Source organism: Mesorhizobium sp. M1428 (assembly GCF_040317515.1).
GTDB lineage: Bacteria > Pseudomonadota > Alphaproteobacteria > Rhizobiales > Rhizobiaceae > Mesorhizobium.
In genome coordinates this window covers 114,649-226,775 of record NZ_JAMYKT010000003.1, presented here as the reverse complement: position 1 = coordinate 226,775, position 112,127 = coordinate 114,649, and the positions used below count along the sequence as shown (strand labels likewise).

General features: G+C 62.6%; 107 protein-coding genes, 1 tRNA gene and 1 pseudogene (1 of these 109 running past the window's edge). 48 read left to right on the top strand and 61 right to left on the bottom strand.

Annotated elements, in window-relative coordinates; genetic code table 11:
* The 4 genes from NKG60_RS06250 to NKG60_RS06235 form a co-directional block, all read right to left on the bottom strand.
* On the bottom strand, nucleotides 1-679 hold the beginning of the coding sequence (locus NKG60_RS06250; protein ID WP_352974451.1) for a bifunctional [glutamine synthetase] adenylyltransferase/[glutamine synthetase]-adenylyl-L-tyrosine phosphorylase. 2,288 nt of this gene lie to the left of the window's left edge; the window shows 679 of its 2,967 coding nt (coding positions 1-679); its start codon is at nucleotides 677-679; its stop codon lies off the left edge, out of view.
* Complete coding sequence (locus NKG60_RS06245; RefSeq protein ID WP_352974450.1) at nucleotides 679-2,148, bottom strand: sensor histidine kinase; 1,470 nt, start codon at nucleotides 2,146-2,148, stop codon at nucleotides 679-681. The genes NKG60_RS06250 and NKG60_RS06245 overlap by 1 nt, the downstream gene beginning before the upstream one ends.
* A 6-nt stretch (nucleotides 2,149-2,154) precedes the next feature.
* Nucleotides 2,155-2,829, bottom strand: coding sequence for a response regulator transcription factor (locus tag NKG60_RS06240; protein ID WP_254819962.1), 675 nt, complete (start codon nucleotides 2,827-2,829; stop codon nucleotides 2,155-2,157).
* A gap of 301 nt (nucleotides 2,830-3,130) precedes the next feature.
* Nucleotides 3,131-4,687 (bottom strand): Do family serine endopeptidase, encoded by a 1,557-nt coding sequence (locus NKG60_RS06235; RefSeq protein ID WP_352974447.1) that lies wholly within the window; start codon nucleotides 4,685-4,687, stop codon nucleotides 3,131-3,133.
* Between the two features lie 205 nt (nucleotides 4,688-4,892).
* Here NKG60_RS06235 and NKG60_RS06230 point away from each other — a divergent pair, with 205 nt between their 5' ends.
* Nucleotides 4,893-5,144, top strand: coding sequence for a CopG family ribbon-helix-helix protein (locus tag NKG60_RS06230; RefSeq protein WP_502912295.1), 252 nt, complete (start codon nucleotides 4,893-4,895; stop codon nucleotides 5,142-5,144).
* Nucleotides 5,145-5,277: 133 nt separating this feature from the next.
* Here the strand turns inward: NKG60_RS06230 and NKG60_RS06225 are convergent, their stop codons facing one another.
* From NKG60_RS06225 to NKG60_RS06185, 9 genes are all read right to left on the bottom strand, one after another.
* Nucleotides 5,278-5,739, bottom strand: a complete 462-nt coding sequence (locus NKG60_RS06225) for a cytochrome c-type biogenesis protein (protein ID WP_352974443.1) — start codon at nucleotides 5,737-5,739, stop codon at nucleotides 5,278-5,280.
* Nucleotides 5,736-7,724, bottom strand: a complete 1,989-nt coding sequence (locus NKG60_RS06220) for a heme lyase CcmF/NrfE family subunit (protein WP_352974441.1) — start codon at nucleotides 7,722-7,724, stop codon at nucleotides 5,736-5,738. Before NKG60_RS06220 ends, NKG60_RS06225 begins: the two co-directional genes overlap by 4 nt.
* 71 nt (nucleotides 7,725-7,795) lie before the next feature.
* Complete coding sequence (gene ccmE / locus NKG60_RS06215; protein ID WP_352974439.1) at nucleotides 7,796-8,239, bottom strand: cytochrome c maturation protein CcmE; 444 nt, start codon at nucleotides 8,237-8,239, stop codon at nucleotides 7,796-7,798.
* A 3-nt stretch (nucleotides 8,240-8,242) separates the two neighbouring features.
* On the bottom strand, nucleotides 8,243-9,379 hold the full coding sequence (ccmI, locus tag NKG60_RS06210; protein WP_352974437.1) for a c-type cytochrome biogenesis protein CcmI: 1,137 nt from the start codon (nucleotides 9,377-9,379) through the stop codon (nucleotides 8,243-8,245).
* 141 nt (nucleotides 9,380-9,520) lie between these two features.
* A complete protein-coding gene (locus tag NKG60_RS06205; RefSeq protein WP_352974436.1) occupies nucleotides 9,521-9,955 on the bottom strand; it encodes an RT0821/Lpp0805 family surface protein in 435 nt (144 codons plus the stop codon).
* 122 nt (nucleotides 9,956-10,077) lie between these two features.
* Nucleotides 10,078-11,490 (bottom strand): ATP-binding protein, encoded by a 1,413-nt coding sequence (locus NKG60_RS06200; protein WP_352974659.1) that lies wholly within the window; start codon nucleotides 11,488-11,490, stop codon nucleotides 10,078-10,080.
* 10 nt (nucleotides 11,491-11,500) lie between these two features.
* The gene (locus NKG60_RS06195; protein ID WP_352974433.1) at nucleotides 11,501-12,166 is read right to left on the bottom strand and encodes a response regulator transcription factor; all 666 of its coding nucleotides are present in this window, start codon (nucleotides 12,164-12,166) and stop codon (nucleotides 11,501-11,503) included.
* Nucleotides 12,167-12,230: 64 nt separating this feature from the next.
* Nucleotides 12,231-12,530 carry a hypothetical protein gene (locus tag NKG60_RS06190; protein ID WP_352974432.1) on the bottom strand — a complete coding sequence of 100 codons (300 nt, stop codon included), beginning with the start codon at nucleotides 12,528-12,530 and terminating at the stop codon, nucleotides 12,231-12,233.
* A gap of 374 nt (nucleotides 12,531-12,904) precedes the next feature.
* Entirely contained in the window at nucleotides 12,905-13,315 is a 411-nt protein-coding gene (locus tag NKG60_RS06185; RefSeq protein WP_352974429.1) for a DUF3168 domain-containing protein, read from the bottom strand.
* A gap of 267 nt (nucleotides 13,316-13,582) precedes the next feature.
* Between NKG60_RS06185 and NKG60_RS06180 the strand changes: the two genes are divergently transcribed.
* Entirely contained in the window at nucleotides 13,583-13,798 is a 216-nt protein-coding gene (locus NKG60_RS06180) for a hypothetical protein (RefSeq protein ID WP_352974427.1), read from the top strand.
* A gap of 44 nt (nucleotides 13,799-13,842) precedes the next feature.
* Nucleotides 13,843-14,034: a hypothetical protein gene (locus NKG60_RS06175; protein WP_352974425.1), complete on the top strand. Its 192-nt coding sequence runs from the start codon at nucleotides 13,843-13,845 to the stop codon at nucleotides 14,032-14,034.
* Nucleotides 14,035-14,065: 31 nt separating this feature from the next.
* Here NKG60_RS06175 and NKG60_RS06170 read toward each other — a convergent pair whose 3' ends face one another.
* Nucleotides 14,066-14,332, bottom strand: coding sequence for a DUF1488 family protein (locus tag NKG60_RS06170; protein WP_352454326.1), 267 nt, complete (start codon nucleotides 14,330-14,332; stop codon nucleotides 14,066-14,068).
* The gene (locus NKG60_RS06165) at nucleotides 14,329-14,601 is read right to left on the bottom strand and encodes a hypothetical protein (protein ID WP_352974657.1); all 273 of its coding nucleotides are present in this window, start codon (nucleotides 14,599-14,601) and stop codon (nucleotides 14,329-14,331) included. The genes NKG60_RS06170 and NKG60_RS06165 overlap by 4 nt, the downstream gene beginning before the upstream one ends.
* 244 nt (nucleotides 14,602-14,845) lie before the next feature.
* Here NKG60_RS06165 and NKG60_RS06160 point away from each other — a divergent pair, with 244 nt between their 5' ends.
* The 3 genes from NKG60_RS06160 to NKG60_RS06150 all read left to right on the top strand — a co-directional run bounded on the left by NKG60_RS06160 (nucleotide 14,846) and on the right by NKG60_RS06150 (nucleotide 17,146).
* On the top strand, nucleotides 14,846-15,184 hold the full coding sequence (locus NKG60_RS06160) for a co-chaperone GroES (protein ID WP_352974423.1): 339 nt from the start codon (nucleotides 14,846-14,848) through the stop codon (nucleotides 15,182-15,184).
* Nucleotides 15,185-15,286: 102 nt separating this feature from the next.
* Nucleotides 15,287-16,906: a chaperonin GroEL gene (gene groL / locus NKG60_RS06155; protein ID WP_352974422.1), complete on the top strand. Its 1,620-nt coding sequence runs from the start codon at nucleotides 15,287-15,289 to the stop codon at nucleotides 16,904-16,906.
* A gap of 78 nt (nucleotides 16,907-16,984) precedes the next feature.
* Nucleotides 16,985-17,146, top strand: a complete 162-nt coding sequence (locus NKG60_RS06150) for a hypothetical protein (RefSeq protein WP_352525670.1) — start codon at nucleotides 16,985-16,987, stop codon at nucleotides 17,144-17,146.
* A gap of 80 nt (nucleotides 17,147-17,226) precedes the next feature.
* On the opposite strand, the gene NKG60_RS06145 is transcribed toward NKG60_RS06150, so the two are convergent.
* A complete protein-coding gene (locus tag NKG60_RS06145; RefSeq protein ID WP_352974420.1) occupies nucleotides 17,227-17,931 on the bottom strand; it encodes a TetR/AcrR family transcriptional regulator in 705 nt (234 codons plus the stop codon).
* Nucleotides 17,932-17,950: 19 nt separating this feature from the next.
* On the opposite strand from NKG60_RS06145, the gene NKG60_RS06140 reads away from it, so the two are divergent.
* A complete protein-coding gene (locus NKG60_RS06140) occupies nucleotides 17,951-18,526 on the top strand; it encodes a cupin domain-containing protein (RefSeq protein WP_352974418.1) in 576 nt (191 codons plus the stop codon).
* A gap of 123 nt (nucleotides 18,527-18,649) precedes the next feature.
* On the opposite strand, the gene NKG60_RS06135 is transcribed toward NKG60_RS06140, so the two are convergent.
* Complete coding sequence (locus NKG60_RS06135) at nucleotides 18,650-18,916, bottom strand: hypothetical protein (protein ID WP_352974415.1); 267 nt, start codon at nucleotides 18,914-18,916, stop codon at nucleotides 18,650-18,652.
* Nucleotides 18,917-18,936: 20 nt separating this feature from the next.
* On the opposite strand from NKG60_RS06135, the gene NKG60_RS06130 reads away from it, so the two are divergent.
* The 4 genes from NKG60_RS06130 (at nucleotide 18,937) to NKG60_RS06115 (ending at nucleotide 23,716) form a co-directional block, all read left to right on the top strand.
* Entirely contained in the window at nucleotides 18,937-21,096 is a 2,160-nt protein-coding gene (locus NKG60_RS06130) for a transglycosylase domain-containing protein (protein ID WP_352974414.1), read from the top strand.
* Nucleotides 21,097-21,192: 96 nt separating this feature from the next.
* A complete protein-coding gene (locus NKG60_RS06125; protein WP_352665885.1) occupies nucleotides 21,193-21,777 on the top strand; it encodes a DUF1214 domain-containing protein in 585 nt (194 codons plus the stop codon).
* The gene (locus NKG60_RS06120; RefSeq protein ID WP_352862717.1) at nucleotides 21,770-22,318 is read left to right on the top strand and encodes a DUF1254 domain-containing protein; all 549 of its coding nucleotides are present in this window, start codon (nucleotides 21,770-21,772) and stop codon (nucleotides 22,316-22,318) included. Before NKG60_RS06125 ends, NKG60_RS06120 begins: the two co-directional genes overlap by 8 nt.
* Nucleotides 22,319-22,705: 387 nt before the next feature.
* On the top strand, nucleotides 22,706-23,716 hold the full coding sequence (locus NKG60_RS06115) for a DUF2336 domain-containing protein (RefSeq protein WP_352974412.1): 1,011 nt from the start codon (nucleotides 22,706-22,708) through the stop codon (nucleotides 23,714-23,716).
* A gap of 10 nt (nucleotides 23,717-23,726) precedes the next feature.
* On the opposite strand, the gene NKG60_RS06110 is transcribed toward NKG60_RS06115, so the two are convergent.
* The 3 genes from NKG60_RS06110 to NKG60_RS06100 form a co-directional block, all read right to left on the bottom strand.
* Nucleotides 23,727-24,074, bottom strand: coding sequence for a DUF1491 family protein (locus NKG60_RS06110; RefSeq protein ID WP_352665882.1), 348 nt, complete (start codon nucleotides 24,072-24,074; stop codon nucleotides 23,727-23,729).
* Between the two features lie 95 nt (nucleotides 24,075-24,169).
* The gene (locus NKG60_RS06105; protein ID WP_352974410.1) at nucleotides 24,170-24,943 is read right to left on the bottom strand and encodes a peptidoglycan-binding domain-containing protein; all 774 of its coding nucleotides are present in this window, start codon (nucleotides 24,941-24,943) and stop codon (nucleotides 24,170-24,172) included.
* On the bottom strand, nucleotides 24,918-26,663 hold the full coding sequence (locus NKG60_RS06100) for an ATP-binding protein (RefSeq protein WP_352974656.1): 1,746 nt from the start codon (nucleotides 26,661-26,663) through the stop codon (nucleotides 24,918-24,920). Before NKG60_RS06100 ends, NKG60_RS06105 begins: the two co-directional genes overlap by 26 nt.
* A 519-nt stretch (nucleotides 26,664-27,182) precedes the next feature.
* Here NKG60_RS06100 and NKG60_RS06095 point away from each other — a divergent pair.
* Entirely contained in the window at nucleotides 27,183-27,551 is a 369-nt protein-coding gene (locus tag NKG60_RS06095; RefSeq protein ID WP_352665880.1) for a DUF5330 domain-containing protein, read from the top strand.
* Nucleotides 27,552-27,664: 113 nt separating this feature from the next.
* On the top strand, nucleotides 27,665-28,093 hold the full coding sequence (locus tag NKG60_RS06090; RefSeq protein WP_352974408.1) for a SufE family protein: 429 nt from the start codon (nucleotides 27,665-27,667) through the stop codon (nucleotides 28,091-28,093).
* 102 nt (nucleotides 28,094-28,195) lie between these two features.
* Here the strand turns inward: NKG60_RS06090 and NKG60_RS06085 are convergent, their stop codons facing one another.
* On the bottom strand, nucleotides 28,196-28,621 hold the full coding sequence (locus NKG60_RS06085) for a Ros/MucR family transcriptional regulator (RefSeq protein WP_023677844.1): 426 nt from the start codon (nucleotides 28,619-28,621) through the stop codon (nucleotides 28,196-28,198).
* 674 nt (nucleotides 28,622-29,295) lie between these two features.
* On the opposite strand from NKG60_RS06085, the gene NKG60_RS06080 reads away from it, so the two are divergent.
* From NKG60_RS06080 to NKG60_RS06070, 3 genes are all read left to right on the top strand, one after another.
* Nucleotides 29,296-31,422: a S9 family peptidase gene (locus NKG60_RS06080; RefSeq protein WP_352974405.1), complete on the top strand. Its 2,127-nt coding sequence runs from the start codon at nucleotides 29,296-29,298 to the stop codon at nucleotides 31,420-31,422.
* Between the two features lie 82 nt (nucleotides 31,423-31,504).
* The gene (locus NKG60_RS06075; protein WP_352665878.1) at nucleotides 31,505-32,131 is read left to right on the top strand and encodes a LysE family translocator; all 627 of its coding nucleotides are present in this window, start codon (nucleotides 31,505-31,507) and stop codon (nucleotides 32,129-32,131) included.
* A 145-nt stretch (nucleotides 32,132-32,276) separates the two neighbouring features.
* Nucleotides 32,277-32,660, top strand: coding sequence for an SET domain-containing protein (locus NKG60_RS06070; RefSeq protein ID WP_352665877.1), 384 nt, complete (start codon nucleotides 32,277-32,279; stop codon nucleotides 32,658-32,660).
* An 11-nt stretch (nucleotides 32,661-32,671) separates the two neighbouring features.
* On the opposite strand, the gene NKG60_RS06065 is transcribed toward NKG60_RS06070, so the two are convergent.
* From NKG60_RS06065 to NKG60_RS06050, 4 genes are all read right to left on the bottom strand, one after another.
* On the bottom strand, nucleotides 32,672-33,622 hold the full coding sequence (locus NKG60_RS06065; RefSeq protein ID WP_352974403.1) for a cytochrome c: 951 nt from the start codon (nucleotides 33,620-33,622) through the stop codon (nucleotides 32,672-32,674).
* Between the two features lie 9 nt (nucleotides 33,623-33,631).
* The gene (locus NKG60_RS06060) at nucleotides 33,632-34,075 is read right to left on the bottom strand and encodes a c-type cytochrome (RefSeq protein WP_352665875.1); all 444 of its coding nucleotides are present in this window, start codon (nucleotides 34,073-34,075) and stop codon (nucleotides 33,632-33,634) included.
* A gap of 175 nt (nucleotides 34,076-34,250) precedes the next feature.
* Nucleotides 34,251-34,847, bottom strand: a complete 597-nt coding sequence (locus tag NKG60_RS06055) for a superoxide dismutase (protein WP_023677850.1) — start codon at nucleotides 34,845-34,847, stop codon at nucleotides 34,251-34,253.
* A gap of 107 nt (nucleotides 34,848-34,954) precedes the next feature.
* Nucleotides 34,955-35,833, bottom strand: a complete 879-nt coding sequence (locus tag NKG60_RS06050) for a branched-chain amino acid aminotransferase (RefSeq protein WP_352665874.1) — start codon at nucleotides 35,831-35,833, stop codon at nucleotides 34,955-34,957.
* 152 nt (nucleotides 35,834-35,985) lie between these two features.
* On the opposite strand from NKG60_RS06050, the gene NKG60_RS06045 reads away from it, so the two are divergent.
* Together NKG60_RS06045 and NKG60_RS06040 are read left to right on the top strand one after the other, a co-directional pair.
* Entirely contained in the window at nucleotides 35,986-36,648 is a 663-nt protein-coding gene (locus NKG60_RS06045) for a haloacid dehalogenase type II (protein WP_352665873.1), read from the top strand.
* Between the two features lie 174 nt (nucleotides 36,649-36,822).
* Nucleotides 36,823-37,647 (top strand): L,D-transpeptidase, encoded by an 825-nt coding sequence (locus NKG60_RS06040; protein WP_352974398.1) that lies wholly within the window; start codon nucleotides 36,823-36,825, stop codon nucleotides 37,645-37,647.
* A 355-nt stretch (nucleotides 37,648-38,002) separates the two neighbouring features.
* Here the strand turns inward: NKG60_RS06040 and NKG60_RS06035 are convergent, their stop codons facing one another.
* Entirely contained in the window at nucleotides 38,003-39,535 is a 1,533-nt protein-coding gene (locus NKG60_RS06035; RefSeq protein ID WP_352974396.1) for a helicase HerA-like C-terminal domain-containing protein, read from the bottom strand.
* Between the two features lie 275 nt (nucleotides 39,536-39,810).
* Between NKG60_RS06035 and NKG60_RS06030 the strand changes: the two genes are divergently transcribed.
* The 4 genes from NKG60_RS06030 to NKG60_RS06015 all read left to right on the top strand — a co-directional run bounded on the left by NKG60_RS06030 (nucleotide 39,811) and on the right by NKG60_RS06015 (nucleotide 44,054).
* Nucleotides 39,811-41,253 (top strand): methylmalonyl-CoA mutase family protein, encoded by a 1,443-nt coding sequence (locus NKG60_RS06030; RefSeq protein ID WP_352974394.1) that lies wholly within the window; start codon nucleotides 39,811-39,813, stop codon nucleotides 41,251-41,253.
* Nucleotides 41,250-43,373: a methylmalonyl-CoA mutase gene (gene scpA, locus NKG60_RS06025; RefSeq protein ID WP_352974391.1), complete on the top strand. Its 2,124-nt coding sequence runs from the start codon at nucleotides 41,250-41,252 to the stop codon at nucleotides 43,371-43,373. The genes NKG60_RS06030 and scpA overlap by 4 nt, the downstream gene beginning before the upstream one ends.
* A 73-nt stretch (nucleotides 43,374-43,446) precedes the next feature.
* Nucleotides 43,447-43,668, top strand: a complete 222-nt coding sequence (locus NKG60_RS06020) for an AbrB/MazE/SpoVT family DNA-binding domain-containing protein (protein ID WP_352974388.1) — start codon at nucleotides 43,447-43,449, stop codon at nucleotides 43,666-43,668.
* Entirely contained in the window at nucleotides 43,665-44,054 is a 390-nt protein-coding gene (locus tag NKG60_RS06015) for a type II toxin-antitoxin system death-on-curing family toxin (RefSeq protein ID WP_352974387.1), read from the top strand. The genes NKG60_RS06020 and NKG60_RS06015 overlap by 4 nt, the downstream gene beginning before the upstream one ends.
* On the opposite strand, the gene NKG60_RS06010 is transcribed toward NKG60_RS06015, so the two are convergent.
* The gene (locus NKG60_RS06010) at nucleotides 44,051-44,524 is read right to left on the bottom strand and encodes a GreA/GreB family elongation factor (RefSeq protein ID WP_352665866.1); all 474 of its coding nucleotides are present in this window, start codon (nucleotides 44,522-44,524) and stop codon (nucleotides 44,051-44,053) included. The genes NKG60_RS06015 and NKG60_RS06010 overlap by 4 nt on opposite strands.
* Before the next feature lie 131 nt (nucleotides 44,525-44,655).
* Here NKG60_RS06010 and NKG60_RS06005 point away from each other — a divergent pair, with 131 nt between their 5' ends.
* A complete protein-coding gene (locus NKG60_RS06005) occupies nucleotides 44,656-46,032 on the top strand; it encodes a TIGR03808 family TAT-translocated repetitive protein (RefSeq protein WP_352974384.1) in 1,377 nt (458 codons plus the stop codon).
* Here the strand turns inward: NKG60_RS06005 and NKG60_RS06000 are convergent.
* Nucleotides 46,025-47,029 (bottom strand): asparaginase, encoded by a 1,005-nt coding sequence (locus NKG60_RS06000; RefSeq protein WP_352974382.1) that lies wholly within the window; start codon nucleotides 47,027-47,029, stop codon nucleotides 46,025-46,027. The two genes, NKG60_RS06005 and NKG60_RS06000, sit on opposite strands and share 8 nt — an antisense overlap.
* A 25-nt stretch (nucleotides 47,030-47,054) precedes the next feature.
* Nucleotides 47,055-48,221, bottom strand: a complete 1,167-nt coding sequence (locus tag NKG60_RS05995; protein WP_352974380.1) for an acetyl-CoA acetyltransferase — start codon at nucleotides 48,219-48,221, stop codon at nucleotides 47,055-47,057.
* A gap of 224 nt (nucleotides 48,222-48,445) precedes the next feature.
* Here NKG60_RS05995 and betI point away from each other — a divergent pair, with 224 nt between their 5' ends.
* Genes betI through betB form a run of 5 tightly spaced genes read left to right on the top strand, consistent with a single transcriptional unit; the run spans nucleotide 48,446 to nucleotide 54,747 of the window.
* Nucleotides 48,446-49,036 (top strand): choline-binding transcriptional repressor BetI, encoded by a 591-nt coding sequence (gene betI, locus NKG60_RS05990; RefSeq protein ID WP_352862742.1) that lies wholly within the window; start codon nucleotides 48,446-48,448, stop codon nucleotides 49,034-49,036.
* Complete coding sequence (gene betC / locus NKG60_RS05985; protein ID WP_352974377.1) at nucleotides 49,033-50,562, top strand: choline-sulfatase; 1,530 nt, start codon at nucleotides 49,033-49,035, stop codon at nucleotides 50,560-50,562. The genes betI and betC overlap by 4 nt, the downstream gene beginning before the upstream one ends.
* Nucleotides 50,562-51,569 carry a threonine/serine dehydratase family protein gene (locus NKG60_RS05980; RefSeq protein ID WP_502911826.1) on the top strand — a complete coding sequence of 336 codons (1,008 nt, stop codon included), beginning with the start codon at nucleotides 50,562-50,564 and terminating at the stop codon, nucleotides 51,567-51,569. Before betC ends, NKG60_RS05980 begins: the two co-directional genes overlap by 1 nt.
* Nucleotides 51,570-51,572: 3 nt before the next feature.
* Nucleotides 51,573-53,225 (top strand): choline dehydrogenase, encoded by a 1,653-nt coding sequence (gene betA / locus NKG60_RS05975; protein ID WP_352974374.1) that lies wholly within the window; start codon nucleotides 51,573-51,575, stop codon nucleotides 53,223-53,225.
* A 58-nt stretch (nucleotides 53,226-53,283) separates the two neighbouring features.
* Entirely contained in the window at nucleotides 53,284-54,747 is a 1,464-nt protein-coding gene (gene betB / locus NKG60_RS05970; RefSeq protein ID WP_352862746.1) for a betaine-aldehyde dehydrogenase, read from the top strand.
* Here betB and NKG60_RS05965 read toward each other — a convergent pair.
* Nucleotides 54,711-56,981, bottom strand: a complete 2,271-nt coding sequence (locus tag NKG60_RS05965; protein WP_352974372.1) for an AGE family epimerase/isomerase — start codon at nucleotides 56,979-56,981, stop codon at nucleotides 54,711-54,713. The two genes, betB and NKG60_RS05965, sit on opposite strands and share 37 nt — an antisense overlap.
* Before the next feature lie 17 nt (nucleotides 56,982-56,998).
* The gene (locus NKG60_RS05960) at nucleotides 56,999-58,513 is read right to left on the bottom strand and encodes a phosphomannomutase/phosphoglucomutase (protein ID WP_502911827.1); all 1,515 of its coding nucleotides are present in this window, start codon (nucleotides 58,511-58,513) and stop codon (nucleotides 56,999-57,001) included.
* Nucleotides 58,514-58,717: 204 nt separating this feature from the next.
* Here NKG60_RS05960 and NKG60_RS05955 point away from each other — a divergent pair.
* Nucleotides 58,718-58,794 (top strand) — tRNA-Pro (locus NKG60_RS05955).
* Between the two features lie 492 nt (nucleotides 58,795-59,286).
* Nucleotides 59,287-60,375 (top strand): site-specific integrase, encoded by a 1,089-nt coding sequence (locus NKG60_RS05950; protein ID WP_352974370.1) that lies wholly within the window; start codon nucleotides 59,287-59,289, stop codon nucleotides 60,373-60,375.
* Here NKG60_RS05950 and NKG60_RS05945 read toward each other — a convergent pair.
* The 4 genes from NKG60_RS05945 to NKG60_RS05930 all read right to left on the bottom strand — a co-directional run bounded on the left by NKG60_RS05945 (nucleotide 60,296) and on the right by NKG60_RS05930 (nucleotide 65,710).
* A complete protein-coding gene (locus tag NKG60_RS05945) occupies nucleotides 60,296-61,915 on the bottom strand; it encodes an ABC transporter ATP-binding protein (RefSeq protein ID WP_254819906.1) in 1,620 nt (539 codons plus the stop codon). The two genes, NKG60_RS05950 and NKG60_RS05945, sit on opposite strands and share 80 nt — an antisense overlap.
* Nucleotide 61,916: 1 nt before the next feature.
* A complete protein-coding gene (locus NKG60_RS05940) occupies nucleotides 61,917-63,035 on the bottom strand; it encodes an ABC transporter permease (protein ID WP_352974367.1) in 1,119 nt (372 codons plus the stop codon).
* Nucleotides 63,028-63,951, bottom strand: coding sequence for an ABC transporter permease subunit (locus tag NKG60_RS05935; protein ID WP_352490801.1), 924 nt, complete (start codon nucleotides 63,949-63,951; stop codon nucleotides 63,028-63,030). The genes NKG60_RS05940 and NKG60_RS05935 overlap by 8 nt, the downstream gene beginning before the upstream one ends.
* Before the next feature lie 166 nt (nucleotides 63,952-64,117).
* Nucleotides 64,118-65,710 (bottom strand): peptide ABC transporter substrate-binding protein, encoded by a 1,593-nt coding sequence (locus NKG60_RS05930; RefSeq protein WP_352490800.1) that lies wholly within the window; start codon nucleotides 65,708-65,710, stop codon nucleotides 64,118-64,120.
* A gap of 435 nt (nucleotides 65,711-66,145) precedes the next feature.
* Between NKG60_RS05930 and NKG60_RS05925 the strand changes: the two genes are divergently transcribed.
* Both NKG60_RS05925 and NKG60_RS05920 read left to right on the top strand, forming a co-directional pair.
* Nucleotides 66,146-66,571, top strand: coding sequence for a TadE family protein (locus tag NKG60_RS05925; protein ID WP_352974655.1), 426 nt, complete (start codon nucleotides 66,146-66,148; stop codon nucleotides 66,569-66,571).
* A 1-nt stretch (nucleotide 66,572) separates the two neighbouring features.
* Nucleotides 66,573-68,357, top strand: a complete 1,785-nt coding sequence (locus NKG60_RS05920; RefSeq protein ID WP_352974365.1) for a pilus assembly protein TadG-related protein — start codon at nucleotides 66,573-66,575, stop codon at nucleotides 68,355-68,357.
* Nucleotides 68,358-68,373: 16 nt separating this feature from the next.
* Here NKG60_RS05920 and bglA read toward each other — a convergent pair whose 3' ends face one another.
* The 10 genes from bglA to NKG60_RS05870 all read right to left on the bottom strand — a co-directional run bounded on the left by bglA (nucleotide 68,374) and on the right by NKG60_RS05870 (nucleotide 84,383).
* Nucleotides 68,374-70,002, bottom strand: a complete 1,629-nt coding sequence (bglA, locus tag NKG60_RS05915; RefSeq protein WP_352862751.1) for a beta-galactosidase BglA — start codon at nucleotides 70,000-70,002, stop codon at nucleotides 68,374-68,376.
* Complete coding sequence (gene glgX, locus NKG60_RS05910; protein WP_352974363.1) at nucleotides 69,992-72,025, bottom strand: glycogen debranching protein GlgX; 2,034 nt, start codon at nucleotides 72,023-72,025, stop codon at nucleotides 69,992-69,994. Before glgX ends, bglA begins: the two co-directional genes overlap by 11 nt.
* A complete protein-coding gene (locus tag NKG60_RS05905) occupies nucleotides 72,025-73,653 on the bottom strand; it encodes an alpha-D-glucose phosphate-specific phosphoglucomutase (protein WP_352862753.1) in 1,629 nt (542 codons plus the stop codon). The genes glgX and NKG60_RS05905 overlap by 1 nt, the downstream gene beginning before the upstream one ends.
* A gap of 3 nt (nucleotides 73,654-73,656) precedes the next feature.
* Nucleotides 73,657-75,102 carry a glycogen synthase GlgA gene (gene glgA / locus NKG60_RS05900; protein WP_352974361.1) on the bottom strand — a complete coding sequence of 482 codons (1,446 nt, stop codon included), beginning with the start codon at nucleotides 75,100-75,102 and terminating at the stop codon, nucleotides 73,657-73,659.
* A 3-nt stretch (nucleotides 75,103-75,105) separates the two neighbouring features.
* Nucleotides 75,106-76,371, bottom strand: a complete 1,266-nt coding sequence (gene glgC / locus NKG60_RS05895) for a glucose-1-phosphate adenylyltransferase (protein ID WP_352862755.1) — start codon at nucleotides 76,369-76,371, stop codon at nucleotides 75,106-75,108.
* A 35-nt stretch (nucleotides 76,372-76,406) separates the two neighbouring features.
* On the bottom strand, nucleotides 76,407-78,620 hold the full coding sequence (gene glgB / locus NKG60_RS05890) for a 1,4-alpha-glucan branching protein GlgB (protein ID WP_352862756.1): 2,214 nt from the start codon (nucleotides 78,618-78,620) through the stop codon (nucleotides 76,407-76,409).
* A 145-nt stretch (nucleotides 78,621-78,765) separates the two neighbouring features.
* Nucleotides 78,766-81,234: a glycogen/starch/alpha-glucan phosphorylase gene (locus tag NKG60_RS05885; RefSeq protein WP_352974358.1), complete on the bottom strand. Its 2,469-nt coding sequence runs from the start codon at nucleotides 81,232-81,234 to the stop codon at nucleotides 78,766-78,768.
* 175 nt (nucleotides 81,235-81,409) lie between these two features.
* Nucleotides 81,410-82,198: an ATP-binding cassette domain-containing protein gene (locus NKG60_RS05880; protein WP_352862758.1), complete on the bottom strand. Its 789-nt coding sequence runs from the start codon at nucleotides 82,196-82,198 to the stop codon at nucleotides 81,410-81,412.
* Entirely contained in the window at nucleotides 82,195-83,277 is a 1,083-nt protein-coding gene (locus NKG60_RS05875) for an ABC transporter permease (RefSeq protein ID WP_352862759.1), read from the bottom strand. Before NKG60_RS05875 ends, NKG60_RS05880 begins: the two co-directional genes overlap by 4 nt.
* A gap of 89 nt (nucleotides 83,278-83,366) precedes the next feature.
* Complete coding sequence (locus NKG60_RS05870) at nucleotides 83,367-84,383, bottom strand: sugar ABC transporter substrate-binding protein (RefSeq protein ID WP_352665933.1); 1,017 nt, start codon at nucleotides 84,381-84,383, stop codon at nucleotides 83,367-83,369.
* A 228-nt stretch (nucleotides 84,384-84,611) separates the two neighbouring features.
* Between NKG60_RS05870 and NKG60_RS05865 the strand changes: the two genes are divergently transcribed.
* From NKG60_RS05865 to NKG60_RS05840, 6 genes are all read left to right on the top strand, one after another.
* Complete coding sequence (locus NKG60_RS05865; protein ID WP_352862760.1) at nucleotides 84,612-85,841, top strand: ROK family transcriptional regulator; 1,230 nt, start codon at nucleotides 84,612-84,614, stop codon at nucleotides 85,839-85,841.
* Nucleotides 85,842-85,843: 2 nt separating this feature from the next.
* Nucleotides 85,844-86,290 carry an RbsD/FucU family protein gene (locus NKG60_RS05860; RefSeq protein ID WP_352862761.1) on the top strand — a complete coding sequence of 149 codons (447 nt, stop codon included), beginning with the start codon at nucleotides 85,844-85,846 and terminating at the stop codon, nucleotides 86,288-86,290.
* Nucleotides 86,287-87,210, top strand: a complete 924-nt coding sequence (locus tag NKG60_RS05855; RefSeq protein ID WP_352862762.1) for a carbohydrate kinase family protein — start codon at nucleotides 86,287-86,289, stop codon at nucleotides 87,208-87,210. Before NKG60_RS05860 ends, NKG60_RS05855 begins: the two co-directional genes overlap by 4 nt.
* Nucleotides 87,211-87,463: 253 nt before the next feature.
* The gene (locus NKG60_RS05850; RefSeq protein WP_352862763.1) at nucleotides 87,464-88,606 is read left to right on the top strand and encodes a DegT/DnrJ/EryC1/StrS family aminotransferase; all 1,143 of its coding nucleotides are present in this window, start codon (nucleotides 87,464-87,466) and stop codon (nucleotides 88,604-88,606) included.
* 18 nt (nucleotides 88,607-88,624) lie between these two features.
* Nucleotides 88,625-88,831, top strand: a complete 207-nt coding sequence (locus NKG60_RS05845; protein ID WP_352862764.1) for a hypothetical protein — start codon at nucleotides 88,625-88,627, stop codon at nucleotides 88,829-88,831.
* A gap of 156 nt (nucleotides 88,832-88,987) precedes the next feature.
* The gene (locus tag NKG60_RS05840) at nucleotides 88,988-90,007 is read left to right on the top strand and encodes an LLM class flavin-dependent oxidoreductase (protein ID WP_352862765.1); all 1,020 of its coding nucleotides are present in this window, start codon (nucleotides 88,988-88,990) and stop codon (nucleotides 90,005-90,007) included.
* 51 nt (nucleotides 90,008-90,058) lie between these two features.
* Here the strand turns inward: NKG60_RS05840 and NKG60_RS05835 are convergent, their stop codons facing one another.
* From NKG60_RS05835 to NKG60_RS05825, 3 genes are all read right to left on the bottom strand, one after another.
* Entirely contained in the window at nucleotides 90,059-90,541 is a 483-nt protein-coding gene (locus tag NKG60_RS05835; RefSeq protein WP_352862766.1) for an RES family NAD+ phosphorylase, read from the bottom strand.
* The gene (locus NKG60_RS05830; protein ID WP_352862891.1) at nucleotides 90,538-90,972 is read right to left on the bottom strand and encodes an antitoxin Xre-like helix-turn-helix domain-containing protein; all 435 of its coding nucleotides are present in this window, start codon (nucleotides 90,970-90,972) and stop codon (nucleotides 90,538-90,540) included. Before NKG60_RS05830 ends, NKG60_RS05835 begins: the two co-directional genes overlap by 4 nt.
* 69 nt (nucleotides 90,973-91,041) lie before the next feature.
* Nucleotides 91,042-91,668 (bottom strand): CDP-alcohol phosphatidyltransferase family protein, encoded by a 627-nt coding sequence (locus NKG60_RS05825; protein ID WP_352974352.1) that lies wholly within the window; start codon nucleotides 91,666-91,668, stop codon nucleotides 91,042-91,044.
* Nucleotides 91,669-91,941: 273 nt separating this feature from the next.
* On the opposite strand from NKG60_RS05825, the gene NKG60_RS05820 reads away from it, so the two are divergent.
* Nucleotides 91,942-92,415: a phosphatidylglycerophosphatase A family protein gene (locus NKG60_RS05820; RefSeq protein ID WP_352862768.1), complete on the top strand. Its 474-nt coding sequence runs from the start codon at nucleotides 91,942-91,944 to the stop codon at nucleotides 92,413-92,415.
* A gap of 194 nt (nucleotides 92,416-92,609) precedes the next feature.
* On the opposite strand, the gene NKG60_RS05815 is transcribed toward NKG60_RS05820, so the two are convergent.
* Nucleotides 92,610-94,211 (bottom strand): FAD-dependent monooxygenase, encoded by a 1,602-nt coding sequence (locus NKG60_RS05815; RefSeq protein WP_352862769.1) that lies wholly within the window; start codon nucleotides 94,209-94,211, stop codon nucleotides 92,610-92,612.
* Between the two features lie 98 nt (nucleotides 94,212-94,309).
* Between NKG60_RS05815 and NKG60_RS05810 the strand changes: the two genes are divergently transcribed.
* Nucleotides 94,310-94,753 (top strand): MarR family winged helix-turn-helix transcriptional regulator, encoded by a 444-nt coding sequence (locus NKG60_RS05810; protein WP_352862770.1) that lies wholly within the window; start codon nucleotides 94,310-94,312, stop codon nucleotides 94,751-94,753.
* A 76-nt stretch (nucleotides 94,754-94,829) separates the two neighbouring features.
* Here NKG60_RS05810 and NKG60_RS05805 read toward each other — a convergent pair whose 3' ends face one another.
* From NKG60_RS05805 to NKG60_RS05780, 6 genes are all read right to left on the bottom strand, one after another.
* Nucleotides 94,830-96,137 carry a type II toxin-antitoxin system HipA family toxin gene (locus NKG60_RS05805; RefSeq protein WP_352862771.1) on the bottom strand — a complete coding sequence of 436 codons (1,308 nt, stop codon included), beginning with the start codon at nucleotides 96,135-96,137 and terminating at the stop codon, nucleotides 94,830-94,832.
* Nucleotides 96,137-96,388 (bottom strand): helix-turn-helix domain-containing protein, encoded by a 252-nt coding sequence (locus tag NKG60_RS05800; protein WP_023718464.1) that lies wholly within the window; start codon nucleotides 96,386-96,388, stop codon nucleotides 96,137-96,139. The genes NKG60_RS05805 and NKG60_RS05800 overlap by 1 nt, the downstream gene beginning before the upstream one ends.
* A 269-nt stretch (nucleotides 96,389-96,657) precedes the next feature.
* A complete protein-coding gene (locus NKG60_RS05795; protein WP_352862772.1) occupies nucleotides 96,658-97,836 on the bottom strand; it encodes a hypothetical protein in 1,179 nt (392 codons plus the stop codon).
* A 55-nt stretch (nucleotides 97,837-97,891) separates the two neighbouring features.
* Nucleotides 97,892-98,902, bottom strand: a complete 1,011-nt coding sequence (locus NKG60_RS05790) for a succinylglutamate desuccinylase/aspartoacylase family protein (protein ID WP_352862773.1) — start codon at nucleotides 98,900-98,902, stop codon at nucleotides 97,892-97,894.
* A 9-nt stretch (nucleotides 98,903-98,911) separates the two neighbouring features.
* On the bottom strand, nucleotides 98,912-99,256 hold the full coding sequence (locus NKG60_RS05785) for a RidA family protein (protein ID WP_352974349.1): 345 nt from the start codon (nucleotides 99,254-99,256) through the stop codon (nucleotides 98,912-98,914).
* A 44-nt stretch (nucleotides 99,257-99,300) separates the two neighbouring features.
* Nucleotides 99,301-100,617: an alanine racemase gene (locus NKG60_RS05780; RefSeq protein ID WP_352974347.1), complete on the bottom strand. Its 1,317-nt coding sequence runs from the start codon at nucleotides 100,615-100,617 to the stop codon at nucleotides 99,301-99,303.
* A 74-nt stretch (nucleotides 100,618-100,691) separates the two neighbouring features.
* On the opposite strand from NKG60_RS05780, the gene NKG60_RS05775 reads away from it, so the two are divergent.
* On the top strand, nucleotides 100,692-101,633 hold the full coding sequence (locus tag NKG60_RS05775) for an amidohydrolase family protein (RefSeq protein ID WP_352862776.1): 942 nt from the start codon (nucleotides 100,692-100,694) through the stop codon (nucleotides 101,631-101,633).
* Here the strand turns inward: NKG60_RS05775 and NKG60_RS05770 are convergent.
* From NKG60_RS05770 to NKG60_RS05755, 4 genes are read right to left on the bottom strand one after another with little or no spacing between them, the layout of a single operon-like run.
* Entirely contained in the window at nucleotides 101,607-102,578 is a 972-nt protein-coding gene (locus NKG60_RS05770) for an ABC transporter permease (RefSeq protein ID WP_352862777.1), read from the bottom strand. The genes NKG60_RS05775 and NKG60_RS05770 overlap by 27 nt on opposite strands.
* A complete protein-coding gene (locus NKG60_RS05765) occupies nucleotides 102,575-103,540 on the bottom strand; it encodes an ABC transporter permease (RefSeq protein WP_352862778.1) in 966 nt (321 codons plus the stop codon). The genes NKG60_RS05770 and NKG60_RS05765 overlap by 4 nt, the downstream gene beginning before the upstream one ends.
* Entirely contained in the window at nucleotides 103,537-105,045 is a 1,509-nt protein-coding gene (locus tag NKG60_RS05760; protein ID WP_352974345.1) for a sugar ABC transporter ATP-binding protein, read from the bottom strand. The genes NKG60_RS05765 and NKG60_RS05760 overlap by 4 nt, the downstream gene beginning before the upstream one ends.
* Nucleotides 105,046-105,063: 18 nt before the next feature.
* The gene (locus NKG60_RS05755; protein ID WP_352862780.1) at nucleotides 105,064-106,116 is read right to left on the bottom strand and encodes an ABC transporter substrate-binding protein; all 1,053 of its coding nucleotides are present in this window, start codon (nucleotides 106,114-106,116) and stop codon (nucleotides 105,064-105,066) included.
* Between the two features lie 252 nt (nucleotides 106,117-106,368).
* Between NKG60_RS05755 and NKG60_RS05750 the strand changes: the two genes are divergently transcribed.
* From NKG60_RS05750 to NKG60_RS05740, 3 genes are all read left to right on the top strand, one after another.
* Nucleotides 106,369-107,157, top strand: coding sequence for an IclR family transcriptional regulator (locus NKG60_RS05750; protein WP_352862781.1), 789 nt, complete (start codon nucleotides 106,369-106,371; stop codon nucleotides 107,155-107,157).
* A gap of 86 nt (nucleotides 107,158-107,243) precedes the next feature.
* On the top strand, nucleotides 107,244-107,477 hold the full coding sequence (locus tag NKG60_RS05745; protein WP_352862782.1) for a hypothetical protein: 234 nt from the start codon (nucleotides 107,244-107,246) through the stop codon (nucleotides 107,475-107,477).
* Nucleotides 107,478-107,499: 22 nt separating this feature from the next.
* On the top strand, nucleotides 107,500-108,189 hold the full coding sequence (locus NKG60_RS05740) for a glutathione S-transferase family protein (RefSeq protein WP_352862783.1): 690 nt from the start codon (nucleotides 107,500-107,502) through the stop codon (nucleotides 108,187-108,189).
* Between the two features lie 181 nt (nucleotides 108,190-108,370).
* On the opposite strand, the gene NKG60_RS05735 is transcribed toward NKG60_RS05740, so the two are convergent.
* Nucleotides 108,371-109,930: a Do family serine endopeptidase gene (locus NKG60_RS05735; RefSeq protein ID WP_352974342.1), complete on the bottom strand. Its 1,560-nt coding sequence runs from the start codon at nucleotides 109,928-109,930 to the stop codon at nucleotides 108,371-108,373.
* Nucleotides 109,931-110,007: 77 nt separating this feature from the next.
* On the opposite strand from NKG60_RS05735, the gene NKG60_RS05730 reads away from it, so the two are divergent.
* Nucleotides 110,008-110,145, top strand: coding sequence for a hypothetical protein (locus NKG60_RS05730; protein WP_352974341.1), 138 nt, complete (start codon nucleotides 110,008-110,010; stop codon nucleotides 110,143-110,145).
* On the opposite strand, the gene NKG60_RS05725 is transcribed toward NKG60_RS05730, so the two are convergent.
* Nucleotides 110,142-110,384: a hypothetical protein gene (locus tag NKG60_RS05725; RefSeq protein WP_352974339.1), complete on the bottom strand. Its 243-nt coding sequence runs from the start codon at nucleotides 110,382-110,384 to the stop codon at nucleotides 110,142-110,144. The two genes, NKG60_RS05730 and NKG60_RS05725, sit on opposite strands and share 4 nt — an antisense overlap.
* Nucleotides 110,385-110,613: 229 nt before the next feature.
* Between NKG60_RS05725 and NKG60_RS05720 the strand changes: the two genes are divergently transcribed.
* The 3 genes and pseudogenes from NKG60_RS05720 to NKG60_RS05710 form a co-directional block, all read left to right on the top strand.
* Entirely contained in the window at nucleotides 110,614-111,084 is a 471-nt protein-coding gene (locus NKG60_RS05720; RefSeq protein WP_352862785.1) for an Hsp20 family protein, read from the top strand.
* A 75-nt stretch (nucleotides 111,085-111,159) separates the two neighbouring features.
* A complete protein-coding gene (locus tag NKG60_RS05715) occupies nucleotides 111,160-111,654 on the top strand; it encodes an Hsp20/alpha crystallin family protein (RefSeq protein WP_352974337.1) in 495 nt (164 codons plus the stop codon).
* Nucleotides 111,655-111,759: 105 nt separating this feature from the next.
* Nucleotides 111,760-112,035, top strand: a pseudogene (locus NKG60_RS05710) (NADH dehydrogenase ubiquinone Fe-S protein 4); the annotation flags it as partial.
* Between the last annotated feature and the right edge of the window lie 92 nt (nucleotides 112,036-112,127).

Here is a 112,127-nt window from a genome sequence, read left to right as displayed (position 1 = left end):
CATCGAGCGGATCGACGACAGCCGGCGCATCGGGGTCGAAGAAGACGACGAGGTCGATGTCGGAGGAGAAGTTCAGCTCATGCGCGCCGAGCTTGCCCATGCCGAGCAGAATCCAGCCCGAGCGTCGCGCCGGATTTTTGGGATCTGGCAATCGGAGCTTGCCCTGCTCATGCGCGTCGCGGAGCAGGAAATCGACGGCCGCACGCGTGCAGGCGTCGGCAAGCTCGCTCAGTCGCCGCACCGTCAGCGAGGTCTCGGCCTCGCCGGCGAGATCGGCCAAGGCGATCAGGAAATGCGCCTCGGCCTTGCATTGGCGCAGCTCCATCATCAGGCTGCTTTCGGAGACGGCCTCTGCGCGTGCTGCCTTGTCGACCGCGGCGCCGATCGATGACAGCCGCGCCTCAACCGTCCCGTCGAAAAGCGCATCGAGTATCCGCGGCCGGCGGCGCGCGGTATCGCGCAGGAACGGTGATAGGTCGAACACGGCGGCGAGGAAATCCTGGACGATCCCCTTGCCTGCCAACAATTTCGCCAGTCGCGGCAGTCCTTTTTGCCGTGCGGCGTCTGCGATCTCCGACAATTCCTGCCTGGCGCGGCTTGCATCCAGTGGAACGAGCTCTACCGCCGGCTTCAACAGCCAGTCCGTTTCCAGGCGTCGCACTGCCATCCTCGCCACCATCAGCGATCGTCCCGCCCGGGAAAACTCATGACAACCGACAATCCGGGATTGCCGGGCAGAAGCTCAAGCCGTCCATTGTGGAACGTCATGATCGCCTTGGCGAGGCTCAAGCCAAGGCCGGAACCCGGCTGCGAGCGGCTCTTTTCCAGCCGCACGAAACGCTCGGTCACCCTGGCGCGGTCGACATCGTCAGGAATACCCTGGCCGTTGTCGGAAACCGCGAGCCTGATCTCGCCACCGACACGCTCCAGCGTCACGCGAACCGTAGGCCTGGAGGTCGAGTCGGTCGAATATTTGATCGCGTTGTCGACGATGTTGGACAGCGCCTGGCCGATCAGCTCGCGATTGCCGTTGACCGCGAAGGCACCTTGCACCGAGGTTTCGAGGGTCACGCCCGCCTCCTCCGCCACCGGCTCGTAGAGTTCGACGACGTCGTGCACGGCAGCGGCCAGGTCGACCCTGGTGGTGCTTTCGGAGGAATAGCCGGCCTCCAGCCGCGAGATCATCAGGATGGCGTTGAAGGTCTTTATCAGCTGATCGGATTCGGCAATCGTTCCTTCCAGCGCCTGCCGGTAGTCGCTGGCGTTGTGCTTGCCGGAAAGCGTCGCCTCAGCGCGATTGCGCAGCCTGGTTAGCGGCGTTTTCAGGTCGTGGGCGATATTGTCGGAGACCTGCTTCAGGCCCTCGTTCAGAGTGGCGATCCTGGCCAGCATGGAATTGAGGTTTTCCGACAGCCGGTCGAACTCGTCGCCTGCGCCGGTGACCGGCAGCCGGCCGGAAAGATCGCCGCCCATGATGCGGCGGCTCGCCTCCGACACGCTGTCGATGCGCTTCAGCGCCGCGCGCCCGACGAAGAACCAGATCAGCAGCCCGCCGACGCCCATCATGCCGAGCGCCAGCATCAGAGCGCGGCGAATGACGGCGCGGAAGCGCTCCGGCTCACCGAGGTCGCGGCCGACCAGCATGATCATCTGGTTGGGCAGGCGCAGCACCAGGGCAATAGCGTTATGGCCCTTCTCGCCTTCGGCCTGTACTTCGCCCTGGGCGGGCTCGTTCGGGTCGGAGACCGGGTTGCGCTGCCGCTCGAGCTCGCCCTCGCCGAAGCGGCGGTAGGAGAACGGTTCGGTGGTCCAGCCCTCGGCCTCGATCACGCCCGGCTCGAGGCTCTGCACGTTGCCGGTCAGGATCTGGCCATTGGCATCGGCGATCAGATAGAGATTGGCGCCGGGCTGGCGGGAGCGCTGCTCGACGACGCGGACCAGCACCGGCAGGCCGCCGCGCTGATAGGCTCGGGCCAGGCCGAGCACCTCGTCGTTGATCGTCTCCTGCGTCTGGGCGGTCAGCATGCGCGCCGACAGCGAGGTCATGTACAACACCAGCAACACCGCACACAGCGCAAAAAGCAGCAGATAAAGCGCTGAAAGCCGCGCTGCCGTCGTCTTCATGATGGCCGGCACGGAAAGAGCCATGGGGTTCTAGCCGCTTTTCAGCATATAGCCGGCGCCGCGAACCGTGTGCAGGATCGGCTTGTCGAAGCCCTTCTCGATCTTGCCCCGCAGCCGCGAGATATGAACGTCGATGACGTTGGTCTGCGGATCGAAATGGTAGTCCCAGACATTCTCGAGCAGCATGGTGCGCGTCACCACCTGGCCGGCATGGCGCATCAGATATTCGAGCAGGCGGAACTCGCGCGGCTGCAGCGTTATCTCGCGCCCGGCGCGCCGCACCGAGTGCGACAGCCGGTCGAGTTCGAGATCGCCGACCCGGTAGACTGTTTCGGCCTCCCTGGCGCTGGCGCGGCGGTTCAGCACCTCGACGCGGGCGAGCAGTTCGGAAAAGGCGTAGGGCTTGGTCAGATAATCGTCGCCGCCGGCGCGCAGACCGGTGACCCGGTCGTCGACTTCGCCGAGCGCCGACAGGATCAGCACGGGCGTCGTATTGCCCCGGGACCTGAGCCCGGCAATGACCGACAGGCCGTCGCGGCGCGGCATCATGCGATCGACGACCATGACGTCATAGTCGCCGGAATCGGCGAGCGCGAAGCCGGTTTCGCCGTCGCCGGCGACATGGGCGGTATGGCCGGCCTCGGCGAACGCCTTCTGCAGATAGTCGGCTGCCTCGCGATCGTCTTCTATGACGAGAATCTTCATAGAACCGTTATACGCGATTTCGCTGGAAGATTGAGTGGCCGGCATATGCATCGAGGCCTTCTCCATGGCGTATCGCGAGCAAAGTGATTCAGGGATACGCGGTAAGTCTTTGTTTTAGCATGTCGTAGCTTAAAACCGCTTCACGTCTTGAGCGGCATGTTCGAGCGGCAGCGGGCGATGGGAAGCCCGCTGCCGCTGGGGCGGAACACGATGACTGACTAACGTATTCAGGCCCCGTGCTTTCCCGGGCGGCGGCTCGGGGGTGTTGAAAACCGCCGCACCGGAAAAGTCGAACCGGTCGTCAGCCCTTGGCGACAGGCAATGCAACGAAGCGGTTGCTGTCGTCGCGGGTGATCTGCATCAGCACCGCCTTGCGTCCGGACTTCACCGCGTCGGCCATCGCCTTGTCGACGTCGCCGGTGCCGTTCACTTCCGTCGAATTGACGGAGGTGATGACGTCGCCGGGCTGGATGCCGCGATCGGCGGCATCGCTGTTGGGATCGACATCGGTCACCACAAGGCCCTTGCCACTGTCGGACTTGGTGACGGTCAGGCCGAGATCGGCGAGCGTGTCCGTCTTCGGCGCTGGGGCAGGCTGCTGGTCGGCCGAGGCCTGCTTGTCGCTCGACGGCAGCTTGCCGAGATCGACCTTGACCGCCTCGCTCTTGCCGTTGCGCCACACCGTGACATCGACCGGTTTGCCGGGCGGGTATGCGCCGATCAGACGGGCGAGTTCCTTCGGCGAAGCAACGTCCTTGCCGTCCACCTGGGTGATCACGTCACCGGCGGTGATGCCGGCCTTCTTGCCGGGACCGTTGTCCTGCGCGCTGGCAACGAGCGCGCCCTTGCCGGACCCAAGGCCAAGCGACTCGGCGATTTCGGGGGTGACCGGCTGGATCTCGACACCGAGCCAGCCGCGCTGCACGGTACCGTTCTTCATCAGATCCTGCACGACCTGCTTGGCAGTCGAAGCGGGAATGTCGAAGGCAATGCCGACGCTGCCGCCCGACGGCGAGAAGATCGCGGTGTTGATGCCGACGACCTGGCCGTTGAGGTTGAAGGTCGGGCCGCCCGAATTGCCGCGGTTCACCGAGGCGTCGATCTGGATGAAGTCGTCATAGGGACCGGCGCCGATATCGCGGCCGCGGGCCGAAACGATGCCTGCGGTAACCGTGCCGCCGAGGCCGAACGGATTGCCGACAGCCACCACCCAGTCGCCGACGCGAACCTTGGAATCATCGGCGAAGTCGACATAGGTGAACTTGTTGCCGTCATCGACCTTGAGCACGGCAAGATCAGTGCGCGGATCGGTGCCGATCAGCTTGGCGTCAAGCTCCTTGCCGTCATTGGTAACCACGGTGAAGGCGGTGCCTTCCTCGACGACATGGTTGTTGGTGACGAGATAGCCATCATCGGAAATGAAGAAGCCGGACCCTTGCGCCACCGGCCGCGGCTGGTCGTTGTTGCGGTCACGATGTCCAAAACGGCGCATTCCGTTCGGACCCTGATCGCCACCCTGATCGCCAAAACCGCGGAATTCGCGGAAGAACCGGCGCAGCTGCGGGTTGTCGGGAAGATTGCCTAGACCGTCCTCGTCGTCCATCTGGCCGGAACCGTCATCGGCCGTCGACTGGATCTTGGCCTTGACACGCACGCTGACGACCGCCGGCGAAACGCGCTCGACCACATCGGCGAAGCTTGGGACCTGCGGTGCCTCGACACGCACGGCGTCGGCCAGAACCGGGGCTGTCCCGGTGGCAACAGCACCAAAACCGAGGGCGCCGGCAATGGCCAGGGATGCGGCTGCGGCCAACAGGCGTTTGCGGGTGCGAAGATATGAATTGGGGGCAACATTCATGGTTCTTGTATCCTCTTTTCAAGGGACGCCCCTTGATTGGCATCCTCGACAAAGAAAATAGAGAGCCGCACATTACGGCGCCATTTCCGGTACATGAAACTTTCGTAATGTATTCACCGACAAAGACGTACAAATCTCTTGGTCGTGCCCGTTCGATGCCCTATCAGTTCAGCACAAGGCTTTCACTGTGACAGCAAGCGCCACCATGACGATTCGGGTTTCGACCGAAACCAAGCTGAAGCTTGAGCGGATCGCCGCTGTCACTCGGCGCAGTAAATCCTTCCTCGCGGCCGAGGCGGTTTCGGCCTATGTCGATCACGAGCTTGAGATCATCGAAGGTATCAAACACGGCATAGCCGACGCTGCAGCTGGCCGTGTCGTGCCTCACGACGAAGCCATAGCGGAAATCGACGCCATGATCGAAGCGGCGGAAGCCAAGCGCGCAGACAAGGAGTGAGGCGGTTCGTCGCCTGGTCGCGAGAAGCGCTGGACGACATTAAACTGCAAGTCCCCTTCGTCGCAGGAGAGAACCCGGCCGCCGCCAGACACGTCGCGGGCCTGGCCGCCGGAGGAATGGCCGGATTAGCTGATTAGTTACCCAGCATCTTGTCCAGCGCCGCCTGTTCCTCGGCAGTCAATGCAGCGGTCGCGGTCGAGCGGCGCGAGCGGGCGGCCAGCAGGATGAATGTCCCGCCAACGAGCAGCAGAAGAACTGGCGTCCCCCAGAGCAAGACATTGCGCAGATTGAAGCGTGGCTTCAGCAGCACGAACTCGCCGTAGCGCGAAACGATATAGTCCATCACCTGCCGGTCGGTATCGCCGGCGACCAGGCGCTGGCGCACAAGGATGCGCAGGTCACGGGCAAGATCGGCATCGGACTCGTCGATCGACTGGTTCTGGCAGACCATGCAGCGCAAGCCTTCCGACAAAGCGCGCGCCCGCGCCTCGAGCGCCGGGTCGGCGAGCACCTCGTCGGGCTTGACTGCCTGCGCCGCGCCGGCGAACAACAGCGCCAGCAGCAGGACCAGCGAGGCCAGTGTGACCCTTTTCATGACGAGCTCGCCGATGGCACGGCGGCCGCAGCCTTGCGGCGCGACGGTGCGCCGACGCGCAGGCGGCGGTCGAGCAGCGACATCGCCGCCCCCGCCATCATCACCAGTCCGCCGCCCCAAATCAGCGTCACCAGCGGCTTCCACCACAGACGAACGACGACGGAGCCATCGCTGCCCTCGTCGCCAAGCGAAAGATAGAGCTGGCTGAAGCCGATCGTCCTGATGCCGGATTCGGTCGTGGTCATCTGGCGCACCGGATATGAGCGCTTGGCCGAGGTGATCTCGCCGGTGACGCTGCCGTCGGCGCCAAGCAGGGCGAAGCGGCCGCGATCCTCACTGTAGTTAGGCCCCTGGGCCGGGTAGAGCCCCTCGAAGCGCAGCTTGTGGCCGGACAGTTCGACGGTCTCGCCGGCATGCATCGCCAAGATTTTTTCGGTGCCGAAGCAAAGCGTGCCGACAATGCCGAGCGTCGTCAGGCCGAGACCGAGATGCGCAAGCGCTGTGCCGAAGACCGAGCGCGGCAGGCCGGCGAGGCGCCTGAGCATGGCGGCGGGCGCGACGGTGCCGAAGCCGGATTTGACGGCGAGATCGGTGAGCGCGCCGCAGATCAGCCAGAAGGCAAGGCCGACACCGAGTGCCGCCAACACCGATGCGCCGTCGATGAACAGGGCGGTCACCAGCACGGCCAGCAGCGCCGCCGCGAAAGCCGCCATCAGACGCTGGGCGACCGCGAAAATGTCGCCGCGCTTCCAGGCGAGCAGCGGCCCGAACGGCACGACGACCAACAGCGGCACCATCAGCGGGCCGAATGTCAGGTTGAAGAACGGCGCGCCGACCGAAATCTTGTCGGCAGAGAGGGCTTCGACGACGAGCGGGTAGAGGGTGCCGACCAGCACGGTGGCGGTGGCGGTGGTCAGGAACAGATTGTTCAGCACCAGCGCGCCTTCGCGCGAGATCGGGTGAAACAGGCCGCCGGCCGTCAGCCGGGAGGCGCGTAAGGCAAACAGCGCCAGCGAGCCGCCGATGAACAGCGTCAGGATGCAGAGGATGAACACGCCGCGCGTCGGATCGGTGGCGAAGGCGTGCACCGAGGTCAGCACGCCGGAGCGTACCAGGAAGGTGCCGAGCAGCGACAGCGAGAACGTCAGGATCGCCAGAAGCAGCGTCCAGATCTTCAGCGCCGAGCGCTTTTCCATGACGATCGCCGAATGCAGCAGCGCCGTGCCCGCCAGCCACGGCATGAAGGACGCGTTCTCGACCGGGTCCCAGAACCAGAAGCCGCCCCAGCCGAGCTCGTAATAGGCCCAGTAGGAGCCCATGGCGATGCCGCCGGTGAGGAACATCCAGGCAACCAGTGTCCACGGCCTTACCCAGCGCGCCCACGAAGCGTCGATGCGGCCCTCGATGAGGGCAGCGACCGAGAAGGAAAAGCAGATCGAGAAGCCGACATAGCCGAGATAAAGCAGCGGCGGATGGATGGCGAGGCCGAGGTCCTGCAGGATCGGGTTGAGATCGCGGCCCTCGATAGGCGCCGGATTGAGCCTGACGAACGGGTTCGACGTCGTCAGGATGAACAGGAAGAAAGTGGCGCCGATCGCTCCCTGCACGGCAAGCACATTGGCCCGAAGCGTCGCCGGAAGATTGCCGCCGAAGACGGCGACGAGCGCGCCGAAGAAGGTCAGAATCAGCACCCAGAGCAGCATCGAGCCTTCATGATTGCCCCAGGTTCCGGTGATCTTGTAGATCAGCGGCTGCAGCGAATGCGAATTCTCCCAGACGCTCTCAACCGAAAAATCAGAGCCTGCATAGGCAGTCGCCAGCGCCACGAAAGACAGCGCCGTCAAGGCAAAGCCGGTCAGCGCGGCCGGTGCGCCGACGGCCATCATCTTGTGGTTGCCGGTGCGCGCACCGAACAGCGGCACCATCGTCTGCACCAGGGCCAGCGCAAACGCCAGGACCAGGGCGAAATGTCCGGTTTCAACCATTGTCGCCGCGCTCGCTAGATCTTGCCGCAGGTTCTTGCCGCAAAACCGTGGAACACTTTTGCGGAACCTTTCTATTCACTCTTGCTCTCCTGCCATACGCCCTTGGCCTTGAGGCCGTCGGCCACTTCCTTGGGCATATAGGTCTCGTCATGCTTGGCCAGCACGCTGTCGGCGACAAAGATCCCGTCAGGGCCAAACGAGCCTTCGGTGATCACGCCCTGCCCTTCCCGGAAAAGATCGGGAAGAATGCCGGTATAGGTAACCTTGACGTCCTTCTGGTTGTCGGTCACCGAAAAGGCAACGGTGGCGCCCTGGCCGCGCTCGACGGTGCCTTTTTCGACGAGACCGCCGAGCCTGATACGCTGGCCCGGCTGAAGGCTGGCGGTGGCCAGATCGGCCGGCATGTAGAAATAGGAGGCCTTCTGGCCAAGCGCGTAGAAGGTCAGCCCGGTTGCAACACCGAGAAACGCCAGCCCCGCGGCGATCACCGACAGTCGTTTCTGCTTGCGCGTCATCGTCTACTCCGTCGCCGTCACGCCGAGCGAGGCGGCAAAGGCGGTGAATTTCCTGGCCTGGTCGCTGTCGGCGCCAAAGACGGCGATACCGCGATTGAGCGCATCACGCGCCTGATCTGTCTTGCCCAGTACGGCATAGGAACGAACGAGCTGCATCCACCCTTCCTCGTCGCGCGGATTTTGCCGAAGCCTTTCGTCGAGGCCGGCAACCATGGTGCTGATCATGGCTTGCCGGTCCTGCGGCGACATCGAGGAAGCAGCATCGATATCCTCGGCGCTCGGCCCTTTCGCAGGCGTTTCCGAAGCGACGCTGCGGGCGGCGGATTCGGCCAGCGCCTGCTCGACGGCGCCGCGCCACGGCGAGCCCTGCGGCAAGGCGGCAAGCATCTTTTGCCAGGCCGCCGTGGCTTCAGCTGTGCGGCCTTCCTGTGCCATGCCCATGGCAAGATAGAACGAGGCCTTCGGATTGGCCGGATCGAGCTTCAACGCCGCCTCGAACGCCGCCTGCGCCTCGGCCGAGACAATGCCGCCGGCCGCATTGGCGATCGCCTCGCCAAGACCAGCCTGGCGGGCGGCGCTGTCGCCGTCGAGGCGGATGGCATTGCGATAGGCGGTCACCGCATCGGCGTATCGCTGCATGCGCAGATAGACCGGCGCCAGCACGTCCCAGCCGCGGCCATCGGATGGGTTGGCCGCCAGGTGCGCCTCGGCGCGGGCTATCAGCTCGTCGACCGAGCTGTCGGCGGGGTTCTTGGCCAGGCGTTCGCTGAGTGGCTGCGACGGCAGGTCGGGTGAGCCGAGCTGGCCATAAAGGCCCCAGCTGACCAGCGGAACAACCAGAACGGCAGCCGTCGCTACCAGCCTTGCCGACCGCGACGGCTGCGTCGCCGTGTCGGCGGCCTGGCCGGCATTGCTCAGGCGAAGGATGCGGCGGGCGATTTCGGCGCGAGCCTCTTCGGCCTCCATTGGCTGGATCAGGCCACGCGCCATATCACGGTCAAGCTCGGCCAGCTGGTCGCGATAGACTTCAAGGTCGTGATCACCGGCAGCGGACGCGTTCTTCGAACCGCCGGTCAACGGCAGCAGCACCGCCAGGCTTGCGCCCAACGTCAGGATTGCGGCTATGACCCAGAACAGCATGGCTCTTCCAATAGAACGAGACCCTTGCCCTGCCAACACAAGCGTGCTGCGACGCTTTGGCGGGACCGCTCCGATCGATAATGCATGTCGCGCAAAAGTGTGCAGCGGTATTGCGATAACGACCATGCATCAAAGGACCAGCTACGTCAGCGGCGTCCAGCTGCCGTCGGCATTGCGGCAGGCGGTTCCGCGCGCGGTGGCGCCAGCGGTGCCGGTAAACACCGTATGGGTGTATTGCCGGCAGTCCTGCGATCCGACGCGATAGGGCTGGGCGGCAACCACTTCGCCGCGATGGGCCGAACTGTCGCTCTTCCAAGCCACTTTCTGGCCGCTCGCCGTGTATTCAAGCGCCTTGTATTCCGCCTCGAGCGCGCTGCGTTTCTCGGTCTCGCTCAGGCCGGCGCCGATAGAGCCGCCGACGAGGCCGCCGCCCATGGCGGAGATGATCGTCGTCGCCACCTTGGCGCCGCTGGGAGGCGTCGCGGTCGGCGTCACCGTAACGACCGAGCCCTTGCCGAGCGTCGTGCAGCCGGAGACGGCGAGCAGGGCGGAAACGAGCGCGACGCGAATCTTCATGCCAAAACCGGCTTTCTTGGGCTGGACCGCCGCGCTGTCAGCAGGCTGACGCGGCCATAATGTCGATGTTTGTCGGAAATTTGGCCGCAGCCGGCCACCCGGAAAAGCAATCTGGAAAAGCATTACTGAAGGCTCCGCAATCGAACCATCGCCTTCAATCCACCCATGACGGATCGTTCCAGCGCGAGAACGCCTCCATACTCGTTGACAAGGTCGGCGACAATGGCAAGTCCGAGCCCGCTGCCCGGTTTTGTCTCGTCGAGACGCCGGCCGCGCTGCAACACCTCGCGCGCCTTGTCGTCGGGAATGCCGGGGCCGTCATCCTCGATGCTGATCTCGAACAGGTTGGCCGCGCCTTCCTTGCCGGCAACGGGCTTGACCGAAACGGCGACCGCGCTCCTTGCCCATTTCATCGCATTGTCGAGCAGATTACCGAGCAGTTCCTCCAGGTCCTCGCGTTCGCCGGCAAAGACGATGTCGGTGGCCGGCAGTGAGAGTGACAGCGCCGTCTGCGGGTTGAGCTTCTGCAGCACCCGCACCATGCGCTGGACCAGCGGTGTCACCGGCGTCCGGTAGACGACGCTGTCGCGCTGCGCGGCGACGCGGGCACGTTGCAGATAGTGGTCCACCTGCTTCTGCATGGAAGCGGCCTGTTCGGCGATCAGCTTGCCTTTGGCGCCACCCAGCGCCCGCCCCTCGTTGAGCAGCACGGCAAGCGGCGTCTTCAGCGAGTGCGCCAGGTTGCCGACCTGGGTGCGCGACCGCTCGACGATACGCCTGTTGTTCTCGATCAGCGCATTGGTCTCGTTGGCCAGCGGCTCGATCTCGGCCGGGAAACGGCCGTCGAGGCGTTGCGCGGTTCCTTCGCGCACCATGGCAAGCGCATTCCTGACCCGGCGCAGCGGCTGCAGGCCGAGCAGGATGGCAATCGCATTGATGGCGATCATGCCGACGCCGAACAGCGACAGATAGGTCAAAAGGCGCCGCTGGAAGGTGGCGATTTCCTGCTCGAGCTCGGTCTGGTTGCCCATGACGCGGAAACGCGCGGCGCGGTTTTTCGCATCGAGGACGAACTCGCTCTCGAACACCTCCAGTTGCTCGCCTTCGATGCCGTCCGCTGAATAACTGCGCTGGAAGCTGGCATTGAAGGGCACCTCGGCAACGCTTGGCGACGGGATCGCCTTGGTCATCGACGACGAATGGAGATCGCCGTGCACGCCTTCCGAGGCGGGCTCGACCGACCAGTACCAGCCGGAATTCGGCTCCGAGAACCGCAAATCGCCAAGGTCGGGGGCGCCGGTCAACTGGCCGCTTTCAGAAACGCCGACCGAGCCGATCAGGTTGAACAGATGCGCCGAAAGCAGGCTGTCGAAACCGCGCTCGCTGGCCTGGCGATAGAGCGTGGTGATCAAGGTGAAGATGACGACCAGAGTGAGGATCGCCCAGACCGTGGAAAAGGCGATGACGCGAAACGCCACCGAACGCGGCCATGACCGCAGGGACGGCGTGTTCGAGACGGCGGGTTTTGTAGGCAGCGGTTCCGCGTTACGCCTCCGGCTTACGCATGCGGTAGCCCATGCCGCGAACAGTTTCGATCATGTCGATGCCCATCTTCTTGCGAAGCCGCCCGACAAAAACCTCGATCGTGTTGGAATCGCGGTCGAAATCCTGGTCGTAGAGATGCTCGACCAGCTCGGTCCGGGACACCACCTCGCCCATGTGATGCATCAAATAGGCAAGCAAGCGGAATTCGTGCGAGGTCAGCTTCAGCGGCACGCCGTCGACGTCGGCCTTGGAGGCCTTGGTGTCGACACGCAGCGGCCCGCAGGTCAGCTCGGACGAGGCATGCCCGGCAGCACGCCGGATCAGGGCGCGCACCCTGGCCAGGATTTCCTCGATGTGGAAGGGTTTGGTGACGTAGTCGTCGGCGCCGGCGTCGATGCCGGCAACCTTGTCGCTCCAGCGGTCGCGTGCCGTCAGGATCAGCACCGGCATCTTGCGGCCGCCGCGCCGCCAGCGCTCGACCACGCTGATGCCGTCCATCTGCGGCAGGCCGATATCGAGCACCACGGCATCGTAGGGCTCGGTGTCGCCGAGAAAGTGCCCTTCCTCGCCGTCGAAAGCGCGGTCGACGACATAGCCGGCATCGACCAGCGCGTCGCCGATCTGCCGGTTGAGATCCTTGTCATCTTCGACGACGAGTACGCGCATGCGGAAGGCCTGTTGAAGCTGTTCAGATATAGGCCGATTCCGGCAGACTGGGAAACGGCACGGTTCAGTTCAGCGGAACGACGATCTCCGAGCGACGGGGACGCTGCCCGTCCTTGCCCGGAACGAGCACGACGATGACGCAGACCGGCCGGCCGCCGCGTGTCGATTGCGAGGCCTTGGCCAGGGTGCCGCCATTCTGCTCCGCCACCTGCTGGCCGATCGCGTAGCAGTCGGACGCGGCGAGGACGACTGGCTGAGTCCACTCGGGCGCGGCAGCGGGGAGCGCCATTGCTTGCGACGCAAGCAGGCCGGCGGCCGAGAGCGCCAATGCCGCGGTCCGGAAGTGGAAGCGAAGGGTTTTCATGGCCAGCGTTCTAACGCGCCGGTGCTGAACGTGATATGAACGGTGAACGCTCGAATGCATGCCCGCCACACCCCTGAAGCGCGAGATTATCGGATTGCCATTTCGCCGCCCGGCCCCGCGAAATCACGAATGTTTAACCTAGCCCTGCAATCCTTCGCCGACAACCGGCATCATCTGGCGGGCAGGACCATTTGGGAGGACGAAGCATCCGGCCCGAGGCAAACCGATGGCAGTTCAGGCGAACCGAACCTGAAACAAAAAACCCGCCTCTGCGGCGGGTCACTGGCGCCATCAGCACCATAATTGATTTAGTAGCATAGTTGCCGGCACAAAGCAAGAACAAAATTGCCCGATTTGCGGAAAGTGCCCGGTGGTCAACCCTCGTCCTTGATCACTGCGCGGAAGCGCAGCAGCCCGTGATGGGCCGAAAGGTCCTCGTCGTAGCGGGCTTCAGCGAATTCGAGCTTGAGGTGGGCGCGGCGATGTCCGCCGAGCGAGAGTGCCGTATCGCGCAGGCGGGTGCTGACCAGGTCCATGATGTCGTTGGTTTCCTTGCTGGCCTCTGATTTCGACCAGACATGCAACGTCAGCAACTGTTCTGCGTCGTTCTCCATCCCCGTTGCCCAATCGTAGACGCTGGTGCGGCCGAAGGTCATGTGGGGGAACGCAACATTTTCCGGCGCATGGTCGAACAGTCTTGCATCGCCAAGTGCCGCCGACAGGTCGGGATCGCCGTTCACTGCCTCGAATATGGCCCTCTGCAATTCGACGGCCGGCGCGGTCATCGTCTTTCCCTTCGCCCGTCGCGTCGACCTCCCGGCTGCGTAGCTGCGTTGCATGAAGCCATCCCGGCAAAGCGCGAATCAGCGCGTCTCACGCGGATTATGAACCTTCATGACCTCGGCAATAAGCCCTGCTCCCGCAACCCGCGATGCCGCGGCCTTTCGCGTCACGGACGCCCTTGAGAGTGACGCGAATTCATTTGGCATGGAGGGAGTTCGAAGAACGGTGCTATGAAGATGTCTGGTTTCCAAACATTCGAGGTCGTTTTCGTGCGCGAGCCATCGCTGTTGCCTGTTTTCGGAAAGCTTGGGGCCAAGGCGCCGATGGTCGCGATTGCGGCGCCGACCATATCGATGACCATCAAGAATTTCGGCAACCGCACGCGGGAGGTGCTCTCCGCGCACAGTAGCCTGGCCCTGAAGCTGTCCGTCGTTTTGTGGACGGTGGTTGTCCTGGCGGCAGTATTCTTCGTCGCCCAAGCCTGACCGAGCGACACTCATCGATCGGGCGGAAACTAAAGGACGCCAAGATGGCCAACCGCTACGCGCTGCGTATGGAACGTCCTCACTGCTGGACCGTCTTCGACGTCTTCACCGGCCAGCGGGTCGAGCTCAAGCAGCAATCCATGGTCGGTTTGAACACCCACGATGTGGACGCGATGGTCGAGCGGCTGAACGGTCGCGACGTCAAGCGGCGGGCGAAGGCGGACCGGAAGCCCTGAGAAAGCGTCTTGCGGACGGATCGCGACGGATCTAGCGAAAATCGGCCGCAGTCAGCACATATATGCTCCTGCGGGTGCGGGCATAAGCATTCCTGGCAACATCGTGGATCGAGCTGGAAGCCGTGTCGAATGCTGCCAGGTAGGTAGCTTCCGAGGCCGCCGTTCCCGGCTGCATCTTGGAGATGGCATCGGTTGCGACCGAGAAGGAAATCTGGAACATGCCGTCATGGCCGACGAAGCGGATGCGTTTGCTTGCCTCGTCGTAGCTGCGGCTGGGATTGGGAAATGTCAGGCTCATGATTTGGCCTCCGTCGGTGCGGATACGGCATGCTTGACTGTCCGTGCCGCCCGCTTCTTCTTTGGGGCGACCGGATTCAGAGCTGCCGCCGCGCGATCCGCCTCTTCCTTGGCCAGTCGCAATTCCCTCAGCTTCGCCGTCTTGATCATCCTGGCCTTCGCCTCCGAGAGATATTCGGCAGTTGCTTTGTTCCGCTCCGCTGTTTTCTTTTGATTTTCCATGAAGCGAGCCTGAGCTTTTTCCATGATGTTCTGATTGCCTTCGGCCATCGGTAAAATCTCCCTTGCAGCGAAAGTCGTGAATGTGAGCTTCACCGTAAAATAGGTGTTCAAGGACAGAAATTCAATTTCATTAATATTCGGCAAGGCCCCGAACACCGGGGGATGGCCAAGCAAAATAATACATTCAATATTTGACATGGCCTATGAATATTTTTTGGCACTCCTATCAATCGAGTGCCAGAGCGCCTATAGAGAGGGGCGGCCGCCTAAGCCGGCCCCAGAAAGAGTCCCCATGAAATTCCGGCCACTCCACGATCGCGTCGTCATTCGGCGCGCCGAAAGCGACACCAAATCCAAGGGCGGCATCATCATCCCCGACAATGCCAAGGAGAAACCGCAGGAAGGCGAAGTGATCGCCGTCGGGCCGGGCGCGCGGGACGAAAGCGGCGTGCTGATGGCGCTCGACGTCAAGGCCGGCGACCTCATCCTGTTCGGCAAATGGTCCGGCACCGAGGTCAAGATAGACGGCGAGGAGCTTCTGATCATGAAGGAGGCCGACATCATGGGCATCATCGACAAGAGCGAGATGGGCATCATTGCCAAGAGCGTGGCTGCCAAGAAGGCCGCCTGATTGGAATGCCGCGCGCCCAGCCGGGCGCGCAAAGAATGCTCCAAGCTTTGATTCAGGCGCGCTGCAAGCGTCTTGCCACGACCAACCGAACTGGAAAAAATCATGTCTGCCAAGGAAATCAAATTCTCCACCGACGCGCGTGACCGCATGCTGCGCGGTGTCGAAATCCTCAACAACGCCGTCAAGGTGACGCTCGGCCCCAAAGGCCGCAACGTCATCATCGACAAGGCCTATGGCGCGCCGCGCATCACCAAGGACGGGGTGACGGTGGCCAAGGAAATCGAACTTTCCGACAAGTTCGAGAACATGGGCGCACAGATGGTGCGCGAAGTGGCCTCGAAGACCAACGACCTCGCCGGCGACGGCACCACCACCGCCACAGTGCTTGCCGCTTCCATCCTGCGCGAGGGCGCCAAATTCGTCGCCGCCGGCATGAACCCGATGGACCTCAAGCGCGGCATCGACCTTGCCGTCAGCGCCGTCGTCAAGGAAATCCAGGCCCGAGCCAAGAAGGTCAAGTCCTCAGGCGAGATCGCGCAGGTCGGCACCATTGCCGCCAATGGCGACACCAGCGTCGGTGCCATGATCGCCAAGGCGATGGACAAGGTCGGCAATGACGGCGTCATCACCGTTGAGGAAGCCAAGACCGCCGAAACCGAACTCGACGTCGTCGAAGGCATGCAGTTCGATCGCGGCTATCTCTCGCCCTATTTCGTCACCAATGCCGAAAAAATGCGCGCCGAGCTGGAAGACCCCTACGTGCTCATCCACGAAAAGAAGCTCGGCAATCTGCAGGCGCTGCTGCCCATCCTCGAAGCCGTGGTGCAAAGCGGCAGGCCGCTGTTGATCATCTCCGAGGACGTCGAGGGCGAAGCGCTGGCGACGCTGGTCGTCAACAAGCTGCGCGGCGGCCTCAAGGTCGCTGCCGTCAAGGCACCTGGCTTCGGTGACCGCCGCAAGGCGATGCTGGAAGACATCGCCGTGCTCACCGCCGGACAGATGATTTCCGAGGATCTCGGCATCAAGCTGGAGAACATCACCATAGACATGCTCGGCCGCGCCAAGCGCGTGCTGATCGAGAAGGACACCACCACGATCATCGACGGCGCCGGCGAGAAGACCACCATCCAGGCGCGCGTCCAGCAGATCAAGGGGCAAATCGAGGAAACCACTTCCGACTATGACAAGGAGAAGCTGCAGGAACGTCTCGCCAAGCTGGCGGGAGGCGTTGCCGTCATCCGCGTCGGCGGCGCCACCGAATCCGAGGTCAAGGAAAAGAAGGACCGCATCGACGATGCGCTGAACGCCACGCGCGCCGCCGTCGAAGAAGGCATCGTTCCCGGCGGCGGCGTCGCGTTGCTGCGCGCCAGGGCTGTGCTGAACGGGCTGACCGGAGCCAATGCCGATGTAACGGCGGGCATTTCGATCGTGTCGAGAGCGCTCGAAGCGCCGATCCGGCAGATCGCCGAGAATTCCGGCGTCGAAGGTTCGATCGTCGTCGGCAAGCTCGCCGACAGCAAGGACCACAACCAGGGCTTCGATGCCCAGAACGAGGCCTATGTCGACATGATCAAGGCCGGCATCGTCGACCCCGCTAAGGTGGTGCGGACGGCGCTACAGGACGCGGGCTCCATTGCGGCGCTCCTGATCACTGCTGAAGCCATGATCACCGACGTTTCGGCCAAGGAAGCCGCTGCTTCGACCGGCGGCATGGGCTATTGACCAGCTGCCGGAAACAAGCCTGAAAGACAGCCGCCGGGGTATCTTCCCCGGCGTGCCCCTCGGCAAGGAGATCGATCCATGATCGCATTCGTCCCGAAGCCAAATGCGGCGGCGAAGACCAAAGTGGCCGAGGAAAGCCGCTTCGATCGCATTCGCAGGCTTGCCGACAAGCACAGGAAAGCCGACGCGGGCACAATAGGCCGCGACCCGAAAAAGATAGCGGACAAGCGTCCCATGTGATCCGCGAGATCAGCGTCAGATCATGAGACCGGCGGCTAAAAGTCTACAAGCATCCGTTTCCAGCGCCGACGGTTGTCAAGTCAACGGCTTGTTAGCTCGGCATCCCGCAAACTCGACCTGACGCTGCGGACGAGGACGAGCATGGTTTCCACCGCCTCTTCGTCAGAGAGGCCCTGGTTCTCGACAAGCGACAGCCAGGTCGTGAAGTCCAGCGCATGTCCTATCGCGGCAACGAGCAACCTTGCAGTTCCGCCATCCGGGTCGAGGTAGCCTTGTGAAAGGATCGCGACGCCTTTTGCGAGAACCTCTCGCCGGCGGGCCAGTGCGGCAGCGACAACCGGCATTTCGGCATCGCGATACAAATTGGCTAGGAGCTGCCGCTTGCGCCTGTAATAGCCGTAGAGCTGGAAAAGCGCTGTCCGGAGCCGAGCTTCCGGTTCGACGATCGATCGCCATGCTTCAGGGTTGGGGGGCGGGTCCTGGGCGAACGAATATGCCGAGCAAGCATTGAAGACCGCTTCCTCGTCGGGAAAATGACGGTAGACGGTTAGCCGTTGCACCCCCGCTTTCTCGGCGACGGCGCTCACCGTCGTTCGCGATGGACCCACCGAACTGTGCAGATCGAATGCTGCGCGGGTGAGCGCAAGATGGGTCTCGGCCTGCTTGATCGCGCGTCGCTGCAACCGGTATGAGCGACGCTGGCCTTCTTTCAGTGAACTCATATGATCACCGATATTGACTTGGGTGTGAATGGCTCGTAGAAATGGGTGATCGGCAGCGTACACCCATTTTCAGGAGGATGATATGGAACGCGCAGTGCCTGATCCAAGCCCCCAACGTGCGACGGCTTACTCGCCTCACAGCCATTCATCGGACCCCATCACAATTCTGCCTGAAGCCGGTGACCGCTTTGACTTGGGCGGTTTCGGCATCCACTGGAAGATAGACGGATTCCACACCGGGGAGCGCTTCTCCATCGTGCACCATCCGCTCGCCCCTCGTGCGCTGGCCGCGCCCTTGCACCGGCATCACCGTGAAGACGAATATTCATATGTGCTGAGCGGCAGTTTGGGCGCGTTGCTTGGAGAGAACGTTATTACCGCCGGGCCGGGCACATGGCTGTTCAAGCCGCGAGGCGAATGGCATACGTTCTGGAACGCGGGCGACACGCAGTGCGAAATCATCGAAGTGATTTCACCCGCTGGCTTCGAGAATTATTTCCGCGAACTGGCCGTCATCTGGCCAGACAGAACAAAGTCCGGCGAGCTTTTGCGGAAGTACGAACTGGATATGGACTTCGATAGCGTTCCAGGCCTCTGCACCCGATTTGGACTGACATCCGCACGCACCGCCGCTGCAACGGCCGCACGGCAGAAATAGATACACGCCTGATCGCCTTGCGAGTGCATGCGGTTTGCGATAGCAGGCCATTGCAGGAGACCCGGAAAGGTTTGACTGATTCCGGTGAAAATCACCGGGTGTGCTGGCGGTGGCACCAGGCCCTTATCGCGTCTCGCCGCTGATCAGCGCGGCATGGTCCTTGATGATGGTAGCAACGAAGCGGATGACGGCGCGCACCGGCGCCTCTCGCGCGGGGCCGTCAGCATCTCGCTGACGCCGCACGGGGGCCGTCTTCCCCTCGACAAACCTCCCGCTTATCTTCATCGCCCTTATCTTCATCGCCCTTGTAGGCAGCGCCAAAATGGACGAATAGTCATAGCGGCGCGCCGCCCTGAATTTGCCGGCATGCGGTTTCTCAGTTGGCGGCATCGCCGCAGCCGGATCCTGGAATGGCCAGTCCTTTGGAACCACGCAAGAGAAGAGGTCCGATCGCCGCAAGGCTGCTGGCGGTGGATGCGTGGATCGATTCCTCGGTCTACGAAATCGGCTTCAGGGCGCGCCAGTTCTGGGAAGCGGCGACCATCTTCTCGCGGCGTTTCCGCGTCGGCGGCTGGCGCCGCGGCCTGATCGAACTGTTGAGTGAAGGTTTTACGCTGGGTGCCGGCGGCATCGTCGTGCTTTTGGCGCTGGCCTTGCCGGCCTTCCAGATAACCGCCGGCGACTGGCGCACGCAAGGCGACTTCGCCGTCACCTTCCTCGACCGCTACGGCAACGAGATCGGCCAGCGCGGCATTATCCAGCGCGATTCGGTGCCGGTCGACGAGATGCCCGACCATGTCATCAAGGCGGTGCTGGCCACCGAGGACCGCCGTTTCTTCGACCATTACGGTATCGATGTGCTCGGCCTGTCGCGCGCCATATTCGAGAATGTGCGGGCAAATTCCGTCGTCCAGGGTGGATCGAGCATCACCCAGCAGCTGGCCAAGAACCTGTTCCTGACCAATGAACGGACGTTCGAGCGCAAGATCAAGGAAGCCTTCCTGTCGCTGTGGCTCGAAGCCAATCTGTCGAAGAAGGAAATCCTGCAGCTTTACCTCGACCGCGCCTATATGGGCGGCGGCACATTCGGCATCGAGGCCGCAGCCGATTTCTATTTCGGCAAGAGCGTCAAGGACCTGAACCTCGCCGAGGCAGCGATGCTGGCCGGCCTGTTCAAGGCGCCGACCAAATACGCGCCGCACATAAACCTGCCCGCTGCCCGGGCGCGGGCCAACGTGGTGCTGTCCAACCTGGTCGATTCCGGCTTCATGACCGAAGGCCAGGTGCTGCAGGCAAGATTGCACCCGGCCGAAATCGTCGACCGTGGCGAGCAGAAGAGCCCCGACTATTATCTCGACTGGGCCTTCGACGAGGTCAAGAAGATCGCCGCCAAAGGCGGCCCGCACTCGCTTGTCGCCCACACCACCTTCGACGCCAACATCCAGAAGGCAGCCGAAGAATCGATGGAGTTCCACCTCCGCCAGTTCGGCAAGGAATACAACGTCACCGAGGGCGCCATCGTCGTCATCGAGACCAATGGCGCGGTTAGGGCGATCGTCGGCGGCCGCGACTACGGCGCCAGCCAGTTCAACCGCGCCACCAAGGCACTTCGCCAGACCGGCTCCTCGTTCAAGCCCTATGTCTATGCGACAGCGATGGAGCATGGCTTCACGCCGGATTCGGTGGTTTCCGGCGGACCCATCTCCTGGGGCAGCTGGTCGCCCCACAATTACAATGGCGGGTCGGCCGGCAACGTCACGCTGATCACGGCGATGGCCAAATCGATCAACACGGTGCCGGTGCGGCTGGCCAAGGATTATCTCGGCATCAAGCCGATCAAGGCGATGGCCGAGGCGATGGGCGTCGAGTCGCCGCTTGAATCGCACAAGACCATGGTGCTCGGCACGTCGGGCATGACCGTGATGGATCAGGCGACGGGCTACAGCGTGTTCGCCCAGAACGGCTTTGCCGGAACCCGGCACGGTATCAGCCAACTCTTCACTCGTACCGGCGAGGTCGTCTACGACTTCGCCAAGGATGCGCCGCCGCCGCACCGGGTGCTGTCGGAGCAGGCGCTCAAATACATGAACACTATGCTGGCTGCCGTTCCGGTGATCGGCACTGCCCGGCGCGCAGCCCTTCCAAACATCGTCGTCGCCGGCAAGACCGGTACGACCCAGTCCTACCGCGATGCCTGGTTTGTCGGCTTTACCGGCAACTACACGACCGCCGTCTGGCTCGGCAATGACGACTTCACCGCGACCAACAAGATGACCGGCGGCACGCTGCCGGCCATGGTGTGGCAGCGCCTGATGCTCTATGCGCACCAGAATATCGACCTCAGACCGATCCCCGGCCTCGATCACCCCTTCGTCGATGCCGAAATCGCCGCCAAGGCCGAGGAAGCGGAAAAGAAGAACGCCGAACAGGCAGCAGCCGATCCCGCCGCCGAGCGTCCGCCGGTGCTGTCCAGCCGGACCACCCAGACCCTGAAGGAACTGACCAAGCTGTTCCATGCGGCACCCGTGCTCGATGCGCCCGCTACGCCGGAGACCCTATCGGCGCTGTGACGACCAATTCCGCGAGGCCGCTTGCCACAAGGCCCTGCGCCGCGATATCCCCGAGCGGCGATCTTTCAGTCCCGGCCTTCGGTTCCCTGCCTCCTCATGCTCAAGAACGCCTTCCTGACACTGCTCTCGATTGCCATCGCCGTCGTCGGCGGTGGCGGCAGCGTCTGGTATGCACTGAAGCTGCAGGACGGCGTCGGCGCCATCAGGATCGGCCAATGGACCGCCTTCCCGGATATCGGCACGCCGACGGCAGATCCCTATTCGAAGGCCCGCGTGGCTCGCGAAGGCGTGCTGGCGCTCGGACAGGCGGAAGGACTGTCCTTCATAGCCGAGCGCGATTCCGGCGGCGAACAGCTCAAGCGGCAATGTGCCTACAAGATTGCGGGCGGCTTTCCCACCGCCCGGTTCTGGACGCTTTATGCCGCCGACCAGTCGCTTGGCGTGGTCGGGACCGGCAAGCCGAGGCTGGCTGCGCTGCAGTCCTATCAAGTGCTGCGCCAGGCTGACAATTCGGTGGTCATTTCCGTCGGCAGCCGCCCTGCGCCCGGCAATTGGCTGCTGACCAGCGGCGCCGGCAAGATGTACCTGGTGCTTACGTTCTACGACACGCCGATCGCCAGCAGCACCGGTCTCTCGGACGTCACGCTGCCGCAGATCCAGAAGGTCGGCTGCAATGCGTAGCCTGCTGCATGCCGTGCTGCTCGGACTGCTCGGCGCCGGCATCGTGCACATCATCGTGCTGCTGCTCGTCCCCGAGTTTTCCGAACGCGACGCCTGGTCGCGATTGGCCATGGCTTCGGATCTCTACAAGATGACCAGGCTCGACGCGGAAGCCGGCGGTGCGCCGGTGGTGAAATCGGTCGATCCGCTGTTTTATGCGGCGGCATGCCGCTTCGACCTTGCCGAAGGGATGGTGCGGGTCAAGGCGCCGGGAAAGGTGCCGTTCTGGTCGATATCGGTCTATGACCGCGGCGGCCACAACATCTACTCGTTCAACGACCACAGCGCGACCGCAGGCCTGCTCGACACCGTTGTGCTGACGCCGGCCCAGATGATCGAGGTCCGCAAGGATCTTCCCGAGGAATTGCAAGGGGCCATCTTCGTCGAGGCGCCGATAGAGGAAGGCGTCTTCGTCATCCGTTCGTTCGTGCCCGACGACAGCTGGAAGCCGATCGTCTCGCGGTTTCTCGAACAGAGTTCCTGCGAACTGCAGGATTTTTAAGCCGGTTCCGATGCTCAGTGATGAGGTACCGGCAATGTCCCCGAAGGTCCAGGCTTGTCGGAGCCGGCCGGCCGCGTTTCGCCCGTCAGCGGCCGCTGCTCGTAGCGCACCCCGGGAAAGATGATCACTGCCGCCGGCGCGGTTTGTTGTGCTCGATTGGTTGCCGCCGTTCGCGGCACGAAAGACAGTACCATGCCCATGGTTCGCGTATTCCTCTCGGTTGCCCCGGAGCACAACGCAACGCCTCCGTAGTCGATTAAGAAGGCAGTAGGTTAACGGAGCGCTAACGGATCGCCGCTAAATTGATCTTTGTTCTTGGGAAACGCGAAACCGGTACAGCCCGGCAGAGCGCTGTCCAGATCGTGTCGAGTGTCGGGCGTATCCTTCGTGTCAGCTTCGGATTTCAGGCAAATCGCAGCAGGAGCTGAATCGGGAAAGGCCGAAAGGCTGTTTCGCGCCGCCGTGTCGGCATTCTGTTCGCTCACCCGCCCTTCGCGCCGCGAGATCGCGCAGCTCGAAGATCTGACGCTGCCGCTGTTCGATAATGTCTCGGTCGAATCGCGCCGCTACGTCGCGGCAGCCCTTTCCGAATGCGAATATGCACCCGCCGCGCTGGTGCGGCGGCTTTGCCAGGAGCGGGTCGACATCGCCGCTCCGCTGCTCATCCGCTCGCGTGCCCTCAGCGACGTCGACCTCATCGCGCTGATCGGGCGTCACGGCCTGCCGCATGCCCGTGCTATTGCCCGCCGCAAGGATCTCAATCAAACGATCGCGGATCTCATCAAAGTGCTCGAAAGGCCGACGCTGGTACGGTCGCAGCAGCCCGAGGCGACTGCCAACGCTGCGTCTGAAAACGCCGAAGTGGTTGCGGCCGATGCCAACAGGCAGGAGGCTTCCGATGCCGCCGCCGAAACTGTCCGCCACAGGCTGCGATCCATGATGCGCGCCGAGAGCGGCACCGCCATCGGTTCGTTCGTCGAGCCGCAAACCTACGTCAAGCTGCGCGAAACCGCACTGACCGGCAATGCGGCGTTCTTCCAGACAGCGCTCGCCGATGCGCTCGAAGTCGATTTTTCAACGGCGCGGACGCTTACCGTGAGCCACAACTACGCGCCGCTGCTGGCCGCCCTGCGCGCGCTCGACCTCAGCGAAGACAAGGCGTTCCTGATCACGGCCGCAATCTATCCGACCGCGTTTCCGCACCCGCAAGCGATCCGCATCTTCCTCGACCGCTACCGCCTGCTGCACCGCGACGCGGCATTGGATAGGCTCCGCGGCTGGAAGGCAGACACCGTGTCGAAAATCGTTCGCAAGCCCGGGCGCGTCGCCGCAAATGCCGACCTGCGCAAGCCGAACAACGCCGATATAACCGCCGCCCCAAAGGCGCGTCGCGTCTGAAGGCTTGCCGTTACGACGCCTTGACCGAGATAAGCTCCTCGACGGGAATGGCGCCCGCCTCGATTTCGACCACCCAGATATCCGGATCGAATCTCTTCTCGCGCTCCAGCCTCGCGTCAAAGATGGCGGCATCGTCGCCTTCGCCAAGCAGGCTGAAAAAACGGTCGTCCGGCCTGGCCGAATCGTAGCTGGTCTGCGGCGCCGGCCCGAACAGCGCCATCTCCCCCAGCCGGCCCCGCGCCAGCACGAAAACCGCGCCGGCTTCCGTCGCGCCGCGCTTGACCACGGCGGCAAAGCCGCCGGAGCTGAAAACCCGGCGCAACAGCGCCGACACCCACAGATCGGTGGTTACGCGCATAAAAAATTCCTGGACATGCGGCGGTCCTTACAGCATCGGCCGGAAGACCGTAAACGGTCTTTGCCGAGCCGACCGCCAAGCGGCCGTCACGACCCTCAGTTGGTCAGGCCGATCTCGCGCATCTTGACGTAAACGATTTCGTCGGGCTCGCCGGTCTCGGGCAGGCCGAACAGCGCCTGGAATTCCTTGATCGCCGCCTTGGTGCGCGCGCCGACGACGCCATCCAATTGCATGTCGTCATTGCCGAACGCTTTCAGTCCGGCCTGAATCTTGACGATGCGCGGATCAGGCGTTTGCGCTGCCGCATTTGCCGGTGCGGACACCGGAATGGCGGCCGGAGCAGCGGCCGTTTCGACCGGCCGCGGCACGGGATGCGGAACCACGGCCGCGGTCTTTGGCGTGGCGCCCAGTTGATCCAGCAGAAAGCCGTCGATCTCGCCGGAGGCATTCAATCCGACCTTCTGCTGATAGGCTTGGATGGCCTTGCGCGTATTCGGTCCGGGAATACCGTCGACGGTGCCGGAATAGAAATCGAGATCCTTCAATATGCCCTGGACCTGTTCGACGACCGGGTCGCTCTTAATCGGCGCAGCGGCCGGACGCACGATGTTGATGGTGGTTTCGGGCTCGTCGCTGTCCGCCCGCGGAAAGCGGTCGATGCTTCTGGTGGCGAAAAACGCACCGGCATGCGGAAAGGGCTGGTACCAAAGAGCGTTCGCCGAGACGTAGAACAGTGTCACCAGGAACGCGGTGGAGCCGCCGACCACAACAGGATTGCGCGAGATCAGGCTGCCCAGGGCCATCGCTCCGTGCTCGAAGGCATTGCCGCGGCGTTTGACCGCCTTAGGCTGTTTTGCGGAGCGACCCATTGCTCTCCCCTTTGCCACCGTCCGCTCTGGCTTTGGCTGCGGACATCGGCACCACGCCAGTCTTCTCCGTCGAGCGGCCCGTCGGGCCGCTCACGGGAAGGCTGATCGTCACCGTGGTGCCCTCGCCCGGCATGCTTTCGATCGACATGGTGCCTTCGTGCAGCGCCACCAGCCCCTTCACCAGCGAAAGCCCGAGCCCGGTGCCTTCGAAACGGCGGGTATAGTCGTTCTGGATCTGCGTGAACGGCTTGCCGAGATTGGCGAAATCTTCCTCGGCGATGCCGATGCCGGTGTCCCGGACCCAGAAATGCAGCCGCGAGCCGATCCGCTTGGCGCCGATGACGACATTGCCGCCTTCGGGCGTGAATTTGATCGCGTTGGAGACGAGATTGATCAGGATCTGCTGCACGGCGCGCCGGTCGGCATTTATTTCGCCTGCGTCCGGCGCGATATGGGCCTGCAGATCGATGGTCCTTGCCTCGGCTTGCAGGCGCATCATCGACTGGCACATCTCGACCGCTTCGCGGAAGCGAAACGGTTCCGGTTCGGTCGCGTAGGCGCCCGATTCGATCCGCGATACGTCGAGTATCGAGGTGACGACGGCAAGCAGGTGCTGGCCCGAATCCCTGACCAGCCCGACATATTCCTTCTGGCGCGGATCCTTGAAGCTGCCGAACATCTCGTGCAGCAGCATGTCGGAAAAGCCGATGATCGCATTGAGCGGGGTGCGCAACTCATGGCTGACGACTGCAAGGAAACGTCCTTTTGCCACCTCGGCGGAGGCAGCCGCCTCATTGGCGGCGGCAAGCTCCTGGCGCAGGCCGGCCAGTTCATCGTTCTCGCGCAGAAGAAGCGTGAAGACAGTCGCCTGCCCCGGCGCGCGCATCATCTCGAGCGAGAACGGCCGGTAATTGTCGGCTGTCACGCCGCTGCTCTGCGGCAGCCGGACGCGAAGGTCGAGCCGGCGCGACAGGGCGCCATCGCGCATATCGGCCAGCGCACTGAGATACGGGACGCGGTCGGACAGATGAATGCGATCGAAAAGTCCGGTGCCGAAAAGCAGCTCCGGTGGCAGCCTCAGCATAGTGCGTGCCTTAGCCGAGACGTCCTGAACCTCGCCATGCGCCGCGATTCGCAGCACGACGGCGTCGATGAGGTCTTCGAGCCGATCGCTGCCGGCCGGATCGAGCTGTGCGCTGGCGGCGCCGCGAAGCGGAGCGATACGCGGAATGAGCGTGAGTGCCCAGGCCAGTGGTACCAGCCAGTGCCATGCGGCGATTTCGGTCTGGTCGAGCGGCAAGACGGAACCGGCTAAAGGCTGCAGCAAGACTGCGACAAAGGCCGATATGGCGCCCCAGATCACGGCACGGCGCGACTGGCCGATCCACCAGGCTTCAAACGGCAGCGCCACCGCGAGCAGGGCAACCGGCGATGCCACACCGCCGGCAGCAGCGATAAGGGCACCGAGCGCAACGCTGCCGACGACCAAGGCGAGTTGGCCGGCCAGGGTCATCTTGCCCGATGCAGCCACCAGCAGGGCGGCGAACCAGCAAAGGCCGAACGCCGCAAAGATCGCAGCCACAGTCACGGCCGCACCCATGCCCGACGTGACCAGCGTCACCGCTGCACCCGCGCTGAAGAAAGGGGTCGCCAGCATGACGCCAATGAACCGGCTGTGGCGGCGACGATCGCTCTGGCCGAGCACGGACGGATGAACCATCCGTTCGCAACCGGCGGCTATCGCGCCCGGCAACTCGGCGTATCTGGCCTTGATCGCACTCAACTCAACGCACCCGGTCGTGAACGGCCCTGCTTTGCAGGCGGCTTTTGTCGATCCGAAACTCGCATCCAGCGTTTAAGGAATGGATAAGGCTGGACCGATCGTCCCCCGGCAGGCTGCAAATATCGGGATACCGGCGGGGAAAAACCGGGGCAATTGCCGCCATAGTAAACGGAGCGTTATCCGGACCGCCCGCGCCTGGCGTTGCGGCCGATGGCATCAAACTGTCACCAATGCAAAAAATAACGAGGAAAAACAAGGAGTTGGATGGTTATCATTTGCTGAATAAAATCTGAGCCTTTCGAGACTAATGAACTTCAAAACGCTTCGTTTCGAATCTGCCTAAAATTTGAGGAAAACTGTTGCTTTCGGGACAAGCCGTCCTTTGCGCGTCTGTGCCAGTATCGCGGTACAAGGGTCGTGCGGTTCGGAGGCACGACCGTCATAGAGGACAGACAGATGGGCTTTCTGATAAGAGCTGCTTTCTGGTTTTCGCTGGTGCTTCTGGCGCTCCCACTGGGTGTCGGCGCCGATGATGCGGGCCGCGAAAGCGTCGGGCCGCTCCAGGCGCTGTTTGCCGCGCGCGAAGCCGTCGGCGACATCGCCGGTATCTGCGAGCGCAAGCCGGACGTGTGCGAGACCGGCAAATCGGCAATGCACACCATCACCGCCCGGGCGAAGGAGACCGCCAAGATTGCGGCCGCCATGCTGGACGACAAGGCCGCTGAACCCGATACGGTGACGACTACCGGCAGCGTGCCCGAGGAAATGGTCTTGCCGGCGAAAGTCGATTTGCCGGCGAAACTGCATTTGCCGGCGAAGAACTGAGACGGTTTTCGGCCGAATCCATCGCCAGACCGCAAGGCTACTCGCTTTCGGCACCTGCGGCGTTTCTCCTCTTTTTCCGTGACGTGGCAGCGCCGGATGACTATATCCGGGGAATGACGACGACGATCCAGACCATCCGCGAGGACTTTTCCCTGCTCGACGAGTGGGAAGACCGCTATCGCTATGTGATTGAACTGGGTGAAGGGCTGCCGCCGTTTCCCGACGAGCAACGCATACCCGCCAACAAGGTGCCCGGCTGCGTCAGCCAGGTCTGGTTGACCACCGAACAGGGCGAAGGTGCCGACCCCGTTGTCACCTTCAAGGGCGATTCAGACGCCCATATCGTGCGCGGCCTGGTCGCCATCATGCTGGCGCTGTTTTCGGGACGGCCGGCCAGCGAAATCCAGAGGACTGACGCAGAGGCAACGCTAAAGGCACTCGGACTTGACGAGCACCTGTCGCCGCAGCGCGCCAATGGTCTTCGCTCTATGGTCAAGCGCATCAAGCGTGATGCCGAAGCAGCGTTGAAGCAGACCGCCTGACCGGACGGCAGTTGCCGGCACCATGGCGGGTTCGACCTTGACCCATAATACGAAACGGCGCCCGCAGGCGCCGTTTGAGTGTCAAACCGGAAGAGCCGCTTGTCAGCGTCCCTTGCGCTTGCGGCCGAGACCCATCTTCTTGGCGAGCTGCGAACGGGCGGCCGCATAATTGGGCGCAACCATCGGATAGCTCGGGTCCAGGTTCCACTTTTCGCGATACTGGTCCGGCGTCAGATCATAGTGGGTCATCAAGTGACGCTTGAGCGACTTGAACTTCTTGCCGTCTTCAAGACAGATGATGTAGTCGTCATGCACCGAACGCTTCGGATTTACCGCCGGCTTCTGCTTGTCGGCAGGCGGCTGCTCGGCGGCCCCGCCGACGCGCCCGAGAGCGGCATGGACGTCGGCGATGAGGTTCGGCAATTCGCCGACCGGCACGGGATTGTTGCTGACATAGGCGGCCACCACGTCGGCGGTGAGTTCGATCAGCGCGTCACTGTTTCTGGAAGGTGTTTCGGTAATATCCATGGCGTTCAGGCCCCAACGAGAATTGTTTCTGTTTGCGCCCGTTTCGATAGTTGGGCATCGCGCGAACTTGTGCAGGAAAAAGCCTCCGCGATTCGCGTCGCGGCATCTTAATGGGCCGGGCCGCCAAGTAAGTCAATTCGCTTCTTTCGGTCTATTCAGCGATACAAGTCAAATCTTCCATATTCAGCTTCACTCTTTCGTGCAAAGTGTAACTTTGCCATTTTTTCTGGTCAGACCAGCATCGACTGACGCCGCGGCAAACAGCCATTACACAAACGGCAGCAGGTAAATAGAGTTCGATGCTTGACCCTGCCGGCAGCATTACAGCCTGGATGATCGGCGGATTCAGTAAAATCATAGGTTGCGAAGCGTTACTGTTGCTCGCGGCCGTCGGCCGGAGCGGTGCGCTGTGTCATTGAAATGGGGCAATGTATTTCCGTAGACCAAGCCATATCGGCCACTTGCCAAGCCGCGAAGGCAGTTGCATGAGATTGACCGGCACTGGCAGGGGTCATCGCAGCGACTGCGAGAACCGCGGCAGTCCGAGAAGAACATTCGCTATCCGCTCCTCCAGCCCGTCCTCTCGAGCCACCACGACAATAGATCATAGCTCTTGAACCCGCGCTGCTCGGCGTGTTCATTCGCCATTCAAGTAGCTTCCACAGCGAGACGCAATGACCAAAACTCCAGTGTTTCCGACCGCCACGTTTCCGACCGCCACCCCGCCGCAGCCGGAGAAGCGGCCGATCTTCGACACGCATCACGGCATGACGCGGACGGATGACTACGCCTGGCTGAGGGCCACCAATTGGCAAGAGATGTTCAGGGATCCGTCCCTGCTCGACGGCCAAATCCGCGCCCATCTCGAAGCCGAGAATGCTTACCAGGCGGCGCTGATGGCCGATACGGTCCAACTGCAGAAGCAGCTTTTCGCGGAAATGAAGGGACGCATCAAGGAAGACGATTCTTCCGTGCCGATGAAGGACGGACCTTACGCCTACGGCTCCTCCTTCAGGCTTGGCGGCCAGCAGCCGCGTTATTTCCGCACGGCGCGCGACGGCGGCGACAAGCAGATCTTGCTCGACGGCGATGCCGAGGCCGAGGGCAAGCCCTATTTCCGCCTGGGCGGCGTCGATCATTCGGACGACCACAGCAAGCTGCTCTGGGCCTTCGACGACAAGGGTTCCGAATTCTACACGCTGCGCGTCCGCGATCTGGCCGGCGGCAACGATCTGGCGGACAGGGTCCCGGACACCGGCGGCGGCGGTGTGTGGGATGCCGGCAATGACGGTTTTTTCTACACCCGCCTCGACCCCAACCACCGTCCTTCCAAAGTGCTGTTCCATGCGCTTGGCGACGGTCCTGAAAACGACCGGCTGATCTACGAGGAGACCGATCCCGGCTTCTTCATGGATGTCGGCGGCACGCGCTCCAACGAGTGGATCATGATCGGCATCAACGACCATGAGACCTCGGAATACCGCATCATGAGCGCCAACGATCCGTTCGCCGCGCCGAAGCTGGTTGCGGCGCGCCAGACCGGCCTGCAGTACGAGCTCGAGGAAGGCGGCGACATCTTCTTCATCCTCACCAATGTCGACGGAGCCAAGGACTTCAAGATCATGACGGCGCCGGCCCATGATCCGGTGCGCGCCAACTGGCAGGAACTGGTGCCGCACGAAGCGGGACGGTTGATCCTGTCGGTGATCGGCTTCAAGGACCACATGGTCCGGCTCGAGCGCAGGGAAGGCCTGCCGCGCATCGTGGTGCGCGACCGCAGGAGCGGCGAGGAGCACCTGATCTCCTTCGACGAGGAAGCCTTCTCGCTCGGCCTGGCCGGCTCCTACGAATACGACACCGAGATCATGCGCTTTTCCTATTCGTCGATGACGACCCCGGCGCAGGTCTTCGATTATAACATGCGCACCCGCGAGCGCGTGCTGCTCAAGACCCAGGAAGTGCCGTCCGGCCATGACCCGGAACACTACGTCACACGCCGGCTGATGGCACCCGCCGCCGACGGCGAACTGGTGCCGATCTCGCTCCTCCATCACCGCGACACACCGCTCGACGGGTCGGCGCCTTGCCTGCTTTACGGCTACGGCTCGTATGGCATCACCGTGCCGGCCGCGTTCAACACCAATCTGTTTTCGCTGGTCGACCGCGGCTTTGTCTACGCGATAGCCCATGTTCGCGGCGGCAAGGACAAGGGCTATGGCTGGTACGACGATGGCAAGCGAGCGAACAAGATGAACACGTTCACCGATTTCATCGCGGTCGCCCAGCACCTCGTCGCCGAGCGCTACACGGCCCATGACCGCATTGTGGCACAGGGCGGTTCAGCCGGCGGCATGCTGATGGGCGCTGTCGCCAACATGGCACCGCAATGCTTCGGCGGCATCGTGGCAGAGGTTCCCTTCGTCGACGTGCTCACCACCATGCTCGACGCCAGCCTGCCGCTGACGCCGCCGGAATGGCCGGAATGGGGCAATCCGATCGCCTCGGCGGAGGATTACCAGACCATTGCCGCCTACTCGCCCTACGACAATGTCGCCGCACTCGACTATCCGCCGATCCTGGCGCTGGCCGGCCTGACCGACCCGCGCGTCACGTATTGGGAGCCGGCCAAATGGGTGGCACGGGTGCGCGACCGCAAGACAGGTGGGAATCCGGTGCTGTTCAAGATCAACATGGATTCAGGCCATGCCGGCGCGTCCGGCCGGTTCTCCAGGCTGGAGGAAATCGCCTTCACCTACGCGTTCGCGCTCAAGGTGACAGGCAAGGCCGAGCTTGCGGCGTGAAAACCCCGGGGGTGAGCGGTTATTGCCTTCCGCCCCGAGACGTGGCTTTCATTCGCGGTCAGACTTGCGGAGACGCCCACCAATGATCGATCTCACCACATTGATTGCGTATGTCGCGGTTGTGCTTGGCTTTGTCTTCATCCCGGGTCCTGCCACCCTTTTGACCGTGGCGCGGGCTACCAGTTCCGGAACCAGGGTTGGCATCGCGACCGGCGCGGGGATCGCGGTCGGCGACGTGGTTCACACCTTCATGGCGATCGTCGGCATTTCAGCGATCATCGCCACGTCGGCGGCGCTTTTCAGCATCGTGAAGTACATCGGCGCGGCCTACCTCATTTATCTCGGCATTCGCGCGATCATCGAGAAAACGCCTGCCTATCCGGCCGCCGGTGAACTTGCGATCCCCGCTACCAAAGCATTTCGGCAGGCTGTTTTGACCGAGGTTCTCAACCCCAAGACCGCGCTTTTCTTCCTTGCATTTCTTCCGCAGTTCGTGCGGCCTGAAAACGGATCGGTGATGCTTCAACTGGCGACTTTGGGCGTGATCTTTGTTCTGTTGGGCCTCGTCAGCACGGTGGTTTTCGCCGTGGGTGCGGGCGGCCTCGGCGCTTTCCTGCGCCGAAGCCCGACGGTGCTGAGATGGCAAGGCAAGGCTGTCGGCGGCATCTATTGCGCCTTGGGCATTCGGTTGGCGCTGCAACAGCGCTAGGGTCTCGACAGGCGACGCCGTATGAAGCTTCGGAAACTGAGCAGGCACAGCTGATTTTCCGCTCGCAATTGCGAAGGTCGCGCAGTACCCAGTGCGCGGCCTTTTTCACGGTCGCCGCCAACACTCAATCACCCAGGGATCTGCCATGTTGCTCGTCGATGTCTATCTCGACAAATCGCCCATCCAAGGCATCGGCGTCTTTGCCAAGAACCACATTCCCCGCGGCACGCTGGTCTGGAAGCTCGACACCAAATACGACCGCCGCATCGAGGTGGCGACCTACGAACGGGAAACCGGGCCGGTGAAAACCTATCTCGACCGCTACGCCTATCCGGACCGGCGCGACCCGAACTACATAGTCTTCGAAGCCGATGACGCCCGCTACATGAACCATGCCGACGACCCGAATTGCGACGTCTCGCAACCGGAGGAGACCTATGCCTTGCGCGACATTGAGCCCGGCGAGGAAATGACCTGCGACTACAATCACTTTTTCGAAACCGGCTTCGACTTTCTCGGCGACCGCTGACGCAACGGCCGTCAGCTCGCCGGCTTCTTGCGCGCCGGATAGCCGTTGGGGTGCGGCGGCACGGCTTTCAGATAGGCGGCGATCGCCGTGCGGTCCTCCGGGGTCAGCACGGCCATGTTCCGTTGCACGTCGACCATGGCGCCGCCGACCGTATCGAAATCCGGCGTGAAGCCGGTTTCGAGATAGTTGGCGATGTCGGCTTCGGACCAGTCGGCGATGCCGCCCTCGCCCGACGTGATGTTGGGCACGATGCCGCTGCCTTCGGCGGCGGCCGCACCTGCCAGCCATTGGCTCTTCCTGGTGCCGCCGGTAAGGTCCCGCGGCGTGTGGCATTCGCCGCAATGGCCCGGGCCTTCGACGAGATAGCGGCCTGCCAACACCGGATCCGATGTGCCGTCGGCGAAGGAAACGACCGGCTGGTCGCTCAGATAGAGCAGCTTCCACAGACCAAGACCGCGTCGGACGTTGAACGGAAATGCCAGCGAATTGGCGGGCGCCTTGCCGGCGACCGCGGGCAACGTCTTGAGGAATGCATAGAGATCGGCAATGTCGGCCGGCTTCATGCGCGCATAGGAAGTATAGGGAAACGCCGGATAGAGATGCTCGCCCGACGGCGACACGCCCTTCAGCATGGCGTTGGCAAAGTCCTCCACCGACCAGGCGCCGATGCCGTCCCTGGTATCTTGCGAGATGTTCGGCGGCACGAAGGTGCCGAATGGCGTCTTGAGTTCAAGGCCGCCGACCAGCTGAAGGCGGGCGTCGCCTTGCGAGCCGGGCTTGGCATGACATGATGTGCAGCCGCCGGCGTAGAAGATGCGCTTGCCCCTGGCGGCGTCGCCAGGACCAAGCTCAGCCAGCGTTGCGGCATCGAGTCTGACCGGAGCCGACAGGAACCAGCCGGCAATCGCGGCCGCGCCGCCCAGAACGAGGGCGGCGCTGACAAGTTTCTTCAGCAAGCGCATTGCCCGCTATCAGCCTTTTTTCACCCTGTAGTTTTGATGACAGTTGCCGCAGCCGCCGCCGATGGTGTTGAACTGCGCCTTCAACGCGCCGGCGTCCGCAGGCGCTGCGGCGACCGCCGCCTTGACGTCGGCGAGGTACTTGCCTTCAGCAGTCTTGAAGCCGGCCATGTCCTGCCAGATTTTTGGGGACGCCGTGGTGTCGCCGGTGTCGCTGCCCGCCGGGAAAAGCGTGTCGACGCCGGCATGGAATTTCTCGGCATTGGCCTGCAGTGCCTGCAACGCCGTCAGCACCGAAGCTGCGTCGTAGGGCGTCTCGCCCTTGACCACTTTAGACAAGCCGGCGGCGATCTTGCCACGTTCCTTCATCAGGGCCTGCCGGTCGGCTACCGGGTCGGCAAATGCCGCCGGACCGGCGAAGGCGAGCATCGAGATGGCGAGGATAAGCTTTCTCATTCACTTGGCTCCATGTTGAAGGCAATTCATCAGGATGCGGTCCCACCCGGATGACAAACGGCAAGGATGGCTTAAAAATTCCGACGCTTCGCCTCACGCTTGCGTGAAATTTTTGCAGCTGTCGTTCTGATGCTGAAAAAAAAGCCCCGGTTCTGCCGGGGCTTTCTGGAACGGATCAGGCCTTTTCGTAGAGTTCGAGCACATAGTCCCAGTTGATGAGACTGTCGACGAAGGCTTCGAGATATTTCGGCCGGGCGTTGCGATAATCGATGTAGTAGGAATGTTCCCAGACATCGACGCCGAGGATCGGCGTCGCACCATGGACGAGCGGGTTCTCGCCGTTCGGCGTCTTCGAGATCGCCAGCTTGCCGTCCTTGACCGAGACCCAAGCCCAGCCCGAGCCGAACTGGGTGGTGCCGGCGGCGATGAAGTCGGCCTTGAACTTGTCGTAGCCGCCAAGATCGCTGTCGACCGCTTTTTGCAAGGCGCCCGGCAGCTTGTTGCCGCCGCCCCCCTTCTTCATCCATTTCCAGAAATGGATATGATTGTAGTGCTGGGCGGCATTGTTGAAGAGCCCCGCATTCTTGCCGAAAGACTGTTTGACGGCTTCTTCGACCGACAAATCGCCCATGCCCGCCTCGGCGGCCAACTTGTTGCCGTTGTCGACATAGGCCTTGTGGTGCTTGTCGTGGTGATATTCCAGCGTTTCCTTGGACATGTAAGGCTGCAAAGCCTCGTAATCATAGGGCAAGGCGGGCAATTCAAAAGCCATCGGTCGTACTCCCTCGTGGAAAAATCCGGTGTCGCTACCGGACTAACATAGGACTGGATTGGTCTGGAACAACTCCGGAAACGAAGCGCCGGCCGCTTTTTAGCGGGTCAGCCGGGCGAAGTCGAATGCGCCCATTCCCAATAGAGTTCGCGCGCCTTCTTGGCCACCGGTCCGGGCTGCAGATTGCGATCCTCGATACGGGTGACCGGCACGACTTTCGAGTGGTTTCCGGTCGAGAAGATTTCGTCGGCCTCGAGAAAATCGCGGATCGACAGCGTCCTTTCCGTCGTCGTGAACCCGTATTCGCCCAGCAGGGCCATGGTGCGCGCGCGGGTAATGCCGGACAGGAAGGTGCCGTTCGGCGCCGGCGTCAGGACATGGCCGTCCTTGACCAGGAAAATATTCGAGGTGCCGGTCTCGGCGACGTTGCCCAGCATGTCGAGCACGAGCGCATTGTCGAAGCCGCGCATCTTGGCTTCGAGGATGGCTCGGCCGTTGTTGGGATAAAGGCAGCCGGCCTTGGCGTTGGTCGGCATGGTTTCGATGGTCGGGCGCCGGAACGGCGACACCGTCACCGAAAACCCAGCCGGCGAGATCATCGGCGATTCGTAGAGGCAAAGGCAGAAACGAGTCGAGGCCGGGTCGGCCGGCACGCCCATATAGCCGCCATGCTCGGCCCAATACATCGGCCTGATATAGACCGCCGTCTTGCCGTCGAACTTCTTCAGCCCGTCCCAGGTCAGGCCGACGATCTTTTCGGTGCTCATCGTCGGTTTCAGGCCGAGCGCGATCGCCGAGGCGTTTACCCGCGCTGCATGGCGATCGAGATCGGGAGCGACGCCCTCGAACCAGCGGGCGCCGTCGAACACGCTGGTGCCGAGCCACATGGCGTGGCTACGCGGCCCTAGAATGGCAACGTTGCCCTCGTACCAGTCGCCGTCGACGAAGGTCCATGTCGCGGATTGCGCCGCAGTCGCCAGTGTCATTGCCAGGTTCCGTCCGATGCTCGTTGCGGCGCATTGGAAGATGCTTTGGCGGCCGCCGTCAACCGGCTTGGCTGAGATTTGTTGAGGCCAGCGGGCGGGCAGGACTGCAATCAGCGCTTGCGCCTTGCCTTGCGCGGCCTCAAAACTGTCGGATGCAGTTCGCGGCTTACGTTTTCGACGCCTATGGCACGCTGTTCGACGTGCATGCGGCCGTGCGCCGTCACGCCGACCAGATCGGGCCGGACGGCCAGTTGCTGTCCGAGATCTGGCGCGCCAAGCAGCTGGAATATTCCTGGGTCAGGACGCTGATGGGGGCCTATGCCGACTTCTGGCAGCTCACCGAGCAGGCTCTCGACTTCGCTCTGCGCAAGGTTCCATCCGCGGATGCCGGGCTGAGGGCGAAGCTGCTCGAGGCGTATTGGCGGCTGGACTGCTATCCGGAGGTACCGGCCGTGCTCAAGGCGCTCAAGGCATCGGGGGCAAGGCTGGCTATCCTGTCCAACGGTTCGCCTGAAATGCTGGAGGCGGCCGTCAAGTCCGCCGCGCTCGACCAGGTCCTGGACGACATCTTTTCCGTCGACAGCGTCAGGCGCTTCAAAACCGATCCGTCGGTCTACGACATGGTCACCACTGGCTGGCGCCTCTATCCAGGCGCTGTCTCTTTCCAGTCATCCAACCGCTGGGACGTCGCCGGCGCCACCAAATTCGGCTTCAGGACGGTGTGGATCAACCGCGCCAATCAGCCTGAGGAATACCGGGATTTTCCACCGGCCCTGATCTTGCCGTCCCTCGAAGGCCTGGTTGCCGCGGGTTGACACCGGAAATGTTGCGTCGGCGCAACAGTAACGGTCCAGTCACAGCTTTGCCTTTGTTTGTCCACCCTGCGGCCAGAATTGGAACCGCCTATCGCGCCGGGCATTGCTCGAGCACCTGCGCGCAACCGGACGCATTTATGCTTTGTTGCGATTTGAGACGTAAAAAAGGCAATCATGTTCACACCCCCATCGTCCTCTCTGCGCCTTAGCCGTCGCGGTTTCCTCAACGCGGCAGCCCTTGGCGCCGCCTCGGTCGCGGTCTCCAGTTGCACAACGCTGTCGCAACAGCCGGTCGAGCCACCGCCGCCGACCTATGTCGAGCCGGCGCTCGGCGACTATGTGACGATGTATGGGCCGATGTCGGATGGCGGCTTCGAGCTGCCGGCCATACCGGTCGACAAGATCGACCCGCAGTTCCTGCGCCAGATCGTTGACGATCCGACCGGGCAGCAGCCGGGCACCATCGTCGTCGACACCACCAACCACTTCCTCTACCTAGTGCGCCCGGGCGGCCAGGCGATCCGCTATGGTGTCGGCCTCGGCCGCGCCGGCTTCGAATGGTCGGGCGATGCCGTGGTCCAATGGAAGCAGAAATGGCCGAAATGGACGCCGCCGGACGAAATGATAGCGCGGCAGCCGGAGTTGAAGCCGTACAGCGCCGATAATGGCGGCATGCCGGGCGGGCTCAAGAACCCGCTTGGCGCACGGGCGCTTTATCTGTTCCAGGGTAACCAGGACACGCTCTACCGCCTGCACGGTTCGCCCGAATGGCGATCGATCGGCAAATCGGTGTCGTCGGGCTGTGTTCGCCTGATGAACCAGGACATTATCGATCTCTACGACCGTGTGCCGAACAAGACCCCGGTCGTGGTGACGGCCGATATCGGCCAGCCGATGATGGCGACAGCAAACCGCAAAGCCATTCCGATCGACGCCGGCGTCCCGGAAGGATCAATCCTGCTCGGCCCGATAAAATCGATCACAAACTCGATCTTCTGAGCTGGTCGAAAGCACAGGGGCGGCGGGCTTTCGCCGCTCTGGACCGCGCCCAGAAAGGTGCGTGCGCTGATCGACATCCTCATCGAGCGGTTCGGCGCCCGTTGAGCGTAATCGCTGCAATGGGTGGCGATCACGGCGGTACCGCGAGAAAGCGGATTCGACCCATGATCGATCATTCGTAAGCGCGTCTCCAAACCTGACGTTCGCGCTATGCGTGACGCCGGCCCGTTCTGGTCGTTGAGAAAATGCATGTCCGAACGCTACTTCTGGCATAACGGCCGTCGGTTGCCCTCCAAATTTTCTGCTGTGCTTGATGCCAATACAGCATTTGCCAAACTCGGTGGTCCGATGCTCCTTACCGCCCCCTTGCCAAACTGCCCAGAATACCCCGTACGATCGCCCGTCCGACCGACGAGCCGACCGAGCGCACCACCGATTTGATCGCCGCCTCCGCCACCGTCTGGCGGTTGGAGGGCCGCGGCGCGCGGCGGCCACCAGATGGCTGAGGATCGTCATTGCCGAAGCCGGGAATGGTCCAGCGCGAACGGCCGCTCTCCTGCTGCTGGGCTTGCGCCTCCTGGGCGTCCTTGGCCTTTTTCTGCAGCATCTCGAAAGCCGATTCGCGGTCGATGGTCTGGTCGTACTGTCCCGCTACCGGGCTCTCAGTGATCAGCTTGCGGCGCTCTTCGGGCGTGATCGGACCAAGGCGCGAGGACGGCGGGCGGATCAGTGTCCGCTGCACCATGGACGGCACGCCCGTGGCTTCCAGCGTCGAGACAAGCGCCTCGCCGGTGCCGAGCTGCGTGATCACGGTTGCGCAGTCGAAATCGGGATTGGGCCTGAACGTCTCGGCCGCCGTCTTGACGGCCTTCTGTTCGCGCGGCGTATAGGCACGAAGTGCGTGCTGTACGCGGTTGCCGAGCTGGGCCAGCACCGTTTCAGGGATATCCAGCGGATTTTGCGTGACGAAATAAACGCCGACGCCTTTCGACCGGATCAGTCGCACCACCTGCTCGACGCGGTCGACCAGCACTTTCGGCGCATCGTCGAACAGAAGATGGGCCTCGTCGAAGAAGAAGACCAGCTTCGGCTTGTCCGGGTCGCCGACTTCCGGCAGTTCCTCGAACAGTTCCGACATCAGCCACAGAAGGAACGTCGCATAGAGCCTGGGATTCATCATCAGCTTGTCGGCGGCGAGCACGCTGATGGCGCCGCGTCCATCGCGCGTGGTGCGCATGATGTCGGCGATCCGCAATGCCGGCTCGCCGAAGAAATTGGCCGCGCCCTGCTGCTCCAGAACCAGCAGCGTGCGCTGGATGGCGCCGACCGAAGGTTTGGTCACATTGCCGTAGCGGGCGCCGATCTCTTCGGCGCGGTCGGCGATATTGGCAAGCAGTGACTGCAGGTCCTTCAAATCGAGCAGCAGAAGGCCTTCCTCGTCGGCGATGCGGAAGGCGATGTTCATGATGCCTTCCTGCGCCTCGGAAAGGTTCATCAACCGCGACAGAAGCAGCGGCCCCATCTCCGAGATGGTGGCGCGGATAGGGTGGCCCTGCTCGCCGAACAGATCCCAGAAGATGACCGGGAATTCCTGGAATTTATAGGGATCGAGCTTGACCTGTTCGGCCCGCTTGGCCAGGAAATCCTGCGCTGTGCCCATCATGGCGATACCCGACAGGTCGCCCTTGATGTCGGCGCAGAATACCGGCACGCCGGCGTTGGAGAAACCCTCGGCCAATATCTGCAGGGTCACCGTCTTGCCGGTGCCGGTCGCGCCGGTGACCAGGCCGTGACGATTGCCATACTGCAGCAAAAGCTGTTCGGGCCGCTGATAGCTGTCGTCCGGCTTGCGGCTGGCTCCCATGAAGATACTGGTGTCGTCGGCCATGTGTCCGGTCTCCGCAAACCTATAGGGTTGAATGCCCTGATCCCTTGAAGAAAAGGGAGCCCCGCCGCAGGTATAGTGAGGCCATTGCGCAGCGACAATGGGCGTCGTCGAAAATGGCTTTTGGAGCTTGCGGAACCTGCCCATGTTTGGCAATCGGTTGATGGTCACAATCACGGAAGGCGTGTTGCACGGCATGTGTGCTGCATTGTGATATCGAGCCGGGGACCGTAGACTGACATAGTCGGCCGCTGCGGCCGCTAGAACGAGGAGAACCGATGGGCGCCGGTGCCTTGACCCAGGATGCCGACCTTCCGAACGCCGACCGGCAACGGTGGCTGGCGTTGGCAGAGAAGGCGCTGGCCGGCGGGTCCTTCGAGGAAAAGCTCGTCTCGCATACGGACGACGCCATCCGCATCGAGCCGCTCTACGAGCGCTCGGTAACCGCCGAGCCTGTCGTGCGCGCCAACCCGGGATCACCGTGGATCGTCAGCCAGCGTATCGACGATCCGGATATAGGCCGGGCCAGTGCGCAGGCGCTGGAAGACGTCGCGCAGGGTGCTACCGGACTTTCGCTTGTCTTCGAGGGTGCGCCGAACGCCTTCGGCTACGGCTTGCCGAGGACGGCGGAGGCGCTGGAGGGCGTGCTCGACGGCGTGCCGCTCAACCGCATCCAGATCCGCATCGACGCCCATCCCTGGAGCCGTGCCGTGGCCGACTGGTTGGTGGCGTTTTTGACCAAGCGCCGCTCCGACCCGGCAAAGCTTAACCTCTCCTTCGGCATCGATCCGGCGGCGATCTTTGCCGGGACCGGCAGGCTGCGCATGTCGATCGAGGCTTTGCAGGCTTCGATGCCGCAGTCGCTGGCGCATTTCTTTTCGATGGGGGTGCCCGGCGTGCTGCTGGAAGCCGACGGGCGGGTGTTCCACAATGCCGGCGCCACCGAGGCGCAGGAGCTTGGCACCATGCTGGCCTCGGCCGTCTCCTATCTGAGGCTGTTCGAGAAGGCGCGCCAGCCGCTCGTCTATGCGGCGCCGCATATCGGTTTTGCGCTGAGCGTCGACCAGGACCAGTTCGTGTCGATGGCCAAGGTCAGGGCGTTGCGCAGGCTGTGGGCGCGTGTCCAGGAGGCCTGCTCGATACCGCCCTCCACCGCCAGCATCCATGCCGAAACCTCCTTCCGGATGATGACGGCGGCCGACCCGGAAACCAACATCCTGCGCACCACCATCGCCGCTTTTGCGGCTGCCGCCGGCGGCGCGGATTCGATCGCCATCCTGCCGCACACGATCGCGCACGGCCTGCCTGCCGGTTTTGCCCGCCGCGTTGCCCGCAACGCGCAATTGATCATGGCCAATGAAAGCCACATCGACCACGTCGCCGATCCGGTTTGCGGTTCGGGCGCTGTCGAAGCGCTGACTGCGGAGCTCTGCGCGGCGGCCTGGCAGGAGTTCCAACAGATCGAGGCGGAAGGTGGCGTGCTGTCCAGCCTTGAGCAAGGCGATATCCAGAAACGCGTCCGGGCAGCTTCCGCCCGCCGCAACGCTGCCTATCAGGCGGGCGAACGGGCGATGATCGGCACGACGCTGCACCCACCGAAAACCGAGCGTCCTGTCGAGGCACTGGCGGCGGAGCGGCGGCCAGCCTTCACCGAAGGCGTTGCGGTGTGCGAGCCGCTGTTTCCGATCCGTATCGATCAGTCGATCGGAGCCGCACCATGATCCCGGATTTCAGCCAGATCGGCTGGTCGCCGCCACGGCGGGTACCGCTCGAGGTCAAAGGCCAGCGGATGACGCCGGAAGGCATCGCCGTCAAGCATCTCTACAACCAGGGCGATCTCAAGGGCTTGCCGCATCTCGATACCTATCCGGGCCTGCCGCCCTTCGTGCGCGGCCCCTATCCGACGATGTATGTCCAGCAACCCTGGACGATCCGGCAATATGCCGGCTTCTCGACGGCCGAAGAGTCCAACGCCTTCTACCGGCGCAACCTTGCCGCCGGCCAGAAAGGCCTGTCGGTCGCCTTCGATCTCGCCACGCATCGCGGCTACGACAGCGACCATCCGCGCGTCGCCGGTGATGTCGGCATGGCCGGCGTCGCCATCGATTCCATTCTCGACATGCGCCAGCTGTTCGACGGCATCCCGCTTAACGAGATGACGGTATCGATGACGATGAACGGCGCGGTGCTGCCGATCATGGCCCTCTATATCGTGGCGGCGGAGGAACAGGGCGTCGCGCAGAAGGATCTCGCCGGGACCATTCAGAACGACATCCTGAAAGAGTTCATGGTGCGCAACACCTACATCTATCCGCCGAAACCTTCGATGCGGATCGTGTCGAACATTTTTTCCTACACGTCGAAGCACATGCCGAAGTTCAATTCGATCTCGATCTCCGGCTACCACATGCAGGAGGCGGGAGCGACGGCGGACCTCGAACTCGCCTACACGATCGCCGACGGTATCGAATATGCGCGCGCCGGCGTCGCGGCCGGCCTCGACATCGATCGTTTCGCGCCGCGCCTTTCCTTCTTCTGGGCGATCGGCATGAATTTCTTCATGGAAGTCGCCAAGCTGAGAGCAGCCCGCCTTTTGTGGGCCAGCCTCATGCTGAAGAACTTTTCGCCTAAGGACGATCGCTCGCTGTCGCTGCGCACCCATTGCCAGACTTCGGGCTGGTCGCTGACGGCGCAGGACCCCTACAACAACATCATCCGCACCATGATCGAGGCGATGGCCGCCACTCAAGGGCACACGCAGTCGCTGCACACCAATTCCTTCGACGAGGCAATGGCGCTGCCGACCGACCATTCGGCCCGCATCGCCCGCAACACACAGCTCATCCTGCAGAAAGAGTCCGGCACGACGCGCATCATCGACCCGTGGGGCGGCGCTGCCTATGTCGAACGGCTGACGCATGATCTGGCGGCGCGCGCGCTTGCGCATATCGAGGAGGTCGAGGACCTCGGCGGCATGGCCGCGGCGATCGAAAAGGGCCTACCGAAGCTGCGCATCGAAGAGGCTGCCGCGCGCACCCAGGCGCGCATTGATTCCGGCGAACAGATCGTGGTCGGCGTCAATGCCCACCGCCCGGAGACGGACATCGAGGTCGACGTGCTGAGGATCGACAATGCCGAAGTCAGGGCGCGGCAATTGTCGAAGCTGCAGCGGCTGAAAGGCACGCGTGACGTCGCCGCCGTCGAGAGCGCGCTCGATGCGCTGACCCGTGCTGCCGGCAGTAACGGAAACCTGCTGGAATTCGCCATCCGGGCCGCACGCGCCAACGCCACGGTCGGCGAGATTTCGTTGGCGCTGGAAAAGGTTTTCGGCCGCCATGTCGCCTCGGTGCAGACGATCTCCGGCGTCTATCGCAACGCGCTCGGCGACAATCCAGTCGTCGACCGGCTGCAGGACAAGATCGTAGCGTTCGAGGAAAAATCCGGCGGCAAGCCGCGCATCCTGGTCGCCAAAATGGGCCAGGACGGCCATGATCGCGGCCAGAAAGTGATCGCAACCGCCTTTGCCGACCTCGGCTTCGACGTCACCGTCGGGCCGATGTTCCAGACGCCGGACGAGATCGCCAGGTTGGCGGTCGAGCATGACGTGCACATCATCGGCGCCTCTTCGCTGGCGGCAGGCCATTTGACACTCATTCCCGAACTCAAGCTTGCGCTGACGAAGCTCGGCCGCGACGACATGCTGATCGTCGCTGGCGGCGTCATCCCGCCGCAGGATTACGACGCGGTGCGGCAGGCAGGTGCCACTGAAATCTTCCCGCCCGGCACGGTCATCCCGGAAGCGGCGGACCGGCTGATGAACCGCCTGCTGCAGGCCGGCTGACGCTTTGTTATAATGTCTGTTGTAACGAGAAACACGCAGAGTTATAATCAGCATTGCAACAGGATGTCTCACCATGAACACGACCATTCGCAAGATCGGCAATTCCGAAGGCGTGATCCTGCCGAAGGAAATTCTCGATCGTCTGAACCTGAAGGCCGGCGATCAGCTTCAAATCGTTGAAACAGGTGACGGTCTTGCGCTGAAGCCGGTGGACGACAGCTTCGAGCGGCAAATGAATGCTGCCCGCGAGGTGATGGACAAATACAAGGTAGCGCTTCAGAAGCTCGCCGAATGAGCTGGGAGTTTCTGACGCGGCGTGCAGTCGAAGCGATGCACGCGGAACAGTTGCACCGACACGGCGGAGCACAAGGGTTGAGGGATGAAAATGCCCTTGAATCGGCGCTCGCACGCGCCGAGAACAAGGCCAACTACGGAGACCCGTCGGTTGAAGAACTCGCAGCCGCCTACGTCTTCGGCATTGCCAGAAATCATGCCTTTGTCGACGGCAACAAACGCACGGCCATTGTCGCTGCCGGCGCATTTCTGATTGTGAATGGTTATGCCCTGTCGGCCAATGACGGCACGCTTTACGAATTCGTCATGGGCGTCGCCGCCGGCGAAATCGACGAGGCCGGCGCCGCGGCGTTCTTCCGCGATCATGTCATCAAGCTCGAAGACTAATTGTCGGAGAGCTTGACGATCTCCCATTCCTTGCCATTGACCACGGCAACTTCGCCGACCTTCTTGCCGAACAGCGCCATCGCCATCGGCGACATATGGGAAATTGTCCCCTTGGCCGGATTGGCTTCGTCCTCGCCGACGATCTTCCAGTGCACCTTCTTGCCGTCGTCGCTTTCCAGGGTGACGCCCATACCGAAGCGAACCATGTCGCTGCCCGGTTCCGGCACCGAAAGCTCGGCGCTTTCACGCCGCGCCGTCCAATAGCGGAGATCACGCGACACCAGCGCGATGCGCTCGCGGTCGGCCCTCTTTTCGGCTCTGCCCAGTTCGTCGCGCAGAGCGGCCACCTCCGCATCGATCAGCGCCAGGCCGCGTTCCGTCACCAGATTGCGGTGATGGCTGATCGGCCGCTCGCCGATGCCGGCGATGGCGTTTTCGCTGTCTTCCTCGCGGGTGAAGGCCCTGCTCATCAATCGAACTTATGCCTGACGCGACGACTCCACAAGCCGTAGCCGGCGAACCGACGTCGGGGCCGGTCCGGGCCGAGCCTGTCTGGCACGAATCCTGCGGCGCGACCGTTGAACGCAAGGAATCTGTGCCGATGTTGAACAGACGAACGCTGCTTGCGCAGACCGCCGGCTTTGCCGTCATGGGGCTTTCGCTCGGCAAGGCCGCGGCGAAAAACCTGCCCGGCATCGAGAAAGCCGCGATGCGTGGCGCGATCAACGTGACCGAGCTCGGCGTTCGGCCCGGCGCGCTTGACGACCAGAGCAAGGCTTTCACCAAGCTGCTGCGCGACGCGCACGACCGCGACGTGCCGGTGTTCCTGCCGCCGGGGATCTATATCGTTTCCAATCTGTCGCTGCCCGGCCGGGTACGCCTGTCCGGCGTGCCGGGCGCGTCGCGGATCGTCTACGGCGGCAATGGCCATCTCATCATGGCCGAACAGGCCGAGCATATCGAACTCAGCGGGTTGGTGTTCGATGGCAGCAACCGCTCGATGGGCGACTACACACAAGGCCTGCTCGATCTGCGCCGCATCGTCCATCTGGTCGTCGACAATTGCCAGATTACCGGCAGCGGCAAGAACGGTCTGGCGCTCGAGCATGCCTCGGGCCGCATCGAGCGTTCGGAGATATCCGGTGCAGCCGACGCCGGCATCTATTCGGTGGAGGCCGATGGCCTGGAAATATCAGGCAATAGCGTCTCCGACTGCGCCAATGGCGGCATCCTCGTGCACCGCTGGCAGGCAGCGGAAGACGGCACCATCGTCAGCGGCAACCGCATCGAACGCATCCAGGCGCGCAGCGGCGGAACCGGCCAGAACGGCAATGGCATCAATGCCTTCCGCGCCGGCAATGTCATCATCTCTGGCAATATTGTTTCGGACTGCGCGTTTTCGGCGATCCGCGCCAACAGTGCCAGCAATTTGCAGATCACCGGCAATACCTGCTCGCGCTCGGGCGAAACGGCCGTGTATTCGGAATTCTCATTCGAAGGAGCGGTCATCGGAAACAACATCGTTGATGGCGCCGCCAACGGCATTTCGATCGTCAATTTCAACGAGGGCGGCCGCATGGGCGTCTGCTCCGGCAACATCGTCCGCAATCTTTCGACCAGCGGCCCCTACCCTGCCGATGCGCCCGGTTTCGGCGTCGGCATCAGCGTCGAGGCAGACACCACAGTTTCCGGCAATGTCGTCGAGAATGCGCCGCTCTACGGCATGCAGATCGGCTGGGGACCGTTCATGCGCAATGTGGTCGCCACGGGAAACGTCATCCGCAAGGCGGGGACCGGTATCGTCGTCACCGTGGTCGAAGGTGCCGGAACGGCAATCATCTCCGACAATGTCATCGACGGGGTCCAGAACGGCGCGATCGTCGGCCAGCGCTGGGCCGAGCCAGTAACCGGCGACCTCGCCGCGTCAGGCAATGCCGGCTATGCGCATCTGACCGTCGAGCGCAACCACGTCAGTTGAGGGCGGCCGTGGGCCGGAGCGCGCCGACTTTGGCGGCGATCCGGCTTTCGATAGGCGGATTTGCCTGTTCGGTCAGTTTTGCCGCGAGCGCGTGGTTGGCGTGCAAAAGCTTTGCCAGCACGGCCGCGACCATCACTTCAGCGGCGCGGCCAGCGCCGTCGTCACATTTCAGCGCGATGCCAAGGCCAAGCTCCGGAAGGGCGGCGCAAAAAACACCTTCGGCGCCTCCCTTGACGAAAATCCGGCCCGGCGCTGCCTCCATCATCGCGACGTCGGACCTGCCCGTGCCTGCGACGAAAAACGGCTCGGCCATACAGGCGGAAAGCAGCCGCTTGGCTGCCCGGGCCCGCACCGGCTCGAAACCGGCACCTGTCGCCATGCGGGCAAAGCCAAGGGCAAAGCTGCGCAGCGGCACGGCATAGGTCGGAATCGAGCAGCCGTCGGTGCCGCGGTGATCGGCGTCATGGGCAGCGCCGGTCACCGCCTGCATCGCTTCGCGCACCATCTCCTGCGACGCATGGCCAGCCTTGACGTAACCACGATGGGCGATGCCGCTGTGAACGCAGGTGCATAGGAAGCCCGAGTGCTTGCCGGAACAATTGTTGTGCAGCGCGTTCGGCACGCTGCCGACGCGGGCAAGCGCCAGCGTCGCCCCATGGCTCGACGGCCAATGCGCGCCGCATTCGAGTGCCGCCTCGTCGAGGCCGGCCTTCGCCAGCATGGCCCGCGCGAGCTCGACATGTGGCGGCTCGCCGGAATGCGAGGCGCAGGCCAGCGCCAGCTCCCGATCACCGAAGCCGTAGGCATCGGCAGCGCCGCTCTCGACCAGCGGCAACGCCTGGATCGCCTTGACCGCCGAACGCGGGAACACCGGCTGTCCCGTGTCGCCGATCTCCCAGACAGCCTTGCCGTCGGCGTCGAATACGGCAACAGCGCCGCGATGCGCGCTCTCGACGATTGCGCCGCGCAAGACCTCGACCAGAACCGGATTTGTCATGTCACCTCCCGCAATGCGGGCGGGTTTATCTGATCCGGTCGAGAATGGAAACGTAGTTGGCGACCGCAGCACCACCCATGTTGAAGATGCCGCCGAGCTTTGCTCCCGGCACCTGGATGCCGCCGGCCTCGCCGACAAGCTGCATGGCGCTCAGCACATGCATGGATACGCCGGTGGCGCCGATCGGATGGCCCTTGGCCTTCAGCCCGCCCGACGGATTGACCGGCAGCCTTCCATCTTTCGCCGTCTCGCCATCCAGGGCCAGCTTGGCGCCCTCACCCGGCCTGGCCAGGCCCATCGCCTCATACTCGATCAGTTCGGCGATGGTGAAACAGTCATGCGTCTCGACGAAGGACAGGTCGCCGAGCGTCACGCCCGCCTGCTTCAGCGCCTGGTTCCAGGCCTGCTCGCAGCCTTCGAAGGCGAGGATGTCGCGCTTCGACATCGGCAGGAAATCCTGCACATGCTGATTAGCGCGGAAGGCCACGGCGCGGCGCATCTTCAGCGCCGTGGCCGTGTCGGCAAGGACAAGCGCGGCGGCGCCGTCCGACACCAGCGAGCAGTCTGTGCGCTTCAGCGGACCGGCGACGAACGGGTTCTTCTCGCTTTCCTGCCGGCAGAACTCGTAGCCGAAATCCTTGCGTATCTGCGCGTAGGGATTTTCGACGCCGTTCTTGTGGTTCTTGGCGGCGATCATCGCCAGCGCATCCGACTGGTCGCCGTAGCGCTGGAAATAGGCTTGGGCGATCTTGCCGAAGACGCCGGCGAAGCCTGCCGGCGTGTCACCGTCCTCCGGCAGATACGAGGCCTTGAGCAGGTTCTTGCCGATCTCGGGACCGGGCGTCGTCGTCATCTGCTCGGCGCCGACCACCAGCACGATACGGGCGGCATTGGCGTCGATGGCGCGGATGCCTTGCCTGACCGCCGCCGAGCCGGTGGCGCAGGCGTTCTCGACGCGGGTCGCCGGCTTGAAGCGCAGCCGGTCGTCGGCCTGGAGGACCAGGCTCGCGGTGAAATCCTGGGCGGAAAACCCGGCGTTGAAGTGGCCGAGCACGATCTCGTCGACGTCATCTGGACCGATGCCGGCATGATCGAGCGCCTCGACTGCCACCTTGGTGATCAGGCCCTCCAACGTCTCGCCTTCGAGCTTGCCGAAGCGCGAATGCGCCCAACCGACGATGCATGCTGTCATGGCGATCTCCATCCTGTGGACCTGGGCCACGCGATACTGCGGCGCGCTCAGCATTGTTCAAGCATGAACCGTTCCGCCGGCTTCGTGAAGGGGCCAGAACCGTACAATCGCTTGATCTTGATCATCTGGTCATAGTGCCTGGCTTTTGCCAGCAAATCAGGCTGGATTTTTGTTGATTGATGCGTCAATAAAAAATAATCTTGCCACGACAGGCCGGAGCAAGAATGCCGAAACTCGGAATGGAACCGTTACGCCGCAGGGCGCTCATCGACGCGACGATCTCGGCGATCGGCGAGCGCGGCTCGCTTGATGTGACCATGTCGGAAATCGCCGGCCGGGCCGGCGTGTCCTCGGCGCTTGCCCACCATTATTTCGGTGCCAAGGACGAATTGCTGTTGGCGACGATGCGGCACATCCTGAGCGAGCTCACCGCCGACACGCGCCGCGCGCTTCGCGCAGCCGGCTCGGCGCGGCAGCGGGTCTCGGCAGTGGTCGCGGTCAATTTCTCCGACATCCAGTTCCGGCCCGAAACGATCGCCGCATGGCTCGCCTTCTATGTCGAGGCGCAGAAATCGGCAGCACTTCGCCGGCTGCTCAGGGTCTATGCGCGGCGGCTGCATTCCAATCTGCTCAGCGGGCTGACCGGCATCCTGCCGAGAAGCGAGGCCGACCGGGTCGCCGAAGCGACGGCGGCGCTGATCGACGGGCTCTATATCAGGCGCGCGCTGAAGGACGGCGTCCCCGATGCCGCGACCGCGATTGCACTGGTCGAGGACTATCTCGAAACGAAGCTCAGCGGACGGCAGAAGCAGTGACATCCAAGCGACCCAACATCCTGATCGTGATGGTCGATCAGCTCAACGGAACGCTGTTTCCGGATGGGCCGGCGGACTTCCTGCACGCGCCGCATCTGAAGGCGCTGGCCGCACGTTCGGCGCGTTTTTGTAACAATTACACCGCCTCGCCGCTCTGCGCGCCGGGCCGCGCCGCATTCATGAGCGGCCAGTTGCCGTCACGCACAGGGGTCTATGACAACGCCGCCGAATTCGTGTCTTCGATCCCGACCTTTGCCCATCATCTGCGCGCTGCCGGCTATCACACCTGCCTCTCCGGCAAGATGCATTTCGTCGGCCCGGACCAATTGCACGGTTTCGAAGAGCGGCTGACCACCGACATCTATCCGGCCGACTTCGGTTGGACGCCGGACTATCGCAAGCCCGGCGAGCGGATCGACTGGTGGTATCACAATCTCGGCTCGGTGAGCGGCGCCGGTACTGCCGAGATCACCAACCAGCTGGAATATGACGACGAGGTCGCCTTCCATGCGGTGCAGAAGCTTTATGATTTTGCCCGCGTCTCCGACGACGCCGGACATCGCCCCTGGTGCTTGACGGTTTCCTTCACCCATCCGCACGATCCCTACGTCGCACGGCGGCGCTACTGGGACCACTACGAGGATTGCCCGGCGCTCGAGCCGGAGGTCGGCTTCATTCCTTATGACAGGCAGGACCCGCATTCGCAGCGGCTCTACCGCGCCAGCGACTATGACAGGTTCGACATCACCACGGAGCAGATCCGCCGCGCGCGGCGCGGTTATTTCGCCAACATCTCATATCTCGACGACAAGCTCGGCGAATTGCTGTCCGTGCTCGAGCTTACGCGCATGCTCGACGACACGACCATCCTGTTCTGCTCGGACCATGGCGACATGCTTGGCGAGCGCGGCCTGTGGTTCAAGATGTGCTTCTTCGAAGGTTCGGCGCGGGTGCCGTTGATGATCGCCGGCAACAGCATACACGCCGGGCTGATCGAGACGCCGGTCTCCAACCTCGACGTGACGCCGACGCTTTGCGACCTCGCCGGCATCGACATCAGCGCGATAGCGCCATGGACCGACGGCCAGTCGCTGCTGCCGCTGCTGAACGGAAAGAAACGCTCCGCGCCGGTGCTGATGGAATATGCGGCTGAAGGCTCCAATGCGCCGATGGTGGCGATCCGCGAGGGCCGCTACAAGTTCATCCATTGCGAGATCGACCCGCCGCAACTGTTTGATCTTGAATCGGATCCCCGGGAATTGACCAACCTCGCCGCCGATCCGGCCAATGCGGCTTTGGTGGCCGCTTTCACCGACAAGGTGCGGGGGCGCTGGGACATGGCGGCCTTCGACGCGGCGGTGCGTACCAGCCAGGCACGCCGCTGGGTGGTCTACCCGGCGCTGCGCAACGGCACCCATTACCCCTGGGAATTCCAGCCGCTGCAGAAGGCATCGGAGCGCTACATGCGCAACCATATGAACCTTGACCTGCTCGAAGAGCAGAAGCGCTTTCCGCGAGGCGAATGATGGCAGATAGTCTCGTCCCCTCGCTCGACCATCTCAGGCAGGCCTATGCCGTCACCTCCAAGGCGACGCAGATCACGCCGCTGCTGGAATCGGCGGCACTCGCCCGCGAGACCGGCGCCGCGCGCGTCTTCGTCAAGGCCGAGTCGCTGCAATGGGCCGGATCGTTCAAGGTGCGCGGCGCCTATTGGCGGCTGAAGCGGCTGTCGCCCGACGAAGCAAAAATGGGCGTCGTCGCCTATTCCTCCGGCAATTTCGCGCAAGGACTGGCGGCGGCAGGCCAGGCGCTTGGCATTCCCGTCACCATCGTCATGCCGATCGACACGCCTGCCGCCAAACGCGATGCCACGTCGGGCTATGGCGCCCGTGTCGTGCTGACCGACCATGGCGAGCGCGCGCGTGAGGAAGTCGCCGCTACCAAGGCGCGCGAGATCGCCGCGAGCGAAGGCCTGGCGCTGCTGCACCCGTTCGACGATCCGGAGATCGTCGCCGGCCAGGCCGGCGCCGGGCTGGAGGCACTCGACCAGCTCGCCGCCAGGCAGGCCGAGGCCGATCTCTTGTTCTGCTCGGTCGGCGGCGGCGGTCTGATCGGCGGTGTGTCGCTGGCCTTCCACTACCTGTCGCCAGCCACGAAGATCATCGGCGTGGAGCCGGAAGGTTTTGACGGCATGGGCTCGTCGTTGGCGCATGGCGCCATCGAAACCATGCCGATCGGGCCGAAATCGATCTGCGACGGGCTGATGTCGCGACGGCCCGGCGACGCGCCGTTCGCAGCGGTGAAGGCCGCCGGCGTTCGCGGCGTCACCGTCGACGATGCTTCGGTGCGGCGCGCCATGCGCATCGCCTTCGAGCGGCTGAAGTTGGTGCTCGAACCTTCGGGCGCTGCTTCGCTCGCGGCACTGCTGGGCGGCAAGGTCGACGTGACCGGCAAGACCGTTCTCGTAATGGCAACCGGCGGCAACGTCTCGCTGGCCGATTTCATTGCGCATATGAACCATGGGCGCGCATGAACCATGCTTGAAGCGGATTTCGTCATTATCGGCTCCGGCTCGGCCGGTTCGGCCATGGCCTACCGGCTGTCGGAGGACGGCAAGCATTCGGTGATCGTTATCGAATATGGCGGCAGCGATATCGGGCCGCTGATCCAGATGCCGTCAGCGCTGTCGATCCCGCTCAATATGAGCCTCTACGACTGGGGCTTTGCCAGCGAGCCGGAGCCGCACCTCGGCGGCCGCGTGCTGGCGACGCCGCGCGGCAAGGTCATCGGCGGCTCGTCGTCGATCAACGGCATGGTCTATGTGCGCGGCCATGCCCGCGACTTCGACCATTGGGCCGAACAGGGCGCGGCCGGCTGGGGCTTTGCCGACGTGCTCCCCTATTTCAAGCGCATGGAGGACAGTGCAGGCGGCGAGGATGGCTGGCGCGGCCATGGCGGCCCGCTGACCGTGCAGCGCGGCTCGAGGACGAACCCACTCTATGGCGCCTTCGTCGAGGCAGGCCGGCAGGCCGGCTTCGAGCTGACCGACGACTATAACGGCGCGAAGCAGGAAGGCTTTGGGCCGATGGAGCAGACCATTCGCGGCGGCCGTCGCTGGTCGGCCGCGAGCGCCTATCTGAGGCCGGCGCTGAGGCGGAAAAATGTCAGCCTGGTCAAAGGTTTCGCCCGGCGAATAATCGTCGAGAATCAACGCGCCACCGGCGTCGAGATCGAAGTGCGCAAACGGATTCAGGTGGTCAGAGCGCGGCGCGAGGTGATCGTTGCCGCGTCCTCGATCAACTCGCCCAAGATCCTGATGCTGTCCGGCATCGGCCCCGGCCAGCACCTTAGGGAGAACGGTATTCCGGTGATCGCCGACCGGCCCGGCGTCGGCCGCAATCTGCAGGACCATATGGAACTTTACATCCAGCAGGAATCGACGAAGCCGATTACGCTGAACTCGGTGCTGAACCCGTTCTCGAAGGCGCTGATCGGGGCGCAGTGGCTGTTCTTCAAGTCCGGCCTCGGCGCCACCAATCATTTCGAGGCGGCCGCCTTCGTGCGCTCGCGCGCCGGCGTCGACTATCCCGATATCCAGTATCACTTCATCCCGGCCGCGGTCCGCTATGACGGCAAGGCGGCGGCCAAGGCGCATGGTTTCCAGGCGCATGTCGGGCCGATGCGGTCGAAGTCGCGCGGTTCGGTCACGCTGCGCTCGCCCGATCCCAAATCGAAGCCGGTGATCCGCTTCAACTACATGTCGCATCCGGATGACTGGACGGAGTTCCGTCACTGCATCCGGCTGACCCGCGAGATCTTCGGGCAAGCGGCCTTCGATCCGTACCGCGGCAAGGAACTGTCGCCGGGCTCGCATGTGCAATCGGATGAGGAGCTCGACGCCTTCATTCGCGACCACGCCGAAAGCGCCTACCATCCTTGCGGCACCTGCAAGATGGGCCGTGCCGATGATGCGATGAGCGTCGTCGATCCGGAATGCCGCGTCATTGGCGTGGAAGGGCTGCGGGTCGCCGATTCGTCGATCTTTCCACGCGTCACCAACGGCAATCTCAACGCGCCGTCGATCATGACCGGCGAGAAGGCCGCCGACCACATTCTCGGGCGTACGCCGCGGCCACCGTCCAACCAGGAACCATGGATCAATCCGCGCTGGCAGGCGTCGGACAGATAGGCCATGATCCGCGGACGCATATTCCGCATGCCGCGAAAAGACGATTTGGAGAACAGTCATGCGCGCCCAGCCAACGGCATCGCATTATGTCAACGGCCGCTATATCGACGACGAGCGCGGCGCTGCGCTGCCGGTCATCTATCCCGCAACCGGCGAGACCATCGCCATGCTGCGCTCGGCGACACCGAACGTGCTGGAGCTCGCGATCGAGGCCGCGCGTGCGGCACAGCCGGCCTGGGCACGGCTGAAGCCGGTCGAGCGCGGCCGCATCCTGCGCCGCGCCGCCGACATTTTGCGGGCGCGCAATGCCGATCTGGCGCGCATCGAGACGCTGGATACCGGTAAGCCGGTCCAGGAGACGCTCGTTGCGGACGCCCCGTCGGCGGCGGATTGCCTCGAATATTTCGGCGGCGCCATCGCCGCCTTTAATGGCGAGGCCGTCGATCTCGGCGGACCCTTTGCCTATACCAGGCGCGAGGCGCTCGGCGTCTGCGTCGGCATCGGCGCCTGGAACTACCCGATCCAGATCGCCGGCTGGAAATCCGCACCCGCCCTCGCCATGGGCAATGCGATGGTGTTCAAACCGTCGGAGAACACGCCGCTTTCAGCGCTGGCGCTCGCCGAGATCTACACCGAGGCCGGTCTGCCCGACGGGTTGTTCAACGTCGTGCAAGGCTTTGGCGATGTCGGCGCCGGCCTTGTCGGCCATGATGTCGTCGCCAAAGTCTCGGTGACTGGCTCGGTGCCGACCGGCCGCAAGGTGCTGTCGCTCGCCGGCTCGAAGATGAAGCACGCGACGATGGAGCTCGGCGGCAAGTCGCCGCTGATCGTCTTCGATGACGCCAACCTCGAAAATGCCATCGGCGGCGCCATGCTCGGCAATTTCTATTCGACCGGCCAGATCTGCTCCAACGGCACGCGGGTGTTCGTGCAGAGCAGCATCCATGACCGTTTCGTCGAGAGGCTGACCGAACGGACGAAGAAAATCCGCATCGGCGATCCGCTCGATCCGGACACGCAGATGGGGCCGCTGGTCTCGAAGGCGCAGCACGACAAGGTCATCTCATACGTCGAGACGGGCAAGCAGGATGGCGCGGTGCTCGCCTGCGGCGGCAACGTGCCTTCGCTGCAGGGCTTCCAGGGTGGCTTCTTCGTCGAGCCGACGGTGTTCACCGGTGTCACCGACACGATGCGCATCGCCCGCGAGGAGATTTTCGGGCCGGTGATGAGCGTGCTGAAATTCGACAGCGAGGACGAGGTGATCGATCGCGCCAACGACACCGAATTCGGCCTCGCCGCCGGCGTGTTCACACGCGACCTGCAGCGCGCCCACCGCGTCATCGCCGAATTGCAGGCCGGCACCTGCTGGATCAACGCCTACAATCTGACGCCGGTCGAAATCCCCTTCGGCGGCTTCAAGCAGTCCGGTATCGGCCGCGAGAATTCGCTCGCGGCACTGGCACTCTATTCGCAGCTGAAGTCGGTCTATGTCGAGACCGGGGATGTCGCCAGCCCGTACTGATCCTTGCGGGCGGTACCATCCAGATACTGGGTCAGCGCGCAGACCAGATGATAGAAGATGCTGGCCGGCACCTCGCTTGCCAACGAACGGCCGCGCTCGTCGATGCGGTCGATCCACAGGCCGAGCGGTGCGGGATTGATGTGCCAGCGGAACAGTCGGCCGACACGCGCCTCGATTTCCGGCTTCAGGTCGGGACCGCCCGAACCGTCCAGCGCGATCGCCGCCTTGATCGCTTCGGCCTGCGGCCAGCTGCGCGAGACGCGGTCGAGCGGCAGTCCTTGTCGGGAAACCGCGCCGTAGGCGAGGCCCGTGGCGCGGTTCAGGCCATTGGCAATCGCCGACGCATAAAGTTTCCGGGCGAGCCCGGTCAAGCCGCTCTGGCCGCTGCGCCCGGCGAAGTCGACCAGCAGCGAGGCCCATTCGAAATGATGGCCGGGTTCGGTCCACGTGCCCTTCTCGCCAGGGGCCGGCCGCCATTCATTGTCGAAATACTCACCCAGCGTCCAGCTTTCCGGGTCGAAGAAATGGCTGCGGAACAGATCGACGATGCGCGCGGCGCGGCGAAGATAGGCGCGCTCCCCGGTCGCCTGATGCCAGGCCAGGAATGCCTCGAGCAGATGCATGTGCGGGTTGGAGCGGCGCTCGCCCTCGCCGCTCGAGGTCTCGCGGAAGCCTGTCAGGCGTTCGTCCTCGAGATGCGCGTCGATGAACGCAAAGGTCTCCTCGCCGAGCCGCAACGCATCGGGATTGCCGCACATATGGGCATGTGCCAGCGCCAGGAGCACGCAGGAATGGTCGTAAGCATCCTCGGCGGCGTCGGCGACAGTGCCGTCGATGTTGAGCGTGCGTACCCAGCCGCCATTGTCGGTACGTCCGTGCCTGGCCATGAATTCGAGGCCGTGGCTGATCAGCCGATCGGCCGGGCCGTTCCAGCCGCGCGCCTTGGCGACGGCGAAGGCGTAGATCTGCCTGGCCTGCGTGCGCATACGCTTGGGTTTCATCAGCGGGGCGGCATCGAAGCCGAGCGCCTCGTGGAACCCGCCATGACGCTCATCGACGCCGACTGTCGACCATAACGGCACCGTCTCCTCGAACAGCCAATGGTGCACGCGGCGCTGCCAGGCGCCGCTTTCGATGACGCGGTCGTCGGCGGGCGTGAACCTGGTCTCGAGGCGGCCGCTTTTTTCGAGCTGCTCGACGATCTTCTTGACGTTCTGGCTGTGGCTGACGGGAGCAACGAAAGTGGCGTCGGCGGTCGACACGATCGCGACGTCCTTCAGGCCTATGGCCGACAGCAGGCGACCGTCGCTGCGGATATAGGAGTTCTCGCAATCGATGGCGACGACATCGCCGACGATGACATTGCCGTGCGTGTCGGAGGGGCCGACGTCGAGCAGCGATTGCCAGGAGCCGAGATCGTTCCAGCGAAAGCCGGCCGGCACCATGGCGATGCCGCTGGCGCGCTCCATGATCGCATAGTCGATCGATGTCGATGGGATGGCGGCATAGAGCTCCAGAGGCATGTAGAGGCCGGAAAGGTCCGATGTGGCACCCTGGTAGGCTGCCTCGGTGGCGCTCCAGATGTCGGGCTGGAAAGCCATGAACGCGTCGCGCATGGCACTGGCGCGAAACAGGAAGATGCCGGTGTTCCAGTAGAAATTGCCGGCCTCGAGATAGCTCTGCGCCGTAGCGAGATCGGGTTTTTCGACGAAACGCGAGACATCGCAGATGCCATCGCGCTCGCCGGCCACCTCGATGTAGCCATAACCGGTCTCGGGTTGGGCGGGCTTGATGCCGAACACCACCAGCCTGCCCTGGCGCGCGGCCGCAGTGCCGGCCTCGACGCTCCGCCAGAATTGCTGCGCGGTCGCGATCTCATGGTCGGACGGCACCACCAGCACCAGGCTGTCGCCGAATTCCGACAGCGTGCGCAGGCTTGCCAAAGCGACGGCCGCGGCGGTGTTGCGTCCGGTCGGCTCGAACAGCGGACCGCCGCCGGAAAGCTCGTGGCCGGCAATGTCGGCATGAACGCGGTCGGCGTGCCTTTCCGAGGCAATCAGGAAAACCGGCGTTTCGCCTTCCGGCCGCGCGGTCAGTCGGCGCAGCGTCTTGGCCAGCATCGAGCCGTCGCCGGAGAAATCATGGAACTGCTTAGGATTGTCCTCGCGTGACAGCGGCCACAGCCGCGAGCCAACGCCACCGCTCATCACAAAACTGACGATCCGTTCGGTCATGAAAACAAGCCCCGCGTTCAAAAGGTCTGATTGTAGGCGCCGACTTCGGGGCTGCGGCGCAGCACCGCATCGACGGCTTCGAACATCTGCCGGCGCCGCTCGGACGATACCGGGCTTTCGACCACCACCACAAGCTCCGGCTTGTTCGATGATGCCCGCACCAGCCCCCAGGTACCATCCTCCGACACGACCCTGACGCCGTTGACGGTGATCAGTTCGGCGATCTTCTGGCCGGCGAAGACCGCGCCCTCGTCCTTCATCTTGCGAAATTCGCCTACGACGCGCTCGACGACGCCGTATTTGAGCTCGTCGGCGCAGTGTGGCGACATGGTCGGCGTGCCGAAGGTCAGCGGCAGGTCGCGGTAGAGGTCGGCCATGCTGCTTTGCGGGCTGCGATCCAGCATCTGGCATATGGCGATGGCCGTTACCAGGCCATCGTCATAGCCGCGGCCGATCGGCGGATTGAAGAAGAAATGGCCCGATTTCTCGAAGCCGGCGGCAGCGCCGAGTTCGGCGACGCGCCGCTTGATATAGGAGTGACCGGTTTTCCAATAGTCGGTGACGGCGCCATTTTCCCGCAACACCTTGTCAGTCATGAACAATCCGGTCGACTTGACATCGACGACGAAAGTCGAGCCGGGATAGAGGTGCGAAATGTCGCGCGCCAGCATGACGCCGACCTTGTCGGCGAAGATCTCGTTGCCTTCATTGTCGACCACGCCGCAGCGATCGCCGTCGCCGTCGAAACCGAGCCCGACATCGGCGCCCGTTTCCAGCACCTTGTCGCGAATGGCGTGCAGCATCTGCATGTCTTCGGGGTTGGGATTGTAATTGGGAAACGTATGATCGAGCTCGACGTCGAGCGGGATCACCTCGCAGCCGATCCTTTCCAGTGCCTCGGGAGCGAAAGCCCCGGCGGTGCCGTTGCCGCAAGCGGCCACCACCTTGAGCTTCCTGGAGATACGCTTTCCCGCTGTCAGATCGTCAAGGTAGGGTTTGCGGAAATCCGCAACGAAGTCATAGGAGCCACCACCGACAAGGTCGAAATCGCCTGAGAGCACGATCGCCTTCAACGCGCTCATCTCCTCCGGACCAAAAGTCAGCGGGCGCGCCGCGCCCATCTTGACGCCGGTCCAGCCATTCTCGTTGTGCGAGGCAGTGACCATGGCGACGGATGGCGTGTCGAGCGCGAACTGGGCGAAATAAGCCATCGGCGACAGGGCCAGCCCAACATCCTTGACCCGTGCGCCGGCCGCCATCAGCCCGGAAACCAGCGCCAGCTTTATGGCAAGCGAATAGGAGCGGAAATCGTGACCGGTGACGATGCCGGGTCCGGCACCCAGGCGACGGATCAGCGTGCCGAGCCCCATGCCGAGCGCCTGGACGCCGATGAGATTGAGTTCCGGCGTTTCGTTCGAGCCGGGATGGCCGAACCACCAGCGCGCATCATATTCGCGAAACCCGGACGGCTTGATCAACGCCGAGGTTTCAAACTCAAAAGTGTTTGGTCTGACATCGCTAACGATCTTCATCGACAACTGCAAACTCCAGGCGGCTGAATCAGGTGCTTCGAGACAAGTGGACGGTTACACAGAAGCCCCTTTAAGCCGTGTTTGTGCGACAGGAAACTGAAACCTGTATGACGTGGCGGCTAAAGCCAAAGAAATGCGACGGAAGCGCTGCCATAGGCGCTTGCAGTAACCAAACGCGGCGGCTATAAGCCCGCGGTCTGGTCACGGAGTGTAGCGCAGCCTGGTAGCGCACATCGTTCGGGACGATGGGGTCGCAGGTTCAAATCCTGCCACTCCGACCAGAAAAAACATGTCTACCCGGGAGGCACGGTTTAGGGCTCGTAGGCGCTCTTTCCAAATTGCGCCTTTACATTCGACAAGATGGCAAGTCTGGCCGAGGAGAGGCCAAGCGGTGCCCCAGTGGCATCGGATCCCGATATTGCCGACGCGAGCGGATGTCACGGACAAAAAGCGAGATTTCCAAGGCACCGGAAACGTCCCCCGCTTCGGAATGCCAAGTCGTCCCGTGAAGGCCGGCGTGAGATTTACACCTCAGTTGCAACCGCGACATGGGATAGCCCGAGCCACCATTTTGATGCGGCTGTCAGCTACCCTCCGGGAACTCACCAAACTCATCATCCGGCGGGAAAGCCAAGTCGGTGCGATTCCTTCGCCGCATTTCGCAAGTCTTTGTTTCTCGCAGCGCTATCGCCCATTTTGCTTGTTGCAGAGCCGGTCTTGTTGCCTCTCCAATGATCCCCGTCCGCAGGACGAACACGTTCGTAGCGAAAAGGGTGATCATCGTGACGACCCATCATCATGCCCGTACGGCAGCGGTGTCTAGCGGCGTAGGTATACTGCGCCCTCAACTCGGGCCTGCTTCCGCCGACAAATATCAGCAGCCGATCTCCAAGACCGATGCGCGCAGCCTGACTGTCGGTGACATCCTCGCCGCCTATTCCGAAGCGCGCCAGGCCAAGATTGCCGGTCGAAAGGAATTTCTCGCCAGGATGCGTTTTCTGAACGAATTCTTCGGCACCGAGCCGGTCGCGAGCATCAATGGAGATCGCTGCCGCGCCTATGTCGAGCACCGTTCGCGCGAGCGCAATCGAGTAGAGCGTGAGCGAATCGCCAAGCTCAACGCCGCGGCGATGGAGACCCGCCGTGCGTTACTCCCGGCGTGGCGAGACAAGGACTTTACATCAGGCCCGCGTCGCGATCTTGAGGACCTCCGCTCGGCGATCAACTTTTGGGCCAAGGAATACGGTCTCGATCCGAAACCGTCCGTCACCTTGCCAGACAAACCAGCAGCGCGCGAGCGCTGGCTGACGCGCGAGGAAGCAGCGGGACTGCTGCGCGCGGCATTGCGGCTGCGCCGGAAGCACGGTCAGTACGCTCATCTCTGCCGCTTTATCATTGTGGGGCTCTACACTGGCTGCCGACATCCTTCAATCCTGCAACTCAATTGGGATGGCGAGGCCGCAGGAGCTTGGCCGGACCTAGGCCGCGGTGTGCTCTATTGCAAAGATCAGCACGCGAAAAAAAGCAAGAAATGGCGTCCGCCGGCGCGACTGCCGTCACGGCTGATCGCCCATATGCGCCGCTGGAAGCGTATCGATTGTGACTGCCGGCCGGTCGTCCATGACAGCCTGGGCAAACCGACAAAGCGCATCGAGAAGGCGTTCCGCACCTGCCGCGTGGAAGCCGGGCTCGGCGACGATGTCACCCCGAATGTGCTTCGCTATACCCGCGCCATGTGGCCTGTGCTGTGCGACGTCGACATGTGGCGGATCGCCAGCAAGGCTATGCGCTCAGGCGAAATCGCGTCACGTCAATGGCCGCTGCCATCAGTGTCTGCGTGTAGGTTGCCTGCGGATTGCTGAAGATCGCCTCGGCCGGTCCCTCCTCGACGATCTTGCCCTGCTTCATGACGATGATGTAGTCGGCCATGGCGCGCACGACGGCGAGATCGTGGCTGATGAACAGATAGGACAGTTCGTGGTCGGCCTGCAGCTTGCGCAGCAATTCGACGATCTGCTTCTGCACCGAGCGGTCCAGCGCCGAGGTCGGCTCGTCCAGCACCACCACTTTCGGCTTGAGGATCATGGCGCGCGCAATGGCGATGCGCTGCCGCTGGCCGCCAGAGAATTCATGCGGATAGCGGTTGCGCGTGTTCGGGTCGAGCCCGACTTCGAGCAAGGCATCGACGGCGCGGAGATCGCGCTGCCTGCCCGACAGATTGGGCTCGTGGACCAGTAGCCCCTCGGTGATGATCTGGCCGACGGTCATGCGTGGCGACAGCGAGCCGAACGGGTCCTGGAAGACCAGCTGCAATTCGCGCCGCAGCGGCCGCATCGCCTGGCGGTCGGCGTGGGAAATGTCGCGGTCGCCAAGCCGGATGATGCCGTCGCTGGGCAGGAGCCGCAGCAAGGCGCGGCCGAGCGTCGATTTTCCCGAGCCGGATTCGCCGACGATGCCGATCGTCTGGTTGCGCTTCAGCCGTATCGAAATGCGATCGACGGCGCGCAGCAGCAGCGGCTCGCCGCCAAGAAATCCACCGCCGATCTTAAAGGTTACCTCGACGTTCCTGCCTTCAAGCAGGACCGGGGCATTCGGAGGCGGCGGCGCCTTGGTGCCGGTCGGTTCGGCGGCGAGCAGCATCTTGGTGTAGGCGTGCTGCGGGTTGGCGAAGATCGCTTCCGCCTCGCCCTCCTCGACCACCTCGCCATAGCGCATCACATAGACCCGATCGGCAAAGCGCCGGACGATGCCGAGATCGTGAGTGATGAAAACGATCGCCATGCCGAGCTTGCGCTGCAGTTCGGCCAGCAGCATGAGGATCTGCGCCTGGATGGTGACGTCGAGTGCGGTCGTCGGCTCGTCGGCGATCAGTATATCGGGGTCGTTGGCCAGCGCCATGGCAATCATGACGCGCTGGCGCTGGCCGCCCGACAACTCGTGCGGATAGGATTTCATCCGCCGCTCCGGATCGGGAATATGGACCAGCCGCAGCAGCTTGAGCGCCTCCTCGCGCGCCGCGGCGGCGCCAAGTCCGCGATGCTTGCGGATCGGCTCGATCAGCTGGTTGCCGATCGAATAGAGCGGGTCGAGCGAAGTCATCGGCTCCTGGAAGATCATGCTGATCTTGCGGCCGCGGATCTTGTTGAGCTCGGGCTTGCTCAAGGTCAAAAGATTGCGACCGCGATAATCGACGGTGCCGGTGGCTTCGCCGTTCGAGGCGAGCAGGCTCATCGCCGCCATCATCGTCTGGCTCTTGCCGGAACCGGATTCGCCGACGACGGCAACAGTCTCGCCTGATTTGACGTGAATATTGATGCCCTTCACCGCCTCCACCACACCGTCGAGGGTGCGGAAGCGGACGCGAAGGTCTTTGACGCTGAGGATGGTTTCGGAAGCAGCCATCTCAACGATCCTTCGGGTCGAGCGCGTCGCGCAGCCCATCGCCGACGAAATTCAGCGCGAACAGCGTTGAGACGAGAAAGAAGGCCGGGAACAAAAGCAGCCAGTTGGCAGAACCGATGTTCTGGGCGCCGACCGAAATCAGCACGCCCCAGCTGGTCATCGGTTCCTGGACGCCGAGCCCGAGGAACGACAAAAAACTCTCCAGGATGATGACCTGCGGCACCAGCAGCGTCATGTAGATCACCACCGGCCCGAGCAAATTGGGGATCACATGGCGCAGCAGAATGCCGCGCTGGCCGACGCCCATCGCCTCCGCCGTCTGGACATATTCCTGCCGGCGGATCGACAGCGCCTGTCCGCGCACGATGCGCGCCATGTCGAGCCACAGCACCGCGCCGACGGCCAGGAACATCAGCACGAAGTTCCTGCCGAAGAACACCACCAGCATGATGACGAAGAAGATGAACGGCAAAGAATAAAGCACGTCGACGACACGCATCATCACCTCGTCGACCCTGCCGCCGGCAAGGCCGGCGGTGGCGCCGTAGAGCACGCCGATGACAACGGCCACGATGCCGGCAAGCAGGCCGATGGCCAGCGATATGCGCCCCGCCATCAGCGTTCGGGACAGGAGATCGCGGCCGGTATTGTCGGTGCCGAACAGGAAATATTGCTGCTTGATCGAGGCACTCATCACCATTTCGAGACCGTCCGGCGATTTGCTCTCGATCTTTGTGTCATCAAAGGTATCGGAACGATCAAGGTAGCGAATGTTGCGGTCGTCGATCGGCTTGGACGATTTGACGGTAGCGAACACATGGCTGCCCTCCTGCCGCCACTCCTTGATGTCGACGCGCATACGCCTGATCGCCTCATCGAGAGCGCCTTCGATCATGTCGGCCTTCGGATAGGCGGAGAAGCTCGGCGGCGTACGGACATAGTCGGCATAGATGGTGGTGTATTGGTGCGGCACGAAATAGGGCCCAAACACGCTGATGACGGCGATGAAGGCAAGGTAATAGAGGCTGAACATGGCCGCGCGATTGGCCTTGAGGCGCGCCCAGGCGTCACCCCACAGGGACCGGCCGACGACTGGTGCGGCAACTGCGATATCAGTCATAGCGCACCCTCGGATCGACGACCCCATAGAGGACGTCGACGATCAGGTTGAAGACAATGGTGAAGAGGGCGATGACCACCACCGTCCCCATCACCAGTGTGTAGTCGCGGTTGAGCGCGGCAACGACAAAATGGCGGCCGATGCCCGGGATAGAGAAGATGGTCTCGACGATGATCGAGCCGGTGAGAAGGGCTGCAGCTGCCGGACCGGTGAAGGAGACGATCGGCAGGATGGCGCCGCGCAGTGCATGCTTGACGACGACTGACCAGTCGGACAGGCCGAGAGCGCGCGCGGTGCGGATGTGATGCGAGTGCAGCGATTCGATCATCGAGCCGCGCATCAGGCGGGCAACGATCGCGATCTGCGGCAGAGCGAGGGTCAGCACCGGGCCGACCTTGTTGATGAGGGCTCCATCGCCCCAGCCACCGATCGGCAGCAGCTTCCAGGTCAATCCGAATACAAGCTGGATTACCGGGGCGATGACAAAAGTTGGTATGGTGCTGCCGGCGGTCGCCAGCGCGATCACCGAATAGTCGGCAAGCTTGTTCTGGTTGAGCGCGGCAACAGTGCCGAGCACGCTGCCGAGGAGCAGCGCCAGAACGAGCGCCGAAGCGCCGAGTTGGATCGAGATCGGCAGGCCTTCCCTGAACAGCTCGCCGACGGTGAAATCCGGCATGTTGTAGCTGGGGCCGAAATTGCCGCGCAGAAGATTGCCTAAGTAATGAAGGTACTGCAGCCAGAGCGGGTCGTTGAGGCCGAACTGGGCTTCGAGATTGGCCCTGATCTCGGGGCTCAGGCCCCGCTCCTGGTTGAACGGGCCGCCCGGCGCGACGCGTATCAGGAAGAACGCTATGGTCACGATGACGAACAGCGTCGGGATGGCGGTCAGCAGCCGCCGGAAAACGAATCGCAGCATCGATGCCCCGCTTGATCCAGAGCAGCGCGCGTCCGGCTGGACGATTGCGCTCTAGCCTTCAAATCTTCGCACCGACATTGTCGAAAATCGAATCCGGTTCCCGGGCCGATGCGATGGCAAACCGGCGCCGCCGCGCGTTGAGTTGCGCGGCGGTCTGGCTAAGGGATCAGTCCTTGCTGATGAAGCGGGACGGATGGATGTCCATCACATTGTCGTCGAAGCCGTGCAGCTTCGAGGAAACGATGTCGTGGTAGCTGTAGTAGAGAAGCGGTATCTCGCCGACGTCGTCGACGAGGATGCGCTCGGCCTCGGCGAGTTCCTTCATGCGCTGTTCGGGCTTGCCGCCGGCGGCGGCGGCCTTATCCATTGCCGCTTCGAATTTCGGGCTGTCATAGCTCGAATAATTATTGCCGCTGGCCTTGCGGGATATGCCGAGGAAGGTTTCCGGGTCCTTGTAATCGGCGATCCAGGCGGCACGCGCCACGTCATAGTCGCCCTTCTGCTCGAGGAAGGAGTAGTGCGTCTTGGTGTCGGTGTTGAGCAGGCTGACCTCGACGCCAAGCGGCTTCAGCTGTTCCTGGATGGCGACAGCGGTGTTCTTGTGGTTTTCCGAGGTGTTGTAGCGGATCTGCATCTTCAACGGATGCTCGGGTGTATAGCCGAGTTTCTCGAGGATCTTCTTCGCAGCGTCCTCGCGGTCGATCTGCGACATGTCGGCGTATTTGGCCAGTGCCGGCGTGTAGCCCTCGATGCCTGGAGGCACCATCGAATAGCCGGGCAGCATCGAATTCTGCCAGACTTTTTCAGCAAGGAAATCGCGATCGATCGCCATCGAGATGGCGTTGCGCAGTTCGACATTGTCCCACGGCGCCTTGTCGGTCTTGATCGCGTAATAGTAGATGCCGAGATATGGCCCGACACGGACCTGATCGCCGAATTTGGCCCTGAGGTCGGCGAGCTGTTCGGTCGGCAGGTCACCGTAACTGTCGAATTCGCCGGCCTCGAAGCGCTTCATCGCAGACGAGCGATCCTCGGTCGGGATGTAGTTGACCACGTCGAACTTGACGCTGGCGGCGTCCCAGAATTTCGGATTCTTGACCAGTTTCAGATGGTCGTTGGGAATCCACTCTGCCGCGGTAAAGGCCCCGTTGGAGACCAGCTTGCCTGCCTTGATCCAGTCGGCGCCAAGCTTTTCGATGGACGCCTTGTTGACCGGATAGGTTGCCTGATGGGTTAGCATCTCCAGGAAGTAAGGCGTTGGCGCCTTAAGCGTGACTTCGAGGGTATTTGCGTCAATCGCCTTGACGCCCATATCCTCCGGCTTGCCCTTCTTGGTATTGACTTCCTCGGCACCCTTCACGGGATAAAGCATGGAAGCGTATTCGGCTGCGGTGGCCGGATCTTCCAGCCGACGGAACGAATAAACGAAGTCGTCCGCCGTCACCGGGCTGCCATCCGACCAGAGGCCGTCCTTGCGCAGCTTGAAGGTGTAGACAGTGCCGTCGTCGGACACCGTCCAGCTTTCGGCGGCGCCCGGAATGAGATTCGTCTTCTGGTCATGCATGACGAGGCCCTGGAACAGGTCGCGTATGATATCGGCTTCGTAGACCGTCGAGGTCTTGTGCGGATCGAGCGTCTCCGCTTCGGCGGCGGCTCCGCGGTTGTAGACGGTTTCGGCGAAAGCCGGCGTGTAGAACGTACCGGCGGCCAAGACCATGGTCGTGGCGAGTACCGTCGCCTTCAGCACATGTTTCAGCATGCAGTTCTCCCTAATGACGTCGCCCTTCAGCGACGTCTCTAAGTGTTGACGCCCCGAAACCGATTGGCTGGTTCCTTTCGAGCGCGCAGCCGGTTCCCTTTCCGGCAGCTGGTGGCCAAACAGTAACGTGGAGATTTTTTATTTCAACAGACTCTCGGGGTCACCCAAAGTAAGGGGGCCGGGGCAGTCGTTTTGCGGGCGGCCAATCAATGGTCGAAACCATGAGTTTGACTGGGTTTCCTGGCCAGAACGCCGATTCGGGAAATGATCTGGCCGATCATTTCAGTTTACCAGAATGTATTAATTGGTTCTTAGGCAACCAAGGGTTACAAACTTCGATGAGATCGGCACATCGACCTTGGGTTCCAACGGGCAAGGGCAATGAACAAGATAGACAGTAATACTGTCACATTTAAGCGTAAAATATTGCGCCAAATGCGGGTGAATCTACGCAAAATTGGAGAAGAGTCCGGAACTTCTGCGGTCGAGTTCGCCCTGCTTTCCCCGATCTTTATCCTGCTCCTACTCGGAATGGTTGCATACGGTATCTATTTTGGTGCAAGCAACTCCTTGCAGCAAATCGCCGCCGATGCCGCCCGCACTGCGATTGCCGGATTGAACCAAACTGAGCGCCAGGCGCTGGTGGCGAGTTTCGTCAAAAACAATGCCAGTGGATACCCGTTCGTCGATTCCGGCAAGCTGACCTACCAGGCGACGGACAGCACGGCCGACGGAAATCAGTTCGTCGTGTCGATCCAGTACGATGCCAGCAACCTGCCGATCTGGAACCTGTTGCCCAGCCTTGCGATGCCGCAAACCACGATCTCACGCAGGTCGACCATCCGGATTGGAGGCATTTGAAATGTCGCAGTTCTTGCTGAGGGGCATCGGGGGGATCGCTCGCTCGATGGTTGGCGACAAGAAGGCGAACTTTGCCGTCATGACGGCGCTGATAGCGCCATTCGCGTTGGGGCTGGCGGCCTTCGCTGTCGACGAAGGTTCGATCTACACGGAGCGCCGGGAAGCCCAGGCAATGACCGATCTGGCGGCGATCACCGCGGCGTCGAACATCAACAATATGGAAGCCGCGGCAGTAACCACGCTCAGTGACAACCGAATGCCCGGCATCATTGTTCAAAAGCCAGGTCAGACAATCGTTCCCACGGTTGGCAAAACCGTCGTGTCGGTCACCGGCGGCCGATACTCAGCGGCGTCCTCCGTTGGCGTCGACAAGCGCTTCGAAGCCGGTAAAACGCCTTACAACGCCGTTCGCGTCACTCTGAAAAAAATCCCCGCCCGGTATCTCGCCAGTTCGCTCATCCCTACTCCGGTCGTCGGCACCGAAGCCATTGCCAGCGTGACCCCGCAAGCGATGTTCTCGGTCGGGTCCAGGCTCCTCAGCGTCAATGGCGGCATCCTCAACGCGCTTCTCAGCAAGTTGCTGGGCGCCAACATTGCGCTCAGCGTCATGGACTACAACGCGCTGATCTCGGCCGATGTAAACGTGCTTTCGTTCGTCGATGCCCTTGCCGTACAGTTGCAACTGACAGGTGTCAGCTATTCCGACGTGCTGGCGTCAAAAGCGACGGTAGGCCAGATCGCGACCGCCATGGCCAATGCGTCCGGGTCGGGCAGCGCCAGCAAACTTGTGCTGCAGACGATTGCGTCGAGGGCCACCAACACGGTCAAAATACCCCTCAGTCATCTTATCGATCTTGGCTCGATCGGTAAGCTCGGCCTCGGACAAAAGTCTCCCGGCTTTTCCGTCGACGCAAGCGCGATGGGCATGCTGGGTGCCGCCGCCTCGCTGGCCAATGGCTCAAACCAGGTCCAGGTCGATCTCGGCGCCACTATTCCGGGACTTACCTCCACCACGCTCGCCATCGCCATCGGCGAGCCGATGCAATACTCACCCTGGCTGGCCGTCGGGGAAAAAGGCACCGTGGTGCGCACCGCGCAGACGCGCATCAAGCTGGTCACCACAGTCGGCATCGGCAATTCCAATCTCGGCGGCGGCATCAGTCTGCTGTCCGTCAACTTGCCTCTGCATGTCGAAGTCGCCTATGCGGAAGCCAAGCTAACCGACATCAGCTGCCCGACGGGCCGGCCGGATAGCATCAAGGTCTCGATCGCCGCGCAGCCTGGCGTGGCCTCGCTGCACCTTGCCGCCAGCGACGCCGACAACAACCCATCGGCCTTCGCCGATTTCAGCAATCCGCAATCGTTCTCCGATGCCACGATTGCACAGGTAAGCGTGAGGCTTCTGCTGCTCACCCTCAATCTGCTCGATGTGAAGGGTTCGTCATCGCTTGCCATCACCAACAACGATCCGACCACATTGACCTTCGACAGCACCGATATCGCCAACAAGACGATAAAAACTGTCGCCACGAAAAACCTGACGCAATCGCTCACGACATCGCTAGTCAGCGGCCTCTCGCTCTCGGTCAATGCACTGGGCCTCGGGCTGGACGTGACGGCCCTGCTCGGAACAGTGAAGCCGGCGGTGGTAACGGTTCTGAACGGCGTGACGGCGCCGGTCGACGAACTGGTCTATAACGTGCTTGCAGCTGTCGGCGTGCATGTCGGCGAGGCCGATGTGCGGGTTGTCGGCGCGACTTGCGGGCGCTCCGTGCTCGTTCAATGAGATGATGAAATAGAGCTCAGCCGATCCGGCCGAGGAAGCAGCCCAACGGCGGCAGCGACAGAGTTCTTTCCTGCAAGACGCCGGCAGCACCGCCGAGATCTATCGGCTCTATCGCTTCCACATCCGGTGGCAAGTGCCAGCCGGCCGGCTCGTCGGCGAAATTGAAGACACAGAGCAGCTTTTCGTCACCGCCTTCGCGAATGAAAGCAAGGACGTCGCCTTCGGCATCGTGGAACCGGATCGAGCCTCGAACCAGCGCCGGATGCTGCTTGCGCAAGGCCAGCATCGCCCGGTAGCTCGCCAGGACGGAGGTTTGCTCGCCATCCTGGACGTCGACCGCCCGAGCGCGATGGCTTGCCGGGACCGGAAGCCACGGCTTGCCGGTCGAAAAGCCGGCATTGTCGGCGCCAGCCTCCCAGACCATCGGCGTTCGGCACCCATCCCGCCCCTTGATTGCCGGCCAGAAGCGGATGCCGAAGGGATCGCGCAAATCCCCGAACGCCAGTTCGGCCTCCTCCAACCCGAGTTCTTCGCCCTGGTAGAGGCAGATCGATCCGCGCAGGCAAGAAAGCAGCACGATCGCGAATTTCGCCACCCTGTCCGGATCGCCGCCCGGCCTTGTCCAGCGGCTGACATGGCGCACGACATCGTGGTTGGAGAAGGCCCAGCAAACCCAGCCGTCGAACACAGTACTTTCGAACGCCTCGACACAGCCACGCACGTGCGCCGCCGAGAATTGCGGGCCGAGCAGGTCAAATGTGTAGGACATTTGGAGCTTGTCGCCACCGCCAGTATAGGCGGCGAGCGTCTGCAACGAACGGGTTTCGTCGCCAATCTCGCCGACAGCGACGCGGCCTTCATATTCGTCAAGCAACGCCCGGAAGCGCCTGAGGAAGGCAAGGTTTTCCGGCTGGCTCTTGTCGAACAGATGCTCCTGATAGAGATAGGTGCTGGTTGCCGTATTGGTGCCGGCGACGCTTTCCGCCAAAGGCGGGTTGCTGCGCAGCCAGCGGTCGTGGACATAGTAGTTGACCGTATCCAGCCGGAAACCGTCGACGCCGCGCTCGAGCCAGAACCGCACCGTTTCCAGCAACGCGTCCTGCACCTGCGGATTGTGGAAATTCAGGTCTGGCTGCGAGGCGAGGAAATTGTGCAGGTAATATTGCCTGCGCGTTGCGTCCCATTCCCACGCCGGGCCGCCGAAAAGCGACAGCCAGTTGTTGGAGGCGGTGCCGTCGGGCTTCGCGTCTGCCCAGACGTACCAGTCGGCCTTGGGGTTGTCGCGGCTCGTGCGGCTTTCGACAAACCATTCGTGCCGATCCGACGAATGCGACAAGACCTGGTCGATGATCACTTTCAGGCCGAGCCGATGCGCCTCTGCAACCAGCGCGTCGAAATCCTCTGATGTGCCGAACATCGGATCGACGGCGCAGTAATCCGAAACGTCGTAACCCATGTCGGCCATTGGCGACTTGAAGAAAGGCGACAGCCAAACCGCGTCGACACCGAGCGATGCGACATGGGCCAGCCTCGAGGTGATGCCGCTGAGATCGCCGCTGCCGTCGCCTGTCGTGTCCTGGAAGGAGCGGGGGTAGATCTGGTAGATGACGCAGCCGCGCCACCATTCGGCATTGTCAGCCATCATGGCTCTCCCCTGCGCCCGTCTGCGCGGTCCTGCGTTCGATCATGAACATGACCGTTCGCCCAAGCACCGGCCGTAAGATATCGCTACTATCCGGTTCGATAGCTGGGCGCCAAAGAAAACCGGCCCGTTCCGGCAGCGTGAACATGCAGGCCCGGCGGTCGCCATTGATGACCACCGCAAGGCGACTGTTCTCACCGGTACCGAGAACCATGACCAGCCGGTGCCGCCTGGGATCGTGCCAGGCGGCACCGTCGAGCGGCACGCCGGTTTCCGTCAGCCAGGCTACGTCTGGGATTTTCGAGCCCGCAGGCGGTTCTCCGGTCAGGAATGCCGTGTCCAAAAGCGCCGGCACGGCACGACGCATCTTGGCGAGCAGAGCCGTGTACCGCTCCAGCGCCAGATCGCGCCCGGACCAGTCGAGCCAGGTAATGTCATTGTCCTGCGCGTAAGCGTTGTTGTTGCCGCGCTGCGTGCGGCCGAACTCGTCGCCGGCCGTCAGCATGATCGTGCCGCGCGAGCCAAAGAGTGTCGCCAGCAGCGCGCGCTGGTCATCGAAACGGGCCGTAACGATCGCGCGGTCGCCGGTCTGGCCCTCGACGCCATTGTTCCAGGACAGATTGTCGTCGTGGCCATCGCGGTTCTGTTCGCCATTGGCCTCGTTGTGCTTGTGCTCATAGGAAACGATATCAGCCAGCGTCATGCCGTCATGCGCAGCGATGAAATTGACGCTGCGGGTAATTGTCTGGCCTGCTTTGGCAAAGGCATCGGACGAACCGGCAAGCCGCGTTGCCAGCGCCCCGATCATGCCGCCGTCGCCGCGCCAGAAACGGCGGATATCGTCGCGGTATCTGTCGTTCCATTCGAGGAAGGGCGGCGGAAAATTGCCGAGCTGATAGCCATCCGGTCCGATATCCCAAGGCTCGGCGATCAGCACCCGGTCGCCAAGAACAGGATCTTTGCGAATGGCGTTCAGCAGCGGCGCATCAGCGTCGAAAACGCCGTCGGCACGGCCGAGGATCGGCGCCAGATCAAAGCGGAATCCGTCGACACCGGCGTGCTGGACAAAATGGCGAAGCGTGTCGAGGACCATTTCCCGGACGACCGGATGATCGCCCGCAACCGTATTGCCGGTTCCGGTGTCATTGACCAGAGCGCCGTCAGCCTCGTGCCGGTAGTAGGCGCGGTTGTCGAGCCCACGCAGCGACAATGTCGGGCCGAGCCGGTCGCTTTCGCCGGTGTGGTTGAACACCAGGTCGAGAATGGTGCCGATGCCGGCCTCACGCAGCGCGGCGCGCGTTCCGCGCAACTCGGCCAGACCGCCGGGCGCCAGTCGCGGATCGAGCGCCATGAAGGTCACGGGATTATAACCCCAGGCGTTGCGCAGACCGAGTGGCGGTAAATGCCGTTCGTCGATCGATGCCGTCACCGGCATCAACTCAATGGCTGCGACGCCGAGTTTTTGCAGATGCTCGATAACGAGGGGGTGAGCGAGCGCTGCAATGGTGCCGCGTTGCTTCTCGGGAATGTCCGGATGCAGCTTTGTGAAGGCGCGTACCGGCACCTCGTAGATGAGGCCGCCGGGCCGAAACAGCGGCGGCAAGGCAGGCAAGGGTTCCGGCAAGGCGCCAGCGATGGCCTTCGGCATCAGCGACGCCGTGTCGGCCCCCGCGCCACGGCGCGCGGCCAGCCGGCCGTCATAGGCATAGGGCCTGTCGATCTCGACGGCATAGGGATCGGCCAGCAGCTTGTCGGGATCGAACCAGAGACCGTGTTCCGGCGCGTAGTCGCCATCGGCGCGGAACCCGTATCGGGTGCCGGCGGCGAGACCGGCAACAAAAAGTGCGTAGACGCCCTCGCCTTCCGACTGGAGTTCCAGCCGGTCGACTTCACGGTTGCCGTGTTCCTCGAAAATCGAGACCCAGATGCGCCGAGCCGACGAGGACCATGCGGCGAAGCGAATGCCGCCCTGCCCGGCAAGCCCGCCAAATCGCGGACGATAGCCGGCGGATAGTCCCGACGACATCAGGTGATGACGCTCGGCTTGGCGCGGCCGGTATGGCTGCGAATCCCGGCAATGTCGTCGGCCGCCGCGATTAGATCGGCAAGCGCCTCCTGGCTGTCGAGATCGTGGCGGCTCTTGTCCGGCTCGTAGCGCTCGACATAAAGCCGTAGCGTCGCGCCCGAGGTGCCGGTGCCGGACAGGCGGAAGACGACGCGTGAGCCGCCTTCGAACAACACCCTGATGCCCTGGTTCTTGCTGACCGAGCCGTCGACCGGATCGTGATAGGCGAAATCATCGGCGCTGGCGATCGTCATGCCGCGCACGCTGGTGCCAGGCAACGAGCCGAGCTTGGCGCGCAGCTCGTCGACAAGCGCGTTGGCACGATCGGTCTCGACCTCCTCGTAGTCGTGGCGCGAATAGTAGTTACGGCCGTAGGCCGCCCAATGCTGGGTAACGATCTGCTTGGCGCTTTCGCCGCGAACGGCAAGAATGTTGAGCCATAAAAGCACGGCCCATAGGCCGTCCTTTTCGCGGACATGGTTGGAGCCGGTCCCGGCACTTTCCTCGCCGCAGATCGTCGCCATGCCGGCATCGAGCAGATTGCCGAAGAACTTCCACCCGGTTGGCGTTTCATAGATGCCGATGCCGAGCTTTTCGGCGACCCGGTCGGCAGCACCGCTGGTCGGCATCGAACGGGCGATGCCTTTCAGCCCGGCCTTGTAGCCCGGCGCCAGATGGGCGTTGGCGGCGAGCATGGCCAGCGAATCTGACGGGGTGATGAAAATGCCCTTGCCGATGATCAGGTTGCGGTCGCCGTCGCCATCCGAGGCAGCGCCAAAGTCTGGCGCATCCGGCCCCATCATCTCGTCGTAGAGGTGTTTTGCATGCACCAGATTGGGATCGGGATGGTGGCCGCCGAAATCCGGCAGCGGGATAAAATTGCGGGCGGTGCCGTTCGGCGCGCCTAGCCGGTTTTCGAGGATCTCCTTGGCGTAGGGGCCGGTCACTGCATGCATGGCGTCGAAGCGCATGCGGAAGCCCGACTTGAACAGCGCGCGCAAGGCGTCGAAATCGAACAGGCTTTCCATCAGTTCGGCATAGTCGGCGACCGGATCGATGATTTCGACGGTCATGTCAGCCGCCTTGACCGTGCCGATCGTGTCGATGTCGACCGGTCCAATATCGGCGATCTTGAAGCTCGAAATCGCCTTGGTTTTTTCGAAGATCGCGTCGGTCAGCTTTTCCGGCGCCGGGCCGCCATTGCCGGCATTGTACTTGATACCGAAATCCTCATGCGGGCCACCCGGATTGTGGCTGGCCGACAGGATGATGCCGCCGAAGGTCTTGTATTTGCGGATGACATGCGAAGCGGCCGGCGTCGACAGGATGCCGCCCTGCCCGACCATCACCTTGCTGAAGCCGTTCGCCGCGGCCATGGCGATGGCCTTCTGGATGACCTCGCGGTTATAGAAGCGGCCGTCGCCGCCGATCACCAGGGTTTTACCCCCGAACCCGTCCAGGGCGTCGAAGATCGACTGGATGAAGTTCTCGGCATAGTGCTCCTGCTGGAACACCGGGACTTTCTTGCGCAGCCCGGAGGTGCCGGGCTTCTGGTCGGGATAGGGTTTGGTGGCGATAGTGCGGATCATCAGTCAGGCAGCCCTTTTCGAAAGCAGCAAGCGATAGAGTTGGACATATTTTTCGGCGCTTTTGTCCCACGAAACGTCGGCCTTCATGCCTTGCCGCTGCATCGACGTCCACACTGCGAGATTGGCATGCGCCTCGACAAGGCGACGGACGGCGTACAGCAGGGCGCCGGCGTTGGCGGGGGCAAACTGGAAACCGGTCGCCACGCCGGCAGAGATGGCGGCCTCGTTGGCATCGATGACCGTGTCGGCAAGGCCGCCGGTGCGGGCGACGACCGGCACGCAGCCATAGCGCAGGCCGTAAAGCTGCGTCAGCCCGCAAGGTTCGAAGCGCGATGGGATAATGATGGCGTCGCAGCCGCCCTGCATGGTGTGGGAAAGCCCCTCGTCATAGCCGACGACGACGCCGATGCGGCCACGATGGCGGGCTGCGGCGGCAAGCAATGCGCCCTCCAGCCCAGCGTCGCCAGACCCAAGGATTGCCAGCCGTGCACCTGCCGCGACGATGCCGTCGACGGCCGCAGCCAGTATGTCCATGCCCTTTTGCCAGGTCAGTCGGCTGACGACGCAGACGATCGGGCTGTCATCGCGATCGAGGTTGAAACGGTCCTCGACCGCGGCCTTGTTGGGCATTCGCGCCTTGAGCGTCTTTGCCGTGTAGTTGGAGGCCAGATGCTTGTCGGTTTCCGGGTTCCAGATCTCGGTATCGATGCCGTTGACGATGCCATGGAGATCGACGGATCGCATATTGATCAGGCCGTCGAGGCCCATGCCGAATTCGGGCAAGCGGATTTCCTGCGCATAGGTCGGGCTAACCGTGGTGATCGCCCACGCCGCCTGCAGGCCGGCCTTAAGGAAGCCGACGCCGCCATAATATTCGACGCCGTCGAGCGCCATGGCCGCTGCCGGCAGGCCAAGCTCGCCAAAGATGCCGGCGCCGAACTGACCCTGGAAGGCAAGGTTGTGCACGGTGATCATCGACGGCGTGCCGACCGCCTTGCCGTAGCGCATATAGGCAAGCGTCATTGCCGACTGCCAGTCATGGGCATGGACGATATCGGGCAGGTAGCCCGAGATTGCGCCGCCGGCAATATCACCGCCTACCTGGCTCAAGGCCGCGAACCGGCGCCAATTGTCCGGCCAGTCGGCGCCGGTCGCGTTGCCGTATGGGCCGCCGGGACGGTCGAAAAGATGTGGCGCATCAAGCACGAACAGGTCGAGCCCGGCGATCTGGACGGCATGCACCGAAGCCTTGCCGCCCTGCAGCAATGGATATTGCTGAACCGCCTTCTTTTTCCTGAAGGCGCCCATCACCTGCGGATAGCCGGGGACGAGGGTGCGCATGGTGACGCCCTTGCCGGCCAATGCCACGGGTAAGGCGCCGGTTACGTCGGCGAGCCCGCCGGTCTTGACCAGCGGAAAGATCTCGGGCGCCACCGACAGAACCTGCATGCACTACGATCCCAGCCTGTTGATCATGTCCTGCGTGACCAGGCAGATACCTTTTTCCGAAACGCGGAAACGCTTGGCGTCGAGGACGGGATCCTCGCCGACCACCAGCCCTTCCGGAATCGTGACGCCGTGATCGATGACCACGCGCTTCAGCCTGGCGTTGCGGCCGACATGGACGTCGGGCAGCATGACGACCTCCTCCAGCGTCGAATAGGAATTGATGCGCGCGCCGGTGAAGATCAGGCTTCGCTTCAGCGAGGCGCCCGAAACGATGCAATCGCCCGATACGAGAGACGACACGGCCGACCCGCGGCGGCCATCTTCGTCATGCACGAACTTTGCCGGCGGCTTCAGCTCGGCGTAGGTCCAGATCGGCCAGTCGCGGTCGTAGAGGTCGAGTTCCGGCGTGATGTCGGTCAGGTCAATATTGGCTTCCCAATAGGCGTCGACCGTGCCGACGTCGCGCCAATAGGCCTCGTTCTCGGCGGTCGAGCGCACGCAGGATTTGGCGAAGCGATGGGCAATCGCCTTTCCGTGCTCGACGATATAGGGGATGATGTCCTTGCCGAAGTCGCGGCTCGAGCCGGGCTCCGCCGCATCGCGACGCAATTGTTCCATCAGGAACTTGGTCTTGAACACATAGATGCCCATCGAGGCCAGCGCAAAATCCGGTTTGTCGGGAATGCCCGGCGGATCGGCGGGCTTTTCGATGAAGGAGATGATGGTGTCCTTGGGGTCGACATGCATGACGCCGAAGCCGGTGGCTTCCATGCGCGGCACTTCGAGGCAGCCGACGGTGACGTCGGCGCCAGCGTCGACATGCTGGCGCAGCATCAATTCGTAATCCATCTTGTAGACGTGGTCGCCGGCCAGGATGACCATGTATTCCGGCCCATAGGCCTCGATGATGTCGATGTTCTGGTACACAGCGTCGGCGGTGCCCTCATACCATTGCGTTTCCGACACACGCTGGCTGGCCGGCAGGATGTCGAAACTCTCATTGCGCTCGGGCCGCAGGAAGTTCCAGCCGCGCTGCAAGTGGCGGATCAACGAATGCGCCTTGTACTGGGTAGCGACGCCGAGGCGGCGGATACCGGAATTGAGCGCATTGGAGAGCGCGAAGTCGATGATGCGGGTCTTGCCGCCGAAATAGACCGCCGGCTTGGCGCGGCGGTCGGTCAGTTCCTTGAGCCGGCTGCCACGACCGCCGGCCAGCACATAAGCCATGGCGTCGCGTGCCAGCGGCTGTGTTCGTTTTATTTCAGCCATTCCTATCCTCCCAGGTTAGATGCTCCAGACATAGCTCAGTCCGGGACGAATTCGAGCATGATCGTCGACAGCGGCGGCAAAAGCATCGTCGCCGAAATGCCTCCTCCTTCCGCCTCAGCCTCGACGACGCCGCTATTGCCCTTGCCGGAACCGCCATAATCCGTGGCATCGGTGTTGATGATCTCGCGCCATTTTCCGGCCTGCGGCAGCGGCACGCGGTAATTGTCGCGCGGCACCGGCGTGAAGTTGGAAATGACGGCGACCGGGTTGCCGCCCGGCGCGCTGCGCAGCCAGGCAAATACCGAGTTCGCGCTGTCGTCGACGATCAGCCAGGAAAAGCCCTCCGGCTCGCAGTCGCGGGCATGCAGCGCCGGGCGCGAGCGGTAGAGATAGTTGAGATCGCGCACCGTCTGCCAGACGCCGCGGTGAAGCCGGAAATCGAGCAGGTTCCAGTCGAGAGCGCGCGCCTCGCTCCACTCGCGGCGCTGTGCGAACTCCTGGCCCATGAACAAGAGCTTCTTGCCGGGATAGCCCCACATGAAGGCGTAATAGGCGCGCAGCGTCGCGAATTTCTGCCAGTCGTCGCCGGCCATCTTGTTGAGCAGCGTGCCCTTGCCGTGCACCACCTCGTCATGGGACAGCGGCAGCACGAAATTCTCGCTGAAGGCGTAGACCAGGCCGAAGGTGATGTCGTTGTGGTGATGCTTGCGGAAGATGGGCTCCTTGGAGAAATACTCCAAAGTGTCATGCATGAAACCCATGTTCCACTTGAAACCGAAGCCCAGTCCGCCTTCATGCACCGGCTGCGAGACTTTCGGCCACGAGGTCGATTCCTCGGCGATGGTCATCACACCCGGATGGTGGCCGTAGACCTCCTTATTCATACGCTGCAGGAAGCTGACCGCTTCGAGGTTCTCGCGCCCGCCCTTCTCGTTGGGAATCCATTCACCGGCCTTGCGCGAATAATCGAGATAAAGCATCGAGGCGACCGCATCGACGCGCAGTCCGTCAACGTGATATTTCTCGGCCCAGAACAGCGCATTATTGACCAGGAACGAAATCACTTCGCGGCGCCCGAAATTATAGATCGCGGTGTTCCAGTCGGGATGGAAGCCCTTGCGCGGATCGGCGTGTTCGTAGAGTGCGGTACCGTCGAACTTTGCCAGACCGTGTTCGTCAACTGGGAAATGCGCCGGCACCCAGTCGAGGATGACGCCGACGCCTGCACGATGGGCGCCGTCGACGAAGCGGGCAAAACCGTCCGGATCGCCAAAGCGGGCAGTCGGCGCATAGAGGCCGGTCGTCTGGTAGCCCCAGGAAGGGTCATAAGGGTGTTCGGAGATCGGCATGAATTCGATGTGGGTAAAACCGATCTCGACCACGTAAGGGATCAGCCTGTCGGCGAGCTCATCCCAAGACAGGAAGCTGCCGTCGTCGTGAAGCCGCCATGACCCGGCATGGACCTCGTAGATCGATACGGCTTCGCGCCTGTGGTCGGCATTGCGCCAGTAGTTCCGGTGCGCCTCGTCACCCCATTCATGCGCCGGCGGCAGCGCCGTCACCGAGGCGGTGGCCGGGCGCAGCTCGGATTTGAAGGCGAACGGATCCGCCTTGAGTGGCAATCTCACGCCATCCGGCCCGATGATCTCGTATTTATAAGGGCGGCCGGCGCCGATGTCGGGAATGAACAGCTCCCAGATGCCGGTATCGCGGCGGTCGCGCATGGTATGCCTGCGGCCGTCCCACTCGTTGAAGTCGCCGACCACCGAGACGCGCCTTGCGTTGGGCGCCCACACCGCAAAATGCATGCCCGATGCACCTTCATGGTCGATGAGATGGGCGCCGAGCTTGTCGAACAGCCTGAGATGCGACCCTTCGGCGATGTAATAGTCGTCCAGCGGACCGAGCACGGGGCCGAAGGAATATGGATCGGTCAGCCACCAGTCGCCGCCAGAATTCCTGGCATGATAGCGCAACGGCTGGCGTTTGCGCAGCGACAGTTTGCCCTCGAAGAAGCCGCGGTCGTCGCGTCTCGACAGCTCGCCGGCCTTCTTGCCGGTCAGCGTATAGGCGGTGACGGACTCGGCATGGGGGACGAAGCAGCGGGCGACAAAGCCCTTCCCCGCCTCATGTACGCCAAGCACGGCAAAGGGGTCGCCATGCGTGCCGGCGACAATCGCCGCGACATCGCCGGCTGGCGTCAGTCCGTCCGGCCCGCTTGTCGCAACGGTCGCGCGCGGCTTGCTCATCAGGCAGTGTCCCTCCTCGGGCACCAAGTGTGTGTTTCTAGTGAAGTTTTGAATTCGACAGTCGCAGGCCGCCTGACCTTCCAAGGGATGCGAAGGTCAAATCACTCCACTAGGGCCACATTGTTCCTGGTCTCATGCAATCACATCAGGCGGGCACGTGCCAGATGTCTTTCGCATATTGGCGGATCGTGCGGTCGGACGAGAACCAGCCGACGCGGGCGACATTGCGGATCGCTCTGGCGTACCAGTCCGGGCTGTTGCGCCAGACGGCATCGACGTCGCGCTGGGTGGCGGCGTAGGCATCGAAATCCGCGGCGACCATGAACCAGTCGCTCTGGTAAAGACCGTTGATCAGGTCGCGATAACGGTCCGGATCGTCAGGCGAAAAGACCCCGGACGAAACCGCGGCAAGCGCCTGCGCCAATTCAGGCGATCTCTCGATCACGGCACGCGGATCGTAACCATTGTTGCGTCGCTCGGCGACCTCATCGGTGGTCAGGCCGAAGATGAAAATGTTGTCGTCGCCGACGCATTCCTTGATCTCGACATTGGCGCCGTCGAGCGTGCCGATGGTCAGCGCGCCGTTCAGCGCGAACTTCATGTTACCGGTGCCGGACGCCTCCATGCCGGCGGTCGATATCTGCTCCGAAAGATCGGCGGCCGGCATCATGATTTCGGCCAGGCTGACATTGTAGTTCGGCACGAATACCACTTTCAGCAAGCCGCGCACCGCCGGGTCGCGGTTGATCACCCGGGCGACGTCGTTGGCAAGTTTGATGATCAGCTTGGCGTTGTGGTAGCTGGGCGCCGCCTTGCCGCCGAAGAATTTGACGCGGGGCATCCAGTCGCGCTCAGGATGCGAGCGGATCTGGTCGTAAAGCGCGACCGCTTCGAGAATGTTCAAGAGCTGGCGCTTGTATTCGTGGATGCGCTTGACCTGGATGTCGAACAGCGCCGAGGGGTCGACCTTGATACCGAGCCGGTCGGCAACGAGATTGGCAAGCCTCGTCTTGTTCGCCCGTTTGACGGCGGCGAACTTGTCGCGGAAGGCGGCGTCCTCGGCGAAAGGATCGAGCCGCTTTATCTCGTCGATGTCGTCGAGGAAGCCGTCGCCGATCGCCTCTCGGGTGAGTGCAGTGAGGCCGGGATTGCACTGTATCAGCCAGCGCCGCGGTGTGATCCCGTTGGTCTTGTTGTTGATGCGATCCGGGTAGAGCCTGTGGAGGTCGGCAAACACCGTCTCCTTCATCAATTCCGTATGCAGTGCCGACACGCCGTTGATCGAGTGCGAGCCGACAAAGGCCAGATTGCCCATACGCACGCGGCGATCGCCATTTTCCTGGATCAGCGAGATGCGACTGATCTGCTCGTCCGAGAACTGGTCGGAGGCGCGCGCCTCGAGCAGCACCTCGGCGTTGATGGCGTAGACGATCTGCATGTGGCGCGGCAACAGCCGCTCGAACAGCGGCACGGGCCAGCTTTCCAGCGCTTCGGGAAGCAGCGTGTGGTTGGTATAGCCGAAGGTGCGCTTGGTGATGCTCCAGGCCTGGTCGAAATCCATGCCGTGGACATCCATCAACAGGCGCATCAACTCGGGGACGGCGATGGCCGGATGGGTGTCGTTGAGATGGATCGCCGCCTTGTCGGGCAGCGATTGCAGGTCGCCATACTGACTGAGATGACGCTGGACGATGTCCTGCAGCGAGGCGGTGGAGAAGAAATACTCCTGCCTGAGCCGCAGCTCCTGGCCGGCCTTGTGGGAATCGGCCGGGTAAAGGACACGCGACAACGCATCGGCCTTGTTGCTTTCGGCGAGCGCGCCGATGTGATCGCCGGCGTTGAACTTGTCGAGTAAGATCGGGTCGATCGGCATGCCGGACCATAGACGCAGCGTGTTGACGCGGTTGGCCCGCCAGCCGACCACTGGCGTATCGTAGGCAACGGCCAGAACATGTTCGGTCGGCTTCCAGACATGGCGCTCGAGCCTGCCGTCCTTCGAGGTGATCGATTCCACCGAGCCGCCGAAGCCGACCTCGAAGGAGCGTTCGCGGCGCTCGAACTCCCAGGGATTGCCGTGATCGAGCCACGTCTCGGGCAGTTCCACCTGCCAGCCGTCATGGATCTCCTGCCGGAACATGCCGTTGGCGTAGCGAATGCCGTAGCCATGCGCGGGGATGTTGACGGTCGCCATGCTTTCCATGAAGCAGGCGGCAAGCCGGCCAAGCCCGCCATTGCCAAGGGCAGCGTCAGGTTCGAGCGCTGCAATGATGTCGAGGTCGACGCCAAGCGACGAAAGCGCCTCGCGCATATTGTCCATCAGGCCGAGATTGGAGAAGGCATCGCGCATCAGGCGGCCGATGAGGAATTCCAGTGACAGGTAGTAGACGCGCTTTTCCTGCTGGGCGTAGGCCTCTTGGGTCGCCTGCATCCAGTGATCGACGATGCGGTCGCGTACAACCTTGATCGAGGCGGTGAGCCAATCGTACTGGGTTGCAACGTTGGTGCCCTTGCCCACCCTGTATTTGAGGGCCTGCAAGACTTCCTCGGCGAGCGTCTTGGGATCCGGGTTTTCGAGCGTGGGCAGAGGAGCTTCGGTTGTCATCGCGCGCGTCATGCTGCCTCTCGTGACGTTGCCAGGATCATGCGGCTTTCACCATCTCTGCCAATGCTAATGCATCCCGCCGAATGTTCAATCGATTCAGGCGACCGCAAGCCGAGTTGCCCTGCGGCAATTTGGTATTTTGAAACAGCGCGTTTGGGCTCCTCGGCGATGGGCCTCAAGTTCTTGCTCAAGCCGCCAGCGCCGCTTCCGGCGGCACCTTGGCGCCGGTCATGAAGGCGACCGCGTCGGACATCGTATACTGCTTCGGATCGATGACGCACAGGCGACGGCCGAGCCGGTGAATGTGGATGCGGTCCGCCACCTCGAAGACATGCGGCATGTTGTGCGAAATCAGCACGATCGGCAGGCCTCGGCGTTTGACGTCGAGTATCAGTTCGAGCACGCGGCGGCTCTCCTTGACGCCAAGCGCGGCCGTCGGCTCATCCATGATGACCATCTTCGAGCCGAAGGCGGCGGCGCGCGCCACTGCCACGCCCTGGCGCTGGCCGCCGGAGAGCGTTTCGACCGCCTGGCTGATGTTCTGGATGGTCATCAGGCCAAGCTCGGTGAGCTTGTCGCGGGCACGCTTTTCCATCGCCGGACGGTCGAGCATGCGCAGCCAGCTGCCAAGAAACCCCGACTTGCGGATCTCGCGGCCGAGGAACATGTTGTCGGCGATAGACAGCGCCGGCGACAGCGCCAGATTCTGGTAGACGGTCTCGATGCCGGCTTCGCGGGCCTCCATCGGCGACTTGAATGCAATAGGCTTGCCTTCAAGCCGGATCTCGCCTTCGTCGGGGGTGACGGCTCCGGAAATCGCCTTGATAAGCGACGACTTGCCGGCGCCGTTGTCGCCGATGACAGCAAGGATTTCGCCCGGATAGAGGTCGAAGTCGGCGCTGTCGAGAGCGGTGACACGGCCGTAGCGCTTGACCAGGCTGCGGGCGGTAAGGATCGGTTCCTGAGTCTGGTTCATGCCGAGATCTTCCTGATCCACTGGTCGATAGCAACAGCGATGATGATAAGGGCGCCGACGGACAATTGCGTCCATTGGGGATCTGTCCCCCAAAGCCTGAGGCCGAGCGCGAACACCCCGACAATCAGCGCACCGAAGATGGTCCCGAGGATGGAACCGCGGCCGCCGAACAGCGATGTGCCGCCAATCACCACGGCGGTAATCGAATTGATGTTCTCGAACTGCCCGGCCTGTGGCGAGACCGATCCGATGCGTCCGATCAAAGCCCAGCCGGCGATGGCACAAATGATGCCAGTCAGGGTGTAGACCGTGACCAGCATCCGGCTGACGCGCACCCCCGACAGTTCCGCGGCTTCCGGGTCGTCGCCGACTGCGTAGACATGCCGGCCCCATGCCGTGTGATTGAGCACGTACCAGGCAATTGCCCCCATGATCAGCACCAACAGCACGCCGTAGGTGAAGACGGCGCCGCCGATCCTGAACGAGCCGCCGAAAAACTGCAGCAGCGGTGCCGTAGCCTCGAGATCCTGGCTGCGGATGGTCTCGTTGCCGGAATAGATGAAGTTGATGGCAGCGTAGATCGACCAGGTGCCGAGCGTCACGATGAAGGGCGGCAGTTTCACCCAGGCGATGAGAATGCCGTTGATCAAGCCGCAAATCGCGCCGACAAGCAGCCCGACGGCAACGGCGACCGGCGCTGGAACACCGTAATGCATGGCAAACTGGCCCATAACAACCGAGCTCAGCACCATGATGGCGCCGACTGACAGGTCGATGCCAGCGGTGAGCACCACCAGTGTCTGCGCGATGCCGACCATGCCTGTTATCGCCACCTGCTGGAGGATCAGGGTGAGGGTGAAGGGAGAAAAGAAGCGGCCACCGACGACGACTGCGAACAGAACCACCGAGATGAGCAGGATGATCAGCGGCACCATGGCGGGGCTTTTGTGCAAGCGGTGCTGGATGCTCTCCAATGTCGAGCGGGAATGCGTCTCGAATGAAGCGACGCTGGCGTCGCTGGCGGCCAGGACCGTCTCGAATTCCTGCGGTCCCTTGCTCCTAGTTGTTTCGACGCTCAAGTCGGCCTCCCCGCCTGTGATGTGGAGCGGCCGAAACCGCTCCACATTCTCTATTGTTGTTTTGAAGTTGAGCCGATCAGGGGATCAAATCAACCCCAGCACTTGCTGAGGCCTTGCTTTGTGTCGATGGATTCGATGCCGGCGGCAGGCTTGTCGGTGATCAGCGTGACGCCGGTGTTGTAGAAATCCAGACCGGGCGACGGCTCTGGCTTCTTGCCCGTGTCGGCAAAGGTCTTGATCGCTTCGATGCCGAGCGAGGCCATGAGCAGTGGATATTGTTGTGAAGTGGCGCCGATCACGCCCTCGGCAACGTTCTTGACGCCGGGGCAGCCGCCATCGACCGAGACAATCAGGACGTCCTTCTCCTTGCCGACGGCCTTCAGCGCCTGGTAGGCGCCCGCGGCCGCAGGTTCGTTGATGGTGTAGACGACGTTGATATCCGGATCCTTCTGCAGGCAATTCTCCATGGCAGTATGCCCGCCATCCTCATTGCCGCTCGACAGATCGTGACAGACGTTGCGTGCGTCGGTTTCGTCGCCGATCTTCTTGGGATCGCCGAGGTCGATGCCGAAGCCCTTCATGAAGCCTTGATCACGCTGGACGTCGACGGAGGGCTGGCTGGCGATCAGATCCATGTAGGCGATGTGCGCATCCTTGGCTTTGTCGCCCAAGGTAGCCTTTGCCCAGGAGCCGATAAGCTCGCCGGCCTTGAAATTGTCGGTCGCAAACGTCGCATCCGCGGCATCGGCAGGCTCGAGCTGCGTGTCGAGAGCGATCACCAGCACCCCTGCATCGCGCGCCTTCTTCACCGCCGGCACGATGGCCGCAGTGTCGGTGGCGGTGATCAAAATGCCTTTGGCGCCGTCGGCGATGCAGGATTCGATCGCCGCAACCTGGCCCTCATTGTCACCTTCCGCCTTGCCGGCATAGGCTTTCAGATCGACACCGATTTCCTTGGCTTTCGCGGCGGCACCTTCCTTCATCTTGACGAAGAAGGGGTTGGTGTCGGTCTTGGTGATCAGGCAAGCACTGACATTGGCTGCGGACGCGGTCGAAGCAAAGGCCATCAGGCTCAGTCCGGCCGCGGCAAACACGGTGGATTTCAACAGTTTTGACGTGGTCACGATTTTCCTCCCATGGAACCATTTAGGATGCCGGCCAACCGGCATCTGCAGCGCGTCCGACGAAATCTCCCAGTGTCGGCGCCGACCTCAAGAGACACCAGTCCGCCAGCACTGTCAATAATTAAATCACTCTTATTTATTATTGACAACGCAGGATTGTTCACTCACTCTAGACCAAAAGCATTGAGGGGAAACAACGGGAGGAACAGGGTGGAGACCGGCATTACAAGGCACGGCTCGCCCGATGCGGCCGAAAGCCGCCTGCACCGCGGCACCAATCAAAGCGGCATGCGGGACCACAATGAGCGGCTGGTTCTGTCGCTGGTGCGCCAGCACGGCAGCCTGGCAAAATCCGACATCGCACGTATGACCGGGCTCTCGGCGCAGACAGTGTCAGTCATCATGCGCGAGCTGGAGGAGGACGATCTGCTCGTTCGCCAGGCGCCGTTGCGCGGCAAGATCGGCCAGCCCTCGATACCCATGGCGCTCAATCCCGACGGCGCCTATTTCATCGGCCTGAAGATCGGCCGCCGCAGCGCCGAGCTGGTGCTGATCGATTTCCTCGGCAATGTGCGCTCGATGCTGCAGCATTCGTACCGCTATCCGGCGCCGCGCGAGACGGTGGAGTTCGTCACAAACGGCATGAAGAAGATGCGCGGCGAACTCACCCCGGCGCAAGACAAACGCATTGCCGGGCTTGGCATCGCCATGCCGTTCGAATTGTGGAACTGGGCCGACACCGCCGGTGCACCGCGCGAAATCATGGACGAATGGCGCCATCGCGACATCCGCGCCGACATCCAGGCGCAATGCGAATTTCCAGTCTATCTGCAGAACGACGCCACCTCGGCCTGCGGCGCCGAGCTCGTGTTCGGCCAGGCGGCGGGTGCGGCACGCGATTTCGTCTATTTCTATATCGGCGCGTTTGCCGGCGGCGGCATCGTGCTGAACGGCCGGTTGTTTGGCGGCCCAACCGGCAATGCCGGCGCGCTGGGCTCGATGCCGGTGCCCGGGCCGGACGGCAAGCCGACGCAGCTGATCGACGTGGCATCGATCGCCATGTTGGAAAAGGCGCTCAACGCGCGCGGCGTCGAGGCCTCGCATCTGTGGACGTCACCGGGGGACTGGGGCGAGCTCGGCGCCGACCTTGACGACTGGATCGCCAGCGCCTCGCAGGCGCTCGCCTACGCCATCGTTTCGGCGTCCTCCGTCATTGATTTCGAAGCCGCGGTGATCGACGGATGGATGCCGCCTGCTGTGCGCAGGCGGCTTGTCGATGCCGTCATCCAGGCCATCGGCCGGATCGACGGCGAAGGCCTGAGGCTGCCGGCCGTTCGCGAGGGAACCGTCGGTATCCATGCGCGGGCGCTGGGTGGCGCCAGCCTGCCGTTATCGGAGCGCTTCCTCATCGGCTCGACCACGATTTCCCGGAGCTTCTGAGCATGCTGATCGGCATCCCGGCGCTGCTCGGCCCGGAGCTTCTGGCGATATTGCGCGCCATGGGCCATGGCGACGAGATCGCCTTGGTCGACGGCAACTACCCGGCCGAGCAGCAGGCACAGCGGCTGATCCGCGCCGACGGTCATCATCTCGTCCCCGTGCTCGATGCGGTATTGAGCGTGTTGCCGGTCGACGACGCCGTGCCGCAGGCGCTGTTTCGCGCCTCGGCCAAAGGCGATCCCCTGCTCGCCGATCCGGTTCACCATGAGATGGAAGCGATCTGCGCCATGCGTGCGCCGGGCCGCAAGGTGGTTGCGCTTGCCGGTGCCGACTTCTATGCACGGGTCAAGGCCGCGCACGCAATCGTCGCGACGAGTGAGCCGCGGCTTTATGCCAACATCATCATTCGCAAGGGCGTGATCTATCCGCCGGAAAGCAAGACTTCATGATCCTCTGCTGCGGCGAAGCCCTGATCGATATGCTGCCGCGGACCACGACGAAGGGCGAGCCGGCCTTTGCGCCCTATGTCGGCGGCGCCGTCTTCAACTCGGCAATTGCGCTTGGCCGGCTCGGTGCGCCTGCTGCGTTCTTCTCCGGCCTGTCGTCGGATCTGTTCGGGGGCCAGCTCAGGGAGGCGCTGGGAGCCAGCAAGGTCAGTTCCACCTATGCACACACCTCGTCGCGTCCGACCACGCTCGCCTTCGTGCGCCTCAACAACGGCCAGGCGACCTATACATTCTATGACGAGAACACCGCCGGGCGCATGCTGACCATGGAGGACCTGCCGGAACTCGGCAGCGAGATCGAGGCCATGCTGTTCGGCGCCATCAGCCTGATCTCGGAGCCGGCCGGGTCGGCCTATGAGGAGTTCATGCGACGCGAGCATGAGCGCCGCGTGATGATGCTCGACCCCAACATCCGGCCAAACTTCATTCCGGACAAGGCCAAGCACCTCAGGCGCATCCGCAACATGATGGCGATGGCCGACATCGTGAAACTGTCGGACGAGGATCTGAACTGGTTCGGCGAAGCCGGCTCGCATGAGGACGTCGTCCGCAACTGGCTGGACCGCGGTCCGAAGCTGATCGTCGTCACCCATGGCAGCGAGGGCGCGGTCGGTTACAGCAGCCAGCACCGGGTCACGGTCGTCCCGGACAAGGTCGAGGTGGTCGATACCGTCGGCGCCGGCGACACATTCAATGCCGGCATTCTTGCCTCCTTGCACGAACAGGGTCTGCTCTCGAAGACGGCAATCGCCAGTTTGCCCGAAGACGCCATCCAAAAGGCGCTGACGCTCGGCGCCAAGGCCGCGGCGGTGACGGTATCGCGGGCCGGCGCCAATCCGCCATGGCGGCATGAACTCGCTTGACCGGCTGGCAACACGCTCACGGATCTGCCTGCCGCGATCACTTTATGTTTCGCCGACCGGCGGGGCGGGTTGTGAAGGTCCATATCGAGCCGGCCGAAGCCCGGATTTCCCCGCGTTTAAGAGGGCAGATCGGAAATCAGAGGTAACAGGCTGCGACACTTGAGCAATTCAGGGTTTTGCCCTGCGGCTTTCTCGGCCGTGCCAAGTCTGCTACCAGCGGCCGGTTATCTGATTAAACCCGTTTGAGGCCGACATGCAGTTCATCGATCTTGGCGCGCAGCGCGAACGCATCCGCGACAGGCTGAAAGCGGCAATCGACCGGGTTGTCGATGAGGGCCGCTATATTCTCGGACCTCAGGTCACCGAATTCGAAAACAAGCTCGCCGCCTATATCGGCACCAAGCATGTGGTCGCTTGCGCCAACGGCACCGATGCGCTGCTGCTGCCGCTGTTTGCCGCCGGCATCGGCCCGGGCGACGCGGTGTTCGTGCCGAGCTTCACCTTTGCCGCCACGGCCGAAGTGGTGGCGCTGACCAAGGCCGAACCGGTCTTCGTCGACGTCGATCCCGACAGTTACAATATCGACATCGCCAGCCTCGAGGCGGCAATCGCCATGATCAAGGCGGAGGGCCGGCTGAGGCCGAAGGCAATCATTCCCGTCGACCTGTTCGGCCTCGCCGCCGATTACGAGGCGATCATGGCCATCGCCAATCGCGAAGGCCTGATGGTCATCGAGGATGCGGCGCAGGCGACCGGCGGCTCGGCCGACGGCAAGATGTGCGGCTCGTTCGGCACCGTCGGCTCGACCAGCTTCTATCCGGCAAAGCCGCTCGGCTGCTATGGCGACGGCGGTGCGATGTTCACCAATGACGATGCGCTGGCCGAACAGCTGCGGTCGTTTGCTTTTCACGGCAAGGGCGAAACGCAATATGACAATGTCCGCGTCGGCATCAACTCGCGGCTCGACACGCTTCAGGCGGCGATCCTGATCGAGAAGCTGGCCATCCTCGAGGACGAGATGGTGGCACGGCAAGCGGTCGCCAATCGCTATGCCGAAGGTCTCGGCGATATCGTCAAGGCGGCGCGCAATCTGGGCGGCGGCCGCTCGGCCTGGGCGCAATACGCGATCGAAACGCCGAAACGCGACGGGCTCAAGGCACATCTCGGTGAAAAGGGCATTCCGTCAGTCATCTATTATGTGAAACCGCTGCACAGCCAGATCGCCTATCGCGATTATCCGCGCACGCCGACCGGCCTTACCGTTTCGGAAGAGCTGCCGAATCGCATCCTGTGCCTGCCGATGCATCCCTATCTGAGCGAGGCCGACCAGGACCGGATCATCGAAACGATCCGTAACTATATCGGCTCGAATTCGGCGCATGTAGCGGCGGCATAAATTCGAAAGCTTCGAAGCGTGGTCGCGGATTACATCGACGAGTTCATCATGTTCTGCGCCGGGTTGTGGATGGCTGGCGTCGGCTTCGGATTTTTCGCGGACCCCTCTCAAGCTCGCCCCGGCCAACAGCAGGCATGGTGGACCAACTTTGGAACCCATTTTAAATGGATGGGGCCGCTGTTGATCCTCATCGCGATAGTGCTCGCGTTCGCGGTACCTTCCTAGATGCGCTCGCGCCGGCAGCAGGTTCGCCATTGACGGCATCGCTGATCAACAACGGACCGTTCACCTCAAACTGGGGCGGTCGGTTCCGATTTCGGGATGCTTTGCGCTGCGCCGACGCATAGTCTGCACCTGTCGTCCCTCTAGGCTGGCTATTTCATGAAGAAGATTGGTTTCCTCTCGTTCGGGCACTGGACGCCCTCGCCGCAATCGCAGACGCGGACGGCATCCGATGCGCTTTTGCAGTCCGTCGAGCTGGCCGTCGCGGCCGAGGAACTGGGTGCGGACGGCGCGTATTTCCGCGTGCACCACTTCGCGCGCCAGCTCGCCTCGCCCTTCCCGCTGCTGGCAGCGGTTGGGGCGAAGACCAGCCGAATCGAGATCGGCACGGCGGTGATCGACATGCGTTACGAGAACCCGCTCTATATGGCCGAGGACGCCGGCGCCGCCGATCTAATCGCCGGAGGGCGTCTGCAGCTGGGCATCAGCCGCGGCTCGCCGGAGCAGGTAATCGAGGGATGGCGCTACTTCGGCTACGCCCCGCAAGAGGGCGAGAGCGATGCCGACATGGCCCGCAGACACACCGGAGTGCTGCTCGAAGTGTTGCTGGGCAAAGGCTTTGCGCAGCCCAACCCGTGGCCGATGTTTCCCAACCCGCCTGGCCTGCTTCGCGTCGAGCCTCACTCGGAAGGCCTGCGCGAGCGCATCTGGTGGGGCGCCGCCACAAACGCCACCGCAGAATGGGCGGCGAAACTGGGGATGAACCTGCAGAGCTCAACGCTCAAATTCGACGAAGGCGGAAAGCCGTTTCACATCCAGCAGGCCGAACAGATCAGGGCTTTTCGCGAGGCCTGGAAGGCGGCCGGTCACGCGCGCGAGCCTCGGGTGTCGGTGAGCCGGAGCATTTTTGCGCTGGTCGACGATCGCGACCGGGGCTATTTCGGCGGTAACCAGAGCGGAGATCATTTCGGTTACATCGAGGCAGACAGACGCGCCGTGTTCGGCCGCTCCTATGCCGCCGAACCGGACGTGCTGATCGAGCAGCTAAAGGGCGACGAAGCCATCGCCGAGGCCGATACGCTGCTGCTTACCGTCCCCAACCAGCTCGGCGTCGACTACAATGCCCACGTCCTCGAGGCGATCCTGACCCATGTCGCCCCTGGCTTGGGCTGGCGCTGACGCGTTTGAGCAATCGACGCCGCAGGCAGGAACCTGCCCCTCCTGACCTGCTCAGGAGCCGAACAGGCGACTGTCCCAATATACGGGTTGATGCAGGCTGGCCGTGATCAAGGCAAACTCCGGATGGGCCGGATTGATCAACACGTTGTTGTCGAGGCGAGCCACAACGCTTGGCACGATCAAGATCGCGCTGCGGCGCTCGACATACCACGTCTCGCCGAATTCCTTACTCACCTTTGCCGGCATCATGTCCCACCCCGGCAGCGACGGCTGCGAAAATATCTCGTAGCTCAGCCCGCGCGGAACCATGATCTGGACGTAGTGCTGGTTGGGCGGCAGTCTGCCGCTGCCGTGCACCAGCTTTTCCAGCAACGCAGTCGAATAATGCTCGCTGGTGTAGATCACCGGGCTGCCGGGCGTGTTCCAGCGGCCGGGCGCGATCGTCGAGCCCGTCGCGTCAAAGATCGGATAGGTGCCAGCAGGATCGCCGATCCTGAAGCACAGCAGCGTCCGATCGAGTATCTGCGCCGTCAAGCGGCGGTGCCATACTTCAGGCCTGCAAGGATATCGATCACCAGCTCGGCGCCGATCTCGTTTTGGATGACCATTTCGATCGGGCGCCGGTCTTCCAGCATGGGATGCGGCCGAAATAGAAAGTCACGAGTCTCATCTTCGATCTTCCAGACGTCGAGGGCCAAGTCCCATACACGAGCAACCCGTGCCACCCGCATGCCCTCTTCCGAAGACAGTCGAAGAGCACCCCTCTTGCGACGTTCATAGGTTGCCTTTGGAACGAGGCGATATTTGAATTGGGCGTCGGCCGGTGCCAGCAATTGTGAGACGCGTTCGAGCGCGCCGATGGGCAATCCGTCTTCAATTCGAGCCATCAGCCCGAATGGCGACCGTGCAGCCGTTTCCTTGGGCGACAGTCCCAGCACGTCGGCGACATTTCCAAACGCCAGCATCATCACTGCCTCCTTCATGTGAAGCATAATATACCTTCATGTGAGGCTAGCCGCAAGTGGGCTGCAGTCTCACGGCTGCTTCCCGTCGGCTCGTTTCAGCATCGCAAATGCGCGACTAACCCGTTGCAGCGCTGTGGCGTTGGCCAGCACTGCGTACAACGCGAACCCACCCGCCAGAATCCAGGGCGAAGCCGCGCCCATGGCGGTCGCGACTCCGTCGGCGGCGAGCAGCACGCAAATGAACACCAGGCGTTCCATCCGCTCGAAGAAATCCGGCCAACCGTGGTTTTCCACAGGGATTTCCAGCGCCGTCCGCGCCTTGGCGTAACTTGTGAGTATCCCGCCGGCGAACGCGAACATTGCGGTCGCCCACAGATCAGCGACCCAGCCGATTGCCGCAAAGACTGCCAATTCCTGATAGCGGTCGACGACGGCATCGAAATAGCCACCGGCCTTGGTGCTCATGTTTGTCCGGCGGGCGACGGCACCGTCCAGCGCATCGAAGGTGAAGGCAAACGCCAGGCAAAGGCCAAAGGCGAGGCTTGAATGGTGGTAGACGTAGGCCGCCGAGGACAAAGCGACGAGCACGAGCCCGCTGGCAGTAACCTGGTTCGGCGTCATGCCGATCCCGATCAGCGGAGAAGCGGCCTGCTCCCATAGCGGGTCGATGCGACTTTTCATGAGACCGGCGATCATGGCGGTTCCTCTGATAATGTCGTTTCACCGAGCTTTACCAGCAATTTGCGGGTTTGTTCCACCGTCGCTACCGTTCCATTTGGCCAAAGCGGCCCAAGACCGGACCCAGCAACATTCTCAACTCGCCGCAACGGCGATTTCTTTCGGCGAATGCGGCCGGCGGATTAAGGCGCTCGCCGAGCTGACGGAGCAAATCGGCCGGCGGTCTGGCGGTCGCACCCGAACGATGTGACTATGATTGCTTGCCATCCTCGGGAAGTCCGGCGAAACTCGATGCATAAATTTCCACCCAAGTTCGCCTACCTGCTCGCGACCTCTCTTGGCGCGGGATTATCTCCATTATGGCCGGGCACGGTCGGCGCAATGGTCGGAGTGGCTGTTGCCGCAGCTTTGATACCTGCATCGCCTTGGCTGACCGTGCTTGCCTATGCGGCCCTGTTCGCCGTCGGCGTATGGGCGTCATCGCATGTCATCTCCCGTACCGGGACGGAGGACCCGCAGATCGTTGTCATCGATGAGACCTTCGGCGCCGCCGTAACACTTTCCATGCTGCCACTCGACCCATTCTGGTGGGCAGCAGGCTTCCTTGCTTTCCGGTTTTTCGACGTCGTCAAACCTTGGCCCATCCGTATCATGCATGACAAGGTAAGGGGTGGGGCCGGCATCATGCTGGACGATGCGGCCGCGGCTGTCGTCGCTGGGGCGTTGCTGCTCCTGCTGAAGGGTTTGATCGACCATTTGCGGTAACGGCGACAATCGGTCCGCCAAGGCCACGGTGGTCCATCGGAGTGTAGCGCCACGGACCGGACCGATGCGAAGCTACAGGATCGCGGCCATTCCTGGCGATGGGATCGGCAAGGAAGTCGTAGCGGCCGGGCTTCGTGCGCTGCATTCCCGGCGACGACATGGGCGTGGCGGAACGCAGGAGGCATCCGCGCCGCTCATCGATGGTGTTCGTGTGCCTGCGTGCGGAAGCCAAACCCGTCAAGTGTTTCGATCAGCACCTGTACGGGATCAGGCACACCGTGGATTGACCGCCACGCGACAAAGCCGTCCGGCCTGACCAAGACGGCACCGCCGCTTTCAACCCCGAGCGCGGAAGGCCACCGATGGTCCAAGTCAATCAGATTCCCATTGGCACCCAAGGCGTGGCAGGTCAGCGGCATTCCGAGGCGCTGGCTTACGGCGTCAGCGGCCTGACACCATGCTTCATCGGCGCAGAGGAGAAGAAGATCGCGATCGCACAGATCGAGACTCGAAATCCGCTGGCCGGCGCGCTCGACCGCGAAATGCGGTAAACGCGTGCCAGGGCGGCCCGACAGCTCCGTGGACTTTTGGAACGGGTGATCGCCCGGCGTGGATTCTCGAGTCACGATGCCTGCAGTGTAGCGTTGGCCAAATACCATATCGTAATCCTCGACGATCGCAACCGGAGGAGGCAACCGCTTCGACGGATCGTCGAACCATTTCTGCAGGCGGGCGAGCGCTTGCGCCAAAGTAGCCTCGATGACCGGCCGGCGCTCCATGTCATAGCTATACAGCAACGAGGGATCGGCATGTCCGCGTGCCACCATCGCAAGCTTCCAGGCAAGGTTATGGGCGTCGTGGATACCTGAATTGCCACCGAAAGCGCCTGTTGGGGGCATCACATGTGCCGCATCCCCCACAAGAAACGCGCGGCCTCGGCGGAATTGGCGCGCTGTGAGGGCGGCCACTTCCCAGGAGCGCGCATCGACAAGCCTCGTCGTGATGTCCGACCGGCCCGCACCTCGTATGATCAGTTCCCTGCATTTGGCTTCATCAAAGTCCTGAGGTTTCTCGCCCTTTTCGGGAAAGTACTGGAGCGCCAGAAGCCATCGTCCACCCTCCCTGGGCGTGAAGGTCCCGTTGAGGTCGGTCACAAAGCATGACGTGAAGCGCTTGCCGCCTATCGTTGGAGGCATGTCCATGTCGAAGACGACATTCATCCAGTGCTGAAGGCCGCCTGCCCCGCTGCGGCTGATCTCCAGCCTTTCTCGCAAGGAACCGTTCGCACCGTCCGCGACGATCAGATAGTCGGCCGAGATGACCTCCTTCGCGCCGGTCGCGATATCGCGAATTTCCGCGCGGACGACGGTCTCGTCCTGATCGAAAGTCACCAGCTCCGTGCTGAAACGCACGTCTGCACCGTTCCGCTCGGCGTAGCGGCGCAGAATCGGTTCCAGGACGTGCTGATCACACGTCGCCGGTTGCGTGGGGCTGAGGGCACTTGCATCCGGCCACGCCGGTCCGCCCCATTGAATCTCCGGATCGGCGAGATTCCTGGCGCGCGCAATAGCGCCCGCCTGTTGGTCCCCCGTACGATTTGCACGAATCTCCTCCTCGAGGCCGAGGCTTCGGAATATCTCCATGCTGCGCGGGGAAATGCCGGCAAACTTGTACTGGATTGACGTGTCGGGATGACGCTCGACGAGGACACACGCAATGTCGTTGTGAGCCAATAGGGCGGCCGCCGTCAGACCGTTCAGGCCGCCTCCGACGACGAGAACCGTGGTGTTGGTCATCTCGGATCTCCTCTCATTGCTTTGATCACCAAAACATTTTGATTGATCAAATCATATGATTGGTCCAAATATGTGTCAAGACGCGAAGGGAGCGTGGAATGAGACCGAGCCAAGATCGCTTGCAGCACGCCACCGAGGCCTGGCGCCTGATGTTTGATTTCCTTATGCGGTCCGCGCCGGACCGGTTGGCGATCCAGCAGAAATTAGGCCTGACGCCCAACGACTCGCGCGCCCTCTTCGCGCTCGACAAAGATGCGGGCAAGCCGATCGGCGCATTGGCCGCTCAATGGCACTGCGACCCTTCGACGGCGACCTGGCTGGTCGACCGGTTGGAGCAGGCGGGGCTCGCCGAACGGGTTCCGTCGCCAAGCGATCGCCGTGTCAAACTTGTCAAGCTTACGGCCAAGGGTGCTGCAACCATTGAGGAATTAACAAGGGAATATCACAAGCCCCCTGGCGAGATGCTTCCGCTTACACGCGCGGAACTGGATCAGCTGATCGGCCTGGTCAGAAAGTTACAGGCTGGCAAGCCCGAAGGTTGATTACGTCCCGCGCGGCGTTGCTGCTGCTAAGGAAGATCAATTGGACCGTCCCCTGGTTGTGCCTCGATCTTCAGCATCACACCTCTTCCAGTCTGCGCACGCGAGCTTTGACCCCATTGCCAATGGCATCTGCGACTTGCGAAGGGAAACCCTTTGGGAGTGATGCAGAAACTAGTTCAATTGCCATTAGCGCCTGTTGGCGCAGCTCGTCAAAGATTGCCGTGACGGGTTTTGGACCAATTCCTGCCTTGGCGGCGGTCTGGATGAAATGGCGCGGCATCACGCTATCGATAAGGTAGTGGCGTGCGTCGCCTATAGCCATCGCCAACTTCATTTTGTTGCGCCTGATCTGTCCCGCATCAAGGCTGGTCTGCGCTGAGATCACATCAAATAACGGCGTCATGCGGAACCGGCCGCCGGGAGAAAGAAAGACGCTAAAATTCTTGGCATGCCCATCTGTGGCGCCGAGCAGCCAAAAGGCGACCACGGCCTTCAGAACCGCAGCTTGATCTAGCTCCGGTTGATCGCTTCCCTTCATCAGACCAAGGATAGCTGGAACCCCAGGCCCGCCATCGGATTCGTATTTCAGCGACGGAGGCACAGACAAAGCCTGGCAACAGTCTTCCTGGGGCAAGCGCAGGAGACGGTTGTCACTCGTCCATCGGCGGTCGAAACGTTCGACTACGAGCACGCGATTGCCTTCGAATTCCTCGATTGCGGCGACGGCGCAAGGGAGTCCCAGGGCGGCTGTCATCTTAAGGCAGAAAAATTCGTTTTCAACACTGAAGGAAAGGTCGATGCCATTTGGCAAGCGTCCAATCTGTGGCTTGAGGATGTGCGTTGTAGCAGCCGTCGCCAGCGGCTTGTACCAACGTCCTTTCCAGAACAAGAGCGCAGTCTTTTCCTGAGCGCCAGCGATCGAGATCCGGAAATCCTCATCCTCGCCCAGCCCGAGGGGGGCCGATGCCAGATCGCGGAGGAGACGAGCAATCTCGGTATCGTCAACGGGTTTGCCGTCGACAATACCGGCGGGGCCCGGCTCGACATCATCCGGCAGGAATTGCAGTGCGCCGACACAATCCCGTCCGACAGCGGCAAGCAAGTCGTAGGCGTCTATCCCTTGGGCGTGAACACGCTCAGCCATACGGCGGCGAATGGGGATGCTGTCGGGCAGGAGATTGTCGAACACGGCAACGACGGGTGCACCGATGTAGCGATCTTCACGTAACGGCAGAGATAGCGAGACTGGTAGCGCGTGCTCCCAGGCAAGCCAGGACGGATCATACTGAAAATCGATCGCGCCGCTGGATTGTCTATTCAGCCGTCCGACGAGACGGCTGTTCAAGAAGACGTTGAGCGGGAGGTGCCGCCGCGGACGAGCCATCAAAAGACGTCCTCGATCTCGGTCGACTTTGCCCTGGTCCGAGAGCGGACAACCAATTCAAGGTCGAGCGCTGCGAGAATGTCGCAAAGCGTTCCGAGCTGTGTCCCGGGCGCACCATTCTCGACGGCCGAGATGGTCGCTTGGCGCAACATCGTGTGCTCCCCGACAGTGGCCTGGTTCAGGCCGAGTTTGCGGCGCCGCCGCCGGATGGCATCTCCGAGTTGCTTAGGCGTTCGGGCGATTTGGTCCACAGCGTACCTCTCCTATGAGATATACGCTTCAGAAGATAAATTTCAATATGCGCCAGAGCGAATAAAATTGTGAGATACGCTCTACCGTATAACTCCCTCCCTCCCGCGTGGCCCTCACAGCCATGCCTCGGTTTTCAGCTAGAATAGGCTGCTGGCCGCCGGCCAAAGGCGATGCGAGGATCCATGCAGGAAGTCCTCCGAGCGCCTCTCCATTACGCGCAATGCTCGAGACAAAATGAGGCCTATTGGATCGGCAGTGAATCGATTGTTCACAGAGATCGTGCGGCGCTCACCCAATCGAGGCGTGCGGCAGGGACTAGGCCGTAATTGTAGAAATTGATGCCATCGACGCCCGCCGCCAGCGCCGGCTTCACTTTGGCGGCGAGAATGTCCGGGCCTGCCATTTCCGGATGGAACAGCCGGTAACCGGTCCCAAGGAATTTCTCTGCTCCAAGCGTGGCACGGCCAGTGGCCATCAGATCTGCGACATCGCTGGCCTGCATATCGTAGGCGCACAGGATCGCGCCGTCGCAAGCCTGGCCGAGAGCCGCCAGATCGCAGCCGCCCAACCAGCCGTCCTTCAGGTCAATGATGAGGACACGTGTGCCCGGATCGGCAACGTCGCGCAGCTCGGCAACCAAGCTGGTCACCGGCTCGAACCGCCACAGCAGAAAGTCGTATAATTCTGGCCAGGGCCGGAAGGTATCGAAGCTACCGTTCGGAAAGTCCGGAAAACGCGGTGCCGGAACGGCACGATCACAGGTCTCGACGATCCACCCTCTGACTAGTTTACGCGCCGCCTCGCCGTCAATGCCGGCATAAGCGGCGCGGGCGAGGCAGGACGGGCAAAAGCACAGCGACAGAAGGAAGTCATCTTCCGCGGCCAGCCCGACACCGTCTTTCTCGTGATGGTATTCGTGGGCGAAGCTCATGAATGACGGGCTTTCGAGCTCGATCCTGTCCGGCTTGTAAGTGTGCGTAACGTCGGCGACCAGCGCGCGAACATAGGCGCGCGCATCCGGATGCGAGGGACAAAGGTTGTAATAATTGGGATCGCCGAAGGCATTTCGGGTAACCACCTGCGGATGAAGCATGCCGGCGCGGGTATTGTGCAGGCACACCGTCCAGCACGAAACACCCAGCCCATTGGCGTCTCGTCTGCGGACGAGCTCGCCAAGCACGTCGCCGCCCTGCGAGATCACGTCCGCCACCTTGGGCTGAATTGCGAGGTCAGCCCAGCGCGCGGCGGTTGGCTTGAAGTAGATCGTGCCGTCCTCCGGGAAATAGGCTTTGCGGCGCGGGCTGCGCGGCTGAAGGAAGCGCCCCGCATGATACGAGGCCGCAAGGCTGATCATGTTGACCCCGGCGCGTTCGACCAGATCGCGTTCGACCATCTCGAAGCCCAGATCCTGGACATCCCAGGGGTAGGTCCACATGGAAAGCTGCATAGATATCCTCAGTTCTCCAGAGTGACGCAGCAGGCAGACGCCGTGCGGTTTCCCTTTAGGTTTCTATGGGTTCGGCGACTTGCATGAGGCAGTCTCCTGCCTCGCACATTGTATGCAGCCGCCGCGAAAGCACGATGCCGTTTTCGGCAAAATGCAAGGCTTCCTCGGCAAAATCGAGCCTTTCGAGATCGTGATACCAGCCAGCCAATTGTCCGGCGCTCACGCTGTCGCCAACCCTCACGGCGGGTTCAAACCAGCCGCGGCGGGTGGCGTAGAGGCCTTGGCTATGCCGCGAAAGCGAAAGCAGTCGCGTCGGCATCGAATCCATTGACTCCGCGCCAACAACTGGCCCGTCGACCAGGCCTAGCGCAATCAGCAGATTGTCGATCGCGCGAGCGGTGATCGCCATCGTGTCGACCGTGGCGGTGCCGCCGCCCCCGAACTCACCGCTGACGCCGATGGCGCCGGCACGGCGCGCTGCGCCCATGGAGGTCGGCGAGGCCTGGCCATTGTCGGCCACGAACCCATAGGGCATGCAGAGCGCCCGCATCAGCTCCACCCCGCGCCTGTGGCGCTCGGGATCGGCATTGCGCTCGACGAGTGCAGTCGGCAGATGTTCCATCGAAGTGCCCCCCGAATGGATGTCGAAGACAATGTCGTGTCGGGGGAACAGGTCTGTCTCGAGAAAGTTGGCGAGCCGGCTTGTCGGCGCGCCCGACGGATCTCCGGGAAAGGCGCGATTGAGATTGCCGCCATCGAGCGGCGAGCAGCGTTTGGCGGCCATCACCGCCGGCACATTGGCCATCGGCAGGATGGTGACGCGGCCCCTGACGCGCGCTGGATCGAGCCGGCGGACCAGCTTCGCCAAGGACAGCTCGCCTTCATATTCATCGCCGTGATTGCCGGCCATAAGAAGGAGAGACGGACTCTGACCGTTGCGAATGAGGCAGATCGGGACCTTGATTTGGAAATATGGCGAACGGTCTATCGAGAACGGGATGCTCAGATGGCTGAGCGTCTTGCCGTCCCGATCGAAATCGAGCGAATGGCTGATGCCGGTGTGCATGGCGGCGGTTCACACAGCCGCGATGGCGGTGACTTCAATGCGGAGGTCAGGATCAGCGAGACGCGCCTCGACGCAGGCACGCGCCGGCAGACGGGCGGAATCCACCCAGGCATCGTAGATACTGTTCATGGCGTCGAAATCGCCAATCTGCGGCAGGAAGATATTGACCGCCACGAGCTTTGACTTGCTGCTGCCGGCCTCGACCAGGAGCGCCTCGACCTTAGAGAGTACCTCGCTCGTCTGACCCTCGATGCCGGCCTTGCGATCGTCTGCGACCTGGCCCGCTATGTGCACGAGGCCGCCATAGACGACCGCCTGCGACATGCGGGAGCCGGACTGGAAGTACTTGATCATATTGGATCCTTTCGAGGTTCTCTTTTTGGAAATCGCGACGATGGTCAGCCGAAATAGGTGGGAAAGGCGTGGCTGACATACCCGGCCGCGTCGACGCCGAAGATCACGCGATAGCGATCGAGGCAGGTGCAGGGATGGGAGATGCCGAATTCAACGGTGTCGCCGACGGCATCATCGCCCGACGCAATTGTCAGGAAGGCGTGCTGGTCGTTGAGCTTGAAGACCTCGGAACGCGCTATCGGCAGCTGCTTGCCGGCACGAAAGATGGTCAGGACCATCGGAAAGCCCTGGTCGAACGACACGTCGCGCATGCCCATGCCGCAGATCGCAAGGCCGGGCTCCGGCCGCGACAGTACCTCGGCCCACAGGCGCAAAGCCGGACGGAACGAATTTCGTGCGGACGCATTGAAGCCGCCGACTGCAAAACCCTCGCGGGCATCGAGTGCGCCGAGCGAGCGGTCGTAGACGCCATGGTCGTGGAAGAAGATGGCGCCGCTGCGCAGCACCAGCGTCGCGCTGCTGTCCCTGGAAACGAGAGGCGAAAGCGCTGCGACCACTTTGTCGAAGTATACCGAGCCGCCTGCCGTGACGATCAGCGGGGTGTCGCCGCCGACGCGAGCGCGGAGCCGCAGGAACATGTCGGCTGTCATTGTCAGCAGTGCGGATATTGCCTCATCGGTGCGGCCAGGATCGGGCTGCGCCGCGGCACCTTCATAGGTTGCGACGCCGGCGATCAGCAGCCGGCCGCTGGCTGCTGCAATCGCGTCGGCAATTGCCTCCGCTTCGCCGGTGGTCCGGGCGCCTGCCCTCCCCGCACCAAGTTCGACGAGCACGCGCAATGGCGGCAGCGTCGCATTGGCCCGCCAGGCTTCGGCAAGCGCATTCACGGCGGCGATCGAGTCGGCGAAAACGTAGAACTCGGCGCTTGGCCAGGCGCTGACAAGAACCGCAAGCCGGTTCGCACCACCTGGTCCGCCGACCTCATTGGCGATGATCAGCCGAGAGAGTCCGGCTCTGAGCATCACCGTGGCCTGCCGTATGTCGGCGACGGTCGTGCCCCATGCTCCGGCCTCGATCAGGGACCGGGCAAGATCAGGCGCCATCGGGGTCTTGGCATGCGGGGCGATCACGGAGCCCTGTTCTCGCGCATAGCGCAGGAATAGGTCACGATTGGCGATGAAGGCCTCCTCGTCGACGGTCAACACCGGCAACGACATACGCCCATGCGCTGGATGCCAGTGCTCAGACGCGACAAGGCTGCTGTCCAAGCCGAGCGTGCCAGGCGGCACGCCGCGGATACGGTCATCGAGGAGGAAATTTTCTCGGGTCGCCAGCGACAGTACGGGTGAGCTTTCGGTCATCCGATGCTAGTCCTTCCTTCACAGGATGAAGTCCGGATCGATTTCCGATTCCGGCCACACCATGAGAGAGATGCGTGCCAACACCTTACCGCGGACCGATCATCGATGCCCACCATCATCTTTGGGATCTCGGCCTCAGCCGGCACCCCTGGCTCGCCACAACGGCTGGCGAACGCGGCGGTCTGGGGGAGCTTGGCCCGTTGCGGCGAAACTACCTTCCTGAAGATTATTTGCGCGATGCCGGCCGGCACAATGTCGTCGCAACCGTCCATGTCGAAGCCGGCTGGACCGGGGATGACTGCGTCGGCGAAACGCGGTGGCTTGAAACGCTCGACAAGTCGCGCGGCGTGGCCGCCCGTTATGTCGTTCACATACCGCTGGCGAGCCGCCAAGCGCCGGCGCTGGTCGAGACGCAGGCGGCATTCGACCGTGTCGTCGGTGTGCGCGACATACTGAGCTGGGATCCGGATCCTGCCCGCTGTTTTGCTGCCCGTGACGGCATCATGGACGATCAGGCCTGGCGTGCCGGCCTGTCCCTGCTTGGGCGCCACCGGCTGGTTTTCGACCTGATGGTGTTTCCGCGCCAGCTCGCCGGTGCGGCGCGCCTCGCAGCGGCCTTTCCGGACCAGCTCTTTGTTCTCAACCACTGCGGCAGCCCTATCGATCGCGATGCGGACGGGATGCGGGTGTGGCGCGAAGGGCTGCGGCTTTTGTCGGAGTGCGACAACGCTGCCATCAAGATATCGGATCTGGTCGCCTACGATCATGACTGGACACTCGACAGCCTGAAGCCGGTTGTCATGCATTGCATCGACTGTTTCGGTACGCAGCGCGCGATGTTCGCCAGTGACTTCCCAGTCGCCGGCCTGCATGCGTCGTTCGATGCAGTATATGACAGCTTCAAAGCCATTGCAGGAGAGCTTTCCGCGGACGAGCAAACGGCGCTGTTCTTCGGCAACGCAAGGCGCATCTACCGGCTGCACGATATTTCATCGGCGGGCCTGCTCCCTGCCTGAGAGAAGCAGCAGCCCCAGAATCAGCGACCCGAACAGGATACTGCGCCAGCCGGGCGATGCATTGACGACGGTGATCAGCGCCGTGATCGTGACCAGCAGGATGGCGCCGGGGATAGTACCGGCATAGGTGCCGAGCCCGCCCAGTATCGAGGTGCCGCCGAGCACCACGGCGGCAATCGAGGCGAGGAGATAGGGATCTCCGATCCCGACATAGCCTTGGCCGTTCATGCCGAGGACCAACACACCGGCAAGTCCCGAACAGAAGCCGCTGATCCCATAGACCGCGAGCGTGGTCGAGGCGACGGAAACTCCGGAGAGCGCCGCGGCAAGCGGATTGGCGCCCATGGCGAAAATCCGGGCGCCTAGGGATGTCGCATGCATCGTGGTCAGAACGATCACGGAAATGGCCACCCACAAAAGCACGCCTGCCGGAATACCGGCTGGCCGCGCATTGCCGAGCCAGCGGACCAGCGGGTTCTCGGCGGTCACGGCGCTGCCGCCGGCGATGATGATCAGGAGGCCCTGCAGGAATGTCGCCATCGCCAGAGTCATGATCATTGGATGAACGCGCAACAGCGCCACGCCCAGCCCGTTTACGAGACCTATCGCGGTCGTCAACGCAAGCACTGCAAGAACGGCTGTGAGCCCGGTCGGATCCGCCTGCAATGGGAGCAGCGGGAGGCTGACGGCACTGACCGTGACGATCGCCGCGACGGAAAGGTCGATGCCGCCGGCAATCACCACGAAGGTCTGGCCCGCCGCGACCAGGCCGATCACCGCGCCCAACTCGACCAAATAGCGCAAATGACCATAAGCGCCGAAGCCACGTGAAGCGAAGCTCGCCGCGATCCACACCGCGGCAACGATAGCGACCGTGAGGAAGGGCCGGCTGCGCAGGATCGTCAACGCCCGCCTGCCGCGCGCGCTCTCTTTCCGTGCTGTCATTGCTGCACCTTGCGGAATTGCGGGATGGCGACCGCCCCGATGATGATGAGGCCTTGGGCGACATACTGAGCAACTGGCGTGAAGCCGAGGAAGAACATGACACTGATCATCAGGCTGAGCAGCAGGCTGCCGGCAAGCGCGCCGCGCATCGTGCCCTGGCCGCCGAGGAAGCCGATTCCGCCGAGCACCGCGGCGGCAATGGAATTCAGCGTGAAGGCCGTGCCTATGACCGGATCGCCCGAACCCGTTTGCGCGGCGACGAACAGGCCGGCGCCTGTGCAAAGCAGACCGCTGATCGCATAAGCCGCGATCCGCGCGCCATCGACCGGCACGCCGGAGCGATAGGCGCCGACCGGATTCTCACCGGCGGCATAGAGGCTCAACCCAAGCGGCGTGGCGAGATAGAGTTTCCACAAAAGTACGACGAGCACCAGCAACACGAATGCCGCCGGCGTGTTGCCGGCAAGCAGGTCCGACAGCCACTCCGGAATGGCGCCGCCCGGCCTCGGCAGGATGAGCAACGCAGCACCGCCGATGATGAAGGAGCCGGCGAGCGTCACCACGATGGCCGGCAACCGAAGTTTCACGACGATGAACCCGGTCGCGGCACCGATGCCGATACCGGTCAGCGCCACCACGGCGGTGCCGCCGGCTACGCCCAGCGGCCCCATCATCGTCGTCGCGGCGATTACCGCGCCGAGACTGACCATTGCGCCGATCGCCAAGCTGATGCCGCCGGTGAGCATGAGGATCGCCTGGGCCATCGCGACCAGCGCCAGCGGAAACCAGCTCTGGGTGAATTTGGCGAAGCCGGACGCCGTCAAGAGGCCGGGGAACAACACGCCGTAGGCAACGAGGAACGCCAGAACCACGGCAAACAGGCTGCGCACGCCAACATTTCGGCGCAGCTGAACCGGCCAGTAGAGGGCGCCGGCTTGGCTTGAGGATACAACCGTGCTCATGCCGCAACTTTCTGCTGTTCGGCGCCCATTGCGGCCGAGACGATGGCTTCCTCGCTCAGTGCCTCTCGCTCGAGCATGGCCATGATGCGACCTTGGCGGACCACGGCGACGCGGTCGCAAAGGTGCACCAGTTCGGGTGTGTCGGAACTGAGCAGGACGATCGCCTTGCCGGCGGCAGCGAGATTGCGAAGCATCATGTAGATCTCACGCTTGGTCTCCACATCGACGCCGCGCGTCGGGTCGTTGAGGAGAAGCACAAGCGGATCGTGTGGCATCCATTTCGCCAGCGCGACTTTCTGCTGGTTGCCACCTGAGAGTGCCTGCGCCGGGCGGTCGAGGTCGCCCTTGATGGCAAGCTGGGCGGCGAGTCCCCTCGCCATATCGCGCTCGGCACGCCGGCTGCGCAGCTTCAACGCCGGCAGCCTTGCGAAGGCTGGTAGCATCATGTTGGTGATGATGGGATGGATCAGGTGCAGGCCTTCGCGCTTGCGGTCGGCCGGGACATAGGCGAGGCCGAGCGCATTGGCTTTCGGCACGCCGCCCGGCAAACCCGAAGCACCGTTTACGGTCGCGAATGCCGTCCTAGCCGGGATCGCGCCGTAGAGGCCAAGCAGCAAATCCTCCTGCCCCTGCCCGACCAGACCGCCGATCCCAAGCACCTCGCCCGTCCTGATGTCGAGATCGACGTCGCGCATCAGGCCGGCCGAAAAATTACGAACCGACATGGAGTTGGCTGGCGATGGCGAAGGCTGCCATCGTGGAAACAGATCGCCGGGGTCGCGGCCGACCATCAGCCGCACCAGCCCGGCGGCATCAGTTTCTTCCAGGGAGCGGTCCGCCGTGCAGGCGCCGTCCTTCAGTACGGTGACATGCTGGCACAGCGTCATCACTTCGTTCAGCCGGTGTGAGATGTAGAGAATGGCGATGCCCTCGGCCCGAAGCCTTTCCAGCAGGTCCGTGAGGGTTTTTGTCTCGGTTGCCGATAGCGATGAGGTGGGTTCGTCGAGAATGAGCACGCGCGGCCGCCGGTAAAGCGCCTTGGCGATCTCCACCATCTGACGGCGGCCGAGCGACAGATGCCCCACCGGCGTCGACAGCGGTTCGCGAAGGCCGACAAGATCGCATGCGGCCCTGGCCCGTGCGGCGAGTTCGGTGTAATCGACCAACCCGAATCTCTTGGGATAGGCGCCGAGCCCGATATTTTCGGCGATCGAGAGACTGGCCGTCAGGCTGAGTTCTTGTTGGACAACCGCGATCCCGGCGTGCCGCGCATGAGCGGGGCTCATGCGCGATACCGGGCGTCCATCAACCTCGATCGCCCCGCCCTCCGGGCGCAGAGCGCCGGACAAAAGGTTGATCAGCGTCGACTTCCCCGCGCCGTTCTCGCCGAGCAGCGCATGCACGCGGCCCGGCTGCAGAGCGATGGAAACGTTGCGCAGGACGGGGTTGCCGAAGAAGGACTTCGACACCCCCCGCGCGGCGAGAAGCGTAGCCGTGGTTGTCAATGCTACAACCCTTCAGGCCTATTTCTGGGCCAGCAGCTTCTTGAACAGATCCTCATCGTACGGCGAATAGATGTAGCCGTCAGCCGGGAAATCCTTAGCCCGGGCGAGATATTCGTCGATGTTGGAATTGTCGATCACCGGCAGCGGGATCTTGACGAAAGCCGGCACATCCTTGCCGTCCAGCGCCTGTACGGCCGTGTAGGTGGCGAAAGCGCCGAGCCAGTTCGGCTGCATCGTCGCCCAGCTCTTCAAGCCCTTTTCCTTCCACAGTTCGAGGAACTGGCGCGCATTCTCGCCGGTGATCGGCACCTGGTCGCGACCCTGCTTGTCGAGCGCGAGCACGGCACCCGCCGACAGAGCGCCGCCGAGCGACAGGATGCCGTCGATTTCGGGATTGGCGAAAAGCAGGCTGGTGACGGCTTCCTGGGCGGGCGCGACATTGTAGGGCGTGTTCGTTTCGGCAAGCACCTTCACATCGGGATGAGCCTTAAGCTCGGCATCGGCGCCTTTGCGCCGGTCGTCACTGACCGAAACGCCGGCTGGGCCATTGAGGATCAAAATTTTGCCCTTGCCGCCGATGGCGTCGATCAGGAACTTGGCCGCCTGATCGCCCCACTGTGAGGAATCGGTGTTGACCTTGGCGGTCACCTGGTCGGTGTCGACGAGGCTGTCGAAATTGATGATCGCGATGCCCTTGGCGCAGGCGTCCGCCAGCACGCGCGCCGGCGCAGTCGACGAGCCAGCGATCAGGATGATGGCATCGACATCGGAATCGATCATCGATTGGATCTGCTGAATCTGGACGTTGGCATCGCCTTGGGCGTCGGTCACGACGAGCTTGTCGACCAAGCCTTGCTTCTTCAAAGTCTCGACTTCGGCTTCGATCGTGCCCTGTGTCTGCTTCATCCAGGTCGGCACTGAATAGATGTTGGCCCAGCCGATCGTATACGGCGCCTTGCGGTCGCCCTTGATGCATTTAGCGGCGGCGTTGGCCTGCGAACCGGCGCCAACGCTGAGGAGAAGACCGAGGCAAAGGGCGCTGGCGGATGCGAAAAACGATGATTTGGTCATGATTGTTCCCTTCTGAGGTTATGCCTGACGTGCGGGGTCGAGACGAGAAAACTCGCCGGTTGCCGCATCTCGGAAACCGCGCTTTTTCTCGTCAGGAGTTTCTGCGCCTGGCTCGTTATTGTCCGATATTCCAGACAATAGGCCTGTATATCGGACAGATCGGATGCTAGACTGAGCCTTGACATCTTTCAAGCGTCTTGGGACGAGGGCCGAAATGATTTTGCGCGGGGTGCGGCCCACATGAGCGATGGCGTGACTGGTTTGATCGAAAGGGAAGTCCGCACCGAGCCGCGCAATGGCGAACGGCGCCGCGGGATTGACCGCGTCATCACGCTGCTTGAAGCGCTTCTGCGGCAGCGCGCGCCGATGCGCGTCGGCGATATCGCCAAGATGATCGGCGCGCCGCGTTCGACCACTTATGAGATCGTCAACAGCCTGCTGGAAGCCGAAATGCTCGAGAACGTCGGGACGGAAGGCTATGTCTATTTCGGAAAGGCGATGCATCTGTTCGGCTGGGCCTACTCACATCATAATGCCCATTATCGGCGCATCATCGAAACCCTGGACAGACTAGGCGCGGAGACGGGCGAGACCGTCCAACTGTGTGGCCTGCGCGGGAACAAATACGTCGTCCTTGATTGCCGGGACTCGCCCGGCCCGTTCCGGATCTCAAGCGATGTTGGAGTCGAGGTGCCGATCCCGTGGACGGCGTCTGGAAGGCTGCTGCTCGGCCATATGAGCAAGCAGGAAATACAGGACTTCATTCCGCCTGGCGACTACAAGCTTCCCGACGGCCGCGTCATTGCGCCAGCCGAGTTCTTCGGCGATGTAGCTCTGGCGCGCCAGCAAGGTTTCAGTGAGACGGCTGCTCTGGCCGACCGCTTCACCTGGTGCATGGCCGCGCCCATCCGCGATGGCAACGGGGCGATCAACAAGACTCTTTGCTTCGTGTTGCCCGTCGACACGCCGGAAGCGCGACGGGGTGAATTGCTTGTCCTGCTATGCGAGCGCGCCCGCGGGTTGTCGCTGGCGGGAAGCTAGTACAAATCGGTACGGGAACGACCCTAAGAAGGTCCCGGATCGATGCGTGCGATCCCACGTCCACCGGAGCTAGCCCTAGGGCGGACGTGCTCCGCCGAGCCAACGCTCGGGTCATAACCGTCTCCGAAGCGGCGCTTGCCGACGCGAAGAGCCGGCTTCGCGAGGCAAACGGTCCAGGCACAACCCCTTCGGGTGCCGCCGGCCTTGCCGGTCTCGCCACGGCCGTCGCGGCTTCCGGCATGTCGCAGGAGCTTGCGCTCGACCGGTCGAGCCGGGTGCTGAACATCGTGACCGAGTCCGAACTGGAAAAGGACGCATGACGATGGCGCCGAACCGGGAACCATGGAGCAGAAGAGCGGCTGGGCCACGGACTGCTCGAGTTGCCCGCGTTCCAGACCTAACGCAGAACCGGTCCATGAAACTCATCTACCAGACTCACTCCCCTACGCGCGCAAGGTTCTGGTCTTTGCCCACGAGGCTGGGCTTGCCGGACGTCTGTGCGTCATTCATCAGGAGACGAGCCCGATCAATCGCAATGATGATGTGTTTGCGATCAATCCGCTTGGCAAGGTGCCCGTTCTCGTTCTGGAGGACGGCTATGCGATCTTCGATTCAGGCGTAATCTGCGACTATCTCGACAATCTCGAAAGCAATTGTCGGCTCATGCCCGAAACAGGGCGGGCCAAGTGGTCCGCCTTGCGCCTCCAGGCGCTCGCCGGCGGCATGTGCGACGCAGGCATTTCCATCCGCTGGGAAAACAAGCGTCGCCCTGAACATCTGCGTTGTCCCGCCTTGGGCGCAGGCATGACGACGAAGCTTATCGAATCCTATGACTTCGTGGAACGCGAGGTCGAATTCGACGCGCCGCTCCATGTCGGCCACATCGCGCTCGCCACTCGTCTAAGCTGGCCGGAATTCCGCGGACTGGCGGACTTCCTGCAGGGAAGGCCACGACTGGCGCAATGGTATAAATCCTTCGTGGAACGCCCTTCAATGCATGGCACACCCTACGGCGGCGACACGCGAGATTGATATCGATCGCCAGGCTTTCGAAATCCAGTATGTGCCGGTCACCAGCCAAAGCGTTCTCGCGACCATTTGCTGGTCGGCCTCGATCATACTGCGCGAGTCCGGTAATCTTGCCAGGACAGCCTTGAGGGTGGCCATCAAGGCCACTTCTTCGTCACCGCGCATGGCCTGACGCAGCACCGCGTCAGGAGGCGGCCACTGCAATGAAAAGCGATTGTCCTTGCCTTTCGATGCGGAACAGGACGGGCTTTTTCTGCTGACGGGATTTCGCCCACTCTTGCTGGATATCCGACGACTGCGTCACATTGCGGTTGTTGGCCGAGACGATGACGTCGCCTGGCCGAAGGCCGTTCTCGGCAGCGGGGCTATTCGGCGCCACTTCCTGGATAAACACCCCGGTGGTACCCGGCTGGAGACCGAGTTGCTGGCGCGCTTCATCCGGAATGGGGCTGAGCGACAGCCCGAGGCGTTGGTCCGCCCCTTCCGGACTCGGAACGGCACCAGTCTGTACCTCCTCGTCCTTGCGTTGACCGACGGTTAGTTCAACCTCCTGCTGGGAGCCGCCGCGGTTCCTCGTCAGCGTCGCTTTCGACCCTGGCTTTTCGTTCGCTGCCGCCAGCGTCAAGTCATGGACGCCCTGGATGTCCTGGCCGTCGAACCGGGTGATCACATCGCCCGATTGTAAGCCTGCCTTCTCCGCCGGGCTGCCGGGCTCGACCGAGGCGACCAGCGCTCCCTTGGTGCTCGATATGCCAAGCGCCTGGGCAAGCGACGGCGTCACCTCCTGGAGACGCACTCCGATGAAGCCGCGCTCGATCCGGCCGGTGCGGATCAACTGATCGGCGACGCTTCGAGCAGTTCGGGACGGCACGGCGAAACCGATGCCGATGCTGCCGCCCGACGGCGAGACGATGGCCGTGTTGACGCCGATCACTTCGCCGCGCGCGTTAAACAGCGGGCCGCCGGAATTGCCTCTATTGATCGAGGCGTCTGTCTGGAGAAAATCGTCGTAAGGGCCGGCCTGGATGTCGCGCGAGCGGGCGGAAAGAACGCCGACGGTAACGGTTCCCCCGAGCCCGAAGGGACTGCCAATCGCGATCGTCCAGGCACCCGGCTGCATTGCGTCAGAGTCACCCCAGGCGGTGGTCGTCATGTTGGGGCGTGGATCGACCTTCAGCACCGCGATGTCGGTTGCTGGATCGCGGCCTACCAGTCGCGCCGGCGAAGTCTCCTTATCGGAGAATACGACGTGGATTTCGGTGGAGTCGGCCACGACATGATTGTTGGTGACGATGTAGCCCTCGGGACTGATCACGAAGCCGGAGCCAAGAGCTTCTCGCACCTGCGGCTGAGCGGGCCCGCGGCTGTCGAAGGGGTTGAGAAAATCGTCGAGCATCGTTTGGTCCTGGATGATCTGCCTCGTCGTGATCGCGACCACGGCCGGCAGCTTCTGACGCACGATTGCGCTGAAGTCGTTCGGGATATCCTGTGCTGAAAGCGGAGCAAAGCCACCAGCCGAGAGCATCAAAATTCCTGCGACGAGGCCAATGCACAGTCGCTTCCTGCAAATGTAAGACATGATTGATTCTCCTGCCCGACCGCCCTGGCGCTGCTGCGATTTGTCCCAGACGCAAGAACTGACATTCACGCCGATTGTTTCACCGGTTCGAAAAAATGTTGATGGGGGCTGAACTGCGAGGATGTGTCCTCGCGAGGCCATTGAAATTTGGTCGAAACTCTCCAAAATCTCAGTTGGTGGGAATCGCGAGAGCCACCAAAGATGACGTCAACAGAGGAGACTTTCAAAGCGGAGGACTATCGATGGAAGGTGCCATTTCGACGAGTTTTCCCCCAATCGGGCCCGAGGGACCGGATGTTTTTCTTGACCGGTTGCTCCATCCGGCGCGGCATTTCGAGCGACCTCAGGACGTGCTGACCGACGTGACGCTGGACGTCTAGGAGAAGCGCGCAACCCTTTCGTCATGGGCATCGGATGCCTGTGCAGTGGAATCGGTCCCGGCGCTGCGCATGCCGCCGGGAGTCACCGAACCGGTCAGCTTCGATGCATCATGGACGCGTTGCGCCAATTGGACCAATTGGGGAAGCTTCCCGGCGCCGGTCGGGGTCGTGAGATCGACAGCATCGCGATCACCGGTTTTACAGCATCCGTCGATCGACTTTGAGTTGAACGCGGCCACTCTCAGCATCCGAGGCATCCGCCCGCTGGCGAGGAACTCGCGGGCGGGTGAGGTGTTCTCTGCGACCTAGTCGTCTGGCTGAAAATTTTCCTATAGCCCTCTTGAACGCGTAAGGCACTGTTATAAATAAGTAATTGCCGGTCGCCAAACGGGTCCGGCGTAAGTCCAGGAGGCGTCAAGGCGCTCTTGGCGCTTCTTGTATCCATGTTGCTCAAAGGAGGATGTGGCTATGAGGACAAACCTCGATTTTACCCCTCTGTTCCGGTCCAGCATCGGCTTCGACCGGATTTTCAACATGCTGGAAGATGCGAGCCGTGTCACTGCGATAGACGATTGGCCGCCCTATGACATCGCCAAGACTGGTGAGGACGACTATCGCATCACCATGGCGGTCGCCGGCTTCTCGCAGGATCAGCTGACCATCACTCATCAGCCCAACCTGCTGGTTGTGAGCGGGTCACAATCTGGCGACGATAACGGCCAGTATCTCTATCGCGGCATTGCCGGGCGCGCCTTCGAGCGTCGGTTCAAACTGGCCGACCATGTGAAGGTCGTCGGCGCCAGCCTGGACAATGGGCTGCTGAACATCGATCTCAAGCGCGAGCTTCCCGAAGAGATGAAACAGCGCCGGATCGCCATCGTCGGCAGCACGGCTAAGGCAGCGCCGCGGCAGATTGACGCCGAAAAGAACGCAGCCTGAGGTCAGAGTGAATCAGAAGCGACAGGCACCGGCATTCGCCCGGTGCCGCGCGGTTGAACGTGGAGGTGAATGAAGATGAACATGCGTGACCTTATCCCGTGGGGCCGCAACAGCAACCAGGCCCCGAGCACCTATAGCGGTGGCGATCCCTTTCTTTCGCTTCACCGCGAGGTAAACAGGCTCTTTGACGATATGTTGAGGAGCTTCGAGACGCGCTTGCCTACTGCGGGACAGCTTTTGCCTTTCGATAGCGGCTGGCCGAAGGTGGAGATTTCGGAGTCGGATAATGAGCTTCGCGTCACCGCCGAAGTCCCCGGTATGGAAGAGAAGGATATCGAAGTCCTGCTCGATGAGGACGTGCTGACCCTGCGTGGCGAAAAGCGGTCGGAGACCGACGAGAAGGACTACTCCGAGCGCTTCTACGGTCACTTCGAGCGGCGCATACCCCTCAGCTACGAGGTCGAGGACGACAAGGTCAAGGCGTCCTTTGCCAATGGCGTCCTGACCCTGACACTGCCGAAGAACCCGAACGAACAGTCGAAGGTGAGGCGCATCCCGATCACCCACTGACCCATGGAGTAAGTCGGAGGCGGCAGGCCGCCGCCTCCGGCGCATCCTTCGCCAAAATGGGAGGGATGAATGATGCAGAAGCAAGAAAGATAAGTCACACCAGTCGTGGAAAATCTCGGAGCGGCAAACGACAACCGCGGGCGAGCGCTGTCATTCGGTCGATCCGAGTTCCCGCATGATCCGGTCGCGCGGATCTACAAGCCTTGCCGCTCAGTCATGACCTCGGGCCGTGCGCGGCCGAAAGGCTGGCGGCTGGTGTTCGAGTGGCGTACTGCGCCGGTCATTGAACCGCTGATGGGCTACACCGGAAGTGGTGACACGCTGACCCAGGTGGAGCTCGATTTTCCGACGGCTCAGGCGGCTATCGACTATGCCGAACGCTGCCTACACGGTTCAAGGGAGCCCGGCGGCCGAAAAGTCCAGCGTCGAATCGTCCGATGCGGAAACGGGGCTGCAGGCCGCGCACACCTTGT

What these genes read in the sequence shown, in the direction of transcription:
- NKG60_RS06245 (WP_352974450.1), bottom strand. Translation starts at nt 2,148, where the DNA reads ATGGCTCTTTCCGTGCCGGCCATCATGAAGACGACGGCAGCGCGGCTT.
- NKG60_RS06240 (WP_254819962.1), bottom strand. Translation starts at nt 2,829, where the DNA reads ATGAAGATTCTCGTCATAGAAGACGATCGCGAGGCAGCCGACTATCTG.
- NKG60_RS06235 (WP_352974447.1), bottom strand. Translation starts at nt 4,687, where the DNA reads ATGAATGTTGCCCCCAATTCATATCTTCGCACCCGCAAACGCCTGTTG.
- NKG60_RS06230 (WP_502912295.1), top strand. Translation starts at nt 4,893, where the DNA reads ATGACGATTCGGGTTTCGACCGAAACCAAGCTGAAGCTTGAGCGGATC.
- NKG60_RS06225 (WP_352974443.1), bottom strand. Translation starts at nt 5,739, where the DNA reads ATGAAAAGGGTCACACTGGCCTCGCTGGTCCTGCTGCTGGCGCTGTTG.
- NKG60_RS06220 (WP_352974441.1), bottom strand. Translation starts at nt 7,724, where the DNA reads ATGGTTGAAACCGGACATTTCGCCCTGGTCCTGGCGTTTGCGCTGGCC.
- ccmE (WP_352974439.1), bottom strand. Translation starts at nt 8,239, where the DNA reads ATGACGCGCAAGCAGAAACGACTGTCGGTGATCGCCGCGGGGCTGGCG.
- ccmI (WP_352974437.1), bottom strand. Translation starts at nt 9,379, where the DNA reads ATGCTGTTCTGGGTCATAGCCGCAATCCTGACGTTGGGCGCAAGCCTG.
- NKG60_RS06205 (WP_352974436.1), bottom strand. Translation starts at nt 9,955, where the DNA reads ATGAAGATTCGCGTCGCGCTCGTTTCCGCCCTGCTCGCCGTCTCCGGC.
- NKG60_RS06195 (WP_352974433.1), bottom strand. Translation starts at nt 12,166, where the DNA reads ATGCGCGTACTCGTCGTCGAAGATGACAAGGATCTCAACCGGCAGATC.
- NKG60_RS06190 (WP_352974432.1), bottom strand. Translation starts at nt 12,530, where the DNA reads ATGAAAACCCTTCGCTTCCACTTCCGGACCGCGGCATTGGCGCTCTCG.
- NKG60_RS06185 (WP_352974429.1), bottom strand. Translation starts at nt 13,315, where the DNA reads ATGACCGCGCCGGCCGTCGAATTGCAGAGGGCCATATTCGAGGCAGTG.
- NKG60_RS06175 (WP_352974425.1), top strand. Translation starts at nt 13,843, where the DNA reads ATGGCCAACCGCTACGCGCTGCGTATGGAACGTCCTCACTGCTGGACC.
- NKG60_RS06170 (WP_352454326.1), bottom strand. Translation starts at nt 14,332, where the DNA reads ATGAGCCTGACATTTCCCAATCCCAGCCGCAGCTACGACGAGGCAAGC.
- NKG60_RS06165 (WP_352974657.1), bottom strand. Translation starts at nt 14,601, where the DNA reads ATGGCCGAAGGCAATCAGAACATCATGGAAAAAGCTCAGGCTCGCTTC.
- NKG60_RS06160 (WP_352974423.1), top strand. Translation starts at nt 14,846, where the DNA reads ATGAAATTCCGGCCACTCCACGATCGCGTCGTCATTCGGCGCGCCGAA.
- groL (WP_352974422.1), top strand. Translation starts at nt 15,287, where the DNA reads ATGTCTGCCAAGGAAATCAAATTCTCCACCGACGCGCGTGACCGCATG.
- NKG60_RS06150 (WP_352525670.1), top strand. Translation starts at nt 16,985, where the DNA reads ATGATCGCATTCGTCCCGAAGCCAAATGCGGCGGCGAAGACCAAAGTG.
- NKG60_RS06140 (WP_352974418.1), top strand. Translation starts at nt 17,951, where the DNA reads ATGGAACGCGCAGTGCCTGATCCAAGCCCCCAACGTGCGACGGCTTAC.
- NKG60_RS06135 (WP_352974415.1), bottom strand. Translation starts at nt 18,916, where the DNA reads ATGCCGCCAACTGAGAAACCGCATGCCGGCAAATTCAGGGCGGCGCGC.
- NKG60_RS06130 (WP_352974414.1), top strand. Translation starts at nt 18,937, where the DNA reads ATGGCCAGTCCTTTGGAACCACGCAAGAGAAGAGGTCCGATCGCCGCA.
- NKG60_RS06125 (WP_352665885.1), top strand. Translation starts at nt 21,193, where the DNA reads ATGCTCAAGAACGCCTTCCTGACACTGCTCTCGATTGCCATCGCCGTC.
- NKG60_RS06120 (WP_352862717.1), top strand. Translation starts at nt 21,770, where the DNA reads ATGCGTAGCCTGCTGCATGCCGTGCTGCTCGGACTGCTCGGCGCCGGC.
- NKG60_RS06110 (WP_352665882.1), bottom strand. Translation starts at nt 24,074, where the DNA reads ATGCGCGTAACCACCGATCTGTGGGTGTCGGCGCTGTTGCGCCGGGTT.
- NKG60_RS06105 (WP_352974410.1), bottom strand. Translation starts at nt 24,943, where the DNA reads ATGGGTCGCTCCGCAAAACAGCCTAAGGCGGTCAAACGCCGCGGCAAT.
- NKG60_RS06100 (WP_352974656.1), bottom strand. Translation starts at nt 26,663, where the DNA reads ATGGTTCATCCGTCCGTGCTCGGCCAGAGCGATCGTCGCCGCCACAGC.
- NKG60_RS06095 (WP_352665880.1), top strand. Translation starts at nt 27,183, where the DNA reads ATGGGCTTTCTGATAAGAGCTGCTTTCTGGTTTTCGCTGGTGCTTCTG.
- NKG60_RS06090 (WP_352974408.1), top strand. Translation starts at nt 27,665, where the DNA reads ATGACGACGACGATCCAGACCATCCGCGAGGACTTTTCCCTGCTCGAC.
- NKG60_RS06085 (WP_023677844.1), bottom strand. Translation starts at nt 28,621, where the DNA reads ATGGATATTACCGAAACACCTTCCAGAAACAGTGACGCGCTGATCGAA.
- NKG60_RS06080 (WP_352974405.1), top strand. Translation starts at nt 29,296, where the DNA reads ATGACCAAAACTCCAGTGTTTCCGACCGCCACGTTTCCGACCGCCACC.
- NKG60_RS06075 (WP_352665878.1), top strand. Translation starts at nt 31,505, where the DNA reads ATGATCGATCTCACCACATTGATTGCGTATGTCGCGGTTGTGCTTGGC.
- NKG60_RS06070 (WP_352665877.1), top strand. Translation starts at nt 32,277, where the DNA reads ATGTTGCTCGTCGATGTCTATCTCGACAAATCGCCCATCCAAGGCATC.
- NKG60_RS06065 (WP_352974403.1), bottom strand. Translation starts at nt 33,622, where the DNA reads ATGCGCTTGCTGAAGAAACTTGTCAGCGCCGCCCTCGTTCTGGGCGGC.
- NKG60_RS06060 (WP_352665875.1), bottom strand. Translation starts at nt 34,075, where the DNA reads ATGAGAAAGCTTATCCTCGCCATCTCGATGCTCGCCTTCGCCGGTCCG.
- NKG60_RS06055 (WP_023677850.1), bottom strand. Translation starts at nt 34,847, where the DNA reads ATGGCTTTTGAATTGCCCGCCTTGCCCTATGATTACGAGGCTTTGCAG.
- NKG60_RS06050 (WP_352665874.1), bottom strand. Translation starts at nt 35,833, where the DNA reads ATGACACTGGCGACTGCGGCGCAATCCGCGACATGGACCTTCGTCGAC.
- NKG60_RS06045 (WP_352665873.1), top strand. Translation starts at nt 35,986, where the DNA reads ATGCAGTTCGCGGCTTACGTTTTCGACGCCTATGGCACGCTGTTCGAC.
- NKG60_RS06040 (WP_352974398.1), top strand. Translation starts at nt 36,823, where the DNA reads ATGTTCACACCCCCATCGTCCTCTCTGCGCCTTAGCCGTCGCGGTTTC.
- NKG60_RS06035 (WP_352974396.1), bottom strand. Translation starts at nt 39,535, where the DNA reads ATGGCCGACGACACCAGTATCTTCATGGGAGCCAGCCGCAAGCCGGAC.
- NKG60_RS06030 (WP_352974394.1), top strand. Translation starts at nt 39,811, where the DNA reads ATGGGCGCCGGTGCCTTGACCCAGGATGCCGACCTTCCGAACGCCGAC.
- scpA (WP_352974391.1), top strand. Translation starts at nt 41,250, where the DNA reads ATGATCCCGGATTTCAGCCAGATCGGCTGGTCGCCGCCACGGCGGGTA.
- NKG60_RS06020 (WP_352974388.1), top strand. Translation starts at nt 43,447, where the DNA reads ATGAACACGACCATTCGCAAGATCGGCAATTCCGAAGGCGTGATCCTG.
- NKG60_RS06015 (WP_352974387.1), top strand. Translation starts at nt 43,665, where the DNA reads ATGAGCTGGGAGTTTCTGACGCGGCGTGCAGTCGAAGCGATGCACGCG.
- NKG60_RS06010 (WP_352665866.1), bottom strand. Translation starts at nt 44,524, where the DNA reads ATGAGCAGGGCCTTCACCCGCGAGGAAGACAGCGAAAACGCCATCGCC.
- NKG60_RS06005 (WP_352974384.1), top strand. Translation starts at nt 44,656, where the DNA reads ATGTTGAACAGACGAACGCTGCTTGCGCAGACCGCCGGCTTTGCCGTC.
- NKG60_RS06000 (WP_352974382.1), bottom strand. Translation starts at nt 47,029, where the DNA reads ATGACAAATCCGGTTCTGGTCGAGGTCTTGCGCGGCGCAATCGTCGAG.
- NKG60_RS05995 (WP_352974380.1), bottom strand. Translation starts at nt 48,221, where the DNA reads ATGACAGCATGCATCGTCGGTTGGGCGCATTCGCGCTTCGGCAAGCTC.
- betI (WP_352862742.1), top strand. Translation starts at nt 48,446, where the DNA reads ATGCCGAAACTCGGAATGGAACCGTTACGCCGCAGGGCGCTCATCGAC.
- NKG60_RS05980 (WP_502911826.1), top strand. Translation starts at nt 50,562, where the DNA reads ATGGCAGATAGTCTCGTCCCCTCGCTCGACCATCTCAGGCAGGCCTAT.
- betA (WP_352974374.1), top strand. Translation starts at nt 51,573, where the DNA reads ATGCTTGAAGCGGATTTCGTCATTATCGGCTCCGGCTCGGCCGGTTCG.
- betB (WP_352862746.1), top strand. Translation starts at nt 53,284, where the DNA reads ATGCGCGCCCAGCCAACGGCATCGCATTATGTCAACGGCCGCTATATC.
- NKG60_RS05965 (WP_352974372.1), bottom strand. Translation starts at nt 56,981, where the DNA reads ATGACCGAACGGATCGTCAGTTTTGTGATGAGCGGTGGCGTTGGCTCG.
- NKG60_RS05960 (WP_502911827.1), bottom strand. Translation starts at nt 58,513, where the DNA reads ATGAAGATCGTTAGCGATGTCAGACCAAACACTTTTGAGTTTGAAACC.
- NKG60_RS05945 (WP_254819906.1), bottom strand. Translation starts at nt 61,915, where the DNA reads ATGGCTGCTTCCGAAACCATCCTCAGCGTCAAAGACCTTCGCGTCCGC.
- NKG60_RS05940 (WP_352974367.1), bottom strand. Translation starts at nt 63,035, where the DNA reads ATGACTGATATCGCAGTTGCCGCACCAGTCGTCGGCCGGTCCCTGTGG.
- NKG60_RS05935 (WP_352490801.1), bottom strand. Translation starts at nt 63,951, where the DNA reads ATGCTGCGATTCGTTTTCCGGCGGCTGCTGACCGCCATCCCGACGCTG.
- NKG60_RS05930 (WP_352490800.1), bottom strand. Translation starts at nt 65,710, where the DNA reads ATGCTGAAACATGTGCTGAAGGCGACGGTACTCGCCACGACCATGGTC.
- NKG60_RS05925 (WP_352974655.1), top strand. Translation starts at nt 66,146, where the DNA reads ATGCGGGTGAATCTACGCAAAATTGGAGAAGAGTCCGGAACTTCTGCG.
- NKG60_RS05920 (WP_352974365.1), top strand. Translation starts at nt 66,573, where the DNA reads ATGTCGCAGTTCTTGCTGAGGGGCATCGGGGGGATCGCTCGCTCGATG.
- bglA (WP_352862751.1), bottom strand. Translation starts at nt 70,002, where the DNA reads ATGATGGCTGACAATGCCGAATGGTGGCGCGGCTGCGTCATCTACCAG.
- glgX (WP_352974363.1), bottom strand. Translation starts at nt 72,025, where the DNA reads ATGTCGTCGGGACTATCCGCCGGCTATCGTCCGCGATTTGGCGGGCTT.
- NKG60_RS05905 (WP_352862753.1), bottom strand. Translation starts at nt 73,653, where the DNA reads ATGATCCGCACTATCGCCACCAAACCCTATCCCGACCAGAAGCCCGGC.
- glgA (WP_352974361.1), bottom strand. Translation starts at nt 75,102, where the DNA reads ATGCAGGTTCTGTCGGTGGCGCCCGAGATCTTTCCGCTGGTCAAGACC.
- glgC (WP_352862755.1), bottom strand. Translation starts at nt 76,371, where the DNA reads ATGGCTGAAATAAAACGAACACAGCCGCTGGCACGCGACGCCATGGCT.
- glgB (WP_352862756.1), bottom strand. Translation starts at nt 78,620, where the DNA reads ATGAGCAAGCCGCGCGCGACCGTTGCGACAAGCGGGCCGGACGGACTG.
- NKG60_RS05885 (WP_352974358.1), bottom strand. Translation starts at nt 81,234, where the DNA reads ATGACGCGCGCGATGACAACCGAAGCTCCTCTGCCCACGCTCGAAAAC.
- NKG60_RS05880 (WP_352862758.1), bottom strand. Translation starts at nt 82,198, where the DNA reads ATGAACCAGACTCAGGAACCGATCCTTACCGCCCGCAGCCTGGTCAAG.
- NKG60_RS05860 (WP_352862761.1), top strand. Translation starts at nt 85,844, where the DNA reads ATGCTGATCGGCATCCCGGCGCTGCTCGGCCCGGAGCTTCTGGCGATA.
- NKG60_RS05855 (WP_352862762.1), top strand. Translation starts at nt 86,287, where the DNA reads ATGATCCTCTGCTGCGGCGAAGCCCTGATCGATATGCTGCCGCGGACC.
- NKG60_RS05850 (WP_352862763.1), top strand. Translation starts at nt 87,464, where the DNA reads ATGCAGTTCATCGATCTTGGCGCGCAGCGCGAACGCATCCGCGACAGG.
- NKG60_RS05840 (WP_352862765.1), top strand. Translation starts at nt 88,988, where the DNA reads ATGAAGAAGATTGGTTTCCTCTCGTTCGGGCACTGGACGCCCTCGCCG.
- NKG60_RS05830 (WP_352862891.1), bottom strand. Translation starts at nt 90,972, where the DNA reads ATGCTGGCGTTTGGAAATGTCGCCGACGTGCTGGGACTGTCGCCCAAG.
- NKG60_RS05825 (WP_352974352.1), bottom strand. Translation starts at nt 91,668, where the DNA reads ATGATCGCCGGTCTCATGAAAAGTCGCATCGACCCGCTATGGGAGCAG.
- NKG60_RS05820 (WP_352862768.1), top strand. Translation starts at nt 91,942, where the DNA reads ATGCATAAATTTCCACCCAAGTTCGCCTACCTGCTCGCGACCTCTCTT.
- NKG60_RS05815 (WP_352862769.1), bottom strand. Translation starts at nt 94,211, where the DNA reads ATGACCAACACCACGGTTCTCGTCGTCGGAGGCGGCCTGAACGGTCTG.
- NKG60_RS05810 (WP_352862770.1), top strand. Translation starts at nt 94,310, where the DNA reads ATGAGACCGAGCCAAGATCGCTTGCAGCACGCCACCGAGGCCTGGCGC.
- NKG60_RS05805 (WP_352862771.1), bottom strand. Translation starts at nt 96,137, where the DNA reads ATGGCTCGTCCGCGGCGGCACCTCCCGCTCAACGTCTTCTTGAACAGC.
- NKG60_RS05795 (WP_352862772.1), bottom strand. Translation starts at nt 97,836, where the DNA reads ATGCAGCTTTCCATGTGGACCTACCCCTGGGATGTCCAGGATCTGGGC.
- NKG60_RS05790 (WP_352862773.1), bottom strand. Translation starts at nt 98,902, where the DNA reads ATGCACACCGGCATCAGCCATTCGCTCGATTTCGATCGGGACGGCAAG.
- NKG60_RS05785 (WP_352974349.1), bottom strand. Translation starts at nt 99,256, where the DNA reads ATGATCAAGTACTTCCAGTCCGGCTCCCGCATGTCGCAGGCGGTCGTC.
- NKG60_RS05780 (WP_352974347.1), bottom strand. Translation starts at nt 100,617, where the DNA reads ATGACCGAAAGCTCACCCGTACTGTCGCTGGCGACCCGAGAAAATTTC.
- NKG60_RS05770 (WP_352862777.1), bottom strand. Translation starts at nt 102,578, where the DNA reads ATGACAGCACGGAAAGAGAGCGCGCGCGGCAGGCGGGCGTTGACGATC.
- NKG60_RS05765 (WP_352862778.1), bottom strand. Translation starts at nt 103,540, where the DNA reads ATGAGCACGGTTGTATCCTCAAGCCAAGCCGGCGCCCTCTACTGGCCG.
- NKG60_RS05755 (WP_352862780.1), bottom strand. Translation starts at nt 106,116, where the DNA reads ATGACCAAATCATCGTTTTTCGCATCCGCCAGCGCCCTTTGCCTCGGT.
- NKG60_RS05740 (WP_352862783.1), top strand. Translation starts at nt 107,500, where the DNA reads ATGGAGCAGAAGAGCGGCTGGGCCACGGACTGCTCGAGTTGCCCGCGT.
- NKG60_RS05730 (WP_352974341.1), top strand. Translation starts at nt 110,008, where the DNA reads ATGGAAGGTGCCATTTCGACGAGTTTTCCCCCAATCGGGCCCGAGGGA.
- NKG60_RS05720 (WP_352862785.1), top strand. Translation starts at nt 110,614, where the DNA reads ATGAGGACAAACCTCGATTTTACCCCTCTGTTCCGGTCCAGCATCGGC.
- NKG60_RS05715 (WP_352974337.1), top strand. Translation starts at nt 111,160, where the DNA reads ATGAACATGCGTGACCTTATCCCGTGGGGCCGCAACAGCAACCAGGCC.